Source organism: Streptococcus mitis (assembly GCF_946190375.1).
Taxonomy (GTDB): Bacteria; Bacillota; Bacilli; order Lactobacillales; family Streptococcaceae; genus Streptococcus; species Streptococcus mitis_CJ.
Genome location: NZ_CAMIAF010000011.1, coordinates 1 through 83,198 on the forward strand (window position 1 = coordinate 1; position 83,198 = coordinate 83,198).

The following is an 83,198-nucleotide window of genomic DNA, read 5'->3' on the forward strand; positions in this document are numbered from 1 at the left end:
TGAAAAGGCGGTGTCTTAACCCCTTGACCAACGGACCAGAGTTGTTATTTTCAACTCTTACTATTATACCGACTTTTTATTTTTTGTCAACACTTTTTTTAACTTTTTTTATTAATTTTACAACAGCTTCCGTTCGAGCTGTATGCGGGAACATATCGACCGACTGGATATAATGAAGATCATAGACTTCTACTAAGCGTACCAAATCACGAGCCAAGGTCGAAACATTACAAGAAATATAAACCATTTTTTCTGGTACATAAGTAAGAATAGTATCTAATAACTTATCATCCAGACCTGTACGTGGTGGGTCCACAATCAGAGCATCTGCTCGGTAGCCTTCCTTGTACCAACGAGGAATAATCTCTTCTGCCGTTCCAGCTTCATAATGAGTATTGTCAAATCCCATTCTTTTAGCGTTTCGCTTGGCATCTTCAATGGCTTCTGAAATAATATCCATACCTCTTAGTGTTTTAACTTTCTTTGCAAAGGCAAATCCAATCGTTCCAACTCCACAATAAGCGTCAATCAAATGGTCTTCTTTAGTAACATCCAAGGCTTTTACCGCCTCGTTATAAAGAACTTCTGTTTGTTCAGGATTTAGTTGATAGAAAGCTCGAGGAGATAGTGAAAATTCATAATCGAGTACACCTTCTTGAATACTCTCTTGTCCCCAGATAATCTCTGTCTTTTCACCATAAATCTCACTGGTTTTAGCTGTATTTGTATTCACAGCTACAGTCACAACTTCTGGAAAATCTTTAACTAAGTCTTTTACTAGTTGGGTTAAATTAAGCTGCCGATTTGTAACAATAATAATCTGAACCTGTCCGGTCTTCCTTGCTCGTCGGACCATAATAGTCCTAACACCTAGAACTTTTCTCTCATCCGTTATCGGAATTTGGTGAAAAGTAAGTAATTCCGCTAGGCGATTAGCAATCACTTGGGTTTCCCTATCTTGTAACAGGCAGTCTTTCAACTCTACTAAATAGTGAGAGTTTTGTGCATATAAGCCCGCCTTGACCTGATTCTTAAATTTTCGAGTCTGAAATTGTAACTTAGCACGGTAGTACTTTGGTTCCTGCATACCAATCGTCGGGCGGATTTCATAATTTTCATATCCTGCAGGGGCAAATTTTTTCAGCGCTTGATGAAGCAAGTCCGTCTTGAACTCTAGTTGTTTATCATAATGCAGGTGCATGATTTGGCAGCCTCCGCACTCATTGTAAATAGTACATGCTGGCACAACTCGAAATTTAGACTTCTTGTTGACCTTTAATAATTTTGCCTCAACAAAGTTGCGTTTAATAGAAGTAATCTGACAATAGATATCTTCTCCTTTTAGTGCTCCAGGTACAAAAACTAACGTTTTTTGGTAAAAGCCGATTCCCTCACCATTAATTCCCATGCGCTTGATTTTTAATGGTATTTTTTGTTTCACTTTCAGATTCATACCCCTATCTTATCACATTTTGAGTTATAATAGAACTATGAAAATCACAAAACTTGAAAAGAAAAAAAGACTCTATCTGATGGAGCTTGATAATGGCGACAAATACTACATTACTGAAGATACTATTGTTCGTTTTATGTTATCAAGAGATAAGGTGATAAGCGAAGAAGAATTGAAAGAGATTCAGGACTTTGCTCAATTTTCTTATGGTAAAAATCTAGCTCTCTACCACCTATCCTTTAAAGCTCGCACTGAAAAAGAAGTCAGAGAATATCTGAAAAAATACGATATTAATGAAAACATAGTTTCTCAAGTCATTGCTAATCTTAAAGAAGATAAGTGGATTAATGATGGTCAGTACGCTTATGCCATCATCAATGCCAATCAACTTTCAGGAGATAAGGGGCCTTATATTCTGACTCAGAAATTAGCACAAAAAGGAATTTCAAAATCTACTATAGAAGAGAACTTGAAAGAATTTGATTTTTCTGAAGTTACTCAACGTGTAGCCAATAAACTATTGAAAAAATATGAGGGAAAACTTCCAGCTCGTGCTTTGCAGGATAAGATTATACAAAATCTGACCAACAAGGGGTTTTCCTATTCTGATGCTAAAAGTGCCTTTGACCAGTTGGATAGTCAAGTTGACCAAGAAACGACTCAGGAACTCATCTTCAAGGAACTTGATAAGCAATATGCCAAGTATGCCCGAAAATATGAAGGATACGAACTTAAACAGCGTTTAACCCAAGTTTTAGCACGAAAGGGCTACGATTTTTCGGATATAGCAAGCGCTCTCAGAGAATATCTTTAATATTTTCATGTAAAATTCACGGATTTTAGGTAATTTTATGGTACAATAGTAAACGATAAACTTATAAATTGTAGAAAGTTGGTTAGTTATGAAGCTTCCAAAAGAAGGCGACTTTATTACAATTCAAAGTTATAAGCATGATGGGAGTCTCCACCGAACTTGGCGAGACACCATGGTACTAAAAACAACAGAAAACGCCATTATTGGTGTCAACGATCATACACTGGTTACCGAAAGTGATGGTCGTCGTTGGGTCACTCGAGAACCGGCTATTGTTTACTTTCACAAGAAATATTGGTTTAATATCATTGCCATGATTCGTGATAATGGAATTTCCTACTATTGCAATATGGCTAGCCCCTACTATCTGGATGAAGAAGCACTGAAGTATATTGATTACGATTTGGATGTTAAAATTTTTACAGATGGGGAAAAACGTCTCTTGGACGTTGAGGAATATGAGCGCCACAAACGCAAAATGAATTATTCTGATGATTTGGACTATATTTTAAAAGAACATGTCAAAATTCTTGTTGATTGGATTAACAATGGACGTGGGCCTTTCTCAGAAGCCTATGTAAACATTTGGTACAAGCGCTATGTAGAACTAAAGAATCGGTAAAGTTGTCAAACTAGGGTGAAAGCCCTGGTTTTTTTATTTGAAAAACCCAGCTTTTCAGCTGGGTTGATTTCTATATATCTAATTTCGTAACAGTAAATTTGATGTGGGAATAGTCTTTCTCAACATCCTTATCCAGCAAGAACGCAGTGGCGTCCTTCTTAACCTGAACCAGGTCAATATTCTGGGCTTGTGCTGCATAGACACATCCACAATAACATTGACGATAGATATCATACTCCTCACACATCTCTACTGAACGTTTGTAGCCTTGATTTTTCTTGAAATCACTTGGAAGATAGTGTGTTGTGTAAATTTTTTGCACATCGATCCCGATGCTGTTAATGGTTTGAGAATTCTTATGAGGACTGATGGTCAAGGCTGAGCCAAAGTAGTCAAAGCCCAAGTCCATAGCCACTTGCGCTGTTTTATCCAGGCGGTAGTCAAAGCAAACCTTACAACGGTCGCCACCTTCAGGCTCTTCTTCCAAACCTCGAACCAGTTTACGATATTCGTTAGGTTCATAAGGAGCTTCTAGGTATTGAACGTTATTGCCAGTTCGCTCATTGAAATCACTGACAAACTTTTTAGTCACATAGGCCCGCTTATGGTATTCTGCCTTGGGATGGATATTAGAATTGGCAAAATAGATGGTCACATCTGCATACTTGGTCAAATATTCTAGGGTATAGGTACTGCAAGGGGCACAGCAAACATGCATGAGAATGGTTGGCCGTTGCTCATTTTTCTCCCATACTTGTACCATCTTCTGCATGACACGGTCATAATTAATCTTCTGATTGGGGTTCATCTTGCTCAGAATTTCTTCTACATCGATCATGTTCTTCTCCTTTTTCTAGTCTTATTTTATCATATAAGTTAGGAGAGCTCAAATCTATTTAGAAGTGAATAGCATAAAAAGAGGGATAGACATTCCCTCCTTTTGTGTTTTTTATAAGTTTCTTTCTGAAAGCTTACATCATCCCACCCATCATGCTTGGATCTATTGTTGGAGCCGGAGTTGCTGGTTCTGGTTTATTAGCTACGACTGCTTCCGTAGTCAAAATCAAGCTGGCTACAGATGCTGCATTTTGTAGAGCTGAACGACTCACTTTAACTGGGTCGATAATCCCTTGATCAATCATGTTGACCCATTCGCCAGTCGCTGCATTGAAACCTGTACCAAGCTCAGCATTTTTCAAACGATCGATAACGATAGAGCCTTCAAATCCTGCATTGTGGGCGATTTGACGAACAGGTTCTTCCAAAGCACGGAGAACAATATTGCGGCCTGTTGCTTCGTCTCCTGTTAATTCCAAATCAGCCACGGCTGAAATGACATTGACAAGAGCTGTTCCACCACCTGCAACGATACCTTCTTCAACAGCTGCACGAGTAGCGTTGAGAGCATCTTCAATGCGGAGTTTCATTTCTTTCAACTCAGTTTCAGTTGCAGCTCCGACCTTAATAACCGCTACACCACCTGATAATTTGGCCAAGCGTTCTTGTAATTTTTCACGGTCAAACTCAGAAGTTGTGGTTTCGATTTGAGACTTGATAACCGCAACACGGTGAGAAATGGCTTCAGGATTTCCAGCACCTTCTACGATAACCGTGCTATCTTTGTCCACAGTTACTCTCGCTGCTTGACCAAGAGCTTCAATTGTCGCATCTTTCAATTCAAGACCAAGGTCTTCTGTGATAACTGTTCCGCCTGTCAAGATGGCAATGTCTTCAAGCATGGCTTTGCGCCGGTCACCAAAACCAGGTGCCTTAACGGCTACTACGTTGAAGGTTCCACGAATCTTGTTCAAGACAAGAGTTGGAAGAGCTTCGCCGTCCACATCATCTGCAATAATCAAGAGTGGACGATTGCTTTGGAGAATGCTTTCCAAAAGTGGCAAGATTTCTTGAATATTTGAAATCTTCTTATCAGTAATCAAAATGTATGGATTTTCAAGGTCAGCTACCATTTTTTCGCTATCTGTTACCATATACTGTGAAAGATAACCACGGTCAAACTGCATTCCTTCTACAACTTCAAGTTCTGTTTCCATACCACGTGACTCTTCGATAGTGATGACTCCGTCTTTGCCAACTTTTTCCATGGCTTCAGAAATGTACTCACCGACTTTTTCAGAACGAGAAGATACAGCAGCAACCTGAGCGATAGCTTCTTTGTTGGCAACAGGAATGGCGTTGTTTTTCAAAGCTTCAACTGCTGCAGCAACTGCTGTTTCAATCCCACGACGAATTCCGATTGGATTGGCACCTGCTGTGACGTTTTTGATGCCTTCACGGACGATTGCTTGGGTCAAGACAGTTGCAGTTGTAGTCCCATCACCTGCGATATCATTGGTTTTTGAAGCTACTTCTGATACCAATTTGGCACCCATATTTTCAAAATGATCTTCTAATTCAATTTCTTTGGCAATGGTCACACCATCATTGGTAATCAAGGGTGAGCCAAATGATTTTTCCAACACAACGTTACGACCTTTTGGTCCCAAGGTTACTTTAACAGTATCTGCAAGGATATCGACACCACGAACCATAGCTGAACGGGCATCTGATGAAAATTTAATTTCTTTTGACATACTTACTTTCTCCTTCTATTCTTCAATGATAGCCAAGATGTTAGCTTCGCCTACGATGATGTACTTTTCATCGCCATCTTTGACATCAAGACCTGCGTGAGCTTCAACTAAGACACGATCTCCAGCTTTAACACTTGGAGCAACTAAGTCACCGTTCAAGGTACGAACACCTTGTCCAGTAGCTACAACTTGGGCTGTTTTGGTTTTTTCTTGGGCTGAACCTGCGAGGACAAAACCTCCAACAGTTTGTTCTTTTTCTTCGATTTTCAAGACCACACGGTCTCCTAATGGTTTCAACATCTGTTTTCCTCCATGATGAACTACATATTATTAGCACTCTTTATATCTGAGTGCTAATTTATAGTTCTATTGTATCACTTGGTCAGAAATAGTCAAGAAAAAAGTCTGACTTTCTGAGGATGAATAGATGAATTTCTTTATCCTATTTTGCACTTTAATAATGTAGAATCTTAACGAACATGATTCATGGAATTAGTATTTTCGTTAATTCTTTTATAAAAAATACCGAAACTCTAAATCCTTATATTACGCATATATAAAAAACAACGATTATGAACCGTTGCTTTTTTAGATGCTATTAATATTTCAAGCCTGGATTGAAAAATCCTAAGGCTACTCCTACAAGTGCAATAACTACCAATAATAGCATCACCCAATTTGGAGAAACTTTCTTTTTAGCCATCAACCACCAACATAGAACAATAAAACCTGCTGTTAAAAGACCTGGATAAACACCATCAATCTTTTCTTGTAAGTTTAAAAATGTTTCTCCATCTCCATTTTTCAGCTCTAGCGCCGTAGTGACAGATACCCAAGTTGCTGCAACAGCTCCTATGACCATACCACCAACAACACTAATTGCTTTTCTTAGCGCCTGACCTTTAGGACCTACTAAAAATTCTACTGCTTTATCTCCAAGTTCATATCCTTTAAAATAAGCAAAACGCATTCCAAGATAGACTAATAGATTCCATGCAATAATATAGAATATTGCACCAGAAATATTTCCTCCTTTAGAAAGACCTAGAGCTATCCCCAAAAGAACAGGAATTAATGTTCCTACAATAAGTGAATCTCCAATACCTGCAATAGGCCCCATTAGACCGGCTCGCATTCCATTGATGGTCTCACTATCTACGGCATCTCCATTTGCACGCGCTTCTTCCAAACCAGCTGTTATACCAACTACTAGAGAACCCAACTGCGGCTCAGTATTAAAGAATGCTGTGTATGTTTGCATAGCTTCTTTTTGTTCTTCCTTAGTATCATACATTTCTTCTACAATTGGAAGCATAGAAGTTAAATATCCAAAAGTTTGCATATGTTCTTGAGAAAAACATGTCAGATGTCCATAGAACCAGTGGTGAAATGATTTTGTCAATGTTTTTCTTGATATTTTTTTTCGACTCATTCTAAATATCCTCCTCTTCATCAAATCCCATATCACTGACAACTGCTGTCGTACGGGCAGATTTAATAACTTCTAATTCATAATAAATTACTGCAAAAATTAATGACACAACACCACTTGCTACTAAGTTCAAGCCTAAAGATTTTGCTAACGTGAACCCGACAAAGAAAGGAATAAAGTCTGTTGTTTTTGTAACAATTTGTTTCAAAAGTATTGCAATACCCACACATGGAAGGAGTGCTCCTACAGTAAATAGAGACTTCATTACAAAACCATCCATCGGAAGATATACTTTCATAAGATCAACCATATCTGGTCCAAATTTTGTAATAATCATTGTTGGTAAGAAAGAAAAGATAAAATGTGAAATCCAAGGATATACCCAATCAACAGCATATAACTTCTTAAAATCACCTTTCTCTACAGCTTTCCATCCAATGTGTTGCCAAAGCAAATTCATAGTAGCTGTACCATAGAATAAAACAGTTCCAATTGTTCCAACCGCGGCTCCAATTGGCGCTGCTGCTGCTGCAATCGCTACTTCACCTGAAATATTATTTGCATGAACAAATAGGATAGATAACGGAATTCCGATATAAGAAATTGCTCGTACATCGGCAGATACAGTTCCACCAGGTGTCACTAAGGCAATATATAATACCTGTAAAGCCACACCAACGATTACCCCTGTTGTTATATCTCCTAATATTAAACCTACAATTAAACCACCAACTAATGGACGCCCCAAAGTATAGTTACCAATACTGGATCCCCCCATACCTGGCATCGATGCTAAACTTGCAAACAATCCTAAAAGAGCTGCTTGAATCCAAGAAATTTCCATCATTTTGTCTCCTTATTTCATTATTAAAATCCAAATTTTGATTTAAAATCACTCCAATAGCCAATAGATACATCTGGTAATAATTGGAATCTAACTTTATATCCTGCTTTTTCAATTGCTTCTAGTGCAACTGCTTCCTCTTGAGTAATTGATTGATTATTTCCCAACTTGATAGCACCTGGTCTATCGTTAGCAGGTCCTACAATAATCTCTTTAACATCTCCTGGAATAAAGCCCTGGTCTACTAAAATTTCTTTCATATCAATTGGATTCTTAGTAATCAAAAAATATCTACTATCCGATTCTGTTACTTTAGATGATTTTTCTTTAAACGCTTCCTTTGTCCAAACAAATGTTTTTTTATCTGACGCACCTTTATATGCCTGAATTAAAACCTTATTAGATGCAGCAGCGTCATTTACTGCAATTAAGCCATCACATGGATGTTCTTTTGCCCATCTAGTGACTGTTTGTCCATGAATCATTCTATCGTCAATTCGTACAAATGTTACTACCATAATTTTTTATTCCTTTCCTTATATAACTAAATATCGTCTTCTTCATTAAGATTATCATCCAATCCGACTTCAAATTCTTGTAGAGCCGATGATGATTCGTTTAATATCGTAGAAACAAGTTCACTTCCAGTCAGAATGTCTTTCATCACCACTGCTGTAAGTGCCATTGTTAAGTTCATACCTCCCAAAATAGTTGCATTCTCTAATTTTCCAAATTCTTCTAATACTGTTGCAACAGTTGTTAAAGGACTTCCCCCAACAATATCTGCTAAAACAAGAACCGAATCATTTTCATCCAGAGATGCAATAACATTCTTGACCTCTACAGAAAAACCTGCAAGACTTTCTCCATCTTTTAAGCCAATCGCTATGACATCATCTACCTTATCCGAAGCAAACATAGAAAGAGATGATTTCAATCCCTCTGCGAGTCCTCCATGACTGACTAATATCAAATACTTCATATTTCCCTCCTTTTATTGATTTCATTCTATCATCCTTATCTTCACTTTATAATTGTTAAATGTCACAAAAGTTTATTGATAAATGTCAATAAAAAAATGACAAATGTCAATAAAGACATCTGCCATGTTCGTATTATTTAAGAAATAATAATCTTGATATCTATTTAAGGGTTCCTATATCTAGTTCTTTTTGTAACTTAATAAGACTACCTTCAATATCCGTGTTATTTTCATCCATAGATAATGCTTCTAATCTTTCTTCTATTCCAACCAATGATTTTGAATCTATCCCTTTTGAAATAGTTGTAATTGAATTTTTCATTATATAATCCAGTGAGGTAGTCGTTAAGGCATTTTGACCAATCATTCCTTTCTTCATCAACTCTTCACTCTTCAAACTAGTTACTACCTCTGGTAATACTGAGCTTCCTTGACCCTTATTAAATAAATTTTGTTGAATTTCACGATTAATTGTTAAAAATTCTATAAACGATACGGCAAGGTTTGAATTGCGAGCACGCGAAGAAACCACGTATAAGGAAGTATCTGTTACAGTCGAACGAATGTCTTCCTTAGTCGTTGGCAACGAAATACATGTCCAGTTAAAATTTGTATATTTGGCCACATGATAAGGAAAAGGTTTATATGTACGATATTGTGCCAAACTCATTGGGTAAAAGGCCACATGTCCTTCATCAAAATCTTTATAGGTTACTTTGTAGCGTCCGTTTAATTGATTCAATCCCCTTATATAGGATAAAGCATCCTTCATTTCTAACGAATCTATACGAGGAATCCCACTCTCAGAAATAGTAACACCAAAGGCTGCTAGAGATTCTTTCCAACTATATCCTGTTATCCCAAATTGATCAACGATTCCATCTCCATCGGTATCTTTTGTAATTTTTTTACTAATCTCATATAGATCTTTCAGTGTCCACCCTACTTTAGGAATTTCAATGCCCTCTCTTAAAAGTAAATCTTGATTTACACACATCAACATGGGATTGCTTTCATATGGAAGACCGTATAAATCATCTCCATATTTTGCTGCCTGCAAAGATACATCATAGAAATTAGAGACATCTTCTTGAGATAAATAGGAATTTAGGCGCTTTAAAATACCCTTTGATGCAAATAAAGATAATTGGTCGCTTGATAATAGAAATACATCCGGTTCAGAACCTTTTAAAATTTGACTTGAAATCCAATTAGAATACTCCTCCTTAGGAATACCTGAATCATATACAATTTTAACCCCTGGATGAAGCTCTTCAAATTTCTTAATAGCCTCATCTAGTACATAGCTGTTATTCCCTGTAGGAATTCCCCAACTAGAATCAGAATAAAAACCCAGTCTAATAATCTTTATCTGCTTGTTTTCCCAAATAAGGAATAAACTCAAGCAGCTTAGCACAAACAGTATCGCTAGAAACAATTGCTTTACTTTCATTTATCCATTTCCTTCGAAAAATTCTTTTGTGTCACACCTGTTTGTACAGCCCATATGGCTAACTGTGTCCTATCTCTCAAATTTAGTTTTGAAAGAATGATAGAAAGGTAATTGCGCACGGTTCCCTCGGATAAAAAAAGATTACTGGCAATTTCCTTGTTTGATTCTCCAAATGCCACTTGCTGAATAATTTTCCATTCTGTCAGTGATATATTTTCAATATTCTCTTCCTTCACAGTAATAGAAAAATTGGTCTGTGCCATCTGCGAGAACAATTGAAATACCTTACTAGCTATATTAGGATTAATCATAGCTCCACCTTTATACACTGTCTGAATGGCTTGATATAACTCGTCTGTTGAAACTCCTTTTAATAAATAGCCAGATGCACCATATTTTAAAGCACTAAAAATAAATTCATCGTCATCAAATGTTGTTAAGATTATAATTTTTATATTGGGAAAACGTTTTTTGATTTCTTTTGTAGCCAATACTCCGTCCATTCTGGGCATTCTAATGTCCATTAAAATTATATCCGGTTTTACAGTCATAATGTTATCCATAGCTTCGACACCATCACCAACGACGGATACAACATCAATATCAGCATATACTGATAAAATGATCTGCAAAGACTCTCTAATTAACGCCTGATCATCTGCAATCATTACCTTTATCATATACTTCACCTCCTATTTTTGGAAAAACTATTTTAGTGTAAAATCCTTCCCTATTTTCAAAATGAATAGAACCACCTAAAATAGAAACTCGCTCTCTCATTTGTTTCAAGCCATACCCAATTTGTAAGTCGTCAAAACCTATTCCATTATCTTGCAAAACTATTATGTTGTTATCCTCACTCATAAAATGAATGCTCATTTTACTAGCATGTCCATGACGAACAGAATTTGTCATAGATTCTTGTATAATCCTAAAAATAGTATCTTCCTGTATCACATCTAAATCAATATTTCCCCATTCATATTTTAGATCGACAGAGAGTTTAGATAAAGACTCATACTCACTAATCATTAATATTAGAGCATCTTTTAAACCATTATTTTGCAAAGCTCCTGGTCTCAGTCTCTGTAATGATCCCCTAACATCTTTTATCCCCTCTCTAACTGCATTTGAAACATTTTTCAACTGTTCTTTAGCACGGATAGGATGAACATCAATTAGTACAGAAACAGCATCAATCCCTGCTGAAATTCCTGTCAATGCGTGCCCTAGAGTATCATGAATTTCTCGAGCAATTCTTTTCCTTTCTCGATCTTCAGCGATTTTCTCTGATAACGATATGTAATGATTCAATTCAGTGTTGACTCTAGATAACATTTTAAGCTCTTCCTCAATATTATGGTGCTCTTTAATCACGTATAGGATATAAGACAATAAAGAGATGATGAAAATAATAACATTTAATGATGTCAATGCATTTTCTAAAAATAACACTACACCTCGTATGGAAGATGGATAAAATTGGATATAGGTAGCTAGAGATGGAACTTTTATAAATAGTGACAAGATTTCATAGTCTGTTAAAAGTAACATTAAAAAACTCAAGAAAATAAAAATAATCCAAGAACGTTTACTATCAGAGTCTTGAAACTCTCTTGAACTATAGAATATATCAGCAAAAACTAATAATATTATTCCATTGTATGACAGATTTTGTGACCATATAACACCAATCATTAATACTATTTCAAACAAATTCCATTTTGAAAAAATTGGCCATTTTTTCTCAGTTGAGTACATTTTATAGGTAGATATAAAAATAATACCGACGAAAAAAATAATTGAATACCAAAAAATCTGGTCAGGTGATTTTGAAATATTATTTAATTCACCCAATAAGAGTGTCATCTGCCCCTTTGAAATTACATAGTTTGTAATCTGTATATACAAAGCTCCATTGTATATAATGGTTAGAAAATTAATTAATAAAAGTAAAATTATAGAATACTGGACACCTTTTACCTGTTTCATTACTGCCACCCATTAATATCAAACTGAATTATATTATTTTTATCAACAAATTGTACAGGTATAGTATATAATTCTTCAACTTCTTCTTTTTTTACTAATAAATCTATTGTTTCCGATACTTTTCTACCCATATGAGATGGAAATTGAGCAACCGTTCCCGTAACTTCATCTGTTGTAGCTAATAAATGCTTCATATCTGGTGAACCATCTATTCCGTAAATAAGTTTTTTTGAAGTTACTTTCAATTCTTTAATTGCTGCTAAAGCTCCTATAGCTGCTCTATCATTTAAAGCCACTATAGCATCAAATTGTAAACCTTCAGATAAGGCATCACCTACAGTAGTCATAGCATGCTCTGTTTGACCAACTGTTTCTCTTTCTGAGATAATTTGATAATGTTCTTCTGATTTTATTGTATCCAAAAAACCAGTTATTCTCTGATTAGCTGATAGAGCATCTTTGTGCGTTAACAAAAGAATATGAGCATTTGAGGTACGTTTCATCAAATCCTTGGCAATTAATATCCCAGCATGGTAATTATCAGAAACTATGCTCGTATCAACTTTTATATTATTCAACTGACTATCTACTGCTATAACTCTAATTCCAAAATTCTTTGCCCTACTTAACGCTTCTACAATTTGCTCGCTATCACTCTTAACCGGATTAATAACAATAACATTCACTCGCTTCTCTATAAACTCATCAATTTGTTTACTCTGTTTTTCTTCACTCATCTCTGCGTCCCGAGTATACAATATCTGACCTTCTGAATCAGAATAGCGTTGAATCTCATTATGTAAATGTCTATAAAATTCACTATTCATCGTCATATAAGTCGCTCCAACTTTTATTTGTCCCGGAATAGGATCTGTCTGACTCACATGAGTATAAATCGCAAAAACAAATACGACTACTGTACAAAATATAATTTTGACGATTGTTCTTGTATATTCTCTACTCATTCCAACCTCCAAAAAGTTTCAACTAGTTCATTGTAACACATTTAGACAGTATAAAAAAGCCTGAGACCAACTCAGACTTTTTAATGCTTAAAATGGCAATTCTTCCTCTTCCAAGACCAAATCCGCCAAATCTTGTCCTGCATTATTTTCACGCATGGCACGTTGGGCACGACTTTCCAAGAGTTGGAATCCTGTGACAAGTACTTCGGTCACGTAGTTCATTTGACCATTTTTCTCAAAGCGACGGGTACGAAGTTCTCCATCCACAGAGATAAGACTACCTTTAGTTGCGTAGCTGGCCAAGCTTTCTGCTAGTCTGCCCCATAAAACCATATTGACAAAGTCAGCTTCGCGCTCCCCGTTTTGGTCTTTGTAACGACGGTTGACTGCAATAGTCGCTCGCGCTACTGACTTGTCATTGTTGGTTTTGTGCAATTCTGGTGTAGACGTTAAACGTCCAATTAAGATAACTTTATTATACATATTTTCTTCCTCCTACTTATCTATTCGTAAGAACTCAAAAAAAGTTACAGAAATTTGTAACTTTTCGAGGAAATTTTTTACTTTTTATGAACCATGAAACCTGTCGCCTGTTGATTGGCCATAATGGTCATATCTGTAATCTGAACACGGCGAGGTTGACTGGTCACATAAACTACTGTGTCTGCAATATCCTGAGCTTGCAAGGCTTCTATTCCTTTGTAGACCGTCGCAGCTCGTTCTTTATCACCGTGAAAACGTACCGTCGAAAAATCTGTTTCGACAATCCCCGGTTGAATGGTCGTCACCTTGATATCCGTTGCGATGGTATCAATTCGCAGACCATCTGAAAAGGTCTTAACCGCTGCCTTGGTAGCTGAATAAACTGCTGCACCCGCATAGGCATAAATTCCTGCGGTTGAGCCCATATTGATGATATGTCCTTGATTGGCTTTTACCATTGCTGGCAAGAAAGAGCGAGTGACTGCCATCAAACCCTTGACATTGGTATCCAGCATGGTCAACATATCCAACTCTTCATAGTTCTGATAGGGTGCCAAACCTAGAGCCAGTCCGGCATTGTTGACCAGAATATCAATCTGACCTATCGTTTCTAGAATATCGGAGCAGACAGTCTTCACCATGGTCATATCCGTCACATCTAGTGGAAAGGTCCAAACTACTTGATTTGGAAAAGTTCCTGCAAACTCAATTTTTAAGGCTTCAAGTCTATCAATCCGTCGTCCTGTTAAAACAACATTCTCACCCTGCTCCAGATACGCACGCGCAATCGCTTCACCAATACCTGATGTCGCTCCTGTAATCACAACATTTTTTGCCATCTTATTTCCTTCTAGCTGGTCTATCAGATACTAACAACTTCTTAGGCAGTCCAGTGCTTAGCTGGATCAAATGGAGTCCCGACAACTTGGTCTTCTGATAATTCAATAATACCACGTTTTTGCGGAGCATTTGGCAAATGCAATTCACGAGGGCTACACATCATGCCAAAACTCTTTTCGCCACGAAGCTCACCTGGGAAAATAAGATTGCCTTTTGGCATCATAGCTCCAGGAAGAGCCACAATGGTTTTCAGACCGACACGTGCATTAGGAGCACCTGCAACGATTTGTACTGTCTTGTCACTTGCGACTGCAACTTGGCAGATGTTGAGGTGGTCACTATCTGGATGGGCTACCATCTCGACAATCTCACCAACAACAAACTTAGGTTCCTTGTCATTGACAATTTCTTCTGTAAATCCTTCCGCCTGCAATTCTTGGTTCAAACGAGCGACTTGCTCATCTGATAAAAAGACTTGACCGCGCTCTGCAATTTCAAACAAACTTGAAACTTCAAAAATATTCCATGCCACTGTTTCCCCATTATCTTTCAGGAAAACACGAGCCACCTTGCCTTTGCGCTCCACATCCAGTTTGGCATCTCCGCTATTTTTCGCGATGACCATAAGGACATCACCGACATGTTCCTTGTTATATGTAAAAATCATTGTTTCCTTTTTCTCCTACTTCAGTCCTGCTAAAAAGTCGTTAATTTGTTGCTTGCTTTTACGGTCGCGATTGACAAAACGGCCGATTTCCATGTCCTTTTCTAGTACAACAAGGCTGGGGATTCCATAAACATCCCAGAGTTTGGCCAAATCCATATACTGGTCTCGGTCCACTCGAATAAAGGTGAACTCTGGATTGGTCTCCTCAATTTCTGGCAAGGCAGGATAGATATAACGACAATCGCCACACCAGTCCGCCACAAAAAGGAAGACTTTCTTGCCATCTTTTTCTACTAAGGATGCCAATTCTTCTAAACTTGCTGGTTGTATCATAAGACTTCCTCCTCATAGACTAGGTCTTCATTTTCATAGACAAAGGTATAATGACGGCCATCCTCAAAAATGACGCCACCAACCAAGCTCTCTAGACTGCTTTCATAAACTTGAACATAGAGGGTCGCAATTTCCCCCATATCTGAAAAATAGTCTCGCACAATCACTGTCAACTCTTCCTGAGTCTTCATGAGCTTACGGTCATCTGCAACTTTTTTCGTAGCAAGGGCAAGGCTTCCAACACCAAGCAAAGCCAAGCCTGCCATCCACATTTTTTTAGCTTTCATACCATTCATTTTAACACAAAAAAGGCTTTAGGACAAATGAGGAAGCAGCAGAAAAGCAAGTAAAAAGCCTCTTCCTTGCAGGAAAAGGACTTCTTATACTCAATGAAAATCAAAGAGCAAACTAGGAAGCTAGCCGCAGGTTGCTCAAAGCACTACTTTGAGGTTGTAGATAGAACTGACGAAGTCAGCTCAAAACACTGTTTTGAGGTTGTGGATGAAGCTGACGTGGCTTGAAGAGATTTTCGAAGAGTATTATTCTTATTGCCAGGCACCTGAGTTGCCAACGTAGTAACCATCTGGCGTGTAGGTATTGCGAAGCATCTTACCTGATGAAGCTAGATAATACCACTTACCATTGTCTTTGACCCAATCATTCGCTAGCATGTCACCAGAAGAACTTACATAATACCATTCTCCCTTGTCATAAACCCAAGTGCTTGCTTTCATGGCTCCTGAAGTTGATAAATAGTACCACTTGCCTTGGTCGTAAAGCCAATCACTCGCAATCATAGCTCCTGATGATTTAAAGGCATACCAGTTACCACCTTGATAGAGCCAAGTTTGATTGAACATGACTCCTTTATCATTCATAAAGTACCAAGTTCCCTTGTCCTTAACCCAATCCTTCTGCACTAATTGACCTTGTTTTTGATAGTACCAGTTTTGGTTTGATTTTAGCCAACTTTCTGCTTTTACAATCGGATAAAGTTCTTTGAAAGATCCTCCATCATATTTATGACTGATAGATTTTAGTTTTTCAAGCTTCAACTCGTCATTATCATAATTTGCCCAAGCAAAGACTTTTTGACCATTGACAGTCTCTGGTAAGGTAGCAGTATAAGTCTTGGTTTGATAATCCCATTTTGTATCAAGGTAGGTGTATTGATCATTTGATTCTTTAATATGGTAGTAGCCTCTCTTTCCACTATCATTATGAATATCATCCACAACTTTCGTTGACCAGATCTTCACTTCGTTTCCGCTCTTAGCCTCGACCTTGATATCTCCCCTATAGCCATATGGAACATAGAAATTCAGGTAACGCCCCTCTATACCAATCATAGACTTGTCCTTTTCTTGACCTAGGAAATTAACAGTTTGATCTTGACCATTGAGACTAACTGTCCACTCGATTTTCTCGGTTTTTGGCAAATCCAAGACTTTGATATCCACTTCATGACCATTGTTAAACCGAAGAATCTTGCCATCTTGATACTGCACTCCACACTTAACAACCCATTCTTCTTTAAGCTCAAATGCCTGCCCTGAATGTGGAAAAGCCAGTAAAGCTAGACCAGCTAGAGACAAACCAAATAATGTGATTTTTTTCATCGTAGATCCTCCTTAGGATTTTTTATGTTAATTATATCACTATGTTTTTATTTTGCAAATCTTATCCTAAATATGCTAGCAAAAAACCTCTGAGATTGTTCTCAAAGGTTCTGATTTTGCTAATTGCTGTTCTCAACTGCTGCAGTGACAAAGGCAGTGTAGAGTTCTTCTGGGCGGTTTGGACGACTTGAAAGTTCAGGGTGATACTGACACGCTACAAAGAATTTATTTTCAGGAATTTCCACAATTTCGACCAAACGATTGTCTGGAGAAACTCCTGAGAAGACAAAGCCTGCTGCCTCAAACTGCTCACGGAAGGCGTTGTTAAACTCATAGCGGTGACGGTGACGGCGTTGCACCACTTCTTGATTGTGATAAGCAGCCGCAGCCTTAGAGCCACGTTTCAACTTAGATGGATAAAGTCCCAAACGAAGGGTTCCACCCATATCCTCAACATCAATCTGATCACGCATGATATCAATGATAGGGTATTTTGTTTCTGGTGCAAGCTCTGCAGAATTGGCACCTTCAAGCCCCAAAACGTGACGAGCAAACTCAATACAAGTCAACTGCATTCCCAAGCAGACACCCAACATAGGAACATCATTTTCACGCGCATAGCGGATGGCTTGGATTTTCCCTTCAGTACCACGTTGGCCAAAACCACCTGGTACGATGATTCCGTCCGCATCAGACAAGAGCTCTGCCACATTCTCTGCTGTCACATCATTGGCATTTATCCAATTGATTTTAACTTCTGCGTCATTGGCATAACCAGAGTGTTTCAAGGCTTCGACCACTGAGATATAAGCATCTTGCAACTCAACATACTTACCAACAAGGGAAATCTTGACTTGTTTCTTAAGGTTCATGACCTTGTCCACCATAGCTGACCATTCTGTCATATCTGCTACTGGTGCGTCTAATTTCAAATGGTCACAGACAATTTGGTCCATACCTTGAGCCTGCAAGTTCAATGGAATTTGGTAAAGGTGTTCGACATCCAAAGACTCGATAACAGCTTCTGGTGCCACATCACAGAACTGTGCTAGTTTATTTTTAATTCCTTGGCCAGCTGGCTCTTCTGTACGAATAACCAACATATTTGGCTGGATTCCCAATCCACGCAATTCTTTTACAGAGTGTTGAGTTGGTTTGGTCTTCATTTCACCAGCGGCCTTGAGGTAGGGAAGCAAGGTTGTGTGGATGTACATGACATTATCCGCCCCCACATCTGCCTTCATCTGACGAAGAGCCTCTAGGAATGGCAAGGATTCAATATCCCCAACGGTTCCACCAACCTCTGTGATAATGACATCAGAGTCAGTCGTTAGAGCGGCACGCTTGATTTTTTCTTTCAAAGCATCTGTGATATGAGGAATGACTTGAACAGTTGCCCCAAGATATTCTCCACGACGTTCCTTACGAAGAACTTCACTGTAAATTTTACCAGTTGTCACGTTGGAATATTTGTTAAGATTAATATCGATGAAACGTTCATAGTGACCCAAGTCCAAATCTGTCTCAGCCCCATCATCTGTCACAAAGACTTCTCCGTGCTGGTAAGGACTCATAGTTCCCGGATCGATATTGATATAAGGGTCAAACTTTTGAATGGTTACTTTGAGACCACGATTTTTCAAGAGACGGCCTAGACTTGCTGCAACAATCCCTTTCCCAATAGACGATACGACACCACCAGTTACAAAAATATATTTCGTAGACATAGATTCCTCTTTCTAAAATGCTCAAGGTCTTGCTGACTACGAGGGGACATAGAAAACAAGACCCTACTAATAAGAATAATCTGGGACGACTGCACCAGATTCACAACTAAAATACAAGAAGATAACTTCTTGAAAAAACAAAAATAGCTCCCTAAGAACTAGGGAGCCCCGACCTCTAAAAGAGGTGCCCGAACAATATGATACCTAAAAATAAGATAATTGTCAATAGCTAACTTTTATTCGTAAGTGGTAAAATTTTTTAGAAAACCTCAAACCCTATGAGAGAGACCCCCAAGCAAGAAAAAAAACTAGGATTTCCCTTGTCCCAGTCTTGACATTCTGCTCATTATGCTTTAACATAGAGTATGTAGACTGAGTAAGTTGGGGAAATAAAATTTCTTCTTTCGGTTTTTACTTACTCGGTGCCGTAAGGATTGCAGTCCTTACGGCTTTTTTATTTGCTTAAATTTGATATCATTATAGCACGTTTTATCCCCTGGTGCAACTATTTCTAAATATCAGGGTTTAAATTTCTTCCAGGTAATTTTCCCAGTTGGCATATATTGACTTGTTTTTTTGGACTCTAAGCGTCTAACCTCCCCACCAGATAGACCTCTTTGCTCTTGAATTTGATCATAGTCAACAATCCAAGACCCCAATAATAATTCTCGGAGTTCGTCTTTATCAGCCAAGAGTATCATTTTACTCATTGCTTCTGCTCCTTTTTCTGTCCAATATTTTCCACCTCTCTTCATACGGTAAGTAATTTTACGATGCTGACTTTCCATTATACCTATTCCAGAATGTGAAAGGCCTCTCAATTCTGCAGGCTTGGTATATTGAAAATTTTGAAGAAGGCGCCGTTTAAATTTATAGAACTGTTCTATCTCTTCCTGAGTCTCTATTAAAGCCTCTGTCGTATCTAAAACACTACGTAATAAACTTTTGTCATGCCTTTGAATCGCTTGAAATGCTTTCTCTAAAAGCTCTGATGGATAAGAATTGAAAAAGCTTTTTAAACTATGATTAAGATGATATTCGTCCCAAAAATGCTCATGGCGACTTACTCTGAGTATCTTTGCCATTTCTTTAAAGACATACGGTGTATAGCCATGCCCTCCATCTGAATTAGTGACAAAAATAGTTTCTTTACTAATCTCGAAAGTATTAGTTAAATAGTCTATTACCTGCTCTCTCACTAAACGATTTTTGGGTGAAATAAATTCCTTTTTGTTTTGCAGTTCAAATCTCTTACTCCCTATCTTTTTGCTTCCTGTATGTACGACAAAATGAGAAAGATCTATACGGCGATTATTTAGATTTTTATCACTTGATTTTACCATTACACCATCTCCCTCTACGTAGATGACATCTACTTTCTCTTTTATTTCGTTTGATTCTTGATAAGACTGGTAACTTTCCTGTTTCTTCAACAAATCAGCGCATAGTTTAACTGCCTTAACGACTGTAGGTTTTGTAATCACAATATTATAAGTCATTTCAATCACTTGTATCACTTTTCCATAAGACATCATAGTAGATAATTTAGCTATTTGGTACATAAATTCTCTGGAATACCTAGTATTTCTCTCTAAACCCAATTTATCATCAACAGGAATTATCCAGTTATCTCCTTTTTTCCAACGCCTTCTCCTAAAAGTAAATTCCCCAAATGTAAAAGCTACTGTTCGCTCCATTGAATGAATACAGGTATAACCTCTTCGCTTCATGATAGGCACTTGTGAATCATCATAAGATTTTATCCAATTTAAAAAATCTTTACCGCTGCTCTCTAATAAATTCTCCTTGAATAAACGTTCATCTAGCACCTGCCACAACCTCCTTTAGTACAATAGAGCTATTGTACAAGTCAGGTAGAACTTTAGGCAAATTTATTTTAATTCTACAAAAAACTCCTGACATAAATCAGGAGTTAAAGATATAGATACGAACTATTAAATCTAACAAACAAATACAATGTTAGTAGTTTGCCATTTTTTTAAAAAAACGTCAACATTAATTATCATCTTCTTCACTCTCAGCACCTGTGATATGACGTCCCCCCTGCATACGCTGTCCTGCTTGTTGCATTTGTTGGTTCATGTAATTCATTTGATTCATGCTCTGTTGAAATTTTTGTTGAGAAGAATCAGGCTGTGCTGGTGGTTGTGTCGATTCTGAAACTGGTGCCTCTGCAGGTGGATTTGGATCTTGAATTGGGGACTCTGCAGGTGAATTTGGATCTTGAATTGGGGACTCCATTCCTTCAGCTGAAGAAGTTGGATCGACAATAGGTGCATCCGTTGTTCCTGGATCGATTGGAGGTTCAGGAATATCAATTGGGCCAGGCTGACCAATTCCAGGAACCGCATCATTTTTCAGAGCGTTATAGGTCGCATTTTGAGCAGAGACGGCCTTATCATCTAGGTTATTTAAAACGTTGCCTACTGCCCCTTTCGTATTTTGCATGGCTTCAAAAGTTTTCCATTCTGCCAAATCAACCATATTACTTACACCACCTTTGGCCGCATTCATCAAGCCCTGGTCTTTTACAGAGTTCCAAGCACCTTGAATACCACCTCCAGTTCTGGCAAGGCTATTCCCTAGGATCTGGCTTCCTTTAGATAAGGCATCTGGAGCTTTTTGTGCCATATCCATACCAAATTGACCAAGTGCCATACCCCCATTAAAGACACCACCTGCTCCAGCCGCAAAGGCATTGCCCATCATCATAGCTCCGAGCAGTTGTTGAGCTGTTTCACTATGACCTGTTGAAACTCCAAGCCAGCGCTCGATCATGGCCACTCCTTGCATAGCTGCAAAGAATACTCCAACATAAACTACACAGGCCGCTATCATTTGTTCCCAACTATTAAGGCCTTCAAAGAATCCTCCAGAAAGCTTCGCCACAGCTGAGACAGAGAGAACTGGTAAATCTCGGAAAATCTCAAGCGTTACACGCATAATGATCACCTCAAAGAAGATACCTGCTCCAGCACCGCCAATTGTTCTTAATAATTCCTTATATTTTTTAGAGTTAGAAAGTGAAGTATAACCGACTAGAGGTGAAATAAGTGCTTCAATAAGAATATCAAAAATAGATTTTACGAGTTTAATGGCCATACTCGTTAAAAGAATAATCAAAATAAAATACTGAGCAAACATCCCAATCCAATTGACTTTATAACGCATATACACTGGTTCAAAAGCATTTAATCCCTTTACAAAGCGATGTTCATCAACAGTTAAAATTCCATTTTGAGTTGCATTTAATTGATGAAGAAAGAGTCCTTTTAATCCTTTTTGTTTTGTCTCAAGAGCATCTAATAGAACTGTATCAGTCGCTCCAAATGTGGCACTAAAATCAATTCGTGAAGCAAAATCAGAGGTATCACGTTTATCTGGACTATCTGAAATATTATTAAGAGGAGTCGAGCCTTCCTGGATAGGTTTAATAAATCCATAGTCATCCATTGGGAAAAGTTCTGTTGAAAAATCCTTATCAATTAAAACTTTCAAATCTACAACATTATTTTTCATAGGTTGAATAGCTAGAGAAGAGAAATACTTTGAATTGTCTCCTGAGGCACTCTCTACTTTCTGAACACTCTGCACATCTTCAGAAATAGCCGTAGATATTGTCGTTAAAGCCAACGGTAAAGCTGAAGATACTAGGGTCACCATCAAAAAATTTAAGATTACATTTTTATATTTAACTGGTTTTGTAAAAACTCCTGTAACAGCTGATACAACGAGTATTAAGGCAAACAGAGAAGTTCCAATTACCTGAAACCAGTAAAAAAATTGACCAATTACTGTCTTCTGATCCCCCAGATATCCGAAAAGTCCAAAAAGCTTAAATAAATTGTTAAAAACATGTTCTAGACTAGCAGTTATAAAATACAGCCCTTTAGCCAAAGAGCCCCATAAACTAGATAAAAACGCTAAATAAGCTGGTGTTGGTTCCAGGTAATTGCTCCAATACTTATAAAATTCAACTAAAGGAGCCGAACGTTCATCTGTTATTGGAATCTTGTTATGTAAGTTATCGAATCTTGACATTAAATCTGAAAAATTATCATATTTCATTATATTCTCCCTACGGTTTTTATTTCTAGCATAATAGATAATGAAATATCTTGTATTAAAGGGACAAACAAAAAAAAGGAGCCAGTAAGCTCCTTTAAAATACTAGTCTTTAGCTGTTCCGGTAAAAGCAAACTGATCCCAATCATCACCCAACGAAAGAATTTTAATACTATTACCGTTATTACTCAAAATAATTTGATATACCGAACGTTGCTCATCTACTGAAATTTTACCGTCTTTATTTCCATTTCTATCATCACTTATCAAACCAATATAGAAAACAGCAGTATCTGTATTTTTTATCTCTCCCTTATTTTTTTCAGCTTGACCTTTAAAGTTAGAAGCTAGCTCATCCTCAGACAATACTTGATATGTTTTGATATGAGATTCAATTTCAGTTCCGTCTGAAATTGTACTCTTATTCACATCAAAATCAAACTCATTAGTTGTTTCATCAAAATATGTCGCATTATCTGTATCAGATCGATAATACCCCAAATAACGACTTTTTAAGGTGCTAGGTGTGCCGTCTGCATTTTGTGAAGTTTTACCTGAACAAGCTGTTAAGATAGCAATACAGAGGCCAAGAACTCCTAAAATAAGCATCAATTTCTGTTTCATCATAGATGATCTCCTTTATTCCTGTTTTACTTGCTTTATTATACCAAACTTTTAGCCTAAAATCACTCCTTCATAACACGATTTAACCAGCTAACTGTCAGCTCTTCGACTATTTCTTGTTTCCCACTAACTCCCAAAATAGTTATCTCATTTTTTATTAATAACTCTAAAATTTTGTTCTGCTGTTCCTTAATTTCAGTCAAACTCTTAGAAAAGGCATTGTCATATAAATTCAAGCCATCTAATTGACAAATTTTTTCCAGCTGAGCTAACATAAACGCATTGAAAGAAGGAAAATTTTGTTCCTTTTTCATCATATGTAGCTGAATAAACATATCTTCTGGTATATTGCGAATAAGTAAATCTTTAGTCATCACATTCTACCTCCCCTTCATACTCTAGCCAACGTGAAATATGATCGCCATAACAATCGATCTTTTCGTTGAAACTATCTAATTGTTCTGTTTGTTTTTGAACTTGGTTTTGAATATGGTCTGAAGCTAATTTCATATTTTCCAAATGAGCTACATATAATTCTTGAGCTCTATTGAATCTCCCAAATTCAATTTTTTCACGCAAAATCTGAAGTAAAAACTCATTAAAAGATTTTGCTTTTTTCTTTTTAGCAAGTGATTTTAAATAATCAATTTCCAGTTGAGTTAATCCACGAATTTTTAACTCACTTCGTTTTCCGTTAGTCATTTATTATCCATCCTTTCTACTCCACCAAAAAATCATAATGCCTCTTACTTTTCAATTCAATATAATCTGCAAGTACGAAATAAAACTCATTCTCTGGCGTTCCTTTTGACCGTTCCTCCAATTCATGTAAAACTTTTAAACTATCTGGTGAACGAATTAAAAATTCTCGAAATTGTTCAATAGTATCTCTAGTATTTTCTCTATACAACTCTGTCCGACTCATTAATAATTCTTGAATCAAACTGAGTTGATTTTTAACTATTGTTTCAAAGCTTTCATCGTAATCCGTTGACCGTAAAAAGCTCTTTATTTTCATAACACCCTGAGGGGAAATGTATGTTACACCACCTTGTTTTTTGATATCAATATCCTCCAATTTTTGACGGTGATATCTAACTAAACTTTTTGTAATCCCCAACTCTTTCGCAACTTCTAACATCGTTTTCCAATTATCCATAAACACACCATTTTCCAAATTAATTTTTATAGAGTGAAGCAGGGGGAAATTTGACCATATTTTGACCAGGCAAATTGCCTATCTTTTTCCTCTCCTATATCTAATAAAAGAGCATAAGGGAAACTGTTACCACATCCTGTGATAAGTTGATAGTATCAACGTTTCTAGTGTCCCCAATTTTCTCGGCTTCGCCTACTTTTACATACTTACAAATTGCCCCCTCCCACATCATACACACACTAAAACACACTTATAAACATCAACTTTTCTCCTAATTTCTGTAAAATATATGGTTCTAAACTGCCTAATTTTATTACTTTTTTATATTCTTTTTAAGTTGTTTTCTCTCTTCTACGGATAGGATTGTGACTCGTTTAGGAGCAATAGACAAGAATAAAATTACACCCGCAACTGAAGCTGGAAACAACCTGACTTTATTTTTCTTTGAAGATGATTGAAGCTGTATGTAACAGATTGGATAAATTAAAAGCCATGCTAGGAGTGTCATTACAAAACTATACAATAGTGCTTCAAAAATTCTAAAAATTAATTCCATTTTTCTCTCCTTTATTTTTTTATTTTAATTTCAACTGTGTGATTTCTTCTTTCATATTTTGATACATTTCCATAATATGTTTAAAAACTATCGGATCAAAATTTTTATACTTCTCAACAATTGGAAACATTGGAAAACCATCTATTTTTTCAGAATTCAGATATTGAGTTACAATTGTTTTATCAGTTATCAATGACGCTACTCTTACTAAAGCAGGAATACTCGTTATTACTTCCTGATTCTGATAAAAAGTTATCATAATATCGCCAACTTTTAAATTTAAATCCTCAAATTGTTCCTCCGTCACCTTGAAATAATAAGCCAATTCTTCCTGTCCTAATCCAGTCAAATAATAACCTCGAATAATTTTACAACACTCCATAATCCCCCTCCTTCACAAATCGAAATGGTGCATCGTAGTATTTATAGTTAGTCGCCGTCTCTTTTTGTTTGGGCTTCTGATAATGATCTAAAAATTGACGAGCTAGACCTTTTGTTTCAAATACTACTATCACATCATCGTGACGAATAAAATCACCATTATAAAAACTGAAGATTAGCCATTTATCCATTTTTACCCTCCTTATAAAATGCCCAAGACATCAATTGATTATGATACTTTATCTTGTCTGTTATACCTTGTAAACGCCCCTCTTCATCCACCACACAAGGAATTCCCTCACGTGTAATATAATGACAAAGCGAAGAGTAGTTCAATCTCAATTTCCTTGCAATTTCTTTCCTAAATAAACCTTGATGCGCCAACTTTCTAATCTCTTTCCCATACTGACTAGGCACATTAGGTATCCCTAAATCACTCCTTTTATGACACACAGAATGATAAGAACGACCAAGTAACCTAGCTTGTTCTTTCACAGTCATTTTCCCACTCATTCTTTTTAAAGCATTAATTTCCCAGTCGGACCATTTATCCAATAGTTTAGTTTGAGTTCCCTCTTTTCTCAATTGATGAACTTTCCCTCTAACTGCAGATGCAGTTCTTCCTAGATACATCGCTACGGTAATACAATTGTCGCCGTCAGGATCTTCTGCAAACATTCTCACGTAGTCTATTTCTTCTTGTGTCCATCGACGACACTTTTTTTCATTCATTCTTTTCCCTCCAGTATCATAGATATAATGTAATGGCAGTCTGGCTATTAAATTTTTTCCTACTTTTATCCCACATCCTCCTCAAATAATTCTCCTTGTATGGCATGTTTTAAGCCCTCCTGTACATGATAAATAGTTTGGTTGATAATCTTTCTAGGTATCTTCAAAAGATGCGTAATGGTATCTAAATAGGCCTTTTTAGCATCTTGTTTCTTTTGCATAGCCGTTAAGATTATCATTCGAATAGAGGCTAATATTAATCCCCCTCCTCGCCCTTTTTTAACTTGTAAAAAAATTTTATGCTTCTCTACCAGTCTACGTAGAACGATTTTTAAGCTAGAACTGGCAATTCCAAGAGCAATCTGTAAGTCTTTTTGTGTCACTTTTAAAATAGTTTGATCTTGATTCGTTCTCTTTGTAATGTAAAACATAAGATCTTCTTCCCACTCGGAATAATGACTATTCTTTCTGTCTGCACGTTTCTTCTTAAACTTGTACCAACGTTGCTTCACAAAGAGATCTGAAGCCTTGAGTTCCTGATTGACCCATGCTTTACATAAAGTCATTACATAGTCTCGGCTAGCAGCCTCATATTTTCCTGAGTAGGCGCTTGTGATAATCTTATGATATTCAACTGAAGAGAGTGGTTCGTCTAGATTTGCATTAAAACTAGAAAGAACTTCCTCACATTCTTCCTGATTGATTCCTGAAGAAAAGTTGGCTAAAGCTAGCGTGAAAAGAACGTTGTTTCTTCCCATCAAGGCTTTTCCACCTTTGATATTTCCCTCTCTCATCAGCAATTGATACCAGGGTTCATCAATCTGTTTCACCCCTTCAGAACCTGAAATAACCGTCAAATTGGGCTTTTTACTTGGGAAGGGAAGATCTGATTGCTTCATCGACCAATCTAACCACTCCTGGAACGAATAGGTATAGTCAGCTTCAAAAAATTCAACATTATCAGTTCGAGGAATCCGAGCAATTCCAAAATGGTTACAGGTCATATCTACTGGTAAAGTTTGAGCAAAGTAATTTCTCAAATTTTGAGAGATTGCTTTGGCCACCTTTACCACTCGAAATTGGGAATGAGCTGTAACATAAGCCGATTCTGAGAGGACAAAATAGGCTTGAAATCCCTTATCAGATTTTAGAATCAACGTTGGCATAAAACCTAGCTCCAGAGAAGCGGTTAAAATATCTCCTGTCGTCATTTCTTCAGCTGCAGAGGTAATATCGAAGTCAATGTAGAATGTGTTAATCTGTCTAAGATTATCTTCAGAGTGCCCACGTGTAATCCGTCGACCAGCATCACTATAGCTTCCGTAGCAATATACATTAGGAGTCCAGTGTGTAAACTGATCCTGGTTCTCCAGCAATGATTCGATAGAGGTTAAAACAACACCACGTGCCTTCACCATATTCGCTTTTGAACGATAAGCAAATACAGAGCCTCGTCTTCCCTCTTCAGCTGAAGAGATGAGTTGTAGATGGCTATTCTTAAATTTTTGTGTTCTTAATCCGTTTTTTGTGATTAAGCTAAAGTATTCTTGTAACTTCATACTTCTCCTAATATTTGGGAAATTATAACTATTCCTCATTGATTCTCATGCTTTTAGGCAACTTTTTACTCGGTAAACAGTAACCTTCAGATAAGTCCTGTTTACTATAAAATTCAGGACTACTTGTCATTACATGGTCACTTCTTCTCCATCCTCTACGAAGTTGTTTGTAAGATAAAGAAACACGCTTCTCAATCTCTTTAAAACTAAATCCTAACTTCAAATAGGTTGTTACAATAGCATTAGCATGTTCTTTGGACTCTTCGCTTCTTGTTCTTCGCTGAAAGTTAATCTGCTTATCTTCTTCATTTAATGCTATCTGATAGGCAATAAACAACTTCCGCATTTCCATAATTTTATGTTGCCAGGCCAAGCTGTAAGGTTGTCCTGAATATCGATTCACTAGCTCTTTAACAGGCTGTTTAAATTTCTTCTGGAGAGAATCAAACTCCCCAAGATCTGAGAATGGATCAATAAATCCTAATGGTTCATAATTTAATAATTGTTCTAGTAATTCCTGACGTCCTACTCGTTCCATATCAAATCCCCCATTTCTCAGCAAATAAAAAAGAGAGAGAACATTTCTGTTCTCCCTCACAGGAAAATTTGATTCAATCTAAAAACTCTTACCACTTACCTTTTATTCCTCGATGTTTTCAGTATCATCATCTGAAAACTCGTCGTCTTCTTCGTTAAGATCCACGTCTTCACCCAAGTCATCTGGGGCGATTTCGTTGATTTCTGCGTCGTAAGCTTCCACTTCGTTTTTCTCATCATCTGGATTTTCATCATCGTATGAAAGAGCTGGATCTGCTTCATATGCATCTTCGTCTTCCGGATCATCCGCATTATAGTCAATAGCATCTGAATCGCCGTCCATGAAGGCATTGACACGTTTTTTCTTAGCTTTTGGTGCTACTTCATCGTCATCATTTTCCTCAAGAGCGATAATTTCTTCGTCGATTTCGTCCACACCATACCATGAACGAAGACCCCATTTGTTATCCCCAAGAGAGATGAAGCTACCGTCAAAGTTCAATTCTGTGTAGAACAAAGGCAAGGCTTCACGGATATCGCTGTTTGATGTTCCAAGGTAGTTTTGAATTTCGTTTACAAGATCGCTAAAATGCATCTCATGGTCGCGACCACGAAGTTCCAAGATAGCACGCGCTACCTCAATCATAGATAGTTCACTTTTTTCTTGCCCAGCAAATACTTCTAATTCCAAAGCGTTTCTCCTCATTTATACTACTATCGCCAGAGCAAACAGACTCTGACCTCATTTTATCATTTACTCTTTATTTTACGATAATTTTACGGAATAGTCAAAGGTTAAGGGGGAGAAAGTGACAGGACTTTTTATTGCGTAACTTCTCAAAGTAACTTCCACTTGCCTTGCCGAAGTGGAAATTAGTCTAAAACGGACTTTCATTTCTTTGCTACCCAGCCGATGGCATCGCTAGGTGGGTTTTCGGTATCAATCCAGATAAATTCAATGCGATTATATATGAAAATTAAGCTACAATGTCGAACTTCTCAGAGCGGTTCGAACTTACAAAATTTGTCATGTAGTAACCTGCTTTCTAAAAGTAATTAGCTAATCTGAGATAACGGGTAATAACTAATGTTAAATCGAGAATAAAGTCTTTTAATAACTCTCCGTGTGAAGAAAATTATAAATCAAGAAAATGAATACGAACTTACATTTATTTTTACAGAGTCTATTTTTGAATTATAGTATTCTGAAAACTCTTCTTCATTCAAAGTATATACCTCATTAACTAGACTTTGTCTATATTTACTTAAATCCCAAAATGCTGGATATCCGCTAGAGGTTCTTTTTGCAATTTTTTGCTTTAACTTCCGATTCTTAAAGCTAGGTAGGATGCCATTTTTTGTGGCAAAATTGTGATATTGCGACGAAACATCATTCTTCCCTTCACAATATACTACAATATAATTCAATCGTTCTTGAAAATCTTTCAAATCAAATCCAAATGAGTTCGTCAAAATCAAAAGACTATCTTTCAATTTTAAATGTAGCCCATATTTCTGTTTTTGATCAATCTTGGCATTCTTAAATTCTATCAAAAATATTTGATCATTATTTCCTTCCAAATAAGTATCAACTGATTTTAAAATTGTATATGATGCATTTAAATGTTTGGCACAATAAATTTTTTTTACATTATCAAAATCAACCACATCGTCATCAATATTCGATAACGCGCATCCTTGGTCATCTTTTGAACAATCTCTCAGTGTTTTTTTGCAGTTATTTTTGATAACATGACCATTCATAAAACAATTAATCATCATTCCCCTCCAAAAGTTCCTCGAGCTTGTCAAGTTTTTCAAAAGGTACTGTTAATAAATCATAAATTTGATTCGTTTCCTGTTTAATATCTTCGATAATAGGAATGTTTGACTCATCAATTTTCGCTAAATAGTATTTTGTTTCTGACGTAAGTTTATGAATTTTGGAATAAACTTCAATAGCATTCAAAAGATAGGGACTATGAGTGTTAATAAGAATATGCAATCCAAATTCCTTCTGGAGTAATACTATAATTTCAGCAAAGTTTAATTGCCACTCTGGATGTAAATGAACTTCAGGTTCATCTAATATCAGTGTTCCATTTTCTCTAATTACTCCTTTTTCCAAAAGAGATTTAATTAAGTAAAAAGTTTTCATACCCGAAGAATAATTAACTATATTAAGTTTTTTTTCATCCTCCTCATCTTCTGAACTATTTACAGACTCTGTTCTCAATAGGTTGTTAATATTCCTAAACACTAAGTTTAATCTATCTGTTGTTCTAGCTCGTAATGTATATGTATCATAACTTTCGTCATTCATTTGTTCTATCAAGTGAGAATTATGATTCAATTTTGAATTAATTTCAAACCAAAAATTATTCAAATAAAAATTATCAACTATAGCAGCTGCATCATCAATATAAACCACATCTGTTTTAAAATTTATCAATTTATCTGAAGAAGCTATATTTTGATTAATTTCAACATTTATTTTTTCCTCTTTTATTTGCAAGGAAATCATTCCCGTTACTGGATCATATATATTATTTATTTGATTATTAAATTCATCATTCAAATGCTTTGTCAAAATTTGATTAAAAATAGATTGATCCGACTGAGATAATACTCCTTCAATGCTTTTCGAAATAACATCTAAGTCTAAATCTTCAATGTTCGAAATCTGATATCTAACATTATCTTCATTAAACTCAATAATTGAATTGGTAATACTATTTTTTATAGTATTACTATAAATTTCACCAACATTTTCATCAATAATAAGTAATAAATTTTTTGAAATTGTTTCTATTAACTCATTAAAAATACGGCTTGGGGCTATTCTTCTAACTTGTCCTCTTGCAGAATAAGTTTCCCAATTCACCTCAACATCTGATAAATATTTGAACAAAATTTTATTAATTGATTCAGTTCTATCACTAGAAATTTTATTAATTATATCATAGTTAGCACTAAATATCGAAAATAAAGAGCGGCTAATTGTACTCTTTCCGGTCCCATTATACCCAGCAATAGTTGTAATACCTTTTATTTCAATTTCTGCATATTTAACGTTCCCTATATTATTTATTATTAATTTCATGTATTATCTCCTTTTGAAATAGGACTCTCACTATCATTTTATCATAAACCACGTAAAAAAGCAGAGCAAAGGCATAAATTGTCTATTAAGTATATGTTATTTTATTTCACCAACTTCTTCATCTCATCGATACGTGCGACGGTCGCGTCGTACTTAGCTTGATAGTCGGCTTGTTTGTCGCGTTCTTTTTGGACGACTTCTGGTTTGGCGTTGGCTACGAAGCGTTCGTTAGAGAGCTTCTTACCGACCATGTCCAGTTCTTTTTGCCATTTAGCAAGTTCCTTGTCGAGACGGGCCAGTTCTTCTTCGACATTGAGGAGGTCTGCCAGTGGCAGGTAGATTTCTGCTCCTGTGATGACGCTTGACATAGCAAGTTCAGACGCAGGAATATTTGACGCGATTTCCAAGTGTTCTGGATTTGTGAAGCGTTTGATGTAGTTGACGTTGCTGTTAAAGAAGGCTTCCAAGTCGCTATCGCTTGTCTTAACAAGGATGGTGATTGGCTTGCTTGGGGCTACGTTTACTTCAGCACGCGCATTACGAACGGCACGGATCAAGTCTTTGAGGCTTTCCACACCAGTGTGGGCAACAAGGTCTTCAAAGGATGGATTGACAGTTGGGTATTCTGCTGTCACGATAGAACCTTCTGAGATTTGTCCAAAGATTTCCTCTGTCACGAATGGCATGATTGGGTGGAGGAGACGAAGGATCTTGTCCAGAGTGTAAAGGAGAACAGAGCGTGTGATGACTTTCTCTTCTTCATTGTCGCTATAAAGGACTTCCTTAGTCAACTCAACGTACCAGTCCGCAAACTCGTCCCAGATGAAGTTGTAGAGGATGTGTCCAGCAACACCAAATTCAAACTTGTCAAAGTTTTCAGTGACTTTGCCGATCGTTTCATTGAGGTTGTGGAGAATCCAGCAGTCTGTGACATTTCCAGCTTCCTTGTTGACAACTTTTTCCACATTGGCAGTTGCTTGCTCAAGGGTCAAACCTTCATTGTTCATGAGGATGTAGCGAGAGATGTTCCAGATTTTGTTAATGAAGTTCCATGAAGCATCCATTTTCTCGTAAGAGAAGCGCACGTCTTGACCTGGTGCAGAACCGTTTGAAAGGAACCAACGAAGGCTATCTGTTCCGTACTTATCAATAACATCCATTGGGTCAATCCCGTTACCGAGAGATTTAGACATCTTGCGTCCTTGCTCATCACGAATGAGACCATGAATCAAGGCATTTTTAAATGGCGACTTTCCAGTAAATTCCAAACCTTGGAAAATCATTCGAGATACCCAGAACGGGATAATATCATAACCAGTCACCAAAGTTGATGTTGGATAATAACGTTTGAAGTCTTCTGAGTCGACATCCGGCCAGCCCATGGTAGAGAATGGCCAAAGAGCCGAACTGAACCACGTATCCAAGACATCTTCGTCCTGAGTCCAACCGTCACCTTCTGGAGCTTCTTCGCCGACATATATTTCACCCTCAGCATTGTACCAAGCAGGGATTTGGTGACCCCACCAAAGCTGACGAGAGATTACCCAGTCGTGGACATTTTCCATCCATTGGAGGAAGGTATCGTTGAAACGAGGTGGGTAGAACTCTACCTTGTCCTCTGTGTCTTGGTTGGCAATAGCATTTTTGGCCAATTGGTCCATCTTGACGAACCACTGAGTAGACAAGCGTGGTTCAACCACAACACCTGTACGCTCTGAGTGACCAACACTGTGGACACGTTTTTCGATTTTAACAAGGGCACCGATTTCTTCCAGTTTAGCAACGACTGCCTTACGAGCTTCAAAACGGTCCATGCCTGCAAATTCGAAGGCAAGCTCGTTCATAGTTCCGTCGTCGTTCATGACGTTGACTTGTGGCAAGTTGTGGCGTTGACCAACCAAGAAGTCGTTTGGATCGTGGGCAGGCGTGATTTTCACGACACCAGTACCAAATTCAGGATCTGCGTGCTCGTCTCCAACGATCGGGATTAATTTATTAGCAATTGGAAGGATGACATTTTTACCAATCAAGTCCTTATAGCGTGGGTCTTCTGGATTGACCGCAACCGCAACGTCCCCAAACATGGTCTCAGGACGAGTTGTCGCAACTTCAAGGGCGCGTGAGCCGTCTTCCAGCATGTAATTCATGTGGTAGAAGGCACCTTCGACATCTTTGTGAATCACCTCAATATCAGAAAGAGCTGTGCGAGCTGCTGGGTCCCAGTTGATGATAAACTCACCACGGTAGATCCATCCTTTCTTGTAAAGGTCCACAAAGACCTTACGAACAGCTTTTGACAAACCTTCATCAAGAGTGAAACGCTCACGAGAGTAGTCTACAGAAAGCCCCATCTTGCCCCATTGTTCTTTGATGGTAGTGGCATACTCATCTTTCCATTCCCAGACTTTATCTAGGAATTTTTCACGACCGAGGTCATAACGCGTAATGCCCTCACCACGTAAGCGCTCCTCAACCTTAGCTTGAGTGGCAATACCAGCGTGGTCCATACCAGGAAGCCAAAGCGTATCAAAACCTTGCATGCGTTTTTGACGGATGATGATATCTTGCAAAGTCGTATCCCAAGCGTGACCAAGGTGAAGTTTCCCAGTTACGTTTGGTGGCGGAATGACGATTGAATAAGGCTTAGCCTTTTGGTCTCCTGAAGGCTTGAAAACGTCGGCATCCAGCCATTTTTGGTAACGACCAGCCTCAACCTCGGCTGGATTGTATTTAGGTGAAAGTTCTTTAGACATGTGTTTGTCCTTTCTAGTTAATATCTTTAAATAAAATTAGTATGTAGAAGATAGACTGTGATTCAACTCATCTTGTTTTTCTCAGTATCTTCTATGAGCAAAAAAGAAACCGTGTAAAAATGTTACATTAACTTTCTCTCATTATCTTCATAATATGTTTATCAAAGTCTGATATAATTTTTTGAGTTCGGTTAAATTTTTCATACTCCTGGATGGCTTTTGAGTCTGCTTGTTTCTTGGAAACACTTCCTTTTCCTTCTAAAATTTCGTACTCATTAAAAGATAGAAAACGATCAATACTATCTGCCAATCCTCGCATTGTAAAAGTATTACGGCGCTCAACCAAACCCTCGATATAATCAAAATAGGCTGTAACAGTTCGCTCTAGTTGTCGAATTTCTTTTTCTTGCAAATAGTTTTTAGCCACCGTTACATCTGATTTGAGTACTCGTCCATCAGGTGCATGTTTCCAAATAGTTAATCCCATTTTTTCTTTACTAGCATCGGCTTGCTGATAGATAATTTCTGCAGCCGTACTTCCAGTAATTGCATAATGAAATTTATTTTGCACCATAGCATAGAAATTTTTAGTAATATCTGAGTTTCGATCATAATCTATGGCACATTCGGCAAAGATATCCGTAATTTGTTGATAGATTCGGCGCTCGCTAGAACGAATAGAGCGAATTCGTTCTAAAAGTTCACGAAAATAATCTTTTCCGAAAACTGTCTGTCCTTGTTTCAAGCGTTCATCATCTAAAACAAAACCTTTGATGATAAATTCTTTCAAGGTCTTGGTTGCCCAAATTCTAAATTGAGTAGCCTTGCTAGAATTTACACGATAACCAACTGAAATGATAGCATCCAGATTGTAATATTCAAGTTCACGCCGGACAGCTCTATTTCCCTCTTGTTGAACCTGTGCAAATTTTGCACAAGTTGACACCTTATCTAATTCACCACTATCATAAATGTTTTTTAAGTGCTTTGTAATGACACTTCGTTCAACTCCAAAGAGCTCTGCAAGACCTTTTTGAGTCAACCAAAGATTTTCATCCTGTAAAAGGATATCTAGCTGAACGTCGCCATTTGGTGTAGTATACAGGATGAAATTAGAAATTTCATTCAAGACCATTTCACCTCCTACTTTCCATAAACAACTACTTCTCGTTCTTAAACTTTATGCCGTTTTCTTTCAGCTTTTTAACGGTTACGGGACCAATTCCCTTCAAAGCGAGAACTTCTTTTTCAGTCCATTTTTTGAAATCTGAAGACCTACGAATCCCATTTTCAACAAAGATATGAACAAGATCCATCCGAATTCCCTTCATTGTTTCCTCGTTCATAAAGGAATACCAGTCAGTGACCTCGGATAAATTTCTTATCATACTAGAATGATTCGAAAATACTGGTTTACGACGGAACTTCTTGGCTTCGTTTGTTAAAAATTTCGTTAAAATAATATTTTCTAGTAAATAATCAAACAGAGGATACAAACTAGCTTGTAGCGATTCAACTGAATTTGGACAATAGCATTCTTGGTCTTCGATATCTATAACTTTGAATTGCCAATCTTCCTCTATAAAGAATTCAACAGCTTCATCATTGATCTCCACTAATTTTGCAAATAGCTGACTGGCTTCCTCAATTTTTCCTTGAGAAAAAGCAGAGATGATGGCATGAATAAGAATGGTATCATCCCGTTTCCCTTTATTTAATTCTTCACGATAAAAACGTTCAACCTTTAGTTCCTGACCAGTAATATGATACAAGGAAAGCATACAGAAGACAAAATTAGGAGGAAACCGTTCTGGTCGCTTACTCAAATATAGGTCAATCAATTCTATAGCCTTAGAATTGAAGTTCTCCATCATATAATACTCAATCAGAAACATCAGAGCAGACAGGATAGGGCGAGCTTCAAAATAATTCCAACTATTGTATCCGTTCATTTTCCATTTTTCTAAAACTAGAATTTCAAAATCCAATACTTTTTTAAAGGTTGACAAATCAAAATCTTCAACTTCTGATAAGAATAAATGAAAATCAGCAGCAAAGTAATCTGGATTGATTTTTAAAACTTGCTTTAACAGTTTATTTCGCTTCTGTGTATTCGGAGTATGCATAGCTTCTCTAAATAAAGCATGATCCTCATGCCAGTCAAAACTTCCATTTTTTAGTTGGTAATTGATTAGCTGAACATCTGGATACTCTCCGTATTCATCAGCATATTGCATCACTGCTGTATGTAGTTCATCGAAATTTTGAATGGTCCGACGTTCTACAAAAGTTGGATTTTTGGCCATGATTTCTGTCCAAGCAGCCTCTTCTTCAGAAATAACTTTGATATCCAACTTTTGCTGGCGTTTTAATTCTTTTTTTCTATTTTTCTTTTTAGCCATCTATTTTCTCCTCTAACTCATTCTTCAATAAATCAGACTCTACCTCTGCTGTATTGGATATTCTTACAGCCTAGGATACAGGCTTTAATGGTAAATCTTAGTTTTTTCAGCGACTCGTTGACTTTGAAGGTTTCCCCAAGCGTGACCAAGGTAGAATTTTTTCCAGTTACATTTGGTGGTGGGAATCACGAACGAAAAAGATTGAGACTTTTGAACTTCTTGAGTCTTGAGAACGTCTTCTTAAAGTTGTTTTGTTAACGAGCAACTTCAATCTCGGCTGGATTGTATTTAGGTGAAAGTTTTGCATTTAAGTTCTTCTTTAAGTGTTTGTAAGTAGTCTTTTGACAATCTTTGATATCCTAGATTTTTTCTTTCGATATCTAATGTATAAAGTGGGATGAAATATGAAGACTGACGGCCTTAGTTTTTTTATTAACTTTTTCTGTAATTTCCGACGTTTTTTTCTCAGTATCTCAACGTCAGTTCGATTATAAGAGTATCCATAAAGTCTTCTTTCTAACCTATCTATTGATTTGTAAATATCAATTGCTTTGTCGCTATGGACATTTCGTTTAATAGTAACTCGTTCAACTGCTTTAACGTAATCGTCTTCTAATGATTCAATGATTGATAAATAAAAAAATTCATATACAAACAAACCTATTAGTGAAAATATATCAAAAAGTTGAGAATTTAAAAATGGAATATTTAATAATAAAATTAGACTAGTGTTCGCATAAGGAAAAGCATAAAAAACAATGAATATCCACATCTGCTCTTTTTTATGTCTGGAAGGAACTGACTTAATTAAGTTTGTAACCCATATTTGTAACGATACAAATATAATTGACACTATAGATATTATAAACAGTAGTAAATATAAATCATTATTCAAATCCTCAGTTTTATTATATATAATAATTGAAGAATAAATAGATAAAATAAATAATGTAAACCAAACCATTCCTCTTAACAATGTTGAAGGATTAAATTTTATTTCCTTTTTTGAGCGTTCCCAATCATATTTCAAGAGCAGCGCTATATACAAAGACAGCCTATCATAGTCAATTACATCATTATCCAAGATATCCCAAATATGACCATCTTTCATATAATAGGGCTTAGAATATTTAATTTCCATGTTCTTTCCAAACGGATTAATCTGGCTTTTTAACTGTATAAGTGCAGAATCTTTCTTTTGACTATCCTTTAAATTTTCTAATATTATTTTAAGTTGCTTCCGCCATTCAGCTCTCTCCTTAGTAATATAATCAATTTGATTTTTTTTACTATTATTAAGAAAAACTAAAATTGCACTTATTATAGCTCCTAGACCTGCTCCACTGATCAGAGTAATAATTGGGCTTATTTCCAATTTTTTACCTCGCTTTCGAAATTCTTCAATAAATCCCAACTGTTCGATTTTCTCGAACAGTTCGACTAACAGTTTAAACCCTCCCACTCACTCCTCAGCAAGCCATATCTCAAATCATCACAGCGGTTTCCTTGAACATCTTTACGGTCTCGGATGCGAGCTTCGAGGGTAAAGCCAAGCTTTTCCGCGACTCGTTGACTTTGAAGGTTATATCCAAAGCAAGTTAGTTCAATCTTGTGAAGACCCAATTCTTTAAAGCCTAAGTCAATCAAGGCACGCGCCGCTTCTGGCACATATCCTAGCCCCCAATAGTCTGGGGATAAGGTATAGCCAAGTTCTAGAACATCATCTTCATGACGATGATTGAAATCAACAGATCCGATCACTTTATCAGTCCCTTTGACGACAATCCCATAGCCAGCTGGAGATTTTCCTTTTGATTGCGCTCAGGAAGGATATGCTCTAGATAATAAATCTCATCTTCCAAGGTCTTGACGGGTAGAAAACCAGCTGGGGAAGAGACTTCTGGGAGACTGGCGTAAGCATGGATATCCTCAGCATCCGCCACTGTGCGGACTCATAAAACGAGACGTTCTGTTTCGATTTTATCTGGCAACTCAGCTCTTGTCATCCTTCTTCCTCGCTTTCTTAATGAAGCTCCCCATAGGGTCTACTCGGTCATCTAGATAACGATAAACGCGCTGGTGGCCATCCCCCATAAAGTAAGTCGGCGCAAAACGGTCATTTTTAAAATGCCCCTTGTCATCCAAAAGTTCTGGAGCAACCAGTCGTTCGATAATCTTGGCAAAGATGTGACAAATACCGTCTTCCTCGATAATTCTATCAACTTGACATTCTAAAACGACTGGACAAGCCTCTAAAATCGGTGCCTGAGTCCGTTCAGAAATCTCGTAGTCTAGCCCCAGGTGTTTCAATTTCTCTCGATGACTGATAAAACCAGCCTGCTCCATCTCGAGCATGAGATTTTCATCAGGGATATTCACAGTAAACTTCTGGTAATGCTTGATTTGCTCAGCCGCATTTTCCTCAGCACCAACACCGATGACTAGCCAATTTCCCAAACTATAGGATGAGCTACAGGTCGTAATATTGTACCCAAAATTCTGATCCTGATACCCCAAAATGAAAATAGGAAATCCATAGTAGAGTTTACTTGTTTTAAAAGATTGCTTCATAACAACCTCCTTTTACTAAGACGCAAAAGAAAATCCCTGCCATCTACATGACAGGGACGAATGTATTTATCCGCGGTACCACCCAATTTCGGGCAGTTGCCCGCAACTCTCGTCTTTAAAACAAAAAGACACTTTTATTTCAATTTTTCATCCATTAGCAACCAGTTTTGACACATTTGTGGACTTCTCAGCACCGCCACTTTCTGTAAAATATGGGATTCAAAACACCTCTAATGGCTCTATTGTAGCAAGATTTTTTCGGAAATGCAAGGCACAAGAAAAATTACTTGAACTTGATACCATTTTCCTTCAATTTCTTGATTGTAGCTGGGCCGATTCCTTTCAAGGCAAGGAGTTCTTTTTCAGTCCAGTTTTTGAAATCTGAAGCAGACTTGATTCCTTCATCATAGAAAGTTTTGGCACGATCAAGTGGAAGTCCACCCAAATTTTCTGCAAAATCTTCTACAGAATTGGCTACTTTTTGAGCTTGCTCTTTGGTAGCTTCTACTGCTTGTTCAACCTTTTTAGAAACAGCCTTACCAGCTTGGCTCGCTGACTGCTCTGCACGTTTCACGACTTTTTTTGTCTCTTCTACAACCTTAGTCACAGTACTTGAAAAAGCACCTGCACGACGGAGGCTATTTCGTAATTGTTTTTTACGATTGAGTTTCTTTGACATGATAAAATCCTTTCAATAAAAAATCCCTGCTCTGACAAGGATTTAATATAAATATTCTATCAAGATTTTAGTAAAAAATCAAGAATCTTTCTCGTTTAATAATTTCGCTCACCAAACAAGCCATCTGGTAAATCATGGAATCCCTTACCTGCCTTGAAGTTTTCAAACTTACCAAGCAAGAACTGATAAGCATCCAAGCGGCTTTCGTAGCGAATCATGGCATCTTTGGCACGCTCGTCTTGGTCTTCTTCGTAAACTTTTTGACTTTCCTTGTGCGCCATGTCGTTGATCATGATTTGGGTATTGACCCAGGCTTCAAATTCCTTCATAAATTCTTGTTCGTAACTCATTTTTTCTCCTTATTCTAATCCACGGAAATAGTCCGTGTCAATCTCACGGTAGGGCTGGATATCCTGAACATACTCCAGCACACCTTGGAATTCTCCCTCTTCATCGTGCACTGCAGCATAAGTGATGTGGACAAACTTGCCTCGCGACTCTGACTTGAACCACATTTCATACTTGTCTTTGCTTCCCTCACGAAGTCCCTTCATGATGGTCTTGACCTTGTCCAAGTACTTAGGCGGATGGCAGAGTTCGACATTGCGCCCAACTTGGGACGGGGTCCGTTTGAAAATCATCTCATCAGCTGGCGTATTGTCATTGTAATACTGGAAAATATCGTCTTTATTGACAAAGGTAATCTCCATAGGGAGGTGATTGAGGATGAGATTGGCCTGCTCGACTGAAAGATAGCCATTGCCAAAAGCCTGCTGACTATGACGGTCCAGCACTGCTTCCTTTTCCTTAGGGGTAAATGTAATGGTAAACTGTCCTTCTGGCGTATCAATAACTTGTTGAACTTGACCTTCTGCCATATCTAGCTGTACGGGCTCCTCTGCACTCTTTTCCTCAACAAAACTCTGTCTTTCTGGCACCCATTTCTCAGACGGACGGATGATGGCATAACCATAGGAATCGCTCTCCTCTGCAATCTGAAGCCAATCATCCTGAGTAAAGGACTCAAGGAGAATCATGAGAAGGATGGACTCTTCCTTGAAAATCATACTTTCAAACTCTGTCGCAAAGGCTTCAAAAGCTTCTTTTACACTGCTAATCGACACTTCTGGTAGTGACTTGGCTGTCGCTAAAGTTGTTTGAAATAGTCCCCTAATCTGGTCATCCACTCCCCACATAACTTTGGGAGGTGAATCGTGTCCATAGCGCTCCATGATAGGAAAGAAAAGTTCTTCCTTACGTTGGTAGTGGATGTCAAATTGCCCCAAAAGTCCCATCTGACGCACCAAGCCTTTACGCATCTCCGCAAGCATCTCTTCATCTTCCATAGACTCATAGGTATCTAACAGTCTCCGAATGCGAATCAAAGCTGCACGGAGGGCCAGATTTTCTTCCTTAAAGACCCGAACTGGGTGACCTGGATGCTCAGTATCCTCTACTTCGACACCTTTAATAGCATTTTTAAAAAGATTAGCATGGACATCACAGAGTTCCATAACATCTTCAAAGGTGACGCCCGAGTCTGAGTTCATCAGCTCGTGCTCCATGAGAGAAATCTCGATGGCTGACACACCTGTAAAGGTCGCATCAAAACGCTCCTGAACTGACTCAGGAGAGGCACCATTGTGCAATTCTAACAAAATATCCCGCAGGACATGAATCCGTTCATCTGCCATTAGTCTAACCCAATCACTTCATAGCCGTTTGCTTCCAGCGTGCGGACAATCTTGTCCATAGGAGTACCTTCCAGCTTAGAACCCTGTTTGAGCGATACTTTACGACCAACTGTGTTGCGCATTAAGGGATTGGCAAGGGGTTTAAAACCCAACTCCACTAGGATTTCCAAGACTTCTGGATGCTTGTCCACTACTTCTGCAACAGGAATTGACACATCGATGATATTGTCCATGACGACCTCCATTGTATGTTCTAAAATGATTTTACTGCTTATATTATACCATATGGAAAGAGATTAAAAAACTAGCAGTACAAGACTTACTAGTTCTCTGAGACTTGGATTACCATCTAAATAAGTTTAAAGAACAAATCCAATATTTTAAATAATAGCTTGTAAAACAGCAATTGGACTGCAAAAGAGATGATCATCCACAGGAATTTCATAATTCCAATAATCGGTTTGATAAAAAGAATAGCAAGAAGACCCCAAAAAAATTTCATTCTCTCTCCTCTGGCTTGATGAGCCACCGAGCCGTATCCATTAACTTGTCTGCAATAAAAAGTTTACCTAGACCGACAACAACATTGTCATCTTTCTTTATCGTTTTCATTACTTTTACACCTTGCACGGTCAAAAAATAATTTCCATAGATTTTAGCAAAAACTTTGATAGGATTCATCTCACTCCCCCTCGATTATTTCAGCCTCTTTTCGGATTGTTTCAACATCTTCTTGATATTGAACTTCACTATAGTTGACTAGTTTAGACAATTCTTTCTGCAAGCTTTCACCCATTGGTTTCATAGTTGCAAAGGTTAAACCACCTGAAATGATACCACCCAAGATAGGTATGAATTTCCCCATTCCTTTGGCCAACCCTCCCTTGGTCAGATTCACACCAAATATTTTTAAGACTTTTTTCAAAATAGGGTACCAAAGCGTCTTTGTTAAAGCTTTATTAGGCACTGTTTTCATTACCTGTTTGGCAATTGTTATACCACCTGCACGTAACAAGGCAGCGGTTCCATTCACCCCCAACATTACGCCTAGATAAAGCAAGAGGGTATTTTGAGCATCTTCACTCAACTCCTCGCGTGAAGCCCAAAGATCCTCATAACCATAAATATAACCTAATTCTTGAGCCAATTTCAGAGAGAAACCATAAAATTGAGCCACATCAGCTGGAATGGTAATTGCCATAGCAATCCCTCCAGGTAATCCTGCCAAAACAGAGGTTCCACTCGCTAATAAAACATTATCCCTAATACAGGCATTAGCCACTCGATCTAAGATTTCTTGAGATAAGAGAGACGTTGGTCCTTGTTCTAATAAAGTAGGAATGTCCTGTGGATCCAATTCTTTGGAAAACTTATCCACTAAAAATTTCGAACGATCAACCTTAACAACTGGTAGTTTTACCACTTGTTGTAATACTTGCATAGCTAACTCTTGTTCAGCCATATACAAACTCCTTTTACTTCTGTAAGTTATATTCTATGATAGCATACTCTTTTAAAGTATGTTTCAAATTCCCCTCAAAAATTTTCAAAAAATCCTTAGCAACTTATTTGTTAAAGATTTTTAATAGTCTTTGTAGAGACAGCTAAAATATTCAACTCCTACCTTTACAACATGATATTCTATCTGTGAACGATAGTCTATTATTGTTTCACCTAAAATGTTCCTTGAATACACACTAACTATGAACTTTCGAGCTTTATCTTATAAATCCATAATTTCTTTTTTCTTTCGATCAAATTCTTCCTGAGATAATATACCTGCATCTAAAAGAGATTTTAGTTTTGTAAGTGCTTCGATTTGCTCATCTAATGATAAACTTGCTTTCATGGCTTTTTCATCTAAACTTTGAGCCATATTCATTCCAAATATCATTCCAGCACTATCACCTAGACCATGTTGCTCCACTCCTGATGCAATTTTTTGTTGTGCTGCAATATTAGAAGATTTCTGCGATACATCATCATAAGCTTTTAAATTCATCTTATTTGATGAAAATTGTTTAACCAATTCCTTAGATTCTGGTGAGAACTCAATATTAGCAATGGCAACTTTTACAATCTCAAATCCAAAACGTTCTTTCCAAGTCCCTGCATACTGTCCATCATTTGATACCTGTTCCGCAAGAACTGCAGCTTGTGAAGGTAATTGTGAAATACGATAAATTGTTGACAAGGAATTAAGTGCAACAATAAAAGATTGAAGAAATTCTGTCACTATTTGTGATCTAGCTTGAGCGCTATCAAAGGTATAATAAGTCACATTGGCAGGAAGAAAGTTTCTGATAAATTGCTTAGCATCTGTAATTTGGATAGAAAATGTTCCAAAAGCACGTACTTCTAAATCTGTCCCATAAAACAAATCATTATACATGACTGGACCGCGAGTTCCAAATTTAATATCACGAATTTCTCTCAAATTAACAAAACAAATCTGTTTTTGCTGATCACTTTGACCACCGAATCCAACACGATTAACAACATTGTCAAACAGTGACTTTTTCAATCCATCACCGTTAAAAACACTGCTCTCACCATTTTGGTATTCATATCCACCTGGTTCTGTAATAATTTCCTCGATACCAGACTGACTAAAGATAAAGGCAGCAGTATTTTCTGGAATAAAAATCTTGGATCCGTTGGAAATAACACCTACAGATCCCTTCGTATTGACACCCCTACCATTATTACTTTCTTGAACAATACCGGGACTTACAGCTGTATGTTCATCAAAAGCATGAACTGTGATAATTTCTTTCCACTGATCTGCAAATGTCCCACCAATAGAATCTGTGATTGCTTTTATCAACCCCATTTAATTGCCCCCTTATAAACTCTGCTCCATATCACAATAGGCACATCTCACTGTTTGCTTCACTTGACCTGACAAAGGTGCTCCACAAAAGCTACACTTGGTTGAAATCTTTTCTGGCTCTGCATCCTTAATCCCAAGCCCCGCTTTAAAAGTGTCAAATGTATCCTTAAATGTTTCTGCCAAAACATCTGCTCCGAACAAGCTACTATCTCCCAAGGTTTCAAAATTGCTTGTATCACCTGAAATCAATTTAATAATGTTTCTAGCCCACTTATCAGTATCCTTAGTATTATTAAATGAAAAGATAGCTTGTCCGCCATTATAATAAATTTCCAGCCGTTTCACACCATTGGTTTTGGTTACTGAAACTTGAGGTTTCCCTTCAAAAATTTTAATCTGGTTAATGGGTATGGTAACTTGATCTTTTTTTCCTCCCCACAAACCTTTTTTGATATATATTAAGTGTAGATTCGTTAAAATTAATTCATCTGTAGACAAACCATTTTTCCCAAAACTCACATGGTCACTATTCATAACCATATATTCATGTGGCAATAATTGATAATCCATATTGAACTCCACTCTTCCTATTAAAGACTAGCTTTCCACTGCTCCACTTGTTCATGTAGATTATCACGATAATCTTTTAGAGTCTTAATCACTTCTTCTTTCCCTTGAATCGGTGCTTTCTTTAGTGGACCATATTGTTTTTTCAAATCTTCCATTTCTTTTTTAGTGCTATCTTTCAGTTCTTGGATAGCAGCACTATCTTCTAAAACAGTCCCTTTAAAGGCTTCGTCTGCTTCTGTATAGTAATTATCGATTATTTTCTCATTCATAATTAAGTAATCTTCATAGGTTTTTATAGACTCAATTGTCGTATCGCTAACATCTTGTGGGTTAAAATCGCTTGAACTGAGTTTTTCTTTTGCTTTAGCAAACAACCCTTTCTTCTCAGAACTACTAGATGAAGCTTCTGTTTGATTCTCACTAGAAGAGCTGCTTGTTTTTTCAGAAAGAGAACTACAAGCAACTAGAGTAGAGACGGAAAGACATAGCAAAGCTAAACGACAAACTTTTTTTACATTATTCATTGATAGAATCTCCTTTTATTTATGAAATCATCATATCATATTTGCTAAAAAAAAAAAGTATTTTCTGATTAGCTAACATTTAAAAATACAGAATCCCTTTTTTAAAAGAATATTTTTCCATTTCAAATTCCACCTATTTTCACCCACCAAAAAAGAGGGTTGCCCCTCTTCTTAGTTCTTATCCAGATTGCGTAGCATCTCGTCAATCTTGTTTCCATACTCGATGGATTCGTCTTTGACGAAGGTCAAATCTGGGATTTTGTACAATTTCAAATTGCGACCAAGTTCACGTTTGATAGTACCAGTTGCTTTTTCAAGCCCGATTTGAGCTTTTTGATTATCCGAAGCAAGGTTACTCAAAATAGTGTAGTAAACCTTGGCTACAGACAAGTCACCTAGCATCTGAACATCTGTGATGGTCACACCTTGGACACGCGGATCACGGACTTTCTTTTGCAAAATCTCATTGACTTCACGCTTGATTTCCATGCCCACACGGTCCGTACGGAAATGATTTGCCATGATATTCCTTTCTCTACTTTGAACCAAAAGCTAGGCCAGCAGACCTAGCTATTTTTAAATTTATTGATTTTCATTTCAAATTGGAACGAAGTTCAATTTGAAATCATCTGCTTCTTTCGCCGTGGTGAAAGTGATGGAACTGATTTATCAGTCCCATCACAGGGGATTTTTGAGACCCTAGGCTCAAAAATAAGCAATGAAACCATCGGTTTGCTTGCTTCCCTCACCACCTAAGAAAGGAGCAAAAAGTCTTATCGTTTGATTTCTTCCATGACATAGGCCTCAATCACATCATCCATCTTGATATCATTGTAGCCATCTATCATCAATCCACCTTCACGACCGTTTGTAACTTCTTTGACGTCGTCTTTGTAGTGTTTCAAGCTTGCAAGTTCGCCATCATAGATAACGACACCGTCACGGATAACACGGACTTTAGAGTCACGGGTAACCTTACCGTTGATAACCATGAATCCACCGATAGTTCCCACTTTAGACACCTTGAAGGTTTCACGGATAACTGCTTCACCGATAACTTTTTCTTCAAATTCTGGATCAAGCATCCCTTTCATAGCTTCTTCCATCTCTTCGATAACCTTGTAGATAATGCTGTGGAGACGGATTTCCACATCGTCAGCTTCTGCTTGTTGACGAGCTTGTGGTGTAGGGCGTACGTTGAAACCAACGATAAAGGCATTTGAAGCTTCCGCAAGTGTTACATCAGATTCATTGATGGCACCAACCGCTGAGTGAACGATGGTAACTTTAACACCTTCCACATCGATCTTTTGAAGTGAGGCAGAAAGGGCTTCAACAGAACCTTGTACGTCAGCCTTAATGATAACGTTAACAGATTTGAGTTCACCAGCTTTAAGGGTATCAAAGAGGTTTTCAAGGCTGACACGTTGGGTAGCTTGACGTTGTTTCATGAGGGCACGTTTGGCACGCTCTTCACCTGCTGCACGCGCAGATTTTTCATCTTCGTAGACAGCAAAGTGGTCACCAGCCATTGGCGCTTCGTTCAAACCTGTGATAGAAACTGGCGTTGATGGGCCTGCTACCTTAACACGACGACCAAGGTCATTGGTCATAGCACGGACACGACCGAAGGTATTTCCGACAACGATTGGGTCTTGAACATTCAAGGTACCTTGTTGAACAAGAAGAGTTGCAACCGCACCTTTTCCTTTATCCAAGCGCGCTTCGATAACTGTACCGATCGCACGCACTGTTGGGTCTGCCTTGAGTTCTTGGATTTCAGCCACAAGAAGGACTGTTTCCAACAATTCTTCGATATTTTGGTTGAATTTAGCTGAAATTTCAACAAATTCAGAATCTCCACCCCAAGCTGTTGACATAACTCCGTGCTCTGCCAATTCACCGATCACGCGTTCTGGGTTAGCACCTGGTTTATCAATCTTGTTAATGGCTACGATGATTGGAACGTTGGCCGCTTTTGAGTGGTTAATGGCTTCGATAGTCTGAGGCATAACCCCGTCATCTGCCGCTACGACCAAGATAGTAATATCGGTAACAGAAGCACCACGCGCACGCATAGATGTAAAGGCCGCGTGTCCTGGTGTATCAAGGAAGGTAATCTTCTTACCATTTTCCACAATTTGGTAGGCACCGATATGCTGAGTGATACCACCTGCTTCACCTGTCGCAACACGAGAGTTACGAAGGGTATCTAGGAGTGTTGTTTTACCGTGGTCAACGTGTCCCATGATAGTTACAACTGGTGGACGCTCTACCAATTCATCTTCATTGAGATAACCATCTTCGACAAAGAAACGTTCGATGTCGGCATTATCCACTTCAACTTTTTGTTTGGCTTCGATACCGTAATCCACCATGAGGAGTTCAATTGTTTCGCCATCCAAGGATTGGTTTTGTGTGGCCATGACACCCATCATAAAGAGTTTCTTAACGATTTCAGCTGGTTCACGTTTGATACGTTTTGCGATTTCCGCAACGGTCATACCATCTGTATATTCAAATTCTGTTGGCAATTCATGGAATTTACGCTCCGTAACAGGTTTTGGATTCTGATTACGGTTGTTCTTGTTATTGCCTTTTTTATTCTTTTTGTTGTTATTCCAGTTACTATTCTTTTGATTTCTCACTTGATTTTGACTACTTCGATTCTTTTGTTGTTTCCTAGGACCATCTTCTTCATGATCATAATCGTCACGATTTTTGTCTGGTCGAGCTTGTTTTTTACGACGTGTATCCACTGCAGGTTCTTTTTTCTCAGGGACGACTTCAACCACTGCTTGAACTTGCTGTGCTTGTTGCGCTTGTTCAGCTAACTTAGCCACTTCTTCAAAGATTTCCTCTGGTTCCTTGCGTTTGTTAGCTTGAGCCAAGGCTTCTTTAGCAGCTTGATACTGCTTGAAGCGTTCCTCGCTTGAACGTGCGTACTCTGCATTTTGCTCTGCTTTTAGGGCTGCTGCACGGGCTTTAAAGTCAACACGTGGAGCTGCTTGATTTGGACGTTTGTCCTCTTGTTGACGGCGATCGTTTCCACGACTTTGCTGACCTTGCTGTTTCTTAGCTTGATCATTAAAGCGACGATTGTCGCGGTTGCCTTGACCTTGTTTTCCACCATTGCGACCGTCGTTTTTCTGACGGTTGCCGTTTTGTTGTTGGTCACGGTTATTGCCCTTATTTTGCTTGCGTCGTTCTGCCTGCTCTTTGGCACGGGCTTCACGCTCAGCCTTGAAATTACGACTTTGCGGTTTAGCTGCTGCTTTTTCTGTTTTAGGAGCAACTGGTTCAGCCGCTTTTGCCTCTTCCTTGGCTACAGCTAGTTTCGCTGACTCAGATTTTTCGGCTTTCTTTTCTGCACTTGCTTTTGGTTCTGCAGGTTTTGCTTCTACTTTCGGAGCAGCTGCAGGCTTAAAGCTGGCAGCGATTTTTGCAGCGACAGCTTCTTCCACACTTGATGAGTGGCTTTTCACATCCAAGCCCAACTCTTTTGCACGCGCTACAACTTCTTTACTTTCTTTTCCAAGTTCTTTTGCGATTTCGTACAATCTTTTCTTAGACAAATCATGTCCTCCTCTTCTATTCCATAAGAGACCTCATTTTCTTTGTAAATCCAGCATCTGTCACAGCCAAAACCTTTCTCGATTTTCCGACTGCTATGCTTAATTCCAGTGTTGAAAACACGGTTACAATTTCTACTTGATAATAATGACTTTTATCTTGAATCTTCTTGGTCAGATTGGGGCCAGCATCATGGGCTAGAAAGACCAACTGGGCCTTGCCGTCTTGAACAGCCTTGACCACCAATTCTTCACCCGATATGATACGCCCTGCTCGCTGAGCAAGTCCCAAGAGATTACTTATCTTTTGCTTATTCAAGTCCTAACTCTCTTCTTTTCACTTTGTGATCCACATAAGCGATCAACTCGTCATAAAAGCTTTCATCCACTTCCATGCTAAAGCTGCGGTTAAAGACCTTCTTCTTTTTCGCCTCTAAGGCTTCTGCATTGTCTAGCTTGATATAAGCGCCACGGCCGTTGGCCTTGCCTGTCGGATCGATAAAGACTTGTCCTTCCTTGTTTTTGACAATCCGGAGCAAATCCCGCTTATCAATCACTTCATTGGACACAACAGACTTGCGCAAAGGGATTTTTCTCGTTTTCATCTTTCCCTCCTCTAGCAGCTTTTATTCTTCGATAGTATCGTTTTCTGCTTCCAACTCTACTGAAGCAGCTTCTTCCATGGCTTCAAATTCGCTAGCAGACTTGATATCGATACGGTAACCAGTCAAGTGAGCCGCCAAGCGAACGTTTTGCCCACGACGACCGATGGCAAGAGAAAGCTTGTTATCTGGAACAACCACCAAGGCACGTTTGCTGTCGTTTTCGTCAAAGATAACTTGGTCAACTTCAGCAGGAGCGATGGCATTGTAGATAAATTCAGCTGGATCTGCTACCCACTCGATAACATCGATATTTTCTTCGATTGGCACCATACGGTCATTTTTAGCATCGTAGCGAGCTGGGTGGAATTTGCTAGTAATTTTCTTGATGTTAGCACCACCACGTCCAACGATTGTACCGATAGCGTCCACGTTTGGATTGTGGCTACGAACGGCAACCTTCGTACGGTCACCAGCTTCACGAGCCACGCTCATGATTTCAACAGTTCCATCATAAACTTCTGGAATTTCTTGCTCCATCAAGCGTTTGATCATTTCTGGATGGCTACGGCTAACAAAGACATTCACACCGCGAGGGTTGTCTTCAACCTTGTAGACATACACTTCGATACGATCATGAGAAGCAAAAACTTCTCCAGGGATTTGATCTTGTTTTGACAATTGGGCTTCGATACTACCAAGATTGACATAGATGAAGCGGTTGTCAAAGCGTTCTACTGTACCAGACATGATTTCTTGCTCATGTTCTTTGTAAGTATTGTAAGTGATGGCACGTGTTTGCTTGCGCATTTTTTCCATGATGGTTTGTTTGGCAGATTGGGCTGCTACACGACCAAACTCAGCAGGTGCTTCTTCAAACTTGATTTTGTCTCCAAGTTCATAGGCTGAATTAATGGCAAGAGCATCTTTCAAGCTGATTTCCAAACGGCTATCAAATACTTCATCAACCACTTCACGGACAGTATAAACTGTAAAGTCACCTGTTTTTTCGTTGAAATCAATAGCTACACTGTCTGACTGACCATAGCGTCTGCGATAAGCGGAACGAAGCGACTCTACTACTGCGTCGATGATATCTTCTTTTTTGATTCCCTTGTCTTCTTCCAAAATGCGGAAGGCCTCTAGCATTTCTTTACTCATGTTTTCTTCACTTTTGAATCCTCAAAAGCTATCCTTTCTTTTCTATAATTTTACTGCTAAACGTGCTTTGGATACTAAACTGTACGGAATGTGGACAGTTTTCTTACGCGTCTTGTCCATATATTCCATAGTCAACTCATCCTCTTCGAAGGCCAACAAGGTTCCTTCAAAGACCTTTTGCTTATCGATGGCTTGGTAGAGCCCGACATGGATGTATTTCCCAACTGCTCCAGCGACGGCATCCTTGGTTTTCAAAGGACGTTCCAAGCCTGGACTGGTGATTTCTAGGAAATATTGTTCTGGGAAGGGATCTGGCTTGATGGTGTCTAGGACAGGACTGATCATTTCTGTCAAGTCTGCCGTGTCGTTCAAGGTAATTCCTTCAGGTTTATCTACAAAAATACTGAGAATCATGTCACTGCCAATCTTTCCATACTCGATATCCACGAGTTCGAAAGGTGATTGAATGACAGGTTCTACAACTTCTCTGACTAATTCTACGATTGTTGCGATTGCGTCCACCTCCTCATAAGCAAGAGGCGAAGATATTTCCCCGCCTCTCTTTCTCATATTCTTACTTACAGTATAGCACTTTTTACTATTTATGTAAAGCAAAAGCACTTGTACAGCCTGATTTTAGGCCATTTCTTAAAATTCTGCCTCAACTCGGTAGATAACTTGCCCCTTGTTGGAGAATTTTTGCTCGTATTCTGTCATGACATTGCCTTCAAAATCACTGGCATGTAAATCAAGCCAGACACCATTGAGCTTCATGCCATACTGAGAAAAGCTCACTAAACTGTACTCAAACAATCCACGGTTATCTGTCTTGAAATGAATTTCTCCATTTTCAGGCAAGATACGTTTGAAGGTATCCAAGAAGGTCTTGTAGGTCAAACGACGCTTTTCATGGCGTTTTTTAGGCCAAGGATCTGAAAAGTTCAAATACAAGCGGTCGATCTCACCGTCTTCAAAGTAGTCAGTCAAGTCAGAACCATCTACCCACAAGAGCTTGATATTAGGCACTCCAACTTCAAGCACCTTGTCCAAGGCGTAGCTCAAAACAGACTTTTGAATATCAATCCCGATATAGTTGATATCAGGGTTTTGCTTGGCCATACCTGAAACAAAGGCACCCTTTCCACTCCCAACTTCCACATGAATGGGATTATCATTGCCAAACAAGTCCCGCCATTTTCCCTTGGCTTCCAAGGGATTGAGGACCACATACTGGGGATTTGCCTCTAGTAATTCTGTTGCCCCTTTACGATTTCTAACTCTCATCTTCTCTTTCCATACTTGTCTCGGAAGTGACGCAAGCCATGAATCTCCCGATTGACATTTTCTAAATCTTGGTTCATATAATACTTGGAAATCTGGCTCAAATAAGACAATTGACCGTACCAATACAATTTACTTAATACCGTCTGATTGTACTTGTAACCGTAGTAGGTCAACCATTCCTTCCACTGATGTTCTGGAATATAATGGCAGAGCATATGGGCCACATCAAACATGCGATCGGTCAAGCGAACCGAATCCCAATCCACCAAATAAATCAAACCACTGTCTGTCTCAATCCAATTACTATGTCGTACATCTCCATGGACAATGGTCGCATAGTCCTCTCTAAATCCTGGAATAGTCTGACGTAAATCAGCCATCACTTCACTGATAAAATGATTTTTACGCAAAGCATCTGGAGCCGTTTCCCGCCAAGACTGTAGTAAATCTACAGGTGTTTCCATGGCATAGCCCAAGCGACTCAACTGTGTCATCAACGGACGTGAGCGATGAAGGCGGGTTAAAATATTGACGATTTGCTTACGATTCATATCATAGGGGGTCAATATCTTGCCTGTCAACCATTCTTGAGCACACATATCACGCCCATCTGCCAAACGGCGGCTCCATAATAATTGTGGAGCAATTTGTTCTCTAGCTAGACCAGGTAGGATTGGAGAGGTGTTCATTTTTACAAAGATGCGCTTCCCGTCAGGATAGCTACCCATATAAGCCTTACCACTTTTCCCAGGTATGGGAGTCAGTGTTAGCTCATTATCACCCAAATCCATTTCTTTCCTCCGTATAAAGTTTCCTTACTATTCTACTAGTTTTTGCCCTATTCGTCAACCGGTCCACACCCGATTCTCAAAGAAAAGCCTATGGGGTGGTTTGGGTTATAATTTATAGAAAGAAAAAGGTAAGCACCGTCTTCTGCTTACCTTTCATGATTTTTATAAATAATATAAGAGTGGCCAAGCATTGTAAAACATGTGAACTAGAGTAGAAACCCATAGGTTTTGGCTCTTTTTATAAGCAAAGCCCAGTAACAAGCCCCCAAGTAGATAAAAAATAAACGAAGGGACATTAGAAGGTCCATGCATGAAAGAAAAGAGAGAGGAAGTGAGCACAAGCCCTAACCAAGAATTGTCAAAAACGGCACCTTGAAGAAGTCCTCTGAAAATGAGTTCCTCCTGGATGGGTCCAAAAACTGAGGAAGTCAAAATCAAAGACAGAGAAATTCCTCTGCTAACTTCCGACAAGTGTTGAACTCCTGCGCCAGAAGAAACAGCGAAGAAATGAATATAAACCAACGTCTCAAGTACACTTAGAAGAAAGATTACAATGAACAGCAAAAGTTCTTTCTTGCTTAACATCCCAAAAGAAATCATTTCAAACTTTCTAGCATAAGCAACACTTAGCGAGGTTACTAGAAAACTTACAATAATCAATGCAGATTCATTTTGAAAAAAATCCCCGTGGTTAATCGTATAAGGAACTGTAATGACGATTAGTAATACTAAAAATCCAAAACAAAAGGCATGAAATTTATCAAAGAACTCCATAAAATTATCCTCCTCAAGAAACAAACCTCCCTACACATCATCCTTCCGCTCTAACCTTTCCAAAACAAACCATTTGAGTAACCAAAATCCGGCCACATAGCCAGCTCCTAAGAAGATAGCCATAAAAGCTAGCATGGGATTTAGGGAATTAAAGACCACCGCAGATACAAAGGTTAGCACAAAAACATTAAAAGCAATGGTATCAGAAGCCAAGACCAGAATATAAGGCGTCAACCAGTCTAAGGTTTTGGAATCTAGGAAAAATAAGCGTTTATACATGATGACCTCCTCTATGGCTGAAAAGCAAGACTTTGTTTTTTTACCCCAAGACCCTATGTAGAAAAGTGAGCAAAAATGGTAAAGTCGCTACAATATTATTAATCACATGCACCGCATAGGATGGGTAAATGCTCTTGGTATAGCGAGTCAAACCAGCAAAAATGATTCCAAATGTTGTAAAAACGAAAATATCTAACAGACTAGGCAGACTTAAAAAATGAGGAAGAGCAAACAAAATGGAAGGAAGAAGCAAATCAGGGCCAAATCGCGAATGTTTAAAGAAAGCATGTTGCAACAACCCCCTATAGATCAATTCTTCCATCAGTGGCACTAGAAAGAACAAAGTTATATAGATACCTAGCTCAGCAAAGTTAGTCCCACTATAACCAATCAATACAGCCCAACCTTCAGCAGTTGACTGAGCATGTTTAGCTGTCTGAACGTTAAAAGAGATAACGTTAAAAGAGATCTGGAGCACTATCACTAATACTGTCAAAATCGAATACCAAAGCCATTTTTTTCTTGGAATGTGAAAGAGATAGCCATGGCCTGTCTTAACCAAAATCCAAATCATGACTCCGCTAAATAGCAAACTCAAGATATTTCGAATCCAGAAGAAATTTCCTATCTGAGAAGAAAATTGCCAATAATTTTGGACTATAAGCGTTATCTGAGAAAGGCCAAATACGAAAAATAAGTAAGACAAGACTGCACTTATTTTGAAGAGAAACTGATACTTTTTCATAGAAACTCTTCCTCATTTCTTATATTTCAGTCTATATTCCACATAAATGAAAACCTGCTCCTATATAACCAAGGTCACGATAACCACGCGGACAGTACCCACTTACTGGAAAAGGACCTGAATTTTTTAATATAGAAGGGTAAGAACCAAATGGACTTTCATTATAGGCATACCCTCTATAAATATCAGATACATCCCCACCCTCTATATGATCAAGCATTTCAGTATCCATAATTTCAAATTGTTCCATCATTTTTGTATCCATGACAAATACTCCTTTTTATTTTTAATTTTTGTCCTGTTGCAACTTTGACAAGTTTAGTATATCACTGTTTATTAATTTTTTTCATTCAAATCATAAATTGTAATCAAAACATCTTGAATTGTAAAAAATTTAAAAAAGCAAGCACAGAAAATATGCTTGCATTAAGAGAATTTAACAATAATCGAAAGCTATTCACCATTACTTCCGTCTGTTCTGATAGATTCTCATGATCGCAACCAGGATACAGGCTGTCCCACTTGCCAAAACGAGAAGGGTAATGATAATGTTGAGAATTTCAGGCGTACTCTCTATTCTGTTGACAAGACGGACTAAAGACAATACTGTCAATAAGAGTAAAGCTACTGACCCTGTCCTAATTAAAGAAGCCATTCGGTTCTCAACAGCATATAAAAATGATGGTAACATAACACAGGCTATAGCAATCACAAACAGATTGCTACCCGTTTCTTCTCCCTTGTTCACCACGGAAATCATGAGAAGATTCGATGCTATGATTAACGTAGAACAGATGATAAAAAAGGATTTCTTATTCATATAGAATACCTCGAATAATATAACATCTAACTTATCGAAAGTCAGGCTGGATAAAGAGAAACTTTAGCTGTTAGCTTCTGCAAATTGAAACATTGTTTTTGTATTCACGAGGGATGCTTCTTTTTATTTTCGTCCTATTAGAATACCGTATGCTTGTACTCCATAAAGCAACCCCACCCATTCCATTAGATAGTATGTTATCTAGTTCCTCCATCTTTTCATCTGAAAATGTTATTTTCAGCATTGATTGCTTTTTCATAGGTTGCTATCGTACTTGATAACACCATTTTCCCATATTCTTCTCCAAGTGACTTCTTTTTCCTTGCCATTTTTTACCCCTTTATTTTACATTTTTTAGTTCTGATTGTTGTTTTTTTCTTCCTCTTCGTCTTCTTTTCTTTTATTCTTTTTATAATCGTTTAGCAGTTCAAAACCTTTATCAAAAGCAAAAAAACCTAAACCTAAAGAAAACGGTGCTCCGACTATTTCTATAACTTTTGCCCACCTTGTCCCAAAATCTTCTGAAAAATAAGCAAGCGCCCCGACGGCTAAAACTGCTAAGATTAAAAAATATGCTCCAAAATCTGCACTTTCTGTTACTTTAGCTTTTTCTGTTCTACTATTTTTACTCATGATAATTTCCTTTCATTTTTAACTTTTCTACTTCCGCTAATACTAGCTATTTACCATTCTTTTTACCTATGCATCAACTACTATTTAATCCTCTAAAAGTGGTTAGTTTTCTCCTCTATAAGAGTTGGTATTCCACTTTCGACTACAACCTTAACAATGTTAGTATACTACTATTTTTTTGAAATTTTCCATCCAAATCATAAATAGTCATCAAAACATCTTGAGGCGTTAAAATAATCGAAAAAGAAAGTATTTCGGAAATACTTGACCTTTTACCATTCGGTCCATTTCATATACAATTATAATCTTTTATATATAAAATAAATACACCTATCTTCTCACTCTTGTCTATAGGAAAATGTTAGCTATATGTTATTACAAACAAATAATATCATTGCACCTGTTTACCATCTATTTTTATTTATGAATTTTTTGTTTCACTTTAATCATTATAGAAGCCATAAAAAACGCGATAGCTAGCCGAATCAGTTGGTAACTTTCTTCCTCTCCTGTTTTCGGTAATAATTTTTCATTCGAAGTAATAGATTCGCTTACATAATCAGTCCCCTTAACATCGGTTAAAGGAGTTTTATTTTCTTGATCAACATCAAAAATAGGTTTGAGAGTTTCCGATTGATTCTTATTGTCTAACATTGCTAAATTGCCAGATTGAGTAGTTTTAGCTTTAGAAGTTGAGTTTATACTCTCCACTTTCCCACTATTTTCACTATTAGAATTGGGATTAGCATTGGATATTTTCATTTCGGTTCTTTTTTCATCACTCATACCTTTGCTTTCACTTACAACTTTATCACTAATACTCATGCTATCACTTCTAGTATTCTCATCACGAACCCTTTCTGTTACTGTTTCCTCAGAAGATTTCACTGTCTCCGTTTGCTTAGGTGAATTTCTCGAGTACATATAATCATAAACCTGTTGTGCAGTTGCTCCGCCACCAACCCATCCAGATATCGGATGTCCATTTTTTAAATACAAAATTGTTGGTGTTCCTGGAATACCGACTTTTTTAAATAGAAACTCTCTCGCTTCCCCATCAAAATCCTTACCATCCAAATCATAATACTCTAACTTCTTTTCAATCAAGTTATTAAATTCTTTTAATTCAGGAGAAAATTGACGGCAATGAGAGCAAGTTTTTCTACCAAAATAAATAGTATGTTCCAATTGATCCTCTGTAAAAGATTGACGAACAGCTTCAATATCTATCTTTTTAAAGTCCGTAACATTCTTCTCATACTCTTCTGGGGTTACAACAGAAGGCTTATGCTCCACCTTTTCCTTAGACGATGGCAAATCTGGTGCCACAAGAGAACTATCATTCGTCTGAATAGATGAAGTAGTAGGCTGTTCTTCTGCATATACAACACCCGTAGTAATAGATGCAAATACAAGTGGTACAAGTAATAGCGATTTTATATTTTGTTTCTTCATAAGAATACTCCTTTACATTTGTTATCTTTATCTTACCTTATTTAAAATTATAAATTCATCTAAATCTTAAATGGTCATCGAAACATCTTGAATTGCAAAAACTTTATTATAAAGGGGTAAGTATTTCGAAAACACTTACCCCTTTATACTTCATTAAGCTCTACTTTTTATAATACTTCAAGCCCCAAATGAGCAGAAGCATGATAAGCAAGCAGAGAATAGCCCCAATATAGGCAATTAATTGTTGATAGAATTCTCCTGCTGTGATACCTCTATACAAACAAATAATAGACATAAAGCCTGTCAAGCCGATATACATGAATTGATTGGTTCTAGGACTAACCAAATCATCATCTTCAAACTCTCTTATCCTCATTTCCCTAGTGAGATAAACAGTAGCCAAAATAGAAGACAAGTTAATAATCACTAAAAGAAATTGGAAAACCAAGGAAAAATTTAAAAACTGACGAGATAGAAATAGATAAGTGGAGACAAGCAAGGGCAACTGACCTAGGAACAATCTCATAAGGAAGATATTCCGTTTTTTAGCAATAAAAGTTTTCATTTCTTTTCTTTCTTTTTAATTAAAGCAAAATAGATCTTAACTGCAATCAAATAGGCTATGGTATAAAATAGGTTATACCAAATACTCTCTCTAAGCGGATAAAGAAAAATAGACATGATCAGATACAAGGTTAAAATGATAAATATTTTTCTCTTCATAAGATTTCCTCCTAAATGTATTCTTTATCTTAGTTTAGCTACAACCTTTACACTGCTAGTATAGCACTCATTTTGATTTTGAATCACTCAAATCATAAAAGGTCACCAAAACATCTTGAACAATAACAAGTTTTTCATCTATACAAAAATAGTTATACTCAACAACAATCAAACTAAAGAACTAAACACATATAGTTTAAAATACTTTTTGATATTTCAAACAATACTGACAAAGTTAATAATAAATCTGTGGTAGTATTTCTTACCTCTACCGCTTTCCAATTTTATAAGTGTATTAATTAAATAATGTATTAGAAAAAACGAACAAGACTGTGTTAATAACCTATCTTATTCGTTTAATTTATCAGACTTGTTCAGGAATTATTTGAAGCAAGATTAGCTGATTAGACAGTTAATTTTTAACGTTCCAACTAGCCATTAGTTTTTAGTTTTCACCTATTTAAATCAGCTAAAATAATCCTTAACAGAACCTGTATATTATAGTTCTGTAGATTCAACAAGATGCCGAACAAGTCGATTATTCAATTTTTTATAGAAGTTTACAATCACCTTTTAACATGGAACTGGAGGTGCAGGATTCCATGAACTTTTTGGAATGCATACTGGAGGAACATATGGACCAGGTTTTATCATCCCTCCGATACTCTTCAAAATCCCCCAGCCAATACATCCAACATCTCCAATAAAACAGTCATCTCCACCACTAATTGTCTCTAATTCTACTTCATTCAAAGCAATATAATCGTTTTTTTTCATCGTTATAATTCATTCCTTTCGTTTCACTCAAGGCACAACACAGAATGAAAAAGTGTTGTGCTCTTTATTTTGTTTTATAATAATAGTGAGAAAGCCTATCACTACTACAAATCACGGGGAGGTGAATAAGTGAGTGGTATAGCCACTACCTCGCATTTTTATAGGTGTCATTCTTTCCATCAAGCACAACTAACTGTGACTAGGAGCACGTAAACTTATATTGAATAAGCGACTCGTTTGCAAAGAACAGCTTCTATCCGTGCATAGGTCATTTACAATACAACACTATTATATCTATACATGAACACAGAACCACTGATGAGGATTTTTCCGGCATTGATTCGTAAAATCATCAATTGCTGCATCAACAACTCTACCTGCAACATAGCTGCCTACCCCTGTCCAAAACACAACATCGTCAACCCCAAATATTCCTCCCTCTATTCTATCAAGCATCTCAGTATCCATAATTGCAAATTGTGACATTGTTTTTGTATTCATGATGAATACCTCCTTTTTTTATTTTTAATTTTTGTCCTGTTGCAACTTTGACAAGTTTAGTATATCATTGTTTTTTAAAATTTTTCATCCAAATCTTGAATTGTCATCGAAACGTCTTAAATTAGCTTTTTTATTTAAAACCACCTCTAAAATTTTTTTAAAAGATAATTTCTAATCACTTTTTTACCATTCAGGAAGTTTCAATGACTATTCAAGATTTCATAAAATATGAACTTATTTTTATGGCATAATATACCTATCTACTATATGAAAATGAAAGGAATTGCCAATGACTTCTTATAAACGTACATTTGTTCCTCAAATAGATGCTAGAGACTGCGGTGTTGCTGCCTTAGCCTCGATTGCTAAATTCTATGGTTCAGATTTTTCTCTAGCTCACTTGAGAGAACTTGCAAAGACCAATAAAGAAGGGACGACTGCTCTTGGCATTGTAAAAGCCGCTGATGAAATGGGCTTTGAAACAAGACCTGTTCAAGCAGATAAAACTCTCTTTGACATGAGTGATGTCCCCTATCCATTTATCGTTCACGTTAACAAAGAAGGAAAACTCCAACATTACTATGTTGTCTATCAAACAAAGAAAGACTATCTGATTATTGGTGATCCTGACCCTTCTGTAAAAATCACCAAAATGTCAAAAGAACGCTTTTTCTCTGAATGGACTGGAGTAGCTATTTTTCTAGCTCCCAAACCCAGCTATCAACCCCATAAAGATAAAAAGAATGGTCTACTAAGCTTCCTTCCTCTGATTTTCAAACAAAAATCTCTCATTGCTTACATTGTTCTCTCAAGTTTATTGGTCACGATTATCAATATAGGTGGTTCTTATTATCTCCAAGGAATCTTAGATGAATACATCCCAAATCAGATGAAATCAACTTTAGGAATCATCTCAGTTGGTCTGGTTATCACCTATATCCTCCAACAAATCATGAGCTTCTCCAGAGATTATCTCCTAACCGTTCTGAGCCAGAGATTAAGCATTGATGTGATTTTATCCTATATTCGCCATATTTTTGAACTTCCTATGTCTTTCTTTGCGACACGTCGTACAGGAGAAATCATTTCACGGTTCACAGATGCTAACTCTATTATAGATGCCTTGGCTTCTACCATTCTTTCTCTTTTTCTGGATGTTTCTATTCTGATTCTTGTAGGGGGAGTCTTGCTGGCACAAAACCCTAATCTCTTCCTTCTTTCTCTTATTTCCATTCCTATATACATGTTCATCATCTTTTCTTTTATGAAGCCTTTCGAAAAAATGAACCATGATGTCATGCAAAGTAATTCTATGGTTAGCTCTGCCATTATCGAAGATATCAACGGGATTGAAACTATAAAGTCGCTCACGAGTGAAGAAAATCGCTATCAAAATATAGACAGCGAATTTGTAGATTATTTAGAAAAATCCTTTAAGCTCAGTAAATATTCTATTTTACAAACGAGTTTAAAGCAGGGAACAAAATTAGTTCTGAATATCCTTATCCTATGGTTTGGCGCTCAATTAGTCATGTCGAGTAAAATTTCTATCGGTCAGCTGATTACCTTTAACACACTTCTTTCTTATTTTACAACTCCTATGGAAAATATTATCAACCTCCAAACCAAACTCCAATCTGCGAAGGTTGCTAATAACCGTTTGAACGAAGTCTATTTAGTCGAATCTGAATTTCAAGTTCAAGAAAACCCTGTTCATTCACATTTTTTGATGGGCGATATTGAATTTGATGACCTTTCTTATAAGTATGGTTTTGGGCGAGATACCTTAACAGATATTAATCTCACGATTAAACAAGGAGATAAGGTTAGCCTAGTTGGAGTTAGTGGTTCTGGTAAAACAACTTTAGCCAAAATGATTGTCAATTTCTTTGAACCCTACAAAGGACATATTTCCATCAATCATCAGGATATTAAAAACATTGATAAAAAAGTCTTGCGCCGTCATATTAATTATCTACCCCAACAAGCCTATATCTTTAATGGCTCTATCTTGGAAAACTTAACTTTGGGCGGAAATCATATGATTAGCCAAGAAGATATTCTAAGAGCTTGTGAATTAGCTGAAATCCGTCAAGACATTGAAAGAATGCCTATGGGCTATCAAACTCAGCTCTCTGATGGATCTGGTCTATCTGGAGGACAGAAGCAACGAATAGCCCTCGCTCGCGCTCTTTTAACTAAATCTCCTGTTTTAATACTGGATGAAGCTACTAGCGGTCTTGATGTCTTGACTGAGAAAAAAGTTATAGATAATCTTATGTCCCTAACTGATAAAACCATTCTCTTTGTAGCCCATCGTCTCAGTATAGCCGAACGAACTAACCGTGTCATTGTTCTTGACCAGGGGAAAATCATTGAAGTTGGTAGCCACCAAGAGTTAATGCAGGCGCAAGGTTTCTACCATCATCTATTCAATAAATAAGGAGAATGTCATGAATCCTAATCTTTTTAGAAGCGTCGAGTTTTATCAGAGACGTTACCATAACTATGCGACAGTGTTAATTATACCTCTTTCATTACTATTTACTTTCATCTTGATTTTCTCCCTTGTTGCCACAAAAGAAATTACTGTTACTTCCCAAGGAGAAATCGCCCCTACAAGTGTCATTGCATCCATTCAGTCAACCAGTGATAATCCTATCCTTGCTAATCATTTAGTGGCAAATCAAGTAGTTGAAAAAGGGGACTTACTCATCAAATACTCTGAAACAATGGAAGAGAGCCAGAAAACTGCCTTAGAAACTCAATTACAAAGACTTGAGAAGCAAAAAGAAGGACTTGGAATTTTGAAACAAAGCTTAGAAAAAACTACTGATCTTTTTTCTGGTGAGGATGAGTTTGGCTACCATAATACCTTTATGAATTTTACCAAACAAGCTCGTGATATTGAACTGGGTATCTCAAAGACTAACACTGAAGTTTCAAATCAAGCCAACCTTGCCAATAGCAGTTCATCAGCCATCGAACAAGAAATTACAAAAGTTCAACAACAGATTGGAGAATATCAAGAGCTGAGAGATGCTATCATAAATAACAGAGCACGCTTACCAACTGGCAATCCACACCAGTCAATTTTGAATCGTTATCTTGTAGCCTCACAAGGACAAACACAAGGAACTGCAGAAGAGCCATTTTTATCTCAAATTAATCAAAGTATTGCAGGTCTTGAATCATCTATCGCAAGCCTCAAAATTCAGCAAGCTGGTATCGGAAGTGTAGCAACTTATGATAATAGTTTAGCAACCAAAATTGAAGTACTCCGCACTCAGTTTTTACAGACAGCTTCTCAGCAACAACTGACCGTGGAGAATCAATTAACAGAATTAAAAGTACAACTAGATCAAGCGACACAGCGCTTGGAAAATAATACTTTAACCTCTCCAAGTAAAGGAATCGTTCATCTGAACAGCGAATTTGAAGGTAAAAATAGAATTCCAACTGGTACAGAAATTGCTCAAATATTCCCTGTCATCACAGATACAAGAGAAGTACTAATCACTTACTACGTATCTTCTGACTATCTACCTCTACTAGATAAAGGACAAACTGTAAGATTAAAACTGGAGAAGATTGGAAATCACGGCATTACCATCATCGGTCAACTCCAGACAATTGATCAAACTCCTACCAGAACAGAGCAAGGTAATCTCTTTAAATTAACCGCTCTTGCAAAACTATCTAATGAGGATAGTAAACTCATCCAATATGGCTTACAAGGTCGCGTCACTAGTGTAACTGCAAAGAAAACATATTTTGATTATTTCAAAGATAAAATCTTAACCCATTCTGATTAATTTTCAGATAACACTCTATAACTATTTATTATCTTATAAAACAGGAGAATCATAACATGGATAAGAAACAAAACCTAACTTCATTTCAAGAACTAACAACTACCGAACTCAATCAAATTACAGGTGGAGGATGGTGGGAAGATATCTTATACGACCTTAATATAATTAAGCGTAACAATACGAAAGGACTTCATCATCCAATACAACTATAAAAAATAAGACCGAGTAACAAGAACTCTCGGTCTTATTTTTTTCATCATTCTGTAGGTATCATAGTAAGCACCTGACGAAAAACTTGATCTTGACAGGTGGTATTGAGACTGGTATTGGGATGACTTTCCACAATTTTCATGACGGTATAGAGCCCAACACCTCGGTCCTCTCCTTTAGAACTAACTCCAAAAGAGAAGATTTCAGAAACATCTATACCCTCTTCTCTGATGGAATTTTCGATGATAAAGGTCTCCTGTGCTCCATTTTTTAAAAAGGCGATTGAAACATGAGGTTGACTGGCCTCTGCACTGGCTTCAATAGCATTGTCACAAAGGATAGACACAATGGTTAGAAAATCAAGCAAACTCATCCCCTCTACCTGAATCTCCTCAGGAACTTCGACATTAAAGACTATGTTCTTATCTCTGGCTTTTAGAAATTTCCCTGCTAGAAGACTTTTGAGGGATTTATCACGAATATTCACCAATCGACCAAGGTCATATTTATTGTCCTGCAATTTCTGACTGGAATCCTTTAAGACGGAGCCATAGACCTCTTTTATCTGCTCCATATCCTCCTCTTCAATGCCCAGACGTAAGCTGGTCAAGAGGTTGGTGTAGTCATGGCGAAAGCTCCGTACTTCCTTGTAAAGTTCCTCTATATGTCGACTATAGCGTTCCATATCTCTGTAGCGCAAGGTCTGCTCTTGGTCCAGTCTCTCACGGAGTTTGTCCTTCAAATAGGTATCCAATTTCTTGATAACCCCCATAAAAAAGAGGAGGTAAAACACTAGGATGAGATAGCGAACAGTCTTTGATTGAATACCTTGCTCATATTCAAAGTAAGACAGAGTTTGTATCACCAAATAGTAAGCCCCCATTATCCAGTTAATTTTAGTCAGGGACTTTTGAAAACCTGTATCAAGAATCTCCCTTCTCAAGCTAGTGAAATCATAGTCCAACCATTTCAAAAAGGCTAGAGAAATGAAGAAATTGAAAATTATTATACACAACCAAATCAAAGAGTAATCATCATGTACTTGCCCTTGTCCCAAAAATGGAAGCACAAAATAAGAAAGACCTCTATAAAAGAGATTCACCAATATCATTGGAAAGAGACCATAAAAGAAAAGGAGTTTTTTAGGAAACCCTCTTAACAATAAGAAAGACAAGCCTATGCCGTACAAGGGGTTCGTGAAATAAGATAGGTAAGTATTTCCTACTATATAGCTAATCATTACAAAAACAACGGCCAACAGTATCCTAAAAAGAAAGGCCTTAAAAATCCTCTCAAAAGTGAGACCAATTCCATCTACCTTAAAGAAAATGACAATTTCTAGCCCATTAGTAATAAGTGTATATAATAATATCCAAGCAATATTCATAAATTCTCCTAGCTCAGTGTAAGTTATTAATAGCCTCAGACACTTCCCTGACCTTATAACGCGCGATCAAACAACTTCCACCATTGGGAAAGAAAAGCAGTTTTTCTTTCTTATCCAAATGCATCACATTGGCTGGATTGATGAGAAAAGAGCGGTGGCACTGCAAGAGACGAGGCTCCTGCTTGAAAACCTCCTCTAAACTCGCTGTAAATTCCAGCCTGTCTGTCTTGGTATAGAGAATAACACGATGGGCTCTGGGCGATGTTTCGAGATAGTAAACCTCTTTAAAAGGATACTGGAATTGGGCAAATTTTGATTTAAAATAAAAGCAATCTTCCGCCAGACTTTTACTATCTTGACTATTGGCATAGAGAAGGGCTGTTTCGATCCGAGACTCAAACTCCTCTGCCGAAAGGGCCTTATCAATGTAGTCCAAAGCAGACACTTGGTAGCGAAAGGAGAGGGGCATAAACTCCGAGTGAGTCGTCACAAAGACGATTAAGGCATAAGGATCCCTATCCCGAATCTTTCTAGCCACTTCCAGACCCTTCATCTCTTCATTTCGAATCTCAATGTCCAAAAAGAATAGCTGATGTGCTCCCTTCTCATGCACCTCTGCCAGCAGTTGGTCTGGCTTGCCAAAGACCTCAAAAGAGCTAGGAGTGATATGATGTTTTTTCAAAAGTTTCTCAATCGTCGTTTCAATCCTAGCCTGCTGGGAAAAATCATCCTCTAAAACAAATATTCTCATCTTCTTACTCTCCTTGTTTCAACCATTTTTTACGAATTTCTCTATAGCGACGTCTGGCATACTTGACAGCATATTGACCTTCTTCTCCAAGAAAGAGGGTCTTTGATTGAATATCCATGGATTTTACTTGTTCAAGGTTAACCAGACAATTTCGATGACATCTCGTTAAGGTTTCCCCATATTGTTTCTCAAGATTGCTTAAATTTTGAACCATATTAAAACTAGCCTCTTCTGTAACAATCTGTACAGTATGGGCCCTAGTTGGATGTGTTTGGATATAGTAGATATCGTCGACGTTTACTTTATAGACTGTTTTCTGTGTCTGAATAATCATATGTTTCATTAGATTCTCCTCCTAAGAAAAGAATAACAGAAAAGTTCTCACATAAGCGCACCCAATCCTAAACAGTCTTTGAAAGCTCCTAAAAGGATTATTTTTCTACAACATCATGATGAGGTTACAACTATTTTATCATAAAATCTTAACAGTACCATTCAGGAAATTTCAAGGACAATTAAAGATTTGAAGCTGAAAAAGGAGATAAAAGTGATAAACTGACAGTATCAAAACACAGGTGCTAGAAACAAGACTAGCACCCAGATTATACTCAACGAAAATCAAAAAGCAAACTAGGAAGCTAGCCGCAGGTTGCTAAAAACAGTGTTTTGAGGTTGTGGATAGAACTACCATACCTACGGTAAGGCGACGCTGACGTGGTTTGAAGAGATTTTCGAAGAGTATTAGAGGAGGAATTCTCATGACAGATACAAACCCCATCAAAAGAGCTCAGACTTTGATTACTGACTTAAACAAAGCCTACCAAGCATGCAAACAGGCAACCGCTGACGACGTCCGCTTTCAGGAGCAATTAAACTCTATTCTTGGCTTTCTAGCCAAGGCTGAAACAGTGGATAATCGAGTCTTGATTGAACTGGAAAAATTTTATCAGACTTCCAGTCTTCTCATGGGACTCAGCGCTCTTGATCCAGATGCTCCTACTCGCGCCGCTTGGCGGGCCTATGACAGCTTCCACTTTGACCAAGTCAAGACCAAGTTGAGTCTCTACGGACCAACCATTATCCTGTAGAAAATAAAAGAAGTTGAGACAAACTGAACTCAACTTCTTTTTTAATATCATATAGGCAATGTTAGTCCTGCATCTGACGTTTGACCTGATAAGGTAAGTACAAGACTAGTAAAACCAAACCAGCTCCCAGTAAGGCTAGAAGGGCTAGTTTTTCTTGGAAGGTAATCAACCCAACAACTAATTCCACTACTAAGACCAAACTGGTCAATCCTCGGACTACCGCCTGCAAGCCTTTTTCCTTTTGCCCCTTGTCCAGCGGAAAGAGTTGGGTTAAATACTGGTAGTCAAAGGCATGATAGAGGGCCAGCAACTGGAAGAGCAAGAGGTAGTTAAACAGCACTACCACTGCTGTCGCAATCCAAGATTGCTCGATAAAGACCTGCGCCAGCAAGGAAAGTAGGAGCAGACGAAGACTGAGAGCAAAGAGGTCTCCATTTCGCAGATAAGAACGCAGATAGAGATTTTGCCAAATCTTTCCAGGCACCTTCTGAACAACCTTTAGGATAAAGTCCAGATAGGCACGACGCTTGACGCTGTTTGAAATTCCCTTTACCTGGGTAAAGAGGGCAAAGAAACGAAGCAAGACTTGCTTACGCTTGCTTTCTTGGGAAATGACATAGTCCCAGTCCAGTCTATTTTCAGTGAAAAATTTGCTGGCCTTTTGACGAAAGAGGAAATATTTTCCTACCCCCAATAAAAGCACATAGACAAAAAAAACAGGGAAGCCATAACCCATTGCCAAAAATAAGGGCGCAAATAACAGCAAGAAAAGGGTCTGGACAAAGAGCCAAAAGACTAGGGAAATGCCAGTTTGACGCTTGAGATGGAGTTTGATTTCCTCTTCTCCGACTAAGAGAAAGAGCTTGTCTGGAGCCTCCATATAGGTAGCAATTCCTCCCCAAAGCAAAAGTAAAACAGACGTAATTCCTACAAACAAAAGGATAGGCCAATGATTTTCGGGAAAATGTTGTAAGAGTTGACTGTACTGGTAGGCTAGAAAGCCCAGCAGGACAAGCAGGAACAAGACAAAGTGGTCATTGAGAACATAGCGCAGATAACCGACACACTCCTTACGAAAAGCCTGCTTTCTCTTTAAAAACAAGTCTTTCATAGCTCCTCCTCTTTGGTCAGAGCCAAGTAAATATCATTCAAACTAGCCTCAGGCATATCAAAGGCCTCGCGCAGTTGCAGGAGATTCCCCTTGGCACGCACCTCTCCCTTGTGAAGAATAACAAAGGCATCACACATCTTCTCCGCCGAATCCAGCACGTGAGTACTCATGAGAATAGACTTGCCTTTTTGCTTTTCCACTTCCAAAAGCTGAATCAAGTCCGCAATAGCCAGCGGATCCAGACCAAGGAAAGGCTCATCCACGATGAAAAGACTTGGATCCACCACAAAAGCACAGATAATCATGACCTTTTGCTTCATCCCTTTTGAAAAATGAACAGGGAACCAGTCTAATTTCTGATCCAAACGAAACATTTTTAACAAAGGTTCTACTCGATCAAAAGCCACTTTCTGCTCAATACCATAAGCCATAGCAACCGTTTCGATATGTTCTCTGAGAGTCAATTCCTCATACAGACTAGGTGTCTCAGGAATGTAGCCAATTTGCTTGCGGTAGCTCGTTGCATCTTCTTGCAGGGTCAGGCCATTGATATTGATAGAGCCACTATAAGGTGTCAACAGACCGATAATTTCATTAATAGTCGTCGATTTCCCAGCACCATTGAGACCAATCAGACCGACCAGCTGCCCACTTTCAACAGTAAAGGACACATCTTTCAAGACCGGGACATGAACATAGCCACCAGTCAGGTTTTTAATTTCTAACATATTTTCTCCAAATCTGGTATAATGTAGCTATATTATATCAAAATTCAATACAGTAGAGGTAGATTTTATGTCAGATTGCATTTTTTGTAAAATCATCGCAGGGGAAATTCCTGCTTCAAAAGTATATGAAGATGAGCAGGTTCTTGCCTTTCTTGATATCTCTCAAGTGACACCAGGACATACCTTGGTCGTACCCAAAGAACACTATCGTAATCTTTTAGAGATGGACGCTACTAGCGCCAGTCAACTCTTTGCCCAAGTGCCAAAAGTAGCTCAAAAAGTCATGAAAGCTACCAAGGCTGCTGGTATGAATATCATTGCCAACTGTGAAGAAATCGCAGGGCAAACCGTCTTTCATACCCACGTTCACCTCGTGCCTCGCTACAGTGCGGACGATGACCTCAAGATTGATTTTATCGCCCACGAACCAGACTTTGACAAACTTGCTCAAGTCGCTGAAACCATCAAAAATGCCTAAGGAGTTGCCATGAAATTATCCAACCTACTGCTATTTGCAGGAGCTGCAGCCGGAAGTTATCTGGTCACAAAAAATCGCCAAACCATCACAGATGAAGTCTTGAATACCACTGACCGCGTTCAAGCTATCAAGGACGATGTGGATATTATCCAAAACAGCTTGCAAATCATTGACCAGCAAAAAGAACTCATCAAGGAATACCAAGAAGACCTCACCTACAAGTTTAAGGTCTTGGAAAAAGATATCCAGACTAGACTAGCTGTCATCAAAGAAACACAGGAAATCGAAGATAAGTAAAAAGAGCCCGACGGCTCTTTTTAAAAATGTAAACAAGTTATCCCCCATCAACCATACATCACAATTTAGAAAACTCATACTCAATAAAAATCAAAGAGCAAACTAGAAAGCTAGGCACAGGCTGCTCAAAACACCGTTTTGAGGTTGTGGATAGAACTGACGGAGTCAGTAACATATATACGACAAGCCGACGCTGACGTGGTTTGAAGAGATTTTTGAAGAGTATTATTCACCGTTTCATAACTAAATCGAAGACTTTCCTAGGCTTTCCGCCGTAATGAAAACACCTGAAACAGCTTGGTTTCAAGTGTCCGGAACCTTTGAGACCTAGACTCAAAGGTTAGGTATGAAACTTCGAAGAAAATCGCTACCGTCCGTCATTACTTAAGGAAAGTCTTAAAAATCTATAAACAAAAAGAGCCACTCGGCTCTTTTTGCTTTATTCTCCTTCAAAGGCATCTTTAATATGGTCAAAGAATCCCTTTTTCTTTGGATTGACTTTTAAATCACCAGCAGCTGCGAATTCTTTAAGCGCTGCTTTTTGGCGTTCGTTCAAGCCTGTCGGTGTTACGACATTAACGGTAACGTATTGGTCACCAACTGCACCGCCACGAAGGCTCGGAGCTCCCTTGCCACGTAGACGGAATTTCTTACCAGTCTGAGTTCCCTCTGGGATAACCAATTCAACATCACCGTGAACCGTTGGGATATCAACTGTATCACCAAGAGCTGCTTGGACAAAGTTGAGGTTCAGATTGTAGAAGATAGTGGTTCCTTCACGTTCAAACTTGTCGCTAGCTTCCACAGAAACCACTACATACAAGTCACCATAAGGTCCACCATTAAATCCTGCTTCACCTTGACCTGCTAGGCGAATTTGTTGACCTGTTTCCACACCAGCAGGGATTTTTACATGTACACTATGGGCTTGTTTTTCATGCCCTGTTCCGTGACAGGTTGTACATGGATCTTTAATTTCTTTTCCGCGACCGTGACAGACATCACAGGTTACTTGGCGACGCATCATACCAAGCGGAGTCTGCGTATCGACGTTAATGACACCAGCGCCATGACAGCGTCCACAAGTGACTGGACTTGTTCCTGGCTTAGCACCTGAGCCATTACATGTACTACAGCTTGCTTCACGATTGTACTTAACCTCTTTTTCAGCTCCAAAAATAGCTTCTTCAAAGGTCAAATTCACACGGTATTGGAGGTCATCCCCCTGACGAGGAGCATTTGGATTGCGTGAAGCACCGCCTCCTCCGAAGAAACTTGAGAAGATATCTTCAAAACCACCGAAGCCTCCTGCCCCGTTGAAACCGCCAGCTCCACCACCGAAGCCTCCAAAGCCACCATTGGCACCCGCAGCACCATATTGGTCATAGGCAGCACGTTTTTGATCGTCACTCAAAGTCTCATAGGCTTCTTGAACTTCCTTGTACTTGTCCTCAGCACCAGGCTCCTTGTTAATATCTGGGTGATATTTTTTCGAAAGCTTACGATAAGCCTTTTTGATCTCGTCTGCCGAAGCGTTTTTTGACACCCCCAGACGATCATAAAATTCAGTATTGTTCATACAAGATACCAAGACCGTAAAATTCGACTGAAAAATAGGAAATCTGACGCTGGAGCGATGCTCCTAGGCAGATTTATCTTTTTTCCGAGAATTTAGGTCGGGTTCAATTCCTTTCTTTTATATTGAGTAAGAAATTTGGGAACCCGTGTTCAATTCCCTGAACACCCTTGTTCCTTTCTATAATTTTCATGTAAATCTTTAGAGGCTGTTTTCTATACTCTGCTTCACTTGATCAAACTCTTCATCTGATAGAGTAAATATCAAATCCTCTTCAGCATACTCGTTCTGTTCTTTAAAATAGTTGTCCGTATTCTCTGCCAACCCTAGACTAAGAATCACTTTTCTTGCAAACTCTTGATGCGCAAAGCCTATAGCCGTAATGATTTGTTTATCTTGGACAAGAACTTTCGGTTGGAAATTCTCACGTGGAAGAAATTCAAAATAGTCAAAGAAGTTTTGCCAAATCCCACCTGTAAATTTCGTATCGTTCAATAAACCTGCTTTCGCCAATAAAAGGGGCGCTGAAGAAATGGCTGCAATTAGGATACCTTGCTCATTAAGACTTCTCAAAAACGAGATCAATTTCTCATCTTGTAGAGCAGGACCTATATTTACCATTCCTGGCAAAATCACACAAGAATAATCTTCTATACGGATCTGATCCAATGTTTTCGTCGGTTGACAGGGCAAACCATCCTCAGAGACCACCATCGAATTCTCAGAAGCTACATAATCAATCGTGATATCAAAAGACAGAGCTAAAGTACTCGTTAAAGCGCTTATCTCATAAAGAGAAAAATTAGGATAAATGACACAAAGTACTTTTTTCATACGTAACATCCTCTATCTTATCGAAAAACAGAGGCTGGGTTGCAACCTCTGGATTTCTTCTTATCATTACGACGTTCGAGTTTTAAAAATCAAACTAGTAATGCTAAATCGAGCACTCCCTAACCTCTTGGTGAAAAAGACAAATCTTCCTAGAAACTAAAGTTTCTGCGTCAGATTTCCTATTTTCACTGTGAGGTTTTAACGGGATTTGCATCTTATTTTTCCGTAAACTCTCCGTCTACGACGTCATCGCCTGCGTTTCCTGTTGCTTGTGCACCTTCTGCTCCTGCTTGAGCTTGTTGGGCTGCTGCGGCTTGTTCGTAGAGTTTAACAGCAAGGCCTTGAGCTTTTTCGTTCAATGCTTCAAGTTTTGCTTTCATGTCGTCCAAGTTATTGTCTTCTTGCGCTTTCTTAAGGTCATCAAGGGCAGCTTGGGCAGCGTCACGTTCTGCGTCGAATCCTTTGCCTTCAGTTTCCTTGATTGTCTTTTCAGTCGCAAAGATAGCTTGGTCTACTTCGTTACGAAGGTCAACTTCTTCTTTACGTTTCTTATCTGCTTCAGCATTAGCTTCTGCATCTTTCATCATGCGGTCTATTTCTTCGTCAGTCAAACCTGAGTTAGATTGGATGACAATTGTTTGTTCTTTTTGAGTTCCAAGATCTTTAGCCTTAACAGACACGATACCGTTCTTGTCGATGTCAAATGTTACTTCGATTTGAGGAATTCCACGAGGTGCAGCTGGGATATCTGTCAATTGGAAGCGTCCAAGAGTCTTGTTATCTGCCGCCATTGGGCGTTCACCTTGAAGAACATGGATATCAACGGCTGGTTGGTTGTCTGCCGCAGTTGAGAAGACTTGTGATTTAGATGTTGGAATTGTTGTGTTACGGTCGATGAGTTTTGTGAAGACACCACCCATTGTTTCGATACCAAGTGACAATGGTGTTACATCAAGAAGGACAACGTCTTTGACATCACCAGTAATCACACCACCTTGGATGGCAGCACCCATAGCAACTACTTCATCAGGGTTTACTGATTTGTTTGGTTCTTTACCAGTTTCAGCTTTAACTGCTTCTACAACGGCTGGGATACGAGTTGAACCACCAACAAGGATAACTTCGTCGATTTCTGACAAGCTTAAACCTGCATCTGAAAGGGCTTGACGAACTGGAACTTTTGTACGTTCTACAAGGTCACGAGTCAAGTCGTCAAATTTCGCACGAGTCAAAGTCATTTCCAAGTGAAGAGGTCCAGCTTCACCTGCAGTGATAAATGGCAAGCTGATTTGAGTTGAAGTTACACCAGAAAGGTCTTTCTTCGCTTTTTCAGCTGCATCTTTCAAACGTTGCATTGCCATCTTGTCAGTAGACAAGTCAATACCGTTTTCTTTTTTGAATTCTGCTACCAAGTGGTCGATGATTTTTTGGTCAAAGTCATCACCACCAAGTTTGTTGTCCCCTGCAGTTGACAATACATCGAAGACACCGTCACCCAATTCAAGGATAGAGACGTCGAATGTACCACCACCAAGGTCAAATACCAAGATTTTTTCTTCTTTGTCAGTCTTGTCCAAACCGTAAGCAAGAGCGGCTGCAGTTGGTTCGTTGACGATACGTTCTACTTCAAGACCAGCGATTTTACCAGCGTCTTTTGTCGCTTGACGTTGAGCATCGTTGAAGTAAGCTGGAACTGTGATAACTGCTTTAGTTACTTTTTCACCAAGGTAGTCTTCAGCATAACCTTTCAAGTATTGAAGAATCATAGCTGAGATTTCTTGTGGAGTGTATTCTTTACCATTTGCAGAAACTTTTTCAGAAGTACCCATTTTAGATTTGATAGAGATGACTGTATCTGGGTTTGTAACTGCTTGGCGTTTTGCAGCATCACCAACTATGATTTCGCCGTTTTTGAATGATACTACAGATGGAGTTGTGCGGTTACCTTCTGGGTTTGCGATGATTTTGCTTTCAGTTCCTTCAAGAACTGCTACTGCTGAGTTTGTTGTACCTAAGTCAATACCGATAATTTTAGACATGTGTTTTCTCCTTAAATTTTAATTCGAATTTTGATTTTTTGATATTTCCCTTAAGTGGTGGGGACGTGAGCAACTCCCTACGGGATTTCATCACTTATTTTTGAGCCTATTGTCTCAAAAATCCCCTGTTTCAGTAGCAGAAGCTACTGAAACTTTCACCACGGTGGGAAATATCTTCCTTGCAAGCCTCCGGCTTGCCTCTTATCTTTCTTCATAGTTTATTGTCGTTTCGGACAAGTTTTTTTAAGCTATCTAGCCTAGTTATAAACAACCACCATGGCTGGGCGTAGGATGCGGTCATGGAGTTTGTAGCCTTTTTGGAAGACTTGGGCGATGGTATCTGCTGGGTGGTCATCGTCTGCTGGGAGAGTTTGGATAGCCATATGGTAGTTATGGTCAAATTCACCGTCAGCTGCGATTTCTTCGATTCCTTCTTCTTTCAAAGCGTGAATCAAGCTTTCTTGCACCATTTCCAATCCTTTTTTGACATCGTCTGTCAAACCTTCAACCGCGAGTGCACGCTCAAGGTTATCCAAAGAAGGGAGAATCGCTTTTGCCAAGTCCTGGCTACGATAACGTTGCAAGTTTTGACGCTCTTCATTGGCACGGCGTTGGATATTTTGCATTTCTGCATGAGCGCGAAGGTATTTGTTTTCGAACTCATCTGCACGTTCATTTGCCAAGTCCAACTCAGACTTCTCAGGAGTTGTTTCTTCAGCTATTTCCACAACTTCCTCTTCTTGAACTTCTTCTACTTCTTCATTTTTTATATCTTGGGCCATTTTCGCCTCCTTTAATGATTTCAATCTTAATGTACTTCGTAATGATTACTGCTGAGGTAGCGGTAAAAATCTGTCAACTTCATGGTCAAAACACGGTTGACTACATTGACTTGGTTGATTAGCTGTTGGTAATCCAGATTGACTGGACCGATAATGGCTAGAATTCCAACTCCCCGATAAGGAATGAGGAACTTGCTACTAATCACCGCTAGGTCAGCTAGGCAGGATTCTTGACTGTCCGCAACTCGGACATTTTGCATCTGATCTTCACGCAACCCCTCACGAATCTCCAGAGCCACCTTTTGCGGTTGATCAAAAAACTGATAGGCTGCTAGATTGGCAAAATTCAAGAGATTGACCTTGCCCGCCACCACAATGTTTTCGTTGAACATTTCCTTAAAGATATGTTCAAAGAGATCGATAACATTGTCCGTTGTTGTAAAGTAACGCTGGATAATCTGCGGAATCTCTGTCCGAATCTTGTAGTGAATATCTAAAACGGTGTGGCCGAGGAAACGTTCCTGAATGATGCTCTTCAGCTTCAGCAAATCCTCCTGCAAGAAGTTCCTTGGAATCAGAAACTGACTGGTAACCGTTCGAGACTCGTCTAGGGTAAATACTGCCAAGGCTGTATGTTGCCCCAAAACAACGATATCAAAGGCTGTCAAACGTTGCCTGCTAGGCTCAACATCCAGTGCTACTACCGTACAGCCACTCAGGTCTGTCAGCAGGTTAGCAGCCTCTTGCAGAATATCCTCCAATTTGAAGAATTCCTGATCAAAGGCTTTGACAATCTCATAAACCTCATTTTCAGCCAGTCGATCAAAATCCAGTGAGTGTTTCACATAGTACTGAAAACCAGCAACACTTGGCATCCGACCACTTGAAGTATGAGCCTTCTCAAGCAAACCTTGCTTTTCTAGAGCCGCCATGTCATTACGAATGGTTGCACTGCTAGAGTTAATAGACTCTTGCAAGGCTTTGGATCCGACAGGTTCGTGCGTTTTGGTAAAGATGTCAATGATTAGATTTAAAATATCCTGCTGACGCTCTGTAACCATCTCATCACTCCTCTCTGTCTGATCAATTAGCACTCGATACACTCAAGTGCTAACTCATGATTCTATTATACACCCTTAGGAGAGAATGTCAAGATAAAAACTCAAAAAATTAGCACTCTTTTACCAAGAGTGCTAAAAATCAGTCTAAAGACCTAGAACCTTACCTTCCATCTACTTGGTATTTCCTTTTAAGTCTTGAATAACCAAGAATTAAATAAGAAATCAGAAAAGCATATAAAAGAAAAATAACGAAGAAAGACATAGAAAGTTCTTCTTTAAATAAACTCATACAAACAACCAAACCACCTAAGAAAGTAGCTGTACAGGAACGAAGTCTAGATCGCATAACTTCCCATCTGAGCCCCTTACTCATATAGGCTTGATCCTCTGGAAGTAAATTAGAAGACGATTTACGAAGAATCGAACAAGAACCTGCTCCTATCAATTCCCAACCTCTATTTCTAAAATCTTGCAATTCATGCTTATATTTTTTAAGAAATCTAGAATCATAGATACAGTAGATGACATCGTCTGGTTGACATTGGTCAAAATAGAACAAACCAAAACGACTCGTTCTATACCTCCAACCTTTCAAATGCATCTCATGTAAATATTCTTCTTCCTTATCCAAATCAACAATGGTGAAAATCCGAAATTCTACTCTGCTATTCATTATCTTACCCCAAAATTAGAAAACATGCCTGGTGTTATTTATTAGATAATTCTTTCCACTTTTGACTCAATCTCCAAAAAATATAAGAAATCTGAATCGCATGGACTATCAATAAAACACCATCTATTATAACAATCAAAAACATTTCCCAACTGAAAGAACTACCTCCAGTGACAAACTTTGTGAAAACCGGTAGTAGAGCTAAAAAGAGAAGCAAAATAGGAAGCATCCGCCTCGTTAAAATCCGTTTCACCATAGCTAACTTCCCAGCCGCGTCATTATAAATTTCAAACTCGGCATCCGACTCAATTCCAGAATGAAGTTTTCTAAAGTAGGAAAAACCATTAAAGTCTGTAATATACTCCCAGCCACAGTCTTTAAATAATTGTAAATAGGAGGCTCTCTCTGATTTGTTCATAGGATAAAAGTCCAACTGATAAGACACCTGCTCCGGTTGGCACTTTTCAAAAGTATACTTAACCGCAACTACTAAGTTAGAGTAGGTCACTTCCTTGAGTTGCCAGCCCTCAGCATGCATTTTTCTAAGATATAAAGCCTCTCTATCATAATCCGCAATGGTAGCAATTCTATAAACAACCTTCTTTTCCATCATCCTTCCTCCCGACTGTTTCTATAGAGCCGTTCAATACGTTTCAATTCAATATCTAAGACTTTTCGTCCCAAGTCTGTAATCTGATAGATTTTACGCTTTTCCTCTTCGCGGACAAAGGAAATCAAACCATCCTTTTCCATCTTTGACAAGGTTCCATACATAGTTCCAGGACTAATCAAGATTTGCGAATCTGTAATCTCCTTGACCTTTTGCGTAATACTATAACCATGACGTTCTTTTTGCAGACAGAACAAGATATAAAAACCCGTTTCCGTCATCGGAAGATAAACACGACGAATCTTATCCGGTAATTCCATTTATATCCACCTCCTATTTAGTTCGATATATCGCACCTCGTTATATAAAACATATCACACCTCGATATAAAACACAAGAAAAAAGACTACCCTCAGGCAATCTTTCCTCTATATTAGTAAAGATCTAAATAGTTATCAATTTCCCATTGTGAAACGAAGGTTGCATAACTTGCCCATTCGATTCGTTTGGCTTCAAGGAAGCTAGTATAGATGTGTTCTCCGAGAGCTGCTCTGACAACCTCATCCTCTGTTAAAGCCTTCAAAGCGTTGTGAAGAGTTGATGGAAGGTCTGTAATACCAGCTTCCTTACGCTCTTCTGCTGTCATGATGTAGATATTTTCTTCGATAGGAGCTGGTGCTTCGATTTTATTTTCAATACCATGCAAACCGACTTCCAAAAGAACCGCCATAGCGATGTATGGGTTTGCCATTGGGTCCACTGAACGCAACTCTAGACGAGTTCCCATGCCACGTGAAGCAGGCACGCGCACAAGTGGCGAACGGTTACGGCCAGCCCAAGCAATATAAACAGGCGCTTCATAGCCTGGAACCAAACGTTTGTATGAGTTAACCGTTGGGTTCATGATAGCAGTATAGTTGTAGGCATGTTTGATCAAACCACCAAGGAAATGGTAGGCCGTTTCAGACAACTGCATTCCTTTTGGATCATTTGGATCAAAGAAGGCATTGTTTCCTTCTGCATCAAACAAGGACATATTACAGTGCATACCTGATCCAGCAATACCAAATTTTGGTTTAGCCATAAAGGTTGCGTAAAGCCCATGTTTGCGAGCAATGGTTTTAACAACGAGTTTAAAGATTTGAATCTTATCACAAGCACGGAGGACTTCATCGTACTTAAAATCAATTTCGTGTTGTCCAACCGCAACCTCGTGGTGACTGGCTTCTACTTCAAATCCCATTTTGGTCAAGACATTGACAATCTCACGACGTGTATTGTCCGCAAGATCAGTAGGCGCCAAATCAAAGTAGCCTCCCTTGTCATTTACTTCAAGCGTTGGGTCACCATTTTCATCCAACTTAAATAGGAAGAATTCTGGTTCTGGTCCAAGGTTGAAAGATTTGAATCCTACTTCTTCCATGTGACGAAGAGCTCGTTTCAAATTGCCACGAGGGTCACCTGCAAATGGTTCACCTTCTGTTGTATAGACATCACAGATTAAACCTGCAACACTTCCATTTTCATCTCCCCAAGGGAAGACTGTCCATGTATCCAAGTCAGGGTACAAGTACATATCCGACTCATTGATACGTACAAAACCTTCGATAGAAGATCCATCAAACATAGCCTTGTTTGACAAGACTTTATCTAACTGTTCATCTGTAGCAGGAATTTCGACGTTCTTCATAGTCCCCAAAATATCTGAGAACATGAGACGGATAAAGGTAACATTTTTTTCCTTGACTTCACGACGAATATCTGCAGCTGTGATTGGCATGAGTTTTCTCCTTAATGTATGACTACTTGCGGTTGCCTAACCGCGACCAAAAGGTGACCGTACTGAAGCAAAGCGACCCTGTTGGAGGAGTTCATTGTGAAGTGCACGACGCACCTCAGTCTGACTCACCGCTTTCTTGGATTTCGCTTCACGTTCAGCATATTTTTTCTTAATGGCAGCGATATTATAACCTTCAGAGATATAATCTTTGATTTCAAGCAGACGATCCATGTCATTCAAGGAATACATGCGACGGTTCCCTTCGTTTCGATCAGGCTTAATCAACTCTTGATCTTCATAATAACGAATCTGACGCGCCGATAGATCGGTCAACTTCATAACACTGCCGATAGGAAAAACAGCCATATTTCGGCGAAATTCTTTTTCCTTCATTTACAATTTCCTTCTTTCTGTCTATTATAGTCTAAAAAAAGACAAACGTCAATTAATAATGTTATAAAATGTAACATTATTTTTCTTTTTTCTCTAAAAAGAGCCGAATACGATCAATATCGTAATTTACGAGAATTGCGACAAAAACTCCCATGAAAGTTTCTGATACACGCGCAAACACGTACAAAATTGTTTCCCCACTCGGAATCGATAGGGTAATGATTAACATAGCTGCTACACCACCAATAACCCCTGCTTTATTATTCATGGCTACATTTGTCATAATGGTTAACATGGTGCAGATTGGAACAACTACCAAGGTCACCCAAAAAGCCTCGTGGAAAAAGGTATTTAATAGGAAGAAGACCAATGCATAGAGGCCACCGATACTATTTCCTAGAATACGCGAAGTCCCAAAATGGACACTCTTATCAAAACTCTCCCTCAGACTAAAAACCGCTGTTAAAGCACCGATTTGAAGACCTTTCCAGCCAAAAAAGCCAAAAATCAAGAGAACTAGAAAAACAGCAATACCTGTTTTAAAGGTTCGCATACCAAGTTTGAACTGGGATTTATCGAATTTATATTTTTTAAAATAACTCATAATCTCAACTTTCTATTTCCATTTTATCATAAATTGGCTGATTTTATGAGCAATAGTTGAGAGGAAGCGTTTTTATTTTAAGCAAAAGAAAAGAGGAACTTTCATCCCTCTCTTCTTTGATTTAGTTATAAAATCTTATTTTTCTGTCAAGGCTGCAAGTCCTGGAAGAACTTTACCTTCGAGAAGTTCCATTGATGCTCCACCACCCGTACTAATCCATGAGAACTTGTCTGCACGGCCAAGGTTAATCGCTGCGGCAGCTGAGTCACCACCACCAATGATTGATTTAACTCCTGGTTGTTTCACGATAGCGTCCATCACACCGATTGTACCAGCTTGGAAATCTGGGTTTTCAAATACACCCATAGGTCCGTTCCATACAACTGTTTTCGCACCAGTCAAAGCTTCGTCAAATTTAGCGATAGATTTTGGACCGATGTCCAAACCAAGGAAGCCTGGATCCACTGCTTCACCTTCAGTGTCTTTCACTTCAGTGTAGTCCGCAAATGCGTTTGCTTCTTTTGAGTCAACTGGCAAGATCAATTTGCCGTTTGCTTTTTCAAGAAGAGCTTTCGCAACATCCAATTTGTCTTCTTCTACAAGTGAGTTACCGATTTCGATACCTTGTGCTTTGTAGAATGTGTAAGTCATACCACCACCGATAAGGACTTTATCAGCTTTTTCAAGCAAGTTTTCGATAACACCGATCTTGTCTGAAACTTTTGAACCACCAAGGATAGCCACAAATGGACGTTCTGGAGTTTCAACTGCTTCTTGGATGTAGGCAATTTCGTTTTCAAGAAGGAAACCAGCAACTGCTTTTTCAACGTTTGCTGAGATACCAACGTTAGATGCGTGTGCACGGTGAGCTGTACCGAACGCATCGTTTACGAAGATACCATCTCCAAGTGATGCCCAATATTTACCAAGTTCAGGATCGTTTTTAGATTCTTTCTTGCCGTCAACATCTTCGTAACGAGTGTTTTCAACCAAAAGAACTTGTCCATCTTCAAGAGCGTTGATTGCCGCTTCCAATTCAGCACCACGAGTGACACCTGGGAACACAACATCTTGACCAAGTTTTGCTGCCAAGTCTGCTGCTACAGGAGCAAGTGATTTTCCAGCTTTATCAGCTTCTTCTTTCACACGTCCAAGGTGAGAGAAAAGAATTGCACGTCCACCTTGTTCGATGATGTACTTAATAGTTGGAAGAGCTGCTGTGATACGGTTGTCGTTAGTGATTACGCCATCTTTCAATGGTACATTGAAGTCAACACGAACGAGGACTTTTTTACCTTTCAAGTCAACGTCTTTAACAGTAAGTTTTGCCATGTTACAAAAACCCCTTTATTTATTTTATTCGAAACTATTATATCACACTTTGGAAATATAAGGAAAGATTTCACAAGATTTTTCGATATTTAATCTTTGTGGCATGCTAGAGTATATTATTTTTGCTTTTTCTAACGAATTTTCTTTCTAAAATCTTAGCTTAACACTTGTTAGATTTACTTTTATCCTTTAAAATAGAATAGGAGAAATTCCGTTATTATTTTTCGGAGGAAAAAGAAATGTCCATTAATTGGCAGGAAATTTTATTTCACTTTTTAGGTGGTCTGGGACTATTCTTATATAGTATCAAGACCATGGGAGACGGTTTGCAACAAGCTGCTGGAGATCGCCTTCGTTTTTACATTGACAAGTACACTAGCAATCCCTTTTTAGGTGTTTTAGTCGGAATTGTCGTGACTGCCCTGATTCAGTCAAGTACAGGGGTTACAGTTATCACGGTTGGACTGGTCAGCGCTAGTCTTCTCACTCTTAGACAGGCTATCGGAATTATCATGGGAGCCAACATCGGAACCACCGTTACTTCCTTTATCATCGGTTTCAAGCTTGGTGAGTATGCTTTACCCCTGATTTTCCTTGGAACCATGTTCCTCTTCTTTACCAAAAATAGAACAGCAAACAATATCGGGCGCATCCTGTTTGGTGTAGGGGGAATCTTCTATGCTCTAAACCTCATCAGTGCCGGTATGAGTCCTCTTAAAGATTTACCACAATTCAAGGAATACATGGTAACCTTGGGACAAAATCCTGTGTTGGGAGTTTTTGCCGGTGCAGTGATTACCGTCCTCATCCAAGCTTCTTCTGCGACAATCGGGATTTTGCAAGGTCTCTATGCAGGTGGATTCCTTGACCTTAAAGGTTCGCTACCTGTTCTCTTCGGTGATAATATCGGGACAACCCTAACAGTTATCATCGCGGCAGCTGGAGCCAATGTCTCTGCGAAACGCGTTGCTGCAACCCACGTTACCTTTAACGTTTTAGGAACCATTCTTTGCTTAATCTTATTAGGCCCATTTACGTCTATGATTGAGTACTTCCAGGCACTCCTTCACCTCTCACCTGAGATGACCATTGCCTTTTCTCACGGTGCCTTTAACGTAAGTAACACCATTGTACAATTTCCATTCATCGGAGCCTTGGCCTACTTTGTAACCAAGCTCATTCCTGGTGAAGACGAAGTTGTCAAGTACGAGCCACTGTATCTTGATGAGCATTTGATTAAACAAGCTCCATCAATCGCTCTCGGAAATGCGAAGAAAGAACTCCTTCACTTGGGAAATTATGCTTCCAAAGCCTTTGACCTTTCATACAACTACATCATTGACCTCAATGAAAAGGTTGCTGAAAAAGGCCACAAGACGGAAGAAGCCATCAATACCATTGATGAAAAATTGACTCGTTACCTGATTACTCTTTCAAGCGAGGCCCTTAGCCAGAAAGAAAGTGAAGTGCTCACCAACATCCTGGATTCATCCCGTGATTTGGAACGGATTGGGGACCACGCAGAAGCTCTAATCAATCTGACCGACTATCTTCAACGTAAAAATGTTGAGTTCTCTGAAGCTGCTTTGCAGGAATTAGCTGATATCTATCAAAAGACCACTGGCTTTATCAAGGATGCCCTTGACAGCGTGGAAAACAATGATATTGAAAAAGCTCAAAGTCTGATTGAACGCCATAAAGAAATCAACAATATGGAACGTGTTCTCAGAAAGACCCACATCAAACGCCTCAACAAGGGCGAGTGTTCAACGCAAGCTGGGGTCAACTTTATCGATATTGTTTCCCACTACACTCGAGTGTCTGACCACGCTATGAATCTAGCTGAAAAGGTCATCGCTGAACAAATCTAATACTCTTCGAAAATCAAATTCAAACCACGTCAACGTCGCCTTGCCGTACTCAAGTACAGCCTGCGGCTAGTTTCCTAG

Annotated in this window: 93 protein-coding genes and 1 pseudogene; 10 read left to right on the plus strand and 84 right to left on the minus strand. The window is 38.4% G+C overall.

Going from position 1 to position 83,198, the window contains the following annotated elements; translation table 11 throughout:
• Positions 1 to 76 precede the first annotated feature (76 nt).
• Positions 77 to 1,453: a 23S rRNA (uracil(1939)-C(5))-methyltransferase RlmD gene (gene rlmD / locus N8M09_RS06195; RefSeq protein WP_261064545.1), complete on the minus strand. Its 1,377-nt coding sequence runs from the start codon at positions 1,451 to 1,453 to the stop codon at positions 77 to 79.
• A gap of 37 nt (positions 1,454 to 1,490) precedes the next feature.
• On the opposite strand from rlmD, the gene recX reads away from it, so the two are divergent.
• The gene (gene recX / locus N8M09_RS06200) at positions 1,491 to 2,267 is read left to right on the plus strand and encodes a recombination regulator RecX (RefSeq protein ID WP_261064547.1); all 777 of its coding nucleotides are present in this window, start codon (positions 1,491 to 1,493) and stop codon (positions 2,265 to 2,267) included.
• Between the two features lie 88 nt (positions 2,268 to 2,355).
• On the plus strand, positions 2,356 to 2,889 hold the full coding sequence (gene ntdP / locus N8M09_RS06205; RefSeq protein ID WP_000775316.1) for a nucleoside tri-diphosphate phosphatase: 534 nt from the start codon (positions 2,356 to 2,358) through the stop codon (positions 2,887 to 2,889).
• Between the two features lie 70 nt (positions 2,890 to 2,959).
• On the opposite strand, the gene N8M09_RS06210 is transcribed toward ntdP, so the two are convergent.
• From N8M09_RS06210 to N8M09_RS06285, 16 genes are all read right to left on the minus strand, one after another.
• On the minus strand, positions 2,960 to 3,727 hold the full coding sequence (locus tag N8M09_RS06210; RefSeq protein WP_020900987.1) for an epoxyqueuosine reductase QueH: 768 nt from the start codon (positions 3,725 to 3,727) through the stop codon (positions 2,960 to 2,962).
• 133 nt (positions 3,728 to 3,860) lie between these two features.
• Positions 3,861 to 5,483: a chaperonin GroEL gene (gene groL / locus N8M09_RS06215; RefSeq protein WP_261064549.1), complete on the minus strand. Its 1,623-nt coding sequence runs from the start codon at positions 5,481 to 5,483 to the stop codon at positions 3,861 to 3,863.
• A gap of 15 nt (positions 5,484 to 5,498) precedes the next feature.
• A complete protein-coding gene (gene groES / locus N8M09_RS06220) occupies positions 5,499 to 5,783 on the minus strand; it encodes a co-chaperone GroES (RefSeq protein ID WP_000917323.1) in 285 nt (94 codons plus the stop codon).
• 298 nt (positions 5,784 to 6,081) lie between these two features.
• The gene (locus N8M09_RS06225; protein WP_031233157.1) at positions 6,082 to 6,936 is read right to left on the minus strand and encodes a PTS system mannose/fructose/sorbose family transporter subunit IID; all 855 of its coding nucleotides are present in this window, start codon (positions 6,934 to 6,936) and stop codon (positions 6,082 to 6,084) included.
• On the minus strand, positions 6,917 to 7,759 hold the full coding sequence (locus N8M09_RS06230; protein ID WP_078238001.1) for a PTS mannose/fructose/sorbose/N-acetylgalactosamine transporter subunit IIC: 843 nt from the start codon (positions 7,757 to 7,759) through the stop codon (positions 6,917 to 6,919). The genes N8M09_RS06225 and N8M09_RS06230 overlap by 20 nt, the downstream gene beginning before the upstream one ends.
• A 23-nt stretch (positions 7,760 to 7,782) precedes the next feature.
• Entirely contained in the window at positions 7,783 to 8,277 is a 495-nt protein-coding gene (locus N8M09_RS06235; protein ID WP_020903146.1) for a PTS sugar transporter subunit IIB, read from the minus strand.
• 26 nt (positions 8,278 to 8,303) lie between these two features.
• A complete protein-coding gene (locus N8M09_RS06240) occupies positions 8,304 to 8,741 on the minus strand; it encodes a PTS sugar transporter subunit IIA (RefSeq protein ID WP_261064552.1) in 438 nt (145 codons plus the stop codon).
• A 160-nt stretch (positions 8,742 to 8,901) separates the two neighbouring features.
• Positions 8,902 to 10,194, minus strand: a complete 1,293-nt coding sequence (locus N8M09_RS06245) for an ABC transporter substrate-binding protein (RefSeq protein WP_261064555.1) — start codon at positions 10,192 to 10,194, stop codon at positions 8,902 to 8,904.
• Positions 10,191 to 10,874, minus strand: coding sequence for a response regulator (locus tag N8M09_RS06250; RefSeq protein ID WP_049513245.1), 684 nt, complete (start codon positions 10,872 to 10,874; stop codon positions 10,191 to 10,193). The genes N8M09_RS06245 and N8M09_RS06250 overlap by 4 nt, the downstream gene beginning before the upstream one ends.
• Positions 10,849 to 12,186, minus strand: coding sequence for a sensor histidine kinase (locus N8M09_RS06255; protein WP_173270666.1), 1,338 nt, complete (start codon positions 12,184 to 12,186; stop codon positions 10,849 to 10,851). The genes N8M09_RS06250 and N8M09_RS06255 overlap by 26 nt, the downstream gene beginning before the upstream one ends.
• Positions 12,186 to 13,151, minus strand: coding sequence for a substrate-binding domain-containing protein (locus N8M09_RS06260; protein WP_261064560.1), 966 nt, complete (start codon positions 13,149 to 13,151; stop codon positions 12,186 to 12,188). The genes N8M09_RS06255 and N8M09_RS06260 overlap by 1 nt, the downstream gene beginning before the upstream one ends.
• An 87-nt stretch (positions 13,152 to 13,238) precedes the next feature.
• Positions 13,239 to 13,634 carry a single-stranded DNA-binding protein gene (locus tag N8M09_RS06265; RefSeq protein ID WP_000282439.1) on the minus strand — a complete coding sequence of 132 codons (396 nt, stop codon included), beginning with the start codon at positions 13,632 to 13,634 and terminating at the stop codon, positions 13,239 to 13,241.
• A 77-nt stretch (positions 13,635 to 13,711) separates the two neighbouring features.
• Positions 13,712 to 14,473 (minus strand): SDR family NAD(P)-dependent oxidoreductase, encoded by a 762-nt coding sequence (locus tag N8M09_RS06270; RefSeq protein ID WP_261064562.1) that lies wholly within the window; start codon positions 14,471 to 14,473, stop codon positions 13,712 to 13,714.
• Between the two features lie 41 nt (positions 14,474 to 14,514).
• Positions 14,515 to 15,141: a YtpR family tRNA-binding protein gene (gene ytpR / locus N8M09_RS06275; protein ID WP_261064565.1), complete on the minus strand. Its 627-nt coding sequence runs from the start codon at positions 15,139 to 15,141 to the stop codon at positions 14,515 to 14,517.
• Positions 15,142 to 15,156: 15 nt separating this feature from the next.
• Positions 15,157 to 15,474, minus strand: coding sequence for a thioredoxin family protein (locus N8M09_RS06280; protein WP_261064566.1), 318 nt, complete (start codon positions 15,472 to 15,474; stop codon positions 15,157 to 15,159).
• Positions 15,471 to 15,770, minus strand: a complete 300-nt coding sequence (locus N8M09_RS06285; protein ID WP_261064568.1) for a DUF4651 domain-containing protein — start codon at positions 15,768 to 15,770, stop codon at positions 15,471 to 15,473. Before N8M09_RS06285 ends, N8M09_RS06280 begins: the two co-directional genes overlap by 4 nt.
• Before the next feature lie 93 nt (positions 15,771 to 15,863).
• On the opposite strand from N8M09_RS06285, the gene N8M09_RS06290 reads away from it, so the two are divergent.
• Complete coding sequence (locus tag N8M09_RS06290) at positions 15,864 to 15,995, plus strand: hypothetical protein (protein ID WP_261064570.1); 132 nt, start codon at positions 15,864 to 15,866, stop codon at positions 15,993 to 15,995.
• A gap of 24 nt (positions 15,996 to 16,019) precedes the next feature.
• Here the strand turns inward: N8M09_RS06290 and N8M09_RS06295 are convergent, their stop codons facing one another.
• The 50 genes and pseudogenes from N8M09_RS06295 to N8M09_RS06545 form a co-directional block, all read right to left on the minus strand.
• Positions 16,020 to 17,093, minus strand: a complete 1,074-nt coding sequence (locus N8M09_RS06295; protein WP_261064571.1) for an N-acetylmuramoyl-L-alanine amidase family protein — start codon at positions 17,091 to 17,093, stop codon at positions 16,020 to 16,022.
• A gap of 119 nt (positions 17,094 to 17,212) precedes the next feature.
• Positions 17,213 to 18,820, minus strand: coding sequence for a CTP synthase (locus N8M09_RS06300; RefSeq protein WP_000105246.1), 1,608 nt, complete (start codon positions 18,818 to 18,820; stop codon positions 17,213 to 17,215).
• A 518-nt stretch (positions 18,821 to 19,338) separates the two neighbouring features.
• Positions 19,339 to 20,649, minus strand: coding sequence for an ISLre2 family transposase (locus tag N8M09_RS06305; RefSeq protein WP_049538652.1), 1,311 nt, complete (start codon positions 20,647 to 20,649; stop codon positions 19,339 to 19,341).
• A 187-nt stretch (positions 20,650 to 20,836) separates the two neighbouring features.
• Positions 20,837 to 22,909 carry a pLS20_p028 family conjugation system transmembrane protein gene (locus N8M09_RS06310; RefSeq protein WP_261064576.1) on the minus strand — a complete coding sequence of 691 codons (2,073 nt, stop codon included), beginning with the start codon at positions 22,907 to 22,909 and terminating at the stop codon, positions 20,837 to 20,839.
• Between the two features lie 102 nt (positions 22,910 to 23,011).
• Positions 23,012 to 23,533: a hypothetical protein gene (locus tag N8M09_RS06315; RefSeq protein ID WP_038804254.1), complete on the minus strand. Its 522-nt coding sequence runs from the start codon at positions 23,531 to 23,533 to the stop codon at positions 23,012 to 23,014.
• Positions 23,534 to 23,592: 59 nt separating this feature from the next.
• On the minus strand, positions 23,593 to 23,904 hold the full coding sequence (locus N8M09_RS06320; RefSeq protein ID WP_038804255.1) for a hypothetical protein: 312 nt from the start codon (positions 23,902 to 23,904) through the stop codon (positions 23,593 to 23,595).
• Entirely contained in the window at positions 23,897 to 24,232 is a 336-nt protein-coding gene (locus tag N8M09_RS06325; protein WP_261064580.1) for a hypothetical protein, read from the minus strand. Before N8M09_RS06325 ends, N8M09_RS06320 begins: the two co-directional genes overlap by 8 nt.
• Positions 24,233 to 24,248: 16 nt before the next feature.
• Positions 24,249 to 24,689 carry a hypothetical protein gene (locus tag N8M09_RS06330; RefSeq protein ID WP_007520128.1) on the minus strand — a complete coding sequence of 147 codons (441 nt, stop codon included), beginning with the start codon at positions 24,687 to 24,689 and terminating at the stop codon, positions 24,249 to 24,251.
• A gap of 313 nt (positions 24,690 to 25,002) precedes the next feature.
• Positions 25,003 to 25,245, minus strand: a complete 243-nt coding sequence (locus N8M09_RS06335; RefSeq protein ID WP_038804257.1) for a hypothetical protein — start codon at positions 25,243 to 25,245, stop codon at positions 25,003 to 25,005.
• 19 nt (positions 25,246 to 25,264) lie between these two features.
• Positions 25,265 to 25,627, minus strand: a complete 363-nt coding sequence (locus N8M09_RS06340) for a hypothetical protein (protein ID WP_261064585.1) — start codon at positions 25,625 to 25,627, stop codon at positions 25,265 to 25,267.
• Complete coding sequence (locus tag N8M09_RS06345) at positions 25,614 to 25,817, minus strand: hypothetical protein (RefSeq protein ID WP_038804259.1); 204 nt, start codon at positions 25,815 to 25,817, stop codon at positions 25,614 to 25,616. The genes N8M09_RS06340 and N8M09_RS06345 overlap by 14 nt, the downstream gene beginning before the upstream one ends.
• Entirely contained in the window at positions 25,810 to 26,358 is a 549-nt protein-coding gene (locus N8M09_RS06350) for a hypothetical protein (RefSeq protein ID WP_120770707.1), read from the minus strand. Before N8M09_RS06350 ends, N8M09_RS06345 begins: the two co-directional genes overlap by 8 nt.
• A 65-nt stretch (positions 26,359 to 26,423) precedes the next feature.
• On the minus strand, positions 26,424 to 27,917 hold the full coding sequence (locus N8M09_RS06355; protein WP_261064588.1) for a primase C-terminal domain-containing protein: 1,494 nt from the start codon (positions 27,915 to 27,917) through the stop codon (positions 26,424 to 26,426).
• A gap of 28 nt (positions 27,918 to 27,945) precedes the next feature.
• On the minus strand, positions 27,946 to 28,455 hold the full coding sequence (locus N8M09_RS06360; protein WP_261064591.1) for a modification methylase Sau96I: 510 nt from the start codon (positions 28,453 to 28,455) through the stop codon (positions 27,946 to 27,948).
• A gap of 102 nt (positions 28,456 to 28,557) precedes the next feature.
• Entirely contained in the window at positions 28,558 to 29,145 is a 588-nt protein-coding gene (gene rpoE, locus N8M09_RS06365; RefSeq protein WP_000418409.1) for a DNA-directed RNA polymerase subunit delta, read from the minus strand.
• A 452-nt stretch (positions 29,146 to 29,597) separates the two neighbouring features.
• Entirely contained in the window at positions 29,598 to 30,233 is a 636-nt protein-coding gene (locus N8M09_RS06370; protein ID WP_261064593.1) for a hypothetical protein, read from the minus strand.
• Entirely contained in the window at positions 30,226 to 31,557 is a 1,332-nt protein-coding gene (locus tag N8M09_RS06375) for an AAA family ATPase (protein WP_261064594.1), read from the minus strand. Before N8M09_RS06375 ends, N8M09_RS06370 begins: the two co-directional genes overlap by 8 nt.
• A gap of 101 nt (positions 31,558 to 31,658) precedes the next feature.
• Entirely contained in the window at positions 31,659 to 34,310 is a 2,652-nt protein-coding gene (locus N8M09_RS06380; RefSeq protein WP_261064596.1) for a valine--tRNA ligase, read from the minus strand.
• Positions 34,311 to 34,437: 127 nt separating this feature from the next.
• Positions 34,438 to 35,439: a virulence RhuM family protein gene (locus tag N8M09_RS06385; protein WP_261064647.1), complete on the minus strand. Its 1,002-nt coding sequence runs from the start codon at positions 35,437 to 35,439 to the stop codon at positions 34,438 to 34,440.
• A 31-nt stretch (positions 35,440 to 35,470) separates the two neighbouring features.
• Positions 35,471 to 36,712, minus strand: coding sequence for a hypothetical protein (locus N8M09_RS06390; RefSeq protein ID WP_261064598.1), 1,242 nt, complete (start codon positions 36,710 to 36,712; stop codon positions 35,471 to 35,473).
• Between the two features lie 319 nt (positions 36,713 to 37,031).
• Positions 37,032 to 38,126 (minus strand): hypothetical protein, encoded by a 1,095-nt coding sequence (locus N8M09_RS06395; RefSeq protein ID WP_261064600.1) that lies wholly within the window; start codon positions 38,124 to 38,126, stop codon positions 37,032 to 37,034.
• A 26-nt stretch (positions 38,127 to 38,152) separates the two neighbouring features.
• Positions 38,153 to 38,718 (minus strand): annotated as a pseudogene (locus N8M09_RS06400) (GNAT family N-acetyltransferase).
• Entirely contained in the window at positions 38,705 to 39,283 is a 579-nt protein-coding gene (locus N8M09_RS06405) for a flavin reductase family protein (RefSeq protein WP_261064601.1), read from the minus strand. The pseudogene N8M09_RS06400 and the gene N8M09_RS06405 overlap by 14 nt, the downstream one beginning before the upstream one ends.
• A gap of 283 nt (positions 39,284 to 39,566) precedes the next feature.
• Complete coding sequence (locus tag N8M09_RS06410; protein WP_261064603.1) at positions 39,567 to 39,962, minus strand: helix-hairpin-helix domain-containing protein; 396 nt, start codon at positions 39,960 to 39,962, stop codon at positions 39,567 to 39,569.
• A 95-nt stretch (positions 39,963 to 40,057) separates the two neighbouring features.
• Positions 40,058 to 40,312: a DUF1912 family protein gene (locus N8M09_RS06415; protein WP_000119706.1), complete on the minus strand. Its 255-nt coding sequence runs from the start codon at positions 40,310 to 40,312 to the stop codon at positions 40,058 to 40,060.
• A gap of 9 nt (positions 40,313 to 40,321) precedes the next feature.
• On the minus strand, positions 40,322 to 41,656 hold the full coding sequence (locus tag N8M09_RS06420; RefSeq protein ID WP_261064604.1) for a DUF438 domain-containing protein: 1,335 nt from the start codon (positions 41,654 to 41,656) through the stop codon (positions 40,322 to 40,324).
• Entirely contained in the window at positions 41,656 to 41,889 is a 234-nt protein-coding gene (locus tag N8M09_RS06425; protein WP_000368739.1) for a DUF1858 domain-containing protein, read from the minus strand. The genes N8M09_RS06420 and N8M09_RS06425 overlap by 1 nt, the downstream gene beginning before the upstream one ends.
• Positions 41,890 to 42,005: 116 nt before the next feature.
• Positions 42,006 to 42,158, minus strand: a complete 153-nt coding sequence (locus N8M09_RS06430) for a hypothetical protein (RefSeq protein ID WP_261064606.1) — start codon at positions 42,156 to 42,158, stop codon at positions 42,006 to 42,008.
• Complete coding sequence (locus N8M09_RS06435; protein ID WP_261064608.1) at positions 42,155 to 42,337, minus strand: hypothetical protein; 183 nt, start codon at positions 42,335 to 42,337, stop codon at positions 42,155 to 42,157. Before N8M09_RS06435 ends, N8M09_RS06430 begins: the two co-directional genes overlap by 4 nt.
• A 1-nt stretch (position 42,338) precedes the next feature.
• A complete protein-coding gene (locus N8M09_RS06440; RefSeq protein WP_050390377.1) occupies positions 42,339 to 43,118 on the minus strand; it encodes a hypothetical protein in 780 nt (259 codons plus the stop codon).
• A 261-nt stretch (positions 43,119 to 43,379) separates the two neighbouring features.
• A complete protein-coding gene (locus N8M09_RS06445; protein ID WP_261064613.1) occupies positions 43,380 to 44,489 on the minus strand; it encodes an SPFH domain-containing protein in 1,110 nt (369 codons plus the stop codon).
• A 12-nt stretch (positions 44,490 to 44,501) separates the two neighbouring features.
• Positions 44,502 to 45,059: a C1 domain-containing protein gene (locus N8M09_RS06450; RefSeq protein WP_261021205.1), complete on the minus strand. Its 558-nt coding sequence runs from the start codon at positions 45,057 to 45,059 to the stop codon at positions 44,502 to 44,504.
• Positions 45,060 to 45,079: 20 nt separating this feature from the next.
• Complete coding sequence (locus N8M09_RS06455; RefSeq protein WP_001067003.1) at positions 45,080 to 45,583, minus strand: hypothetical protein; 504 nt, start codon at positions 45,581 to 45,583, stop codon at positions 45,080 to 45,082.
• Positions 45,584 to 45,754: 171 nt separating this feature from the next.
• A complete protein-coding gene (gene rbfA, locus N8M09_RS06460; RefSeq protein ID WP_001273601.1) occupies positions 45,755 to 46,105 on the minus strand; it encodes a 30S ribosome-binding factor RbfA in 351 nt (116 codons plus the stop codon).
• Between the two features lie 251 nt (positions 46,106 to 46,356).
• The gene (gene infB / locus N8M09_RS06465; RefSeq protein ID WP_261064616.1) at positions 46,357 to 49,158 is read right to left on the minus strand and encodes a translation initiation factor IF-2; all 2,802 of its coding nucleotides are present in this window, start codon (positions 49,156 to 49,158) and stop codon (positions 46,357 to 46,359) included.
• A 16-nt stretch (positions 49,159 to 49,174) separates the two neighbouring features.
• Entirely contained in the window at positions 49,175 to 49,474 is a 300-nt protein-coding gene (locus tag N8M09_RS06470; protein WP_261064617.1) for a YlxQ-related RNA-binding protein, read from the minus strand.
• Entirely contained in the window at positions 49,467 to 49,760 is a 294-nt protein-coding gene (gene rnpM / locus N8M09_RS06475; protein WP_000857561.1) for an RNase P modulator RnpM, read from the minus strand. The genes N8M09_RS06470 and rnpM overlap by 8 nt, the downstream gene beginning before the upstream one ends.
• Before the next feature lie 21 nt (positions 49,761 to 49,781).
• Positions 49,782 to 50,918 carry a transcription termination factor NusA gene (gene nusA, locus N8M09_RS06480; RefSeq protein WP_261064619.1) on the minus strand — a complete coding sequence of 379 codons (1,137 nt, stop codon included), beginning with the start codon at positions 50,916 to 50,918 and terminating at the stop codon, positions 49,782 to 49,784.
• A 42-nt stretch (positions 50,919 to 50,960) separates the two neighbouring features.
• Positions 50,961 to 51,440, minus strand: coding sequence for a ribosome maturation factor RimP (gene rimP / locus N8M09_RS06485; protein ID WP_261064648.1), 480 nt, complete (start codon positions 51,438 to 51,440; stop codon positions 50,961 to 50,963).
• Between the two features lie 126 nt (positions 51,441 to 51,566).
• Entirely contained in the window at positions 51,567 to 52,202 is a 636-nt protein-coding gene (gene trmB / locus N8M09_RS06490) for a tRNA (guanosine(46)-N7)-methyltransferase TrmB (protein WP_001266094.1), read from the minus strand.
• Positions 52,199 to 52,993, minus strand: a complete 795-nt coding sequence (gene ccrZ / locus N8M09_RS06495; protein ID WP_261064621.1) for a cell cycle regulator CcrZ — start codon at positions 52,991 to 52,993, stop codon at positions 52,199 to 52,201. Before ccrZ ends, trmB begins: the two co-directional genes overlap by 4 nt.
• A gap of 162 nt (positions 52,994 to 53,155) precedes the next feature.
• Entirely contained in the window at positions 53,156 to 53,767 is a 612-nt protein-coding gene (locus tag N8M09_RS06500; RefSeq protein WP_261064624.1) for a CPBP family intramembrane glutamic endopeptidase, read from the minus strand.
• 30 nt (positions 53,768 to 53,797) lie between these two features.
• Positions 53,798 to 54,046 (minus strand): immunity protein BlpZ, encoded by a 249-nt coding sequence (blpZ, locus tag N8M09_RS06505; RefSeq protein ID WP_261064625.1) that lies wholly within the window; start codon positions 54,044 to 54,046, stop codon positions 53,798 to 53,800.
• A gap of 40 nt (positions 54,047 to 54,086) precedes the next feature.
• Entirely contained in the window at positions 54,087 to 54,791 is a 705-nt protein-coding gene (locus N8M09_RS06510; RefSeq protein ID WP_261064627.1) for a CPBP family intramembrane glutamic endopeptidase, read from the minus strand.
• 31 nt (positions 54,792 to 54,822) lie between these two features.
• Entirely contained in the window at positions 54,823 to 55,056 is a 234-nt protein-coding gene (locus tag N8M09_RS06515) for a bacteriocin class II family protein (protein WP_049521277.1), read from the minus strand.
• A gap of 909 nt (positions 55,057 to 55,965) precedes the next feature.
• Positions 55,966 to 56,244 carry a hypothetical protein gene (locus N8M09_RS06525; protein WP_261064630.1) on the minus strand — a complete coding sequence of 93 codons (279 nt, stop codon included), beginning with the start codon at positions 56,242 to 56,244 and terminating at the stop codon, positions 55,966 to 55,968.
• Between the two features lie 417 nt (positions 56,245 to 56,661).
• The gene (locus N8M09_RS06530) at positions 56,662 to 57,699 is read right to left on the minus strand and encodes a DUF6568 family protein (protein WP_049521278.1); all 1,038 of its coding nucleotides are present in this window, start codon (positions 57,697 to 57,699) and stop codon (positions 56,662 to 56,664) included.
• A gap of 160 nt (positions 57,700 to 57,859) precedes the next feature.
• Complete coding sequence (locus tag N8M09_RS06535; RefSeq protein WP_261064633.1) at positions 57,860 to 58,264, minus strand: immunity protein; 405 nt, start codon at positions 58,262 to 58,264, stop codon at positions 57,860 to 57,862.
• 731 nt (positions 58,265 to 58,995) lie between these two features.
• The gene (locus N8M09_RS06540; RefSeq protein WP_049521281.1) at positions 58,996 to 59,199 is read right to left on the minus strand and encodes a hypothetical protein; all 204 of its coding nucleotides are present in this window, start codon (positions 59,197 to 59,199) and stop codon (positions 58,996 to 58,998) included.
• Positions 59,200 to 59,493: 294 nt separating this feature from the next.
• Positions 59,494 to 59,700 carry a ComC/BlpC family leader-containing pheromone/bacteriocin gene (locus tag N8M09_RS06545; RefSeq protein ID WP_049521282.1) on the minus strand — a complete coding sequence of 69 codons (207 nt, stop codon included), beginning with the start codon at positions 59,698 to 59,700 and terminating at the stop codon, positions 59,494 to 59,496.
• Positions 59,701 to 59,989: 289 nt separating this feature from the next.
• Between N8M09_RS06545 and blpA the strand changes: the two genes are divergently transcribed.
• From blpA to blpC, 3 genes are read left to right on the plus strand one after another with little or no spacing between them, the layout of a single operon-like run.
• Positions 59,990 to 62,143, plus strand: coding sequence for a peptide cleavage/export ABC transporter BlpA (blpA, locus tag N8M09_RS06550; protein ID WP_261064637.1), 2,154 nt, complete (start codon positions 59,990 to 59,992; stop codon positions 62,141 to 62,143).
• A 10-nt stretch (positions 62,144 to 62,153) separates the two neighbouring features.
• Positions 62,154 to 63,515, plus strand: a complete 1,362-nt coding sequence (gene blpB / locus N8M09_RS06555; protein WP_261064638.1) for a peptide export ABC transport accessory protein BlpB — start codon at positions 62,154 to 62,156, stop codon at positions 63,513 to 63,515.
• A 56-nt stretch (positions 63,516 to 63,571) separates the two neighbouring features.
• A complete protein-coding gene (gene blpC / locus N8M09_RS06560) occupies positions 63,572 to 63,727 on the plus strand; it encodes a quorum-sensing system pheromone BlpC (protein ID WP_049521285.1) in 156 nt (51 codons plus the stop codon).
• A 44-nt stretch (positions 63,728 to 63,771) separates the two neighbouring features.
• On the opposite strand, the gene N8M09_RS06565 is transcribed toward blpC, so the two are convergent.
• The 3 genes from N8M09_RS06565 to N8M09_RS06575 are packed head-to-tail and all read right to left on the minus strand — an operon-like array spanning position 63,772 to position 66,206.
• Complete coding sequence (locus N8M09_RS06565) at positions 63,772 to 65,112, minus strand: sensor histidine kinase (RefSeq protein WP_049533684.1); 1,341 nt, start codon at positions 65,110 to 65,112, stop codon at positions 63,772 to 63,774.
• Positions 65,113 to 65,125: 13 nt separating this feature from the next.
• Positions 65,126 to 65,863, minus strand: coding sequence for a response regulator transcription factor (locus N8M09_RS06570; RefSeq protein WP_049533682.1), 738 nt, complete (start codon positions 65,861 to 65,863; stop codon positions 65,126 to 65,128).
• A gap of 4 nt (positions 65,864 to 65,867) precedes the next feature.
• A complete protein-coding gene (locus N8M09_RS06575) occupies positions 65,868 to 66,206 on the minus strand; it encodes a LytTR family DNA-binding domain-containing protein (protein WP_261064639.1) in 339 nt (112 codons plus the stop codon).
• A 415-nt stretch (positions 66,207 to 66,621) separates the two neighbouring features.
• Between N8M09_RS06575 and N8M09_RS06580 the strand changes: the two genes are divergently transcribed.
• Positions 66,622 to 66,951, plus strand: coding sequence for a helicase BlpT (locus N8M09_RS06580; protein WP_261064640.1), 330 nt, complete (start codon positions 66,622 to 66,624; stop codon positions 66,949 to 66,951).
• Positions 66,952 to 67,012: 61 nt separating this feature from the next.
• On the opposite strand, the gene N8M09_RS06585 is transcribed toward N8M09_RS06580, so the two are convergent.
• Both N8M09_RS06585 and N8M09_RS06590 read right to left on the minus strand, forming a co-directional pair.
• Entirely contained in the window at positions 67,013 to 68,062 is a 1,050-nt protein-coding gene (locus N8M09_RS06585) for an ABC transporter permease (protein WP_261064641.1), read from the minus strand.
• On the minus strand, positions 68,059 to 68,790 hold the full coding sequence (locus N8M09_RS06590) for an ABC transporter ATP-binding protein (protein ID WP_000889954.1): 732 nt from the start codon (positions 68,788 to 68,790) through the stop codon (positions 68,059 to 68,061). Before N8M09_RS06590 ends, N8M09_RS06585 begins: the two co-directional genes overlap by 4 nt.
• A gap of 67 nt (positions 68,791 to 68,857) precedes the next feature.
• On the opposite strand from N8M09_RS06590, the gene N8M09_RS06595 reads away from it, so the two are divergent.
• Together N8M09_RS06595 and N8M09_RS06600 are read left to right on the plus strand one after the other, a co-directional pair.
• Complete coding sequence (locus tag N8M09_RS06595) at positions 68,858 to 69,268, plus strand: HIT family protein (RefSeq protein ID WP_001278317.1); 411 nt, start codon at positions 68,858 to 68,860, stop codon at positions 69,266 to 69,268.
• A 9-nt stretch (positions 69,269 to 69,277) separates the two neighbouring features.
• Complete coding sequence (locus N8M09_RS06600) at positions 69,278 to 69,565, plus strand: hypothetical protein (RefSeq protein ID WP_000777754.1); 288 nt, start codon at positions 69,278 to 69,280, stop codon at positions 69,563 to 69,565.
• 439 nt (positions 69,566 to 70,004) lie between these two features.
• On the opposite strand, the gene dnaJ is transcribed toward N8M09_RS06600, so the two are convergent.
• The 12 genes from dnaJ to N8M09_RS06660 all read right to left on the minus strand — a co-directional run bounded on the left by dnaJ (position 70,005) and on the right by N8M09_RS06660 (position 81,249).
• The gene (dnaJ, locus tag N8M09_RS06605; protein ID WP_261064642.1) at positions 70,005 to 71,144 is read right to left on the minus strand and encodes a molecular chaperone DnaJ; all 1,140 of its coding nucleotides are present in this window, start codon (positions 71,142 to 71,144) and stop codon (positions 70,005 to 70,007) included.
• Between the two features lie 198 nt (positions 71,145 to 71,342).
• Positions 71,343 to 71,975, minus strand: a complete 633-nt coding sequence (locus N8M09_RS06610) for a DJ-1/PfpI family protein (protein ID WP_261064643.1) — start codon at positions 71,973 to 71,975, stop codon at positions 71,343 to 71,345.
• A gap of 215 nt (positions 71,976 to 72,190) precedes the next feature.
• Positions 72,191 to 74,014 carry a molecular chaperone DnaK gene (dnaK, locus tag N8M09_RS06615; protein ID WP_000034661.1) on the minus strand — a complete coding sequence of 608 codons (1,824 nt, stop codon included), beginning with the start codon at positions 74,012 to 74,014 and terminating at the stop codon, positions 72,191 to 72,193.
• 257 nt (positions 74,015 to 74,271) lie between these two features.
• Positions 74,272 to 74,796: a nucleotide exchange factor GrpE gene (gene grpE / locus N8M09_RS06620; protein ID WP_261064644.1), complete on the minus strand. Its 525-nt coding sequence runs from the start codon at positions 74,794 to 74,796 to the stop codon at positions 74,272 to 74,274.
• A 26-nt stretch (positions 74,797 to 74,822) separates the two neighbouring features.
• A complete protein-coding gene (hrcA, locus tag N8M09_RS06625) occupies positions 74,823 to 75,857 on the minus strand; it encodes a heat-inducible transcriptional repressor HrcA (protein WP_000255759.1) in 1,035 nt (344 codons plus the stop codon).
• Between the two features lie 160 nt (positions 75,858 to 76,017).
• Complete coding sequence (locus tag N8M09_RS06630) at positions 76,018 to 76,530, minus strand: DUF2812 domain-containing protein (RefSeq protein WP_261064645.1); 513 nt, start codon at positions 76,528 to 76,530, stop codon at positions 76,018 to 76,020.
• A gap of 34 nt (positions 76,531 to 76,564) precedes the next feature.
• On the minus strand, positions 76,565 to 77,140 hold the full coding sequence (locus tag N8M09_RS11235; RefSeq protein WP_314726057.1) for a DUF2812 domain-containing protein: 576 nt from the start codon (positions 77,138 to 77,140) through the stop codon (positions 76,565 to 76,567).
• Positions 77,140 to 77,460, minus strand: coding sequence for a PadR family transcriptional regulator (locus tag N8M09_RS06640; RefSeq protein ID WP_261064646.1), 321 nt, complete (start codon positions 77,458 to 77,460; stop codon positions 77,140 to 77,142). Before N8M09_RS06640 ends, N8M09_RS11235 begins: the two co-directional genes overlap by 1 nt.
• Before the next feature lie 113 nt (positions 77,461 to 77,573).
• Entirely contained in the window at positions 77,574 to 78,920 is a 1,347-nt protein-coding gene (gene glnA / locus N8M09_RS06645) for a type I glutamate--ammonia ligase (RefSeq protein WP_001122886.1), read from the minus strand.
• 36 nt (positions 78,921 to 78,956) lie between these two features.
• Complete coding sequence (glnR, locus tag N8M09_RS06650; RefSeq protein WP_000659548.1) at positions 78,957 to 79,313, minus strand: transcriptional repressor GlnR; 357 nt, start codon at positions 79,311 to 79,313, stop codon at positions 78,957 to 78,959.
• Positions 79,314 to 79,389: 76 nt separating this feature from the next.
• Complete coding sequence (locus N8M09_RS06655) at positions 79,390 to 79,917, minus strand: FUSC family protein (RefSeq protein WP_000119915.1); 528 nt, start codon at positions 79,915 to 79,917, stop codon at positions 79,390 to 79,392.
• A 135-nt stretch (positions 79,918 to 80,052) separates the two neighbouring features.
• Entirely contained in the window at positions 80,053 to 81,249 is a 1,197-nt protein-coding gene (locus tag N8M09_RS06660; protein WP_120770569.1) for a phosphoglycerate kinase, read from the minus strand.
• A gap of 239 nt (positions 81,250 to 81,488) precedes the next feature.
• Between N8M09_RS06660 and N8M09_RS06665 the strand changes: the two genes are divergently transcribed.
• Positions 81,489 to 83,120, plus strand: coding sequence for a Na/Pi cotransporter family protein (locus N8M09_RS06665; RefSeq protein WP_033676213.1), 1,632 nt, complete (start codon positions 81,489 to 81,491; stop codon positions 83,118 to 83,120).
• The last annotated feature ends 78 nt before the right edge of the window (positions 83,121 to 83,198 follow it).

Coding starts and splice junctions, on each gene's coding strand:
- glnA (WP_001122886.1), bottom strand. CDS start 78,920: ATGCCAATCACAGCTGCAGATATTCGTCGTGAAGTCAAGGAAAAAAAT.
- N8M09_RS06380 (WP_261064596.1), bottom strand. CDS start 34,310: ATGTCTAAAGAACTTTCACCTAAATACAATCCAGCCGAGGTTGAGGCT.
- N8M09_RS06565 (WP_049533684.1), bottom strand. CDS start 65,112: ATGAATATTGCTTGGATATTATTATATACACTTATTACTAATGGGCTA.
- N8M09_RS06265 (WP_000282439.1), bottom strand. CDS start 13,634: ATGTATAATAAAGTTATCTTAATTGGACGTTTAACGTCTACACCAGAA.
- N8M09_RS06515 (WP_049521277.1), bottom strand. CDS start 55,056: ATGGATACAAAAATGATGGAACAATTTGAAATTATGGATACTGAAATG.
- N8M09_RS06660 (WP_120770569.1), bottom strand. CDS start 81,249: ATGGCAAAACTTACTGTTAAAGACGTTGACTTGAAAGGTAAAAAAGTC.
- N8M09_RS06290 (WP_261064570.1), top strand. CDS start 15,864: ATGAAAATCAAAGAGCAAACTAGGAAGCTAGCCGCAGGTTGCTCAAAG.
- N8M09_RS06640 (WP_261064646.1), bottom strand. CDS start 77,460: ATGGAATTACCGGATAAGATTCGTCGTGTTTATCTTCCGATGACGGAA.
- N8M09_RS06630 (WP_261064645.1), bottom strand. CDS start 76,530: ATGAATAGCAGAGTAGAATTTCGGATTTTCACCATTGTTGATTTGGAT.
- N8M09_RS06245 (WP_261064555.1), bottom strand. CDS start 10,194: ATGAAAGTAAAGCAATTGTTTCTAGCGATACTGTTTGTGCTAAGCTGC.
- N8M09_RS06355 (WP_261064588.1), bottom strand. CDS start 27,917: ATGAAGTTACAAGAATACTTTAGCTTAATCACAAAAAACGGATTAAGA.
- dnaK (WP_000034661.1), bottom strand. CDS start 74,014: ATGTCTAAAATTATCGGTATTGACTTAGGTACAACAAACTCAGCAGTA.
- rlmD (WP_261064545.1), bottom strand. CDS start 1,453: ATGAATCTGAAAGTGAAACAAAAAATACCATTAAAAATCAAGCGCATG.
- N8M09_RS06310 (WP_261064576.1), bottom strand. CDS start 22,909: ATGAAATATGATAATTTTTCAGATTTAATGTCAAGATTCGATAACTTA.
- blpC (WP_049521285.1), top strand. CDS start 63,572: ATGGATAAGAAACAAAACCTAACTTCATTTCAAGAACTAACAACTACC.
- N8M09_RS06500 (WP_261064624.1), bottom strand. CDS start 53,767: ATGGAGTTCTTTGATAAATTTCATGCCTTTTGTTTTGGATTTTTAGTA.
- trmB (WP_001266094.1), bottom strand. CDS start 52,202: ATGAGAGTTAGAAATCGTAAAGGGGCAACAGAATTACTAGAGGCAAAT.
- N8M09_RS06440 (WP_050390377.1), bottom strand. CDS start 43,118: ATGGCTGAACAAGAGTTAGCTATGCAAGTATTACAACAAGTGGTAAAA.
- N8M09_RS06280 (WP_261064566.1), bottom strand. CDS start 15,474: ATGATACAACCAGCAAGTTTAGAAGAATTGGCATCCTTAGTAGAAAAA.
- N8M09_RS06575 (WP_261064639.1), bottom strand. CDS start 66,206: ATGAAACATATGATTATTCAGACACAGAAAACAGTCTATAAAGTAAAC.
- N8M09_RS06580 (WP_261064640.1), top strand. CDS start 66,622: ATGACAGATACAAACCCCATCAAAAGAGCTCAGACTTTGATTACTGAC.
- N8M09_RS06250 (WP_049513245.1), bottom strand. CDS start 10,874: ATGATAAAGGTAATGATTGCAGATGATCAGGCGTTAATTAGAGAGTCT.
- N8M09_RS06415 (WP_000119706.1), bottom strand. CDS start 40,312: ATGAGTTACGAACAAGAATTTATGAAGGAATTTGAAGCCTGGGTCAAT.
- N8M09_RS06295 (WP_261064571.1), bottom strand. CDS start 17,093: ATGAAAAAAATCACATTATTTGGTTTGTCTCTAGCTGGTCTAGCTTTA.
- N8M09_RS06300 (WP_000105246.1), bottom strand. CDS start 18,820: ATGTCTACGAAATATATTTTTGTAACTGGTGGTGTCGTATCGTCTATT.
- N8M09_RS06240 (WP_261064552.1), bottom strand. CDS start 8,741: ATGAAGTATTTGATATTAGTCAGTCATGGAGGACTCGCAGAGGGATTG.
- N8M09_RS06350 (WP_120770707.1), bottom strand. CDS start 26,358: ATGAATGAAAAAAAGTGTCGTCGATGGACACAAGAAGAAATAGACTAC.
- N8M09_RS06390 (WP_261064598.1), bottom strand. CDS start 36,712: ATGGCTAAAAAGAAAAATAGAAAAAAAGAATTAAAACGCCAGCAAAAG.
- N8M09_RS06335 (WP_038804257.1), bottom strand. CDS start 25,245: ATGGAATTAATTTTTAGAATTTTTGAAGCACTATTGTATAGTTTTGTA.
- N8M09_RS06370 (WP_261064593.1), bottom strand. CDS start 30,233: ATGATTAATTGTTTTATGAATGGTCATGTTATCAAAAATAACTGCAAA.
- N8M09_RS06525 (WP_261064630.1), bottom strand. CDS start 56,244: ATGAGTAAAAATAGTAGAACAGAAAAAGCTAAAGTAACAGAAAGTGCA.
- N8M09_RS06330 (WP_007520128.1), bottom strand. CDS start 24,689: ATGGATAATTGGAAAACGATGTTAGAAGTTGCGAAAGAGTTGGGGATT.
- N8M09_RS06535 (WP_261064633.1), bottom strand. CDS start 58,264: ATGAAAACTTTTATTGCTAAAAAACGGAATATCTTCCTTATGAGATTG.
- N8M09_RS06430 (WP_261064606.1), bottom strand. CDS start 42,158: ATGAAATTTTTTTGGGGTCTTCTTGCTATTCTTTTTATCAAACCGATT.
- N8M09_RS06455 (WP_001067003.1), bottom strand. CDS start 45,583: ATGAATAATGTAAAAAAAGTTTGTCGTTTAGCTTTGCTATGTCTTTCC.
- N8M09_RS06260 (WP_261064560.1), bottom strand. CDS start 13,151: ATGAGTAGAGAATATACAAGAACAATCGTCAAAATTATATTTTGTACA.
- N8M09_RS06340 (WP_261064585.1), bottom strand. CDS start 25,627: ATGGAGTGTTGTAAAATTATTCGAGGTTATTATTTGACTGGATTAGGA.
- N8M09_RS06510 (WP_261064627.1), bottom strand. CDS start 54,791: ATGAAAAAGTATCAGTTTCTCTTCAAAATAAGTGCAGTCTTGTCTTAC.
- N8M09_RS06600 (WP_000777754.1), top strand. CDS start 69,278: ATGAAATTATCCAACCTACTGCTATTTGCAGGAGCTGCAGCCGGAAGT.
- blpZ (WP_261064625.1), bottom strand. CDS start 54,046: ATGTATAAACGCTTATTTTTCCTAGATTCCAAAACCTTAGACTGGTTG.
- N8M09_RS06235 (WP_020903146.1), bottom strand. CDS start 8,277: ATGGTAGTAACATTTGTACGAATTGACGATAGAATGATTCATGGACAA.
- N8M09_RS06230 (WP_078238001.1), bottom strand. CDS start 7,759: ATGGAAATTTCTTGGATTCAAGCAGCTCTTTTAGGATTGTTTGCAAGT.
- N8M09_RS06570 (WP_049533682.1), bottom strand. CDS start 65,863: ATGAGAATATTTGTTTTAGAGGATGATTTTTCCCAGCAGGCTAGGATT.
- N8M09_RS06410 (WP_261064603.1), bottom strand. CDS start 39,962: ATGTCAAAGAAACTCAATCGTAAAAAACAATTACGAAATAGCCTCCGT.
- N8M09_RS06590 (WP_000889954.1), bottom strand. CDS start 68,790: ATGTTAGAAATTAAAAACCTGACTGGTGGCTATGTTCATGTCCCGGTC.
- N8M09_RS06375 (WP_261064594.1), bottom strand. CDS start 31,557: ATGAAATTAATAATAAATAATATAGGGAACGTTAAATATGCAGAAATT.
- groL (WP_261064549.1), bottom strand. CDS start 5,483: ATGTCAAAAGAAATTAAATTTTCATCAGATGCCCGTTCAGCTATGGTT.
- N8M09_RS06225 (WP_031233157.1), bottom strand. CDS start 6,936: ATGAAGAGGAGGATATTTAGAATGAGTCGAAAAAAAATATCAAGAAAA.
- ccrZ (WP_261064621.1), bottom strand. CDS start 52,993: ATGGATTTGGGTGATAATGAGCTAACACTGACTCCCATACCTGGGAAA.
- glnR (WP_000659548.1), bottom strand. CDS start 79,313: ATGAAGGAAAAAGAATTTCGCCGAAATATGGCTGTTTTTCCTATCGGC.
- N8M09_RS11235 (WP_314726057.1), bottom strand. CDS start 77,140: ATGGAAAAGAAGGTTGTTTATAGAATTGCTACCATTGCGGATTATGAT.
- N8M09_RS06315 (WP_038804254.1), bottom strand. CDS start 23,533: ATGATGAAACAGAAATTGATGCTTATTTTAGGAGTTCTTGGCCTCTGT.
- rnpM (WP_000857561.1), bottom strand. CDS start 49,760: ATGAAAACGAGAAAAATCCCTTTGCGCAAGTCTGTTGTGTCCAATGAA.
- hrcA (WP_000255759.1), bottom strand. CDS start 75,857: ATGGTTACAGAGCGTCAGCAGGATATTTTAAATCTAATCATTGACATC.
- N8M09_RS06665 (WP_033676213.1), top strand. CDS start 81,489: ATGTCCATTAATTGGCAGGAAATTTTATTTCACTTTTTAGGTGGTCTG.
- grpE (WP_261064644.1), bottom strand. CDS start 74,796: ATGGCCCAAGATATAAAAAATGAAGAAGTAGAAGAAGTTCAAGAAGAG.
- blpA (WP_261064637.1), top strand. CDS start 59,990: ATGACTTCTTATAAACGTACATTTGTTCCTCAAATAGATGCTAGAGAC.
- N8M09_RS06435 (WP_261064608.1), bottom strand. CDS start 42,337: ATGAATCCTATCAAAGTTTTTGCTAAAATCTATGGAAATTATTTTTTG.
- N8M09_RS06270 (WP_261064562.1), bottom strand. CDS start 14,473: ATGGCAAAAAATGTTGTGATTACAGGAGCGACATCAGGTATTGGTGAA.
- dnaJ (WP_261064642.1), bottom strand. CDS start 71,144: ATGAACAATACTGAATTTTATGATCGTCTGGGGGTGTCAAAAAACGCT.
- N8M09_RS06405 (WP_261064601.1), bottom strand. CDS start 39,283: ATGAAGCAATCTTTTAAAACAAGTAAACTCTACTATGGATTTCCTATT.
- N8M09_RS06530 (WP_049521278.1), bottom strand. CDS start 57,699: ATGAAGAAACAAAATATAAAATCGCTATTACTTGTACCACTTGTATTT.
- ytpR (WP_261064565.1), bottom strand. CDS start 15,141: ATGATTTTTACATATAACAAGGAACATGTCGGTGATGTCCTTATGGTC.
- N8M09_RS06345 (WP_038804259.1), bottom strand. CDS start 25,817: ATGGATAAATGGCTAATCTTCAGTTTTTATAATGGTGATTTTATTCGT.
- N8M09_RS06360 (WP_261064591.1), bottom strand. CDS start 28,455: ATGGAACGAGTAGGACGTCAGGAATTACTAGAACAATTATTAAATTAT.
- N8M09_RS06445 (WP_261064613.1), bottom strand. CDS start 44,489: ATGGGGTTGATAAAAGCAATCACAGATTCTATTGGTGGGACATTTGCA.
- blpB (WP_261064638.1), top strand. CDS start 62,154: ATGAATCCTAATCTTTTTAGAAGCGTCGAGTTTTATCAGAGACGTTAC.
- N8M09_RS06655 (WP_000119915.1), bottom strand. CDS start 79,917: ATGAGTTATTTTAAAAAATATAAATTCGATAAATCCCAGTTCAAACTT.
- N8M09_RS06285 (WP_261064568.1), bottom strand. CDS start 15,770: ATGAATGGTATGAAAGCTAAAAAAATGTGGATGGCAGGCTTGGCTTTG.
- N8M09_RS06210 (WP_020900987.1), bottom strand. CDS start 3,727: ATGATCGATGTAGAAGAAATTCTGAGCAAGATGAACCCCAATCAGAAG.
- N8M09_RS06255 (WP_173270666.1), bottom strand. CDS start 12,186: ATGAAACAGGTAAAAGGTGTCCAGTATTCTATAATTTTACTTTTATTA.
- ntdP (WP_000775316.1), top strand. CDS start 2,356: ATGAAGCTTCCAAAAGAAGGCGACTTTATTACAATTCAAAGTTATAAG.
- rbfA (WP_001273601.1), bottom strand. CDS start 46,105: ATGGCAAATCATTTCCGTACGGACCGTGTGGGCATGGAAATCAAGCGT.
- N8M09_RS06540 (WP_049521281.1), bottom strand. CDS start 59,199: ATGAAAAAAAACGATTATATTGCTTTGAATGAAGTAGAATTAGAGACA.
- N8M09_RS06325 (WP_261064580.1), bottom strand. CDS start 24,232: ATGACTAACGGAAAACGAAGTGAGTTAAAAATTCGTGGATTAACTCAA.
- N8M09_RS06585 (WP_261064641.1), bottom strand. CDS start 68,062: ATGAAAGACTTGTTTTTAAAGAGAAAGCAGGCTTTTCGTAAGGAGTGT.
- recX (WP_261064547.1), top strand. CDS start 1,491: ATGAAAATCACAAAACTTGAAAAGAAAAAAAGACTCTATCTGATGGAG.
- N8M09_RS06450 (WP_261021205.1), bottom strand. CDS start 45,059: ATGGATTATCAATTATTGCCACATGAATATATGGTTATGAATAGTGAC.
- N8M09_RS06320 (WP_038804255.1), bottom strand. CDS start 23,904: ATGACTAAAGATTTACTTATTCGCAATATACCAGAAGATATGTTTATT.
- N8M09_RS06420 (WP_261064604.1), bottom strand. CDS start 41,656: ATGGCAGATGAACGGATTCATGTCCTGCGGGATATTTTGTTAGAATTG.
- N8M09_RS06595 (WP_001278317.1), top strand. CDS start 68,858: ATGTCAGATTGCATTTTTTGTAAAATCATCGCAGGGGAAATTCCTGCT.
- N8M09_RS06610 (WP_261064643.1), bottom strand. CDS start 71,975: ATGAAAAAAGTACTTTGTGTCATTTATCCTAATTTTTCTCTTTATGAG.
- nusA (WP_261064619.1), bottom strand. CDS start 50,918: ATGAGTAAAGAAATGCTAGAGGCCTTCCGCATTTTGGAAGAAGACAAG.
- N8M09_RS06545 (WP_049521282.1), bottom strand. CDS start 59,700: ATGAATACAAAAACAATGTCACAATTTGCAATTATGGATACTGAGATG.
- N8M09_RS06425 (WP_000368739.1), bottom strand. CDS start 41,889: ATGGACAATATCATCGATGTGTCAATTCCTGTTGCAGAAGTAGTGGAC.
- groES (WP_000917323.1), bottom strand. CDS start 5,783: ATGTTGAAACCATTAGGAGACCGTGTGGTCTTGAAAATCGAAGAAAAA.